122 protein-coding genes (2 of these 122 cut by a window edge) are annotated in these 106,652 nt (G+C 65.2%); 72 read left to right on the top strand and 50 right to left on the bottom strand.

What is annotated here, in order from left to right:
• Together fabB and fabA are read right to left on the bottom strand one after the other, a co-directional pair.
• A protein-coding gene (fabB, locus tag AC58NV_RS11175; protein WP_497227190.1) for a beta-ketoacyl-ACP synthase I crosses the window boundary here: on the bottom strand, positions 1-169 show its 5' portion. Its footprint begins 1,061 nt before the window's first position; 169 of the gene's 1,230 nt are visible here — the first part of the coding sequence; its start codon is at positions 167-169; its stop codon lies beyond the left edge, outside the window.
• Between the two features lie 45 nt (positions 170-214).
• Positions 215-724 (bottom strand): bifunctional 3-hydroxydecanoyl-ACP dehydratase/trans-2-decenoyl-ACP isomerase, encoded by a 510-nt coding sequence (gene fabA, locus AC58NV_RS11170; protein ID WP_039158860.1) that lies wholly within the window; start codon positions 722-724, stop codon positions 215-217.
• Positions 725-941: 217 nt separating this feature from the next.
• Between fabA and irrA the strand changes: the two genes are divergently transcribed.
• Positions 942-1,358: an iron response transcriptional regulator IrrA gene (irrA, locus tag AC58NV_RS11165; RefSeq protein WP_497227189.1), complete on the top strand. Its 417-nt coding sequence runs from the start codon at positions 942-944 to the stop codon at positions 1,356-1,358.
• Here the strand turns inward: irrA and AC58NV_RS11160 are convergent.
• Complete coding sequence (locus tag AC58NV_RS11160; RefSeq protein ID WP_497227188.1) at positions 1,323-2,255, bottom strand: LysR family transcriptional regulator; 933 nt, start codon at positions 2,253-2,255, stop codon at positions 1,323-1,325. The genes irrA and AC58NV_RS11160 overlap by 36 nt on opposite strands.
• Positions 2,256-2,354: 99 nt before the next feature.
• Here AC58NV_RS11160 and AC58NV_RS11155 point away from each other — a divergent pair, with 99 nt between their 5' ends.
• Entirely contained in the window at positions 2,355-3,152 is a 798-nt protein-coding gene (locus AC58NV_RS11155) for a phytanoyl-CoA dioxygenase family protein (protein WP_497227187.1), read from the top strand.
• 75 nt (positions 3,153-3,227) lie between these two features.
• On the opposite strand, the gene AC58NV_RS11150 is transcribed toward AC58NV_RS11155, so the two are convergent.
• From AC58NV_RS11150 to AC58NV_RS11140, 3 genes are all read right to left on the bottom strand, one after another.
• Entirely contained in the window at positions 3,228-4,268 is a 1,041-nt protein-coding gene (locus tag AC58NV_RS11150) for a radical SAM/SPASM domain-containing protein (RefSeq protein WP_497227186.1), read from the bottom strand.
• A 260-nt stretch (positions 4,269-4,528) separates the two neighbouring features.
• Positions 4,529-4,702, bottom strand: a complete 174-nt coding sequence (locus tag AC58NV_RS11145) for a DUF1328 domain-containing protein (RefSeq protein ID WP_260017514.1) — start codon at positions 4,700-4,702, stop codon at positions 4,529-4,531.
• Between the two features lie 38 nt (positions 4,703-4,740).
• A complete protein-coding gene (locus AC58NV_RS11140; RefSeq protein WP_497227185.1) occupies positions 4,741-5,160 on the bottom strand; it encodes a hypothetical protein in 420 nt (139 codons plus the stop codon).
• An 87-nt stretch (positions 5,161-5,247) separates the two neighbouring features.
• On the opposite strand from AC58NV_RS11140, the gene AC58NV_RS11135 reads away from it, so the two are divergent.
• The 3 genes from AC58NV_RS11135 (at position 5,248) to AC58NV_RS11125 (ending at position 6,906) form a co-directional block, all read left to right on the top strand.
• Positions 5,248-5,979 (top strand): Crp/Fnr family transcriptional regulator, encoded by a 732-nt coding sequence (locus tag AC58NV_RS11135; protein WP_497227184.1) that lies wholly within the window; start codon positions 5,248-5,250, stop codon positions 5,977-5,979.
• A gap of 133 nt (positions 5,980-6,112) precedes the next feature.
• A complete protein-coding gene (locus AC58NV_RS11130) occupies positions 6,113-6,283 on the top strand; it encodes a DUF1328 domain-containing protein (RefSeq protein ID WP_366661279.1) in 171 nt (56 codons plus the stop codon).
• Positions 6,284-6,408: 125 nt separating this feature from the next.
• On the top strand, positions 6,409-6,906 hold the full coding sequence (locus AC58NV_RS11125; protein ID WP_497227183.1) for a Dps family protein: 498 nt from the start codon (positions 6,409-6,411) through the stop codon (positions 6,904-6,906).
• Positions 6,907-7,068: 162 nt separating this feature from the next.
• Here AC58NV_RS11125 and AC58NV_RS11120 read toward each other — a convergent pair whose 3' ends face one another.
• On the bottom strand, positions 7,069-7,884 hold the full coding sequence (locus tag AC58NV_RS11120) for a response regulator (protein WP_497227182.1): 816 nt from the start codon (positions 7,882-7,884) through the stop codon (positions 7,069-7,071).
• A gap of 30 nt (positions 7,885-7,914) precedes the next feature.
• On the opposite strand from AC58NV_RS11120, the gene AC58NV_RS11115 reads away from it, so the two are divergent.
• The 4 genes from AC58NV_RS11115 to AC58NV_RS11100 are packed head-to-tail and all read left to right on the top strand — an operon-like array spanning position 7,915 to position 11,953.
• Positions 7,915-8,172 carry a NepR family anti-sigma factor gene (locus AC58NV_RS11115; RefSeq protein WP_366661282.1) on the top strand — a complete coding sequence of 86 codons (258 nt, stop codon included), beginning with the start codon at positions 7,915-7,917 and terminating at the stop codon, positions 8,170-8,172.
• A complete protein-coding gene (locus AC58NV_RS11110) occupies positions 8,165-8,722 on the top strand; it encodes an RNA polymerase sigma factor (protein WP_497227181.1) in 558 nt (185 codons plus the stop codon). The genes AC58NV_RS11115 and AC58NV_RS11110 overlap by 8 nt, the downstream gene beginning before the upstream one ends.
• Complete coding sequence (locus AC58NV_RS11105) at positions 8,719-10,491, top strand: sensor histidine kinase (RefSeq protein ID WP_497227180.1); 1,773 nt, start codon at positions 8,719-8,721, stop codon at positions 10,489-10,491. The genes AC58NV_RS11110 and AC58NV_RS11105 overlap by 4 nt, the downstream gene beginning before the upstream one ends.
• A complete protein-coding gene (locus tag AC58NV_RS11100) occupies positions 10,466-11,953 on the top strand; it encodes a phospholipase D family protein (RefSeq protein WP_497227179.1) in 1,488 nt (495 codons plus the stop codon). The genes AC58NV_RS11105 and AC58NV_RS11100 overlap by 26 nt, the downstream gene beginning before the upstream one ends.
• 120 nt (positions 11,954-12,073) lie before the next feature.
• On the opposite strand, the gene AC58NV_RS11095 is transcribed toward AC58NV_RS11100, so the two are convergent.
• The 3 genes from AC58NV_RS11095 to AC58NV_RS11085 all read right to left on the bottom strand — a co-directional run bounded on the left by AC58NV_RS11095 (position 12,074) and on the right by AC58NV_RS11085 (position 13,853).
• Positions 12,074-12,199, bottom strand: a complete 126-nt coding sequence (locus AC58NV_RS11095) for an entericidin (RefSeq protein ID WP_366661286.1) — start codon at positions 12,197-12,199, stop codon at positions 12,074-12,076.
• Positions 12,200-12,209: 10 nt separating this feature from the next.
• Complete coding sequence (locus tag AC58NV_RS11090) at positions 12,210-12,698, bottom strand: hypothetical protein (RefSeq protein ID WP_497227178.1); 489 nt, start codon at positions 12,696-12,698, stop codon at positions 12,210-12,212.
• A 591-nt stretch (positions 12,699-13,289) separates the two neighbouring features.
• A complete protein-coding gene (locus AC58NV_RS11085; RefSeq protein ID WP_497227177.1) occupies positions 13,290-13,853 on the bottom strand; it encodes a PRC-barrel domain-containing protein in 564 nt (187 codons plus the stop codon).
• Between the two features lie 348 nt (positions 13,854-14,201).
• On the opposite strand from AC58NV_RS11085, the gene ccoG reads away from it, so the two are divergent.
• Genes ccoG through ccoS form a run of 4 tightly spaced genes read left to right on the top strand, consistent with a single transcriptional unit; the run spans position 14,202 to position 18,472 of the window.
• Positions 14,202-15,632 (top strand): cytochrome c oxidase accessory protein CcoG, encoded by a 1,431-nt coding sequence (gene ccoG / locus AC58NV_RS11080; RefSeq protein WP_497227176.1) that lies wholly within the window; start codon positions 14,202-14,204, stop codon positions 15,630-15,632.
• A 3-nt stretch (positions 15,633-15,635) separates the two neighbouring features.
• A complete protein-coding gene (locus AC58NV_RS11075; RefSeq protein WP_366661290.1) occupies positions 15,636-16,100 on the top strand; it encodes a FixH family protein in 465 nt (154 codons plus the stop codon).
• 5 nt (positions 16,101-16,105) lie between these two features.
• Positions 16,106-18,283 carry a heavy metal translocating P-type ATPase gene (locus AC58NV_RS11070; protein ID WP_497227175.1) on the top strand — a complete coding sequence of 726 codons (2,178 nt, stop codon included), beginning with the start codon at positions 16,106-16,108 and terminating at the stop codon, positions 18,281-18,283.
• A 30-nt stretch (positions 18,284-18,313) separates the two neighbouring features.
• Complete coding sequence (gene ccoS, locus AC58NV_RS11065) at positions 18,314-18,472, top strand: cbb3-type cytochrome oxidase assembly protein CcoS (protein ID WP_222479326.1); 159 nt, start codon at positions 18,314-18,316, stop codon at positions 18,470-18,472.
• A 223-nt stretch (positions 18,473-18,695) separates the two neighbouring features.
• Here the strand turns inward: ccoS and AC58NV_RS11060 are convergent, their stop codons facing one another.
• The 3 genes from AC58NV_RS11060 to AC58NV_RS11050 all read right to left on the bottom strand — a co-directional run bounded on the left by AC58NV_RS11060 (position 18,696) and on the right by AC58NV_RS11050 (position 21,689).
• Positions 18,696-20,345, bottom strand: coding sequence for a D-alanyl-D-alanine carboxypeptidase family protein (locus AC58NV_RS11060; protein ID WP_497227174.1), 1,650 nt, complete (start codon positions 20,343-20,345; stop codon positions 18,696-18,698).
• 260 nt (positions 20,346-20,605) lie between these two features.
• Complete coding sequence (locus AC58NV_RS11055) at positions 20,606-20,932, bottom strand: hypothetical protein (RefSeq protein ID WP_497227173.1); 327 nt, start codon at positions 20,930-20,932, stop codon at positions 20,606-20,608.
• Between the two features lie 43 nt (positions 20,933-20,975).
• Entirely contained in the window at positions 20,976-21,689 is a 714-nt protein-coding gene (locus AC58NV_RS11050) for an HAD family hydrolase (protein WP_497227172.1), read from the bottom strand.
• A 64-nt stretch (positions 21,690-21,753) separates the two neighbouring features.
• Here AC58NV_RS11050 and clpS point away from each other — a divergent pair, with 64 nt between their 5' ends.
• From clpS to AC58NV_RS11025, 5 genes are all read left to right on the top strand, one after another.
• Entirely contained in the window at positions 21,754-22,119 is a 366-nt protein-coding gene (gene clpS, locus AC58NV_RS11045) for an ATP-dependent Clp protease adapter ClpS (protein ID WP_497227171.1), read from the top strand.
• 12 nt (positions 22,120-22,131) lie between these two features.
• On the top strand, positions 22,132-23,121 hold the full coding sequence (locus AC58NV_RS11040) for a class I SAM-dependent methyltransferase (RefSeq protein WP_497227170.1): 990 nt from the start codon (positions 22,132-22,134) through the stop codon (positions 23,119-23,121).
• Between the two features lie 84 nt (positions 23,122-23,205).
• Positions 23,206-24,009, top strand: a complete 804-nt coding sequence (locus AC58NV_RS11035; protein WP_497227169.1) for an SDR family NAD(P)-dependent oxidoreductase — start codon at positions 23,206-23,208, stop codon at positions 24,007-24,009.
• 12 nt (positions 24,010-24,021) lie between these two features.
• Positions 24,022-24,915 carry an oxygen-dependent coproporphyrinogen oxidase gene (hemF, locus tag AC58NV_RS11030; protein WP_497227168.1) on the top strand — a complete coding sequence of 298 codons (894 nt, stop codon included), beginning with the start codon at positions 24,022-24,024 and terminating at the stop codon, positions 24,913-24,915.
• 178 nt (positions 24,916-25,093) lie between these two features.
• Positions 25,094-25,909, top strand: coding sequence for a glycoside hydrolase family 25 protein (locus AC58NV_RS11025; RefSeq protein ID WP_497227167.1), 816 nt, complete (start codon positions 25,094-25,096; stop codon positions 25,907-25,909).
• 126 nt (positions 25,910-26,035) lie between these two features.
• On the opposite strand, the gene hemC is transcribed toward AC58NV_RS11025, so the two are convergent.
• Positions 26,036-26,995, bottom strand: coding sequence for a hydroxymethylbilane synthase (hemC, locus tag AC58NV_RS11020; RefSeq protein WP_497227166.1), 960 nt, complete (start codon positions 26,993-26,995; stop codon positions 26,036-26,038).
• Positions 26,996-27,179: 184 nt separating this feature from the next.
• Between hemC and hemE the strand changes: the two genes are divergently transcribed.
• Both hemE and AC58NV_RS11010 read left to right on the top strand, forming a co-directional pair.
• Complete coding sequence (gene hemE, locus AC58NV_RS11015) at positions 27,180-28,214, top strand: uroporphyrinogen decarboxylase (protein WP_497227650.1); 1,035 nt, start codon at positions 27,180-27,182, stop codon at positions 28,212-28,214.
• A gap of 63 nt (positions 28,215-28,277) precedes the next feature.
• Positions 28,278-28,445 carry a hypothetical protein gene (locus tag AC58NV_RS11010; RefSeq protein WP_019297169.1) on the top strand — a complete coding sequence of 56 codons (168 nt, stop codon included), beginning with the start codon at positions 28,278-28,280 and terminating at the stop codon, positions 28,443-28,445.
• Between the two features lie 2 nt (positions 28,446-28,447).
• Here the strand turns inward: AC58NV_RS11010 and AC58NV_RS11005 are convergent, their stop codons facing one another.
• Both AC58NV_RS11005 and AC58NV_RS11000 read right to left on the bottom strand, forming a co-directional pair.
• A complete protein-coding gene (locus tag AC58NV_RS11005) occupies positions 28,448-29,533 on the bottom strand; it encodes a CaiB/BaiF CoA transferase family protein (RefSeq protein WP_497227165.1) in 1,086 nt (361 codons plus the stop codon).
• 46 nt (positions 29,534-29,579) lie between these two features.
• Positions 29,580-30,440 (bottom strand): helix-turn-helix domain-containing protein, encoded by an 861-nt coding sequence (locus AC58NV_RS11000; RefSeq protein WP_497227164.1) that lies wholly within the window; start codon positions 30,438-30,440, stop codon positions 29,580-29,582.
• Positions 30,441-30,545: 105 nt separating this feature from the next.
• Between AC58NV_RS11000 and pobA the strand changes: the two genes are divergently transcribed.
• Positions 30,546-31,727 (top strand): 4-hydroxybenzoate 3-monooxygenase, encoded by a 1,182-nt coding sequence (gene pobA / locus AC58NV_RS10995; RefSeq protein WP_497227163.1) that lies wholly within the window; start codon positions 30,546-30,548, stop codon positions 31,725-31,727.
• Between the two features lie 75 nt (positions 31,728-31,802).
• Here the strand turns inward: pobA and AC58NV_RS10990 are convergent, their stop codons facing one another.
• Complete coding sequence (locus tag AC58NV_RS10990; RefSeq protein ID WP_497227162.1) at positions 31,803-32,477, bottom strand: NAD(P)-dependent oxidoreductase; 675 nt, start codon at positions 32,475-32,477, stop codon at positions 31,803-31,805.
• 208 nt (positions 32,478-32,685) lie between these two features.
• On the opposite strand from AC58NV_RS10990, the gene AC58NV_RS10985 reads away from it, so the two are divergent.
• From AC58NV_RS10985 to AC58NV_RS10930, 12 genes are all read left to right on the top strand, one after another.
• Positions 32,686-33,207: an SRPBCC family protein gene (locus AC58NV_RS10985; protein ID WP_497227161.1), complete on the top strand. Its 522-nt coding sequence runs from the start codon at positions 32,686-32,688 to the stop codon at positions 33,205-33,207.
• Between the two features lie 111 nt (positions 33,208-33,318).
• Entirely contained in the window at positions 33,319-34,278 is a 960-nt protein-coding gene (locus AC58NV_RS10980; RefSeq protein ID WP_497227160.1) for an ABC transporter ATP-binding protein, read from the top strand.
• Positions 34,275-35,036, top strand: coding sequence for an ABC transporter permease (locus AC58NV_RS10975; RefSeq protein WP_174146204.1), 762 nt, complete (start codon positions 34,275-34,277; stop codon positions 35,034-35,036). The genes AC58NV_RS10980 and AC58NV_RS10975 overlap by 4 nt, the downstream gene beginning before the upstream one ends.
• A gap of 301 nt (positions 35,037-35,337) precedes the next feature.
• Positions 35,338-36,135 carry a S49 family peptidase gene (locus AC58NV_RS10970; RefSeq protein WP_497227159.1) on the top strand — a complete coding sequence of 266 codons (798 nt, stop codon included), beginning with the start codon at positions 35,338-35,340 and terminating at the stop codon, positions 36,133-36,135.
• A 1-nt stretch (position 36,136) separates the two neighbouring features.
• The gene (locus AC58NV_RS10965) at positions 36,137-36,310 is read left to right on the top strand and encodes a hypothetical protein (RefSeq protein WP_174146202.1); all 174 of its coding nucleotides are present in this window, start codon (positions 36,137-36,139) and stop codon (positions 36,308-36,310) included.
• Positions 36,307-37,263: a calcium/sodium antiporter gene (locus tag AC58NV_RS10960; RefSeq protein ID WP_366661308.1), complete on the top strand. Its 957-nt coding sequence runs from the start codon at positions 36,307-36,309 to the stop codon at positions 37,261-37,263. Before AC58NV_RS10965 ends, AC58NV_RS10960 begins: the two co-directional genes overlap by 4 nt.
• A gap of 34 nt (positions 37,264-37,297) precedes the next feature.
• Positions 37,298-38,074 carry an SDR family oxidoreductase gene (locus AC58NV_RS10955; protein WP_497227158.1) on the top strand — a complete coding sequence of 259 codons (777 nt, stop codon included), beginning with the start codon at positions 37,298-37,300 and terminating at the stop codon, positions 38,072-38,074.
• A 311-nt stretch (positions 38,075-38,385) separates the two neighbouring features.
• The gene (uvrC, locus tag AC58NV_RS10950) at positions 38,386-40,266 is read left to right on the top strand and encodes an excinuclease ABC subunit UvrC (RefSeq protein WP_497227157.1); all 1,881 of its coding nucleotides are present in this window, start codon (positions 38,386-38,388) and stop codon (positions 40,264-40,266) included.
• A 204-nt stretch (positions 40,267-40,470) separates the two neighbouring features.
• Complete coding sequence (locus AC58NV_RS10945) at positions 40,471-40,947, top strand: DUF922 domain-containing protein (RefSeq protein ID WP_497227156.1); 477 nt, start codon at positions 40,471-40,473, stop codon at positions 40,945-40,947.
• Between the two features lie 130 nt (positions 40,948-41,077).
• Positions 41,078-41,749 (top strand): CDP-diacylglycerol--glycerol-3-phosphate 3-phosphatidyltransferase, encoded by a 672-nt coding sequence (gene pgsA / locus AC58NV_RS10940; RefSeq protein ID WP_497227155.1) that lies wholly within the window; start codon positions 41,078-41,080, stop codon positions 41,747-41,749.
• Positions 41,749-41,994 carry a molybdopterin converting factor subunit 1 gene (gene moaD / locus AC58NV_RS10935; protein WP_174146196.1) on the top strand — a complete coding sequence of 82 codons (246 nt, stop codon included), beginning with the start codon at positions 41,749-41,751 and terminating at the stop codon, positions 41,992-41,994. The genes pgsA and moaD overlap by 1 nt, the downstream gene beginning before the upstream one ends.
• A gap of 4 nt (positions 41,995-41,998) precedes the next feature.
• Positions 41,999-42,445, top strand: coding sequence for a molybdenum cofactor biosynthesis protein MoaE (locus AC58NV_RS10930; protein WP_497227154.1), 447 nt, complete (start codon positions 41,999-42,001; stop codon positions 42,443-42,445).
• A 250-nt stretch (positions 42,446-42,695) separates the two neighbouring features.
• On the opposite strand, the gene AC58NV_RS10925 is transcribed toward AC58NV_RS10930, so the two are convergent.
• Genes AC58NV_RS10925 through ubiA form a run of 3 tightly spaced genes read right to left on the bottom strand, consistent with a single transcriptional unit; the run spans position 42,696 to position 45,919 of the window.
• Positions 42,696-43,010, bottom strand: a complete 315-nt coding sequence (locus AC58NV_RS10925; protein ID WP_039131391.1) for a hypothetical protein — start codon at positions 43,008-43,010, stop codon at positions 42,696-42,698.
• Entirely contained in the window at positions 43,007-44,896 is a 1,890-nt protein-coding gene (locus tag AC58NV_RS10920; RefSeq protein WP_497227153.1) for an OmpA family protein, read from the bottom strand. Before AC58NV_RS10920 ends, AC58NV_RS10925 begins: the two co-directional genes overlap by 4 nt.
• 60 nt (positions 44,897-44,956) lie before the next feature.
• Entirely contained in the window at positions 44,957-45,919 is a 963-nt protein-coding gene (ubiA, locus tag AC58NV_RS10915) for a 4-hydroxybenzoate octaprenyltransferase (protein WP_497227152.1), read from the bottom strand.
• A 12-nt stretch (positions 45,920-45,931) separates the two neighbouring features.
• Here ubiA and AC58NV_RS10910 point away from each other — a divergent pair, with 12 nt between their 5' ends.
• From AC58NV_RS10910 to AC58NV_RS10895, 4 genes are all read left to right on the top strand, one after another.
• Positions 45,932-46,657 (top strand): 16S rRNA (uracil(1498)-N(3))-methyltransferase, encoded by a 726-nt coding sequence (locus AC58NV_RS10910; protein ID WP_497227151.1) that lies wholly within the window; start codon positions 45,932-45,934, stop codon positions 46,655-46,657.
• Entirely contained in the window at positions 46,657-47,334 is a 678-nt protein-coding gene (locus AC58NV_RS10905; RefSeq protein ID WP_497227150.1) for a hypothetical protein, read from the top strand. Before AC58NV_RS10910 ends, AC58NV_RS10905 begins: the two co-directional genes overlap by 1 nt.
• Before the next feature lie 233 nt (positions 47,335-47,567).
• Positions 47,568-48,095: a hypothetical protein gene (locus AC58NV_RS10900; protein ID WP_497227149.1), complete on the top strand. Its 528-nt coding sequence runs from the start codon at positions 47,568-47,570 to the stop codon at positions 48,093-48,095.
• A 65-nt stretch (positions 48,096-48,160) separates the two neighbouring features.
• Positions 48,161-49,531 (top strand): glutamate--cysteine ligase, encoded by a 1,371-nt coding sequence (locus tag AC58NV_RS10895; RefSeq protein WP_497227148.1) that lies wholly within the window; start codon positions 48,161-48,163, stop codon positions 49,529-49,531.
• Positions 49,532-49,638: 107 nt separating this feature from the next.
• On the opposite strand, the gene AC58NV_RS10890 is transcribed toward AC58NV_RS10895, so the two are convergent.
• Complete coding sequence (locus tag AC58NV_RS10890; RefSeq protein ID WP_497227147.1) at positions 49,639-50,115, bottom strand: YHS domain-containing (seleno)protein; 477 nt, start codon at positions 50,113-50,115, stop codon at positions 49,639-49,641.
• A 240-nt stretch (positions 50,116-50,355) separates the two neighbouring features.
• On the opposite strand from AC58NV_RS10890, the gene lfb1 reads away from it, so the two are divergent.
• Positions 50,356-50,706, top strand: coding sequence for an LIC10280 family protein (gene lfb1, locus AC58NV_RS10885; protein WP_174146187.1), 351 nt, complete (start codon positions 50,356-50,358; stop codon positions 50,704-50,706).
• Here the strand turns inward: lfb1 and AC58NV_RS10880 are convergent.
• The 6 genes from AC58NV_RS10880 to AC58NV_RS10855 are packed head-to-tail and all read right to left on the bottom strand — an operon-like array spanning position 50,696 to position 54,749.
• Positions 50,696-50,968, bottom strand: a complete 273-nt coding sequence (locus AC58NV_RS10880; protein WP_497227146.1) for a hypothetical protein — start codon at positions 50,966-50,968, stop codon at positions 50,696-50,698. The genes lfb1 and AC58NV_RS10880 overlap by 11 nt on opposite strands.
• The gene (gene plsY, locus AC58NV_RS10875) at positions 50,965-51,570 is read right to left on the bottom strand and encodes a glycerol-3-phosphate 1-O-acyltransferase PlsY (protein WP_497227145.1); all 606 of its coding nucleotides are present in this window, start codon (positions 51,568-51,570) and stop codon (positions 50,965-50,967) included. The genes AC58NV_RS10880 and plsY overlap by 4 nt, the downstream gene beginning before the upstream one ends.
• Positions 51,570-52,880 (bottom strand): dihydroorotase, encoded by a 1,311-nt coding sequence (gene pyrC, locus AC58NV_RS10870; RefSeq protein WP_497227144.1) that lies wholly within the window; start codon positions 52,878-52,880, stop codon positions 51,570-51,572. The genes plsY and pyrC overlap by 1 nt, the downstream gene beginning before the upstream one ends.
• Positions 52,877-53,260, bottom strand: a complete 384-nt coding sequence (locus tag AC58NV_RS10865) for a hypothetical protein (protein WP_174146183.1) — start codon at positions 53,258-53,260, stop codon at positions 52,877-52,879. The genes pyrC and AC58NV_RS10865 overlap by 4 nt, the downstream gene beginning before the upstream one ends.
• Complete coding sequence (locus AC58NV_RS10860; RefSeq protein WP_497227143.1) at positions 53,260-53,793, bottom strand: hypothetical protein; 534 nt, start codon at positions 53,791-53,793, stop codon at positions 53,260-53,262. The genes AC58NV_RS10865 and AC58NV_RS10860 overlap by 1 nt, the downstream gene beginning before the upstream one ends.
• Positions 53,794-53,798: 5 nt before the next feature.
• Entirely contained in the window at positions 53,799-54,749 is a 951-nt protein-coding gene (locus AC58NV_RS10855) for an aspartate carbamoyltransferase catalytic subunit (RefSeq protein ID WP_366661325.1), read from the bottom strand.
• Positions 54,750-54,903: 154 nt separating this feature from the next.
• Here AC58NV_RS10855 and AC58NV_RS10850 point away from each other — a divergent pair, with 154 nt between their 5' ends.
• From AC58NV_RS10850 to AC58NV_RS10825, 6 genes are all read left to right on the top strand, one after another.
• A complete protein-coding gene (locus AC58NV_RS10850; RefSeq protein ID WP_497227142.1) occupies positions 54,904-55,668 on the top strand; it encodes a uracil-DNA glycosylase in 765 nt (254 codons plus the stop codon).
• An 8-nt stretch (positions 55,669-55,676) separates the two neighbouring features.
• Complete coding sequence (locus tag AC58NV_RS10845; RefSeq protein ID WP_497227141.1) at positions 55,677-56,276, top strand: metallophosphoesterase family protein; 600 nt, start codon at positions 55,677-55,679, stop codon at positions 56,274-56,276.
• On the top strand, positions 56,273-56,893 hold the full coding sequence (locus tag AC58NV_RS10840; protein ID WP_497227140.1) for a LysE family translocator: 621 nt from the start codon (positions 56,273-56,275) through the stop codon (positions 56,891-56,893). Before AC58NV_RS10845 ends, AC58NV_RS10840 begins: the two co-directional genes overlap by 4 nt.
• The gene (moaB, locus tag AC58NV_RS10835; RefSeq protein ID WP_497227139.1) at positions 56,894-57,436 is read left to right on the top strand and encodes a molybdenum cofactor biosynthesis protein B; all 543 of its coding nucleotides are present in this window, start codon (positions 56,894-56,896) and stop codon (positions 57,434-57,436) included.
• Positions 57,437-57,562: 126 nt separating this feature from the next.
• Complete coding sequence (locus tag AC58NV_RS10830; protein ID WP_366661329.1) at positions 57,563-59,017, top strand: efflux RND transporter periplasmic adaptor subunit; 1,455 nt, start codon at positions 57,563-57,565, stop codon at positions 59,015-59,017.
• 5 nt (positions 59,018-59,022) lie between these two features.
• Positions 59,023-62,418 carry an efflux RND transporter permease subunit gene (locus tag AC58NV_RS10825; RefSeq protein WP_497227138.1) on the top strand — a complete coding sequence of 1,132 codons (3,396 nt, stop codon included), beginning with the start codon at positions 59,023-59,025 and terminating at the stop codon, positions 62,416-62,418.
• Here the strand turns inward: AC58NV_RS10825 and AC58NV_RS10820 are convergent.
• Both AC58NV_RS10820 and AC58NV_RS10815 read right to left on the bottom strand, forming a co-directional pair.
• Positions 62,388-62,849: an NUDIX hydrolase gene (locus AC58NV_RS10820; protein WP_497227137.1), complete on the bottom strand. Its 462-nt coding sequence runs from the start codon at positions 62,847-62,849 to the stop codon at positions 62,388-62,390. The genes AC58NV_RS10825 and AC58NV_RS10820 overlap by 31 nt on opposite strands.
• Positions 62,846-63,658, bottom strand: coding sequence for a protein-disulfide reductase DsbD domain-containing protein (locus tag AC58NV_RS10815; RefSeq protein WP_497227136.1), 813 nt, complete (start codon positions 63,656-63,658; stop codon positions 62,846-62,848). The genes AC58NV_RS10820 and AC58NV_RS10815 overlap by 4 nt, the downstream gene beginning before the upstream one ends.
• Before the next feature lie 188 nt (positions 63,659-63,846).
• Between AC58NV_RS10815 and AC58NV_RS10810 the strand changes: the two genes are divergently transcribed.
• A complete protein-coding gene (locus tag AC58NV_RS10810) occupies positions 63,847-64,404 on the top strand; it encodes a YqgE/AlgH family protein (RefSeq protein WP_497227135.1) in 558 nt (185 codons plus the stop codon).
• A gap of 104 nt (positions 64,405-64,508) precedes the next feature.
• On the opposite strand, the gene AC58NV_RS10805 is transcribed toward AC58NV_RS10810, so the two are convergent.
• On the bottom strand, positions 64,509-65,459 hold the full coding sequence (locus tag AC58NV_RS10805) for an L-threonylcarbamoyladenylate synthase (RefSeq protein WP_497227134.1): 951 nt from the start codon (positions 65,457-65,459) through the stop codon (positions 64,509-64,511).
• Between the two features lie 142 nt (positions 65,460-65,601).
• Here AC58NV_RS10805 and AC58NV_RS10800 point away from each other — a divergent pair, with 142 nt between their 5' ends.
• From AC58NV_RS10800 to AC58NV_RS10780, 5 genes are all read left to right on the top strand, one after another.
• A complete protein-coding gene (locus AC58NV_RS10800; protein WP_497227133.1) occupies positions 65,602-67,305 on the top strand; it encodes an acyl-CoA dehydrogenase in 1,704 nt (567 codons plus the stop codon).
• A 4-nt stretch (positions 67,306-67,309) separates the two neighbouring features.
• Positions 67,310-68,356, top strand: coding sequence for an MBL fold metallo-hydrolase (locus AC58NV_RS10795; protein WP_497227132.1), 1,047 nt, complete (start codon positions 67,310-67,312; stop codon positions 68,354-68,356).
• A gap of 25 nt (positions 68,357-68,381) precedes the next feature.
• Positions 68,382-68,834 carry a DUF6173 family protein gene (locus tag AC58NV_RS10790; RefSeq protein WP_366661336.1) on the top strand — a complete coding sequence of 151 codons (453 nt, stop codon included), beginning with the start codon at positions 68,382-68,384 and terminating at the stop codon, positions 68,832-68,834.
• 162 nt (positions 68,835-68,996) lie between these two features.
• Positions 68,997-69,131 carry an aa3-type cytochrome c oxidase subunit IV gene (locus tag AC58NV_RS10785; protein ID WP_366661337.1) on the top strand — a complete coding sequence of 45 codons (135 nt, stop codon included), beginning with the start codon at positions 68,997-68,999 and terminating at the stop codon, positions 69,129-69,131.
• Between the two features lie 16 nt (positions 69,132-69,147).
• The gene (locus tag AC58NV_RS10780; protein ID WP_497227131.1) at positions 69,148-69,765 is read left to right on the top strand and encodes a hypothetical protein; all 618 of its coding nucleotides are present in this window, start codon (positions 69,148-69,150) and stop codon (positions 69,763-69,765) included.
• A gap of 176 nt (positions 69,766-69,941) precedes the next feature.
• Here AC58NV_RS10780 and AC58NV_RS10775 read toward each other — a convergent pair whose 3' ends face one another.
• Together AC58NV_RS10775 and AC58NV_RS10770 are read right to left on the bottom strand one after the other, a co-directional pair.
• On the bottom strand, positions 69,942-70,271 hold the full coding sequence (locus AC58NV_RS10775; RefSeq protein WP_497227130.1) for an AzlD domain-containing protein: 330 nt from the start codon (positions 70,269-70,271) through the stop codon (positions 69,942-69,944).
• Positions 70,268-70,996, bottom strand: a complete 729-nt coding sequence (locus AC58NV_RS10770) for an AzlC family ABC transporter permease (RefSeq protein WP_497227129.1) — start codon at positions 70,994-70,996, stop codon at positions 70,268-70,270. Before AC58NV_RS10770 ends, AC58NV_RS10775 begins: the two co-directional genes overlap by 4 nt.
• 64 nt (positions 70,997-71,060) lie before the next feature.
• On the opposite strand from AC58NV_RS10770, the gene AC58NV_RS10765 reads away from it, so the two are divergent.
• From AC58NV_RS10765 to AC58NV_RS10740, 6 genes are read left to right on the top strand one after another with little or no spacing between them, the layout of a single operon-like run.
• Positions 71,061-71,933, top strand: a complete 873-nt coding sequence (locus tag AC58NV_RS10765) for a formate dehydrogenase accessory sulfurtransferase FdhD (protein ID WP_497227649.1) — start codon at positions 71,061-71,063, stop codon at positions 71,931-71,933.
• The gene (locus tag AC58NV_RS10760) at positions 71,930-72,286 is read left to right on the top strand and encodes a hypothetical protein (protein ID WP_497227128.1); all 357 of its coding nucleotides are present in this window, start codon (positions 71,930-71,932) and stop codon (positions 72,284-72,286) included. Before AC58NV_RS10765 ends, AC58NV_RS10760 begins: the two co-directional genes overlap by 4 nt.
• Positions 72,283-72,921 (top strand): molybdenum cofactor guanylyltransferase MobA, encoded by a 639-nt coding sequence (gene mobA / locus AC58NV_RS10755; protein WP_497227127.1) that lies wholly within the window; start codon positions 72,283-72,285, stop codon positions 72,919-72,921. Before AC58NV_RS10760 ends, mobA begins: the two co-directional genes overlap by 4 nt.
• The gene (gene mobB / locus AC58NV_RS10750) at positions 72,918-73,409 is read left to right on the top strand and encodes a molybdopterin-guanine dinucleotide biosynthesis protein B (RefSeq protein ID WP_497227126.1); all 492 of its coding nucleotides are present in this window, start codon (positions 72,918-72,920) and stop codon (positions 73,407-73,409) included. Before mobA ends, mobB begins: the two co-directional genes overlap by 4 nt.
• A complete protein-coding gene (locus AC58NV_RS10745) occupies positions 73,406-74,218 on the top strand; it encodes a molybdopterin guanine dinucleotide synthesis (RefSeq protein ID WP_497227125.1) in 813 nt (270 codons plus the stop codon). Before mobB ends, AC58NV_RS10745 begins: the two co-directional genes overlap by 4 nt.
• Complete coding sequence (locus AC58NV_RS10740) at positions 74,215-75,471, top strand: molybdenum cofactor synthesis domain-containing protein (RefSeq protein ID WP_497227124.1); 1,257 nt, start codon at positions 74,215-74,217, stop codon at positions 75,469-75,471. The genes AC58NV_RS10745 and AC58NV_RS10740 overlap by 4 nt, the downstream gene beginning before the upstream one ends.
• Before the next feature lie 151 nt (positions 75,472-75,622).
• Here the strand turns inward: AC58NV_RS10740 and AC58NV_RS10735 are convergent, their stop codons facing one another.
• From AC58NV_RS10735 to AC58NV_RS10725, 3 genes are all read right to left on the bottom strand, one after another.
• A complete protein-coding gene (locus AC58NV_RS10735) occupies positions 75,623-76,660 on the bottom strand; it encodes a hypothetical protein (RefSeq protein WP_497227123.1) in 1,038 nt (345 codons plus the stop codon).
• A 20-nt stretch (positions 76,661-76,680) separates the two neighbouring features.
• Positions 76,681-77,151: a transcription elongation factor GreA gene (greA, locus tag AC58NV_RS10730; RefSeq protein WP_497227122.1), complete on the bottom strand. Its 471-nt coding sequence runs from the start codon at positions 77,149-77,151 to the stop codon at positions 76,681-76,683.
• 242 nt (positions 77,152-77,393) lie between these two features.
• Entirely contained in the window at positions 77,394-77,774 is a 381-nt protein-coding gene (locus tag AC58NV_RS10725; protein ID WP_497227121.1) for a VOC family protein, read from the bottom strand.
• A gap of 98 nt (positions 77,775-77,872) precedes the next feature.
• Here AC58NV_RS10725 and soxR point away from each other — a divergent pair, with 98 nt between their 5' ends.
• The 4 genes from soxR (at position 77,873) to AC58NV_RS10705 (ending at position 82,813) form a co-directional block, all read left to right on the top strand.
• Positions 77,873-78,340 (top strand): redox-sensitive transcriptional activator SoxR, encoded by a 468-nt coding sequence (soxR, locus tag AC58NV_RS10720; RefSeq protein ID WP_497227120.1) that lies wholly within the window; start codon positions 77,873-77,875, stop codon positions 78,338-78,340.
• Between the two features lie 160 nt (positions 78,341-78,500).
• Positions 78,501-80,150 carry an electron transfer flavoprotein-ubiquinone oxidoreductase gene (locus AC58NV_RS10715; RefSeq protein ID WP_497227119.1) on the top strand — a complete coding sequence of 550 codons (1,650 nt, stop codon included), beginning with the start codon at positions 78,501-78,503 and terminating at the stop codon, positions 80,148-80,150.
• A gap of 136 nt (positions 80,151-80,286) precedes the next feature.
• Positions 80,287-82,002 carry a tetratricopeptide repeat protein gene (locus AC58NV_RS10710; protein WP_497227118.1) on the top strand — a complete coding sequence of 572 codons (1,716 nt, stop codon included), beginning with the start codon at positions 80,287-80,289 and terminating at the stop codon, positions 82,000-82,002.
• Positions 81,992-82,813: a 4-(cytidine 5'-diphospho)-2-C-methyl-D-erythritol kinase gene (locus AC58NV_RS10705; RefSeq protein ID WP_497227117.1), complete on the top strand. Its 822-nt coding sequence runs from the start codon at positions 81,992-81,994 to the stop codon at positions 82,811-82,813. The genes AC58NV_RS10710 and AC58NV_RS10705 overlap by 11 nt, the downstream gene beginning before the upstream one ends.
• Positions 82,814-82,979: 166 nt before the next feature.
• Here AC58NV_RS10705 and AC58NV_RS10700 read toward each other — a convergent pair whose 3' ends face one another.
• Complete coding sequence (locus AC58NV_RS10700; protein ID WP_497227116.1) at positions 82,980-83,978, bottom strand: polyprenyl synthetase family protein; 999 nt, start codon at positions 83,976-83,978, stop codon at positions 82,980-82,982.
• Between the two features lie 57 nt (positions 83,979-84,035).
• Between AC58NV_RS10700 and AC58NV_RS10695 the strand changes: the two genes are divergently transcribed.
• From AC58NV_RS10695 to AC58NV_RS10685, 3 genes are all read left to right on the top strand, one after another.
• Entirely contained in the window at positions 84,036-84,251 is a 216-nt protein-coding gene (locus tag AC58NV_RS10695) for a putative signal transducing protein (RefSeq protein WP_019297107.1), read from the top strand.
• Positions 84,248-85,015 carry a tRNA1(Val) (adenine(37)-N6)-methyltransferase gene (locus AC58NV_RS10690; protein WP_497227115.1) on the top strand — a complete coding sequence of 256 codons (768 nt, stop codon included), beginning with the start codon at positions 84,248-84,250 and terminating at the stop codon, positions 85,013-85,015. The genes AC58NV_RS10695 and AC58NV_RS10690 overlap by 4 nt, the downstream gene beginning before the upstream one ends.
• A gap of 234 nt (positions 85,016-85,249) precedes the next feature.
• Positions 85,250-85,423 (top strand): YdcH family protein, encoded by a 174-nt coding sequence (locus tag AC58NV_RS10685; protein ID WP_366661352.1) that lies wholly within the window; start codon positions 85,250-85,252, stop codon positions 85,421-85,423.
• A 92-nt stretch (positions 85,424-85,515) separates the two neighbouring features.
• Here the strand turns inward: AC58NV_RS10685 and yddG are convergent, their stop codons facing one another.
• Both yddG and AC58NV_RS10675 read right to left on the bottom strand, forming a co-directional pair.
• Positions 85,516-86,379 (bottom strand): aromatic amino acid exporter YddG, encoded by an 864-nt coding sequence (gene yddG, locus AC58NV_RS10680; protein WP_497227114.1) that lies wholly within the window; start codon positions 86,377-86,379, stop codon positions 85,516-85,518.
• Entirely contained in the window at positions 86,376-87,323 is a 948-nt protein-coding gene (locus tag AC58NV_RS10675; RefSeq protein ID WP_497227648.1) for a transcriptional regulator GcvA, read from the bottom strand. The genes yddG and AC58NV_RS10675 overlap by 4 nt, the downstream gene beginning before the upstream one ends.
• 112 nt (positions 87,324-87,435) lie before the next feature.
• On the opposite strand from AC58NV_RS10675, the gene AC58NV_RS10670 reads away from it, so the two are divergent.
• Positions 87,436-87,585 (top strand): hypothetical protein, encoded by a 150-nt coding sequence (locus AC58NV_RS10670; protein ID WP_497227113.1) that lies wholly within the window; start codon positions 87,436-87,438, stop codon positions 87,583-87,585.
• A gap of 93 nt (positions 87,586-87,678) precedes the next feature.
• On the opposite strand, the gene phbB is transcribed toward AC58NV_RS10670, so the two are convergent.
• The 8 genes from phbB to AC58NV_RS10630 all read right to left on the bottom strand — a co-directional run bounded on the left by phbB (position 87,679) and on the right by AC58NV_RS10630 (position 94,335).
• Positions 87,679-88,401, bottom strand: coding sequence for an acetoacetyl-CoA reductase (gene phbB, locus AC58NV_RS10665; protein WP_366661356.1), 723 nt, complete (start codon positions 88,399-88,401; stop codon positions 87,679-87,681).
• Positions 88,402-88,611: 210 nt separating this feature from the next.
• Positions 88,612-89,787, bottom strand: coding sequence for an acetyl-CoA C-acetyltransferase (locus AC58NV_RS10660; protein WP_497227112.1), 1,176 nt, complete (start codon positions 89,785-89,787; stop codon positions 88,612-88,614).
• Between the two features lie 479 nt (positions 89,788-90,266).
• Positions 90,267-91,103, bottom strand: coding sequence for an EAL domain-containing protein (locus AC58NV_RS10655; protein ID WP_497227111.1), 837 nt, complete (start codon positions 91,101-91,103; stop codon positions 90,267-90,269).
• A 126-nt stretch (positions 91,104-91,229) separates the two neighbouring features.
• Positions 91,230-92,162, bottom strand: coding sequence for a sterol desaturase family protein (locus AC58NV_RS10650; RefSeq protein WP_497227110.1), 933 nt, complete (start codon positions 92,160-92,162; stop codon positions 91,230-91,232).
• Positions 92,159-92,557: a hypothetical protein gene (locus tag AC58NV_RS10645; protein WP_497227109.1), complete on the bottom strand. Its 399-nt coding sequence runs from the start codon at positions 92,555-92,557 to the stop codon at positions 92,159-92,161. The genes AC58NV_RS10650 and AC58NV_RS10645 overlap by 4 nt, the downstream gene beginning before the upstream one ends.
• 88 nt (positions 92,558-92,645) lie before the next feature.
• Positions 92,646-92,990: a hypothetical protein gene (locus tag AC58NV_RS10640; protein WP_497227108.1), complete on the bottom strand. Its 345-nt coding sequence runs from the start codon at positions 92,988-92,990 to the stop codon at positions 92,646-92,648.
• 91 nt (positions 92,991-93,081) lie between these two features.
• A complete protein-coding gene (locus AC58NV_RS10635; protein ID WP_497227107.1) occupies positions 93,082-93,711 on the bottom strand; it encodes a hypothetical protein in 630 nt (209 codons plus the stop codon).
• A 60-nt stretch (positions 93,712-93,771) separates the two neighbouring features.
• On the bottom strand, positions 93,772-94,335 hold the full coding sequence (locus AC58NV_RS10630) for a TlpA disulfide reductase family protein (protein WP_497227106.1): 564 nt from the start codon (positions 94,333-94,335) through the stop codon (positions 93,772-93,774).
• Between the two features lie 20 nt (positions 94,336-94,355).
• On the opposite strand from AC58NV_RS10630, the gene argH reads away from it, so the two are divergent.
• From argH to AC58NV_RS10605, 5 genes are all read left to right on the top strand, one after another.
• Complete coding sequence (gene argH, locus AC58NV_RS10625) at positions 94,356-95,750, top strand: argininosuccinate lyase (protein WP_497227105.1); 1,395 nt, start codon at positions 94,356-94,358, stop codon at positions 95,748-95,750.
• 63 nt (positions 95,751-95,813) lie between these two features.
• Complete coding sequence (locus AC58NV_RS10620) at positions 95,814-95,990, top strand: hypothetical protein (RefSeq protein ID WP_366661365.1); 177 nt, start codon at positions 95,814-95,816, stop codon at positions 95,988-95,990.
• 93 nt (positions 95,991-96,083) lie between these two features.
• Positions 96,084-96,236, top strand: coding sequence for a hypothetical protein (locus AC58NV_RS10615; protein ID WP_497227104.1), 153 nt, complete (start codon positions 96,084-96,086; stop codon positions 96,234-96,236).
• A gap of 543 nt (positions 96,237-96,779) precedes the next feature.
• Entirely contained in the window at positions 96,780-98,045 is a 1,266-nt protein-coding gene (gene lysA, locus AC58NV_RS10610) for a diaminopimelate decarboxylase (RefSeq protein ID WP_497227103.1), read from the top strand.
• A gap of 48 nt (positions 98,046-98,093) precedes the next feature.
• Complete coding sequence (locus tag AC58NV_RS10605) at positions 98,094-100,721, top strand: TIGR02302 family protein (protein ID WP_497227102.1); 2,628 nt, start codon at positions 98,094-98,096, stop codon at positions 100,719-100,721.
• Between the two features lie 61 nt (positions 100,722-100,782).
• Here the strand turns inward: AC58NV_RS10605 and AC58NV_RS10600 are convergent, their stop codons facing one another.
• Complete coding sequence (locus tag AC58NV_RS10600; RefSeq protein WP_497227101.1) at positions 100,783-101,808, bottom strand: zinc-ribbon domain-containing protein; 1,026 nt, start codon at positions 101,806-101,808, stop codon at positions 100,783-100,785.
• 207 nt (positions 101,809-102,015) lie between these two features.
• On the opposite strand from AC58NV_RS10600, the gene AC58NV_RS10595 reads away from it, so the two are divergent.
• The 3 genes from AC58NV_RS10595 to AC58NV_RS10585 are packed head-to-tail and all read left to right on the top strand — an operon-like array spanning position 102,016 to position 104,335.
• Complete coding sequence (locus AC58NV_RS10595) at positions 102,016-102,693, top strand: cell division ATP-binding protein FtsE (RefSeq protein ID WP_497227100.1); 678 nt, start codon at positions 102,016-102,018, stop codon at positions 102,691-102,693.
• Positions 102,690-103,589 carry a cell division protein FtsX gene (locus AC58NV_RS10590; RefSeq protein WP_497227099.1) on the top strand — a complete coding sequence of 300 codons (900 nt, stop codon included), beginning with the start codon at positions 102,690-102,692 and terminating at the stop codon, positions 103,587-103,589. The genes AC58NV_RS10595 and AC58NV_RS10590 overlap by 4 nt, the downstream gene beginning before the upstream one ends.
• Entirely contained in the window at positions 103,586-104,335 is a 750-nt protein-coding gene (locus tag AC58NV_RS10585; RefSeq protein WP_366661371.1) for a lysophospholipid acyltransferase family protein, read from the top strand. The genes AC58NV_RS10590 and AC58NV_RS10585 overlap by 4 nt, the downstream gene beginning before the upstream one ends.
• Before the next feature lie 175 nt (positions 104,336-104,510).
• On the opposite strand, the gene AC58NV_RS10580 is transcribed toward AC58NV_RS10585, so the two are convergent.
• The 3 genes from AC58NV_RS10580 to lpdA all read right to left on the bottom strand — a co-directional run.
• Complete coding sequence (locus AC58NV_RS10580; protein ID WP_497227098.1) at positions 104,511-104,819, bottom strand: EthD family reductase; 309 nt, start codon at positions 104,817-104,819, stop codon at positions 104,511-104,513.
• Between the two features lie 331 nt (positions 104,820-105,150).
• Entirely contained in the window at positions 105,151-105,609 is a 459-nt protein-coding gene (locus AC58NV_RS10575; RefSeq protein ID WP_497227097.1) for a hypothetical protein, read from the bottom strand.
• A gap of 231 nt (positions 105,610-105,840) precedes the next feature.
• Positions 105,841-106,652 carry the 3' portion of a dihydrolipoyl dehydrogenase gene (gene lpdA, locus AC58NV_RS10570; protein ID WP_497227096.1) on the bottom strand. The gene runs 580 nt beyond the window's last position, so only the last 812 of its 1,392 coding nucleotides appear in the window; its start codon lies beyond the right edge, outside the window; the stop codon is at positions 105,841-105,843.

Here is a 106,652-nt window from a genome sequence, read left to right as displayed (position 1 = left end):
CGACGTCGATCTTCAGCGTGCCGGCCACCTGGCTGCGGAAGCCGTGCTCAGCCATTTCCGGGCTGGCAACGATGCCGGATTTCCCGGCCTTCAAAGAGGCGGCGACCTCTTCGGCATTGTTCCCGATGGAGGAGACAATCCCCAAACCGGTGACGACGACGCGGCGCATGTGCGTACTCCTGTTTCTGTGACTTTTGTCCTGCCGGGAAGCGTATCAGCTTTCGGACAGGGCCACTTTCATATCCTTGACCTGATAGATCACTTCACCGTCGGCCTCGACGATGCCGTCCGCGACACCCATGGTCAGGCGGCGTGTCTGCACGGCCTTGGTGAAGTTGACGCGGTAGGTCAGCATCTTGCGGTCCGGACGCACCATGCCGGTGAGCTTCACCTCACCCACACCCAGCGCGTAACCGCGCCCCTGCCAGCCGCGCCAGCCCAGGTTGAAGCCGGTCAGCTGCCACAGGCCGTCGAGGCCGAGGCAGCCGGGCATGATCGGGTTGCCGGGGAAATGGCAGTCGAAGAACCACAGGTCCGGGGTGATGTCGAACTCCGCAATCACATGGCCTTTGCCGTGCTCGCCGCCATCGCCGGAAATTTCGGTGATGCGGTCCATCATCAGCATCGGCGGGGCCGGCAGCTGGGCGTTGCCCGGACCGAACAGCTCGCCCCGAGCGCATTTCAGCAAATCGTCCTTGTCAAAGCTGCTGGGGTAATCGGCCATCCGGGCGCATCTCCTGCGTGAGGTTCGTGTATATATATATCTGGATCCCTGTAGCACCCGGCCAAAGGGTCCTGCAAGGGGACCCCGCGTCACTTCCTGCGCTGATTATGCCACAAGGGCTATGGAAAGCGCTTGCCAGCTGCGAATGAATTTCATTTGAAAAACCCCGGGTGTTGCTCCTATATATACGGTCAGCAACGCGACGCAGGACCTGCTCATGACGCCAAACAGCGAAGAAGTGGCCACACGCTGGCTGACAGATGCCGGGCTGAGACCCACCCGTCAGCGGGTTGCGCTTGCCGAATTGCTGGTGGGCGATGGCAAGCACCGTCACATCACCGCAGAAAGCCTGTTCGAGGCGGCCAAGAAAAACGGCGCCGCGGTGTCGCTAGCCACGGTCTACAACACGCTGCGCGCCTTCTGCGACGCTGGTGTGCTGCAGGAAATCCCGCTGGACGGCTCCAAGAGCTATTTCGACACCAACACCCACGACCATCCCCATTTCTTCTGGGAGGACGAGGGCCGTGTGAGCGATGCGCCGGCGCAGGAGCTGGTGATTCACAAGCTTCCGGAAGCGCCCGAAGGGATGGAGATCGCCTCAGTCGACGTGGTGATCCGCCTGCGCAAGCTCTGATCTTCCTTCGCTTAAAACGTTTCGCAGAATCTCGTGTGCCTGGAAAGCCAGGGAGGTCCCGGGCAAGTGTGCATGGGCGGCGAGAATCACAGGCTCTTCCGCTGCCGGATCGCTGACCCGCACCGCGCACAGTGGTTTGCCGTCATAGCTCATCCCGCCGGGGGGCAGGCTGTAGCTGATGCCAACGCCTTCGCCATTGGCTGCCAGGCTGCGCAGCAGCTCCAGCGAATCCGCCCGGTGCGCGATCCGCGGCACCAGCCCATGTGTTTTGAAAAGCCCCAGCATATGCTGCAGTGACATCCCCTCTTGCGACAGCACCAGCGGGAATTTTGTGAGTTCCTGAAGGGTAAGGCCGCTGCGCTCGGCCAGCGTATGTCCTGGGGGCACAAGCGCGTGCGGCACATAGCGGTCCAGCTCAATCCGGCTGAACGCGGCATCCAGTCCCAAATCATAAGTGATTGCCAGATCTGCTTCACCTTCGGTGAGGGCCGTGATCAAGGGTTCGAACCCGCAGGCGCGGTGGCTGATTTCGATCTCGGGCATAGCCTCGCGCAGGGCTTTAAGCGCCGGTGCCAGCAGGAAAGGCGCCAGGTCCGAAAAACACGCCAACACCAGCCGCTTTTGCCCGGCTCCAGCGCCCTTGGGGTCTTCCAACTGGGCGGCCTGATCCAGCAGCATTTGCGCCTTCTCTGCAAACAGCCGCCCTTGCGGGGTAAGGGACAAAGCGGCTCCGCGCCGGCGCAGGAACAGCGGGTGGCCCAAATGGTCTTCGATCCGGCTGAGGGCTGCGGACAGGGCAGGCTGACTCACATGCACGGCCTCGGCCGCGGCCGACAGGCTGCCGTGCCTGGAAACGGCGCAGATGTATTCGTAGTGGCGCAAGGTGAGGTATAACATGTGCTGAAGGGTATCTTAGAAAGATATGATTTGAAACTATGCCAGTGCCGCGGCAGGAAGGGCGCATCAGAAATGCATCATTCAGCAGCGGAGGCAGCAATGGTCCACCCCCTCATCACCCCGGAACATGTCGAGCAATACCAGCGCGACGGTGTGGTCCTGATCCGCGGGCTGTTCGCGGAGCAGGTCGAGTTGCTGCGTGCGGGCGTCGCCGCCAACATGGACAACCCGGGCCCCTATGCCTCGAATAACGAAAAGGCAGGCCAGACAGGGCGCTTCTTTGACGATTATTGCAACTGGACCCGGATCCCGGAGTTCCAGCAGGCCATTCAAGAGTCCCCTGTCGCAGAAATTGCCGCCGACCTGATGAAATCCACCTCGGTGCAGATGTTCCATGACCATGTGCTGGTCAAGGAGCCAGGCACCTCGATGCCGACCCCGTGGCATCAGGACGGTCCCTACTATTTTGTCGAAGGCGAACAGACCATCAGCTTCTGGTCGCCGCTGGATGAAGTGAAGGAGGCCACCCTGCGATGTGTGGCCGGTTCGCACAAATGGGAAAAGGAAGTGCTGCCGACCCGCTGGGTGTCGGAAGAGGACTTCTTCCCGGATGAGGGCCAGTACATGCCGGTCCCGGACCCGGATGCCGAAGGCATGACCGTGCTGGAATACCCGATGCAGCCGGGTGATGCGGTGGCCTTCAACTACAAGATCCTGCACGGTGCGCGCGGCAATACCTCCACGTCGCGCCGCCGCGCATTCTCGCTGCGGCTGGTGGGCGACGATGCCCGCTATGTGGAGCGCCCGGGCCGCACATCGCCGCCGTTCCCGGGCCACGATATGCAGCCTGGCCAGCGCCTGCGTGAAGACTGGTTCCCGATCTTGCTGCAGCGGTAAAGGGGAGGGGGCGTTGCCCCCTCGGCCTGGCGGCCTTCACCCCAGAGTATTCTTGCAAAGATGAAAGCCGGCGGCCTATTTCTTCAGGTCGCGGCGGATGCCCATGTTCTCAGCGTTGGAGAAGGAGCAGGTTTTGCAAATGCCGAACTGCTTGAGGAAGCCGCGCTTGCGGGCACGGGCGGCCTCGTCCGAGCGGTAGGCGGCGAGGAAGCCGTCCTTTTCCACATTAGGCAGCTGGATTACCTGGTCGTAGTCGATGCAGCACAGTCCCAGATCGCCGTTCCAGAACACCACCGACTGGAACAGCGGCACCGTGCACATGGCATGGCTGGTGTGGCGCGGGTGGCGGCGCAGTTCCTTCTGCCGCGGCAGGAAATGCGCGAATTCGCGTTTCTGATCGGCAGAGGTGTACGAGCCGATCGAGAAGGTCTTGAACCGGACCCGGTCAAAACCGGCATCCTTGGCCCAGGCCTCCATTTCGTCCATCTGCGGTTCGGAATAACTGGTCAGCAGCGTCTGCAGCACGGTGACAGGCGACTTGGAGCCGATCTGCTTCTTGATGGCCAGGAACTCCTCAATGCTGGCCTTGACGTCATCGAAGTCGGAATTGACCCTGTAGGCTTCCTGCGCCTCCTTTGAAAATCCGTCCATGCACAGGTTCACCCGGGCCAGCCCGGAGCGGATCAGCCGCTCGCTCATCTCCGGCGTCAGGCGGGTGGCGTTGGTCGACAGATAGGTGTCATGGCCGTTTTTATGGGCATAGTCGATGAAGTCCGGCAGGTCCTTGTGCAGCGTGGGTTCGCCCGAGAAGCTGAAATAGATTGCGGGCTTTTCGCGCTGGTCCTTGAAATCGTCGATGATCTTGCGGAACACATGCGGCTTCATCATGCCGCGCTTGCGCTTCATCGCAAACGTCACCGGGCAGACAGGGCAGCGCAGGTTGCAGCTGTTGGTGGCGTCGATGATGATGATCTTGGGTGGGCGGCGGAAGAAGGACAGCGGCAGCAAGCGGGCCAGAAGGTGCAGCGCCCGTTCGTGCAGACCCGGCGGGTTGTCGGGCAGGTCTGGCTGCGCGGAGCCCGGATTGAGGTCGGGGGCGGGGGCGAGATCTTGCATGGGGCTGTCTCCGATCTGTGCGTGCACAATCAACCTTAAAGACTGCGGGCCGACTGGCAAGCTTTTGGCCGGTCACAGACCGTGAGGTGTGCGTGAGAGGCCGCCGCTGGCTTGGAGCCTGGATTGGCGGCAACAGCGGGAAATACTTCGGCGGGGCCTCTGACCAAACAAGCCGGATGGCGGCTTCCCCCCGGAAAGCCGCCATCCGGTACTGCATGCCCGGGTGTCAGCCCCCCCGGAACGCAGTGTCCGATCCTGCGTTACACCGGGGGTTTGCCCTTCACTGCGCGTGCCACCATTGCGGCAACGAAAAGGATCAGGAAGATGACGAACAGGATCTTTGCAATGCCCGCGGAAGCGCCGGCGATGCCGCCAAACCCAAGCAGCGCTGCAACCAATGCGATAACCAGAAATGTAATTGCCCAACCAAGCATGTCGTTACTCCTTATTAAGGGGCTGCCAGATGCAGCAGTCAGGTTACCAACCCGGGAACGCCGGTTTTGTTCCCGGGCCTTTGGTTCCGCGGCAGCAGATGGGCCATGATCATCCGGGTTGAAACCGGTCTGGCGAGCACCGGCCACTGCAGCCGCGGCGATCGCCTGTCCAGTTCCGATTCAGCTGTGCTGCCCATCAGCACCAGCCTGCCGCCTCGGCTGCAAACGGCCTGGTCGATCCTGAACCTGACAACCGTTTCGGATCCGCACACCATGAAAGCCACTGCAATCCGCCGGTATCTTGACAGCACCGGGAGGGCGGTTTCCTGGCCCTTCTGCACGCTGATCTCTGCAGTAGGATCGAAATCCTGTATGGCATCGCAGATATCGCAGGTGACCAGATAGCTCTTGGACGCAATCAGGTAGACATGCGCGCAGCCGCGGTTGAGCGTTTCCATTGTTTTGCTCCCCCTTTGACCCGGCACTTTGGAACTTTCCGGCTCCGGGCGCATTAAACTGTGACATAAACAAAGTGGGGAAAGATGATGTCTGCGACCGCCTGCCAGAACTGCCCGCTGCGCAAACGGGCCATTTTCACGCCGATGTCGCGCGAGGAGGTCGTCTTTACCCAATCCTTCAAAACCGGTGAAATGGTGGTGGATGCAGGCACAACAATCCTGCTGGAAGGATCAAACAGCCCGCAGCTGTTCACTGTGCTCAAGGGGATGGGCACACGCTACAAGACATTGGAAAACGGCCGCCGGCAGGTGATTAATTTCTTGTTCCCGGGCGATTTCGCCGGGCTTCAGGCCGGGCTCATGGGCGAGATGAAGCATTCCGTTGAAGCAACCACCGGCATGACGCTGTGCGTGTTCCGGCGCTCCGCGCTGTATGAACTGTTCCAGCATCATCCCGAACGCGCCTACGACCTGACCTGGATTGCCGCGGTGGAGGAGCATTTCCTTGGCGAAACCATTGCCTCTCTGGGGCAGCGAGATGCCCGGCAGCGCATCGCTTGGGCGCTGGTGCGGATATACGAGCGGCTGAAGGCCGTCGGCATGGAGGTCAAGAATGCCGTGCCGCTGCCTTTCCGTCAGCAGGACCTGGCTGATGCGCTTGGGCTGTCCCTTGTGCATACCAACAAGATGCTGAAAACGCTGCGCGACACCAAGCTGGCAGAGTGGCAGAACGGAATGCTGAAGATCCGCAACATTGCCGCGCTCGCGGAATTGGCGCTGATCGAAACCTCATCCCCGGATGTCCGGCCGCTTATCTGACGGGGCAGGATGCCCCATTTCTGGCTGAGGGCGTGATCCAGCCTGCCCGGCGGGCTGGCCCCAATTCTCCACATGGAACATTTCCCTGGGCCGCGGGTTAGTACGGTGACACACGCAACCGAAAGGACACGGCATGCTTTACTGGGCACTCGTCTTCCTGGCCGTTGCAATCATCGCCGGTATCTTCGGATTTGGCGGCATTGCCACGGCCTCAGCAGGGATCGCGCAGATCCTGTTCTACATCTTCCTGCTTCTGTTCGCTGCGGCTGTGATTGTCCGGCTGCTGCGCGGCACCTTCCGCTGAACAGTGGGGCTGGCAGCGGCCTTTTGCCGCCGCTCCGGTTTCGTTCCGCAAGCCGGATGGAACAATCCGCAGCAGCCTGCGTTTCTTCCCAAGTGAGTAACTTTAGACAGCAAAAGGAGTTTCCCATGACTGGCGCACTTACCGCCGTTCCAAGCCCTGACAAAGTTGACACCGGCGTCAGAGACACCGGCGCAATCGCAGACGGCCTGGCGGATGTGCTTGCGGATACCTACCGCCTGGTTTTCAAGACACATGCTTGCCACTGGAATGTCGAAGGCCCGGCCTTCTATTCGATGCACAAGCTGACGGAAGAGCAATACGAAAACATGGTCACCGCCGCCGACGCCTTGGCAGAGCGCATCCGCGCCCTGGGGCATCTGGCGCCGTCGTGGATGGACGAGGTGCTGAACCGCTCGAAGATTGAAGATCCCAGCGGCAAGCTCAACGCCGGCGAAATGGCGCAGGACCTGGCTGCAAGCCACGAGCGTATCGCCCAGCGGATGCACGCGCTCGCCGAACTGGCGGGGCGCCGCCGCGATATCGTGACAGAGGATCTGGCAACCGCGCGCTCCGCTTTCCACGAGCAGGCCGCCTGGATGCTGCGCGCAATCGCCAAATCCTGACCTTATGAAAAATGCCCCGCCGCCCTGCTTCCGTCCCGTCTGGCAGGGTGGAGCGAGACCCCCGGCTGAGTTGTCGGCCGGGGGTTTTCAATGCTGAGATCAAAGAAAGACCCGGGCCGCAACGGCGGCCCGGGAAATGCAAGGGCAAGCGATTAACAGGCGTCAGGCTTTCAGGGTTTCTGTCGAAGAGAAAAACATTGCCTGGCTCACCGCTGAACGGACTTGTTCCTCGGTGTAGGGTTTGGAGATCAGAAAGGCCGGTTCCGGCCCTTCGCCGGTCAGCAGCCGTTCCGGGTAGGCGGTGATGAAGATAACCGGGCGGTCGCCATGCCTGCCGAGTATGCCGTTGACGGCGTCGATGCCGCTGGAGTTGTCGGCCAGCTGGATATCAGAAAGGATCAGATCGGCAGGCCTCTCGGCCGCCAGTTCCATGGCCCGGGCCTCGGTGCGGGCAATGCCCGTGACACTGTGGCCCATCCCCGTGACGATGGCTTCCAGATCCATGGCGATGACCGCCTCATCCTCGATGATCATGATCTGGCCCGCAGTGGCGCGCGACATTTCCTCGTAAGCGATCGAAATCAGCTCGGATGCCTCGTCTTCACCGACCCCCATGATGATGCCAACGCTGGCGGCACTGAACTCCTCGATGGTGTGCAGCAGCAGTGCTTCACGGGTGTTCGGGGTCAGCTGGCGCAAATGCCTTTGCGCCTTGGCCGCAAGCCCGGTATCACCCTCGTCTTCTCCTGCCGGTGCCCCCGAGGAGGACCAGATTGCATGGAAAACCCGGAACAGGGCCGCCTTGGGCGACAGGCCGCTGTCATAGTCGGCTTCCCCCGCCAGGATCGCCTCCAGCGCTGCCAGGGCATATTTGTCGCCGCTGCTCTGGCTGCCGGTCAGCGCCCGCGCATAGCGGCGCAGATAGGGCAGGTTGGCGCCGATCTGGCTGGCGATCAGTTCTCCCGATTGAGCGGTCATTGTGCGACGTTCCCTTTTTTTACAATATATATGGAACTATACGCACCGCCGCGCGTTTGGTTCCAGAAACAGCGCAAAAAATTGATGGATCGCATGACACAGCCACAACGTGCCCGGCCCCGCAATGAACAGGCCGACCGCGAAATCGATGAAAATCTCAAGCGCGCCTTCGATAAGGTCGCGAGCGAGCCTGTTCCGGACAGATTCACCGACCTGCTGAAGCAGCTGAAGGAAAAAGAGACCCAAGAAAAAGCGAAACAGTCAGAGGAGCACACCTCAAATGACTGATAATCTGGCCGATCCGAGAGACGACCTGGTCAATCACCTGGGCGCTTTGCGGGCCTTTGCAATAAGCCTGACCCGCAACAGCGCCACTGCCGATGATCTGGTACAGGACACGCTGGTCAAAGCTTGGACCAACATCGAGAAATTCGAAGCCGGCTCCAACATGCGCGCCTGGCTGTTCACGATCCTGCGTAACACCTTTTACTCGCTGCGCCGCAAGCGCAAGCGCGAGGTCGAAGATGCAGACGGTGCGCTGTCCGGCAGCCTGGCGCAGAAACCCGATCATGACGGGCGGCTGCACATGCGCGACTTCAATGCTGCCTTCGCCCAGCTGAACGATGAGCAGCGCGAGGCGCTGGTGCTGGTCGGCGCAAGCGGCTTTTCCTACGATGAGGCCGCAGAGATGTGCGGGGTTAAAACCGGCACCATCAAAAGCCGGGTGAACCGCGCCCGTGCCCGCCTGGCGGAGCTGATGGACCTGGACGAAGACGGCCAGATGGAGCTGACCGACACTGTCACAGCAGGGATTGTCGCTCAGCAGAGCGCCGCATGATTTCAATGCCGCGGCTGCAGGCAGGCGGGCTGCTGGCCCGCCTCGCAGCGCTGATGACATTTGCGCTGCTGCCGCTGGGCCTGATCGCTCTGTACCAGACCAATGCGGTGGTGGAGGAAGCCACCCGGCTGTCGCATGCCTCCCTGCTGGACCGCACCGAAAGGGCCGCGGCCAGGGAGCGCGAGCTGCTGCAGCGGGCAGGCGGGGCGACAGAAGGCGTCGCAGCGGCCATTTTGCCTGTTTTTGAAGACCGCCGCGCCTGCGGGAACCTGCTTCGGGCTTTTACCGAAGGCCAGAACCCGTTTACCTTTGCCGCCTTCATCACACCGGAAGGCCGGATGACATGCGCCTCAGACGGCAAGGTGCGGGACGTCTCCGAGCGGTGGATGTATCTGAAGGCCCGGCAAACGTCGCAACTGTCGTTTGCCCTGGGCCGGAACCTTTTAGGGGAAGGCGGTTCTTTCCTGCTGGCCACCAGCCCGGTGCAGCGCGATGGCATCCTGCTGGGCTATGTGTCGATTGCCATCCCGCACAGGGTGTCCGCGGTCCGGTCCGGCAAGAACTGGTCCGACAGGGGAATTCAGTTTGTCACCGTCGACGCCCAGGGGGAAATCCTGTCCTCCAGCGTGCCGGAGCAGCAGGCCGCTCAGGTGCTGCCGGTATCTGTGCCGCGGCGGGATTTGCTGGACCGCACCGGGGAGACCTTCTTTGAGGATGACCGTTCCGGCGACGAACGGTTTTTTGCAGTAACGGAGATTCTTCCCGGTCAGGTGTCGGTGGTCGGCAGCTGGCCGGTGGAAAATGCCATGACTGCAGCAAGAAACCCGGCCTCGCTGATGACCGTCGCTTTTCCCGTGCTCATGTGGCTGGCGGGGATGTCCGTGGCACTCCTCGGCCTGCAGCAAATGGTCATACGCCACCTCAGCGCGCTGCGCCGGGCTATGCGCCGCTATGCGCTGGGCGAGCGTGAAGATCCCAAGCTGGAACTCGCCAACCCGCCGCGCGAGTTCGAGGAGGCACAGCAGTCCTTCAACAGGATGGTTGTCATCCTCAGCGAGGCCGAGCGTCGGCGCGAACTGGACCTTGAGGAAAAGACAGTTCTGCTGCGCGAGGTGCACCACCGGGTCAAGAACAACCTGCAGCTGGTTGCCTCGATCATGAACATGCAGGGCCGCAGCGCACAGACGCCCGAGGCCCGCCGGATGCTGTCACAGCTGCAGCGCCGGGTGCGGGGGCTGGCCACCATTCACCGCAACCTGAACACCAACCCGGATATCACAACCGTGGACAGCCGCGACCTGATCCGGGAGCTGATCGCGGAAATCGGTTCGATGAACGCCGGAACGGGGCAGGAGATCGTGATCGAAACCGACCTGGCGCCCGTGCCGCTGAGCCAGGATCAGGGTGTCACGCTTTCGATGCTGGTGTCGGAGGCGATGACCAATGCGGTCAAATACCTGGGAGTGCCGGAAGGCGGGCGCCCGCGAATAGATGTCCGCCTGCATGAAACAGCGGAAAACTGGCTGGAGCTTGAAATCACCAACACCAAGGGGCAGCCGCTGGTCACGGAGGGTGACGGCATCCAGGGCACCGGCATCGGGGCAAGGCTGATGAGTGCATTCGCGGCACAGCTGGATGGCGCCGCCAGCACGCACGAGACCGAGGCGGGCTACACCTACCGGCTGGGATTTCCCGTTGTTGCCGGGGCGGTGCCGCCAGCCGCACATGACAAAGAACAGGATCATGACACAGCAGAACCCGCAGCCTGATGGCGTCAGCTGCCCGGAATTTTCAGTGCTGGTCACGGCGGAACAGGCTTGGCCCGCATTTGAGCGCGCTGTGCTGGAGGCCAGGCAGGAATTCACGGCGAGCTTCCGCCTGTTCGACTTCGCCACCCGGCTGCTCAGCCCGGAGGCCAGGGAAGCAGGAGAGACCTGGGCAGAGCTGATCGCCGCCGCCCTGCGGCGCGGCGTGCAGGTCCGTCTGATCGTAAGCGACTTTGACCCGGTGATGGCTGCCCCGCTGCACGCCGCCGCACAGAACACGCTCGCTCAGGCCAGAGAGATTGCCGCCGGGCTTTCGCGGGAAGAAGCCGTGCGGCTGTCGGTGACTGCGGCGCTGCATCCGGCCCGGGCAGGTATTCTGCCGCGGCTGGCGTTTTCGCCGTTCGTGCTGCGGAAACTGCGGAAACTGCCGCAGCGGCTGCGGCCCTCTGCCGCGGAAACCGGCCTGCCGCAACTGTATCCCGTCTCGCATCACCAGAAGGTTGCGGTGATCGACCGCCAGGTTCTGTACATCGGCGGGCTGGACCAGAACCGCCGCCGGTATGACACCGCCGCGCACGATCAGCCGGCGTTCAAAACATGGGCAGACGTGCAGCTGCTGCTGCGCGGCCCCGAAGCTGAAGAAGCCGCAGATCATCTCGACAGCTTTCTGGATGATATCGCCGGGCGCAGAACGCCGCCTGCCCGCAAGCACATCCGCCGCACCTTGTCGGTTCCGCGCCGCGCGGGCTTTTGGGCTCTGTCGCCGAAAACCGTTCTGCGCGAAATAGAGGAAGACCACTTGGCCGCCTTTGCCCGCGCCCGCCGCATGATCTATCTGGAAACCCAGTTTCTGCGCTCCAGCGTCATCGCCCGCGGACTGGCGGACGTCGCCCGCGGCAACCCTGATTTGTCGCTGATCCTGATCCTGCCGGGCTTGCCGGAAGATGTCGCGTTCGACGGAAATGAGGAGCTCGACGCCCGTTACGGCATGGCGCTGCAGGCCGAAGCGCTTGAGACGGTAAGCGCGGCCTTCGGCTCCCGCGCCTGTATCGCCAGCCCGGTGCAGCGCCGCATGGCCGCCCGGGACGCCCCCTCGACGCTGGCCGGCTCTCCGCTGATTTATTTGCACAGCAAGGCGCTCATCACCGACCAGGACTTTGCCATGGTCGGTTCAGCCAATCTGAACGGCCGGTCGATGCGCTGGGACACCGAGGCGGCTTTGCGGATCACCCGTCCGGACCGGGTCGCGCAGCTCTGGCAGGCGCTGGCCCGGCACTGGTGGCAGGAGGACCTGCCGCAACAGGCGCTGGACCCGGAACGCGCCGCCGATTGGTGGCAGCGTGAAATCCGCCGCAACCAGGTGCGCCGCCCGGAAGCCCGCCGCGGGCTGCTGGTGCCGCATGATCCGGACAGGATGGCAGAGCTGCAGCAGCCCTTGCCGGGCGCAACTGAAGACATCGTTTGACGCCGGCGGGGTCGCAGCCGGAAGGCAGAACGGTTCGAAATCCAACCCGGCCAGGGTTAAGAAAAGACCCGGCGCAGTGCTGCGCCGGGTCATTGAAGCTAAGGGAAACGCTCTAAACCTCTACTGCGCTTCCTGGGATTCCTCAGTGATTTCATCGCCAAGGTTCGACACATCCCTGCCGAAACCTTCAGCGGTTTCGCAGGCGGCCAATCCGGCCAGTGCCAGCAAGGCTGTCAGGATACGCATGCTGGCCTCCTTACTTGAGCTTCGAGGCCACATTGCCTGCAAAGGCATCGATGATGGCGTTGTAGAACAGATCGCTGTCGACGGTCACAATCGCTGGATCGGTACCCTCGGGGTAGTAGGCGTTCAGCTGATCCGCGGACACGGTCAAGTCATACCGCATGTCCTTGGATGCGTCGGCCATATCGATGTCGACATCGCCTTTCAGCACCCATTCGCCAACACCCAGTGCCTGCTCAAAGTTGCTGGCCAGCGCAACCGAGTCGATCTCGACATGGATTTCCGCGGCCTCTTCGGCATCAGGCTCGGCGATCTGGCCCGCCAGCTGTTCCGCCAGTGCGGTTTCCAGGTCGGTCTCAAGGCTGGTCCAGACTTTCGCCGCGGGGAGGTTCTCGATCGCGCTCAGGTCGGCAGTCACGTCAATGTCGGAAACCATGGACCCGGCCGAAACCGCAGTGGCCATGGCAGCAACGAGGGTGGTGGTGCGGATCAGATATTTCATTGTCGATGTTCCTTTCCAGTTAAGTCCCGCTCGGGGATGCACTGGCAGAACGCACGGGGCTGAGCAAAGGTTCCTGGTTCAGCCTGAAAAGCTGAGGTTGCACAGGCGCATAGGCGGATTTTTGCGGATTTCTGGCAGGTGGAACCGCAGTGCTGCCAAGGCGTTGGTTTTCAAGCCGGAGCAACCGCCAGAGGGGACATATGACACCGGAAAAACAGCCCGTTGAACATGTGCAGAAGGAAACCGGCAGCCCGGCCTGCAGAAACCGCGGCGGCATCACTGTCAGCCGGTTTGCGGAAGAACTGGGGCATTATTCGCTTCCGGCTGTGCGGGCGGTCCCGGGCCATGGCGGTGGTCACGCCGCTCCGCGGGGCGCGCTGCATTTCCTCTGTCCGCGGCGTGCCGGTCTTTTTGGCCTTCCGCGTGCCCCCGGCGCAAAAAGACCGGGCTCCGATCCGGAACCCGGTCCTGCAGGCCGCTTGGGTCTGATGCCCGCCTGGGATGCCGGTACGAGGCAGGAAACCGGAAGCCGGGCTGGCCATCAGGCGGCAGTCCTCATAAGGGCCGGAAGACCCTCATGAATCCGGTGGCTTAGCCAGGCCAGTAATCGGGCAGCGCTTCCAGCTGTTCGCGGGTCAGATGGGTGATGACGCGCACGTCGTTTTCGGCCTGCATGATCTCAATATCCCCCATGGACAGTTCGACCGGCTTCTCGCCGATGCCCAGGAAGCCGCCGACATCGATAATCACCGCTTCAACACCGCCGTTCGTGTTCACCACAACCTGCGACAGCTCGCCGATGTGCTCGTCCTTGGCGTCATAGGCAGGCGCGCCCGTCAGCGCTTGTGCCGTCACCTCATTCATGCCCAGGGGCTCCATCGCAGGCCCGTCCGCGTCAGGGATCAGGGCTGAAAACCCGCCCTCGGATGCGCTGCCGGCACTGAGCGGGCTGTCTGCGGCTTCAGAACCGGGCTGCAGCGGCGTGCTTTCTGCCTTGGCTTCGCCCATAACGCCAGCTTCGAAAGCGGCCCCGCCTGCAGGCGTTTCAAACTGGGCACCGGCCCCGGCACTGCCGGACGCGCTGCTCCCGGTTCCGGCAAAACCGGGAACCGCGGCAGCAACAATCAGCGAAGTCGAAAGCATAAGGTGTTTCATTGGTTGATCTCCTGTGTGTTCCGCACTTCAGCGCGCCTGAAATACAGCCACCCAACCCGCACCGTCCGGGAAAGTTCCGGCGCAATTGAGAAATTCTCAAAAACCTGCGCGCAGGCTTGCGGAAGGGGGCAGGTGGAAAAGGCGGCAACCGGGTGTGTTTTCCGCCTCTGCGGCAACTTGCCTCTGGCGGGGCCGCAAGCTCAGGCATAGGTGGCGGCTTGCCGTTCCCGGGTGCAAAAGCCGGCCGGAAAACATGATTGTGTGATGCGCTTTTTGATCCACGTCAAAGTTCTGGCACTTTGCTTCTGTGACAAGGACGGCAACACTGCCACAAGACGGAGAGAGTCCGTGAGCGATTCCAACCCGGCCCCCAGCCTCTACGCCGCCAGAGAGCCGATCTTCCCGCGGCGCGTGTCCGGCAAGTTCCGGAACCTGAAATGGTACATCATGGCGGTGACACTGGGGATCTACTACCTGACCCCCTGGATCCGCTGGGACCGCGGACCGTCGCTGCCGGATCAGGCGGTGCTGCTGGATCTGGCGAACCGCCGGTTCTACTTCTTCTGGATCGAAATCTGGCCGCACGAATTCTACTTTGTCGCGGGCCTCTTGATCATGGCGGGGCTGGGGCTGTTCCTGTTCACCTCTGCGCTGGGCCGGGTCTGGTGCGGCTATGCCTGCCCGCAGACTGTTTGGACCGACCTTTTCATTCTGGTGGAGCGCTGGATCGAGGGCGACCGCAACGCCCGCCTACGCCTGCACCGGCAGAAGAAGATGGATTTCCGCAAGGCTCGCCTGCGGGTTACCAAATGGACCGCCTGGTTCTTGATCGGCCTCGCCACTGGCGGCGCCTGGGTGTTCTATTTCGCCGATGCTCCAACGCTGGCCTATGACCTGGTGACACTGAACGCGCACCCGATCGCCTATTCCACCATGCTGATCCTGACCGCGACCACTTTCCTGTTCGGCGGTTTCGCACGCGAGCAGATCTGCATCTACGCCTGCCCCTGGCCGCGCATCCAGGCCGCAATGATGGACGAGGACACGCTGACCGTCGGCTACCGCGAATGGCGCGGGGAGCCGCGCGGCAAGCTGAAGAAGGGCCAGGTGGCCGAAGGGCAGGGCGACTGCATCGACTGCATGGCCTGCGTCAACGTCTGCCCGGTGGGGATCGACATCCGCGACGGTCAGCAGATGGAATGCATCACCTGCGCGCTGTGTATCGACGCCTGCGACGACGTGATGGCCAAGATCGGCAAGCCGCGCGGACTGATCGACTATATGGCGCTGTCGGACGAGACGCTGGAGCGGAGCGGTCAGCCGCCCAAGAATATCTGGAAGCACATCCTGCGCCCGCGCACCATCATGTATACCAGCCTGTGGTCGCTGGTCGGTGTGGGGCTGCTGTTTGCGCTGTTCATCCGTTCCGACATCGAACTGACCGTCGCGCCTGAACGCAACCCGACCTATGTGACGCTGTCCGATGGCTCGATCCGCAACACCTATGACGTGCGCCTGCGCAACAAGCACGGCGAGGACCGGGTGTTCAAACTGTCGATCAAGGGCGACCCGGCAATGCGCCTGCAATTGGAAGGCACGGTCTATCATTCGGTGAACGTGCCGGCTGATACGGCTCTCTTGCAGCGGGTCTATATCGTGTCCTCCAAGGGCTCGGCGCCGTCGCACACCGGCACCACCCCGGTTCGCATCTGGGCCGAGGATCTGATAAACGGGGAACGGGCCTACAAGGACACCAGCTTTAACGGCAAGGGAAATTGAACCATGGCCAAGCGCGAACGCGAATTTACCGGCAAGCACGCCATCCTTCTGTTCGGCGGCGCCTTTGCGGTGATCATCGGGGTCAACATCATCCTGGCGGTCAATGCGGTGAAAACCTTTCCTGGGCTGGAGGTGAAGAACTCCTATGTCGCCAGCCAGGAATTCGACCAGCGCCGCTCAGCGCAGGAGGCGCTGGGCTGGTCGGTCTATGCTTCTTCGGCAGGGGATCAGGTCAAGCTGGAGATCACCGACGCCGATGGAAATCCGGTGAAGGTCGCCAAGCTGAGCGCAACGCTCGGCCGGGCAACCCATGTTCAGGACGACCAGAAACCGGAATTCACCTTTGACGGCCAGGCCTATGTGGCGCCGGCCGATCTGGGGCCGGGCAACTGGAACATCCGCATGGTGGCCAGGGCCACGGACGGCACCGAGTTCACCCAGCGGGTGATCCTGCATGTGAAAGGCTGACCGCCATGACCGCCCAGCTCCGCCCCTCGCTTGCCGCCTGTCCCGCCTGCGTCGCCGCTCCGCATGAGGGTGCGGAGCAGGTGCCTACAGAGGCGCGGCTGGCGCTGTCCCTGCCGGGCATTCACTGCCAGGCCTGCATCTCTGCGGTGGAGCGGGAACTGAACGCCCATCCCGGCATCCATTCGGCGCGGGTGAACCTGACCCTGAAACGGGCGCTGATCGAGGCAGAGCCGGATTTGCGTGCTGCTGACCTGATCCCGGTGCTGGAGGGCATCGGCTATGAGGCGCATGAGCTGGATCTCGCGGCTCTGGCTGCCACCCAGAACGACAAGATGGGCCGCGACCTGCTGATGCGGCTGGCGGTGGCCTTCTTTGCGTCGATGAACGTGATGCTGTTGTCGATCTCGGTCTGGTCCGGGGCCTCGGACGCAACCCGCGACATGTTCCACTGGATCTCCGCCGCCATCACCTTCCCGGCGATCATCTTCTCGGCTCAGCCGTTCTTTGCCAACGCCTGGAGCGCCCTGCGCGTCAGGCGCCTCAACATGGATGTGCCGATTGTGCTGGCCCTGGTGCTGGCGCTGGCAACCTCGCTGTGGGAGACCTTGCTGTCGGGCGAGCACGCCTATTTCGATGCGGCACTGACTCTGACCTTCTTCCTGCTGGCCGGCCGCTACCTCGATTACCGCACCCGCGCCGTGGCGCGCTCGGCGGCTGAAGAACTGGCGGCGCTGGAGGTTCCCCGCGCTATCCGGCTGCTGGACGGGGATGAATACGAGGTGCCGGTGGCGGATCTGGCCATTGGCGATCTGATCCTGGTGCGCCCGGGCGGGCGGATGCCGGTGGACGGCGAGATCGTGGAAGGCCAGTCCGAACTCGACCGCTCGCTGCTGACCGGGGAAACCCTGCCGGTTTTTGCGGAACCGGGCCTGGCGGTCTCTGCCGGTGAAGTGAACCTCACCGGCCCGCTGACCATCCGGGCCACCGCGGTGGGCGAGGATACCTCGCTGCACCGCATGACCGACCTGGTCGCGATCGCAGAATCCGGCCGATCCCGCTACACGTCGCTGGCTGACAGTGCTGCGAAACTCTACGCGCCCGGCGTGCACATCCTTTCGGCGCTCGCCTTTACCGGCTGGTATCTCTACACCTTCGACATCCGCACCTCGCTCAACATTGCTGCTGCGGTGCTGATCATCACCTGCCCCTGCGCGCTGGGCCTCGCCGTGCCCGCGGTCACCACTGCCGCCTCGGGGCGGCTGTTCAAAAAGGGCATGCTGATCAAGCACGCCACCGCGCTGGAGCGGCTGGCAGAGGTGGATACCGTCGTCTTCGACAAGACCGGCACGCTGACCGCCGGCACGCCGGAAATCACCAATCTGGGCGACCATGCCCGCGCGGATCTGGAGATTGCCCTGGCGCTGGCCGAAGGCTCCTCGCACCCGCTGTCGGTGGCGCTGTCCCGCGCCGCGCGGAAGGCCGGGATCAAGCCCGCCAGCGTTCAGGACATCACCGAGGTGCCCGGCTACGGCGCCGAAGGCTTGTACCGCGGCAGCCGTGTCCGGCTCGGCAGGGCGGCCTGGGTCGGCGCAGAGCAGGGCAGCCAGACGGCGGCCTGGCTCGATACCGGAGCCGGGCGTGCAAAGGCTTTCCTGTACACCGATGCTCTGCGCCCCGGCGCGGCGGAGGCGGTGGCGGCGCTGAGAGCTGCAGACAAGGATGTGCTGCTGATCTCCGGCGACACCACCGGCGCGGTAGAGGGCCTGGCCCAGCGGCTCGGCATCGCCAAATGGGTGGCCGAGGCGCTGCCTGCGGACAAATCCGCCCGGGTCCGGATGCTCTCGGACCAGGGCAAGAAGGTGCTGATGGTGGGCGATGGCCTCAACGACACCGCGGCGCTGGCGGCGGCGCATGTCTCCATTTCTCCGGCTTCCGCTCTGGACGCGGCACGGGTGGCCTCCGACATCGTGCTTCTTGGCCAGGACCTTGAGCCCATAGCCGAGGCCTGCGGTGTGGCGCAGAAGGCCACCCGCCGCATCCGCGAAAACTTCCGCATTGCCACGCTCTACAACGTGATCGCTGTGCCGCTGGCCATCGCCGGGCTGGCGACGCCCTTGATTGCAGCGCTGGCGATGTCTACTTCCTCCATAACCGTTTCCCTCAACGCGCTGCGGCTGCGCTGAGCCCGCGCCTGCAACACTGGTACTGAACTCATGAGTGTCCTTGCCTACCTGATCCCGATTTCACTGATCCTCGGCACGGTTGGGCTTGCGGCCTTTTTCTACACGGTGCGCAGCAACCAGTATGACGATCCCGAAGGCGACTCGCGCCGGATTCTCAGCGATGAGTGGGACGACAAGCCAAAGCCCTGACCGGCTCCCGGCAGCAAAACACTCCCGCCCCCGCAGGTGCCCTGGCTGAGCCAGAGCCCCTTGTCGGCGTTGGGGGGGGGGGGGGGGGGGGAGGGGGGGGGGGGATGTTCGCCGGAAAATCCGTGACGACGGGCGCGAGAGCCTGCCGGGCAACGGATGGGATCAGACCATGAAAAAAGGCGCCTCCGCCGGCGCCTTTTCTGCATTTGGCTTGAGACACCGTTCAGGACGGGCCGATCGGCGCGCAGGTCACGTTGCGGGCGTTCAGGCGGCGGCAGGCCAGTTCCGCCTGCTCCTGGGTCATGCCCAGGAAGTTCGCCTCGAACCCGCGGCGGGTCTTGGCCACCTTGCGCAGGGTGCCGTCCAGCGTTTCCAGCTCAGCCAGAGCGGTGCGCAGCAGCACCTTTTCAGCCTGATAGCGGCTTGTGTAGAGCCCCACGTTGACCCCCCAGTAGCGCCCGCCGGACGTCGACAGACGGGTCACGACAACCGGTTCCGGCTCGGGCGAGGCCGCGGCCAGGCTGGCCGGGCGGGCCACCGGGCGCAGTCCGGTGAAGGGCACCTTCTGCACGGCAGCAATGACCGCGGGGGCGGCTTCCTCGGCCGCGGGCAGCGGTTCCGCCTCTGCTTCCGCCAAGGCTACGGCGATGCTTTCACGCAGCGCATCCCCCCGCACGGCGCCGTCTGCGCTGACGGTCTGAACGTTTTCGATCTGCTCCTCAGCAGTCTCTGCGTCTGCGGTTTCTGTGCCAACCGCATCAGCCGGTGCAGCTTTCTCCTCCGAAGCGGCTTCCTCCGCAGGCGGGGTTTGCAGCGCTTCCTCAAGCGCCGCCACCAGCACCGGCGATTCGCTGCTGCCCGGACGGGTTTTCGGACGCAGGCTGGTGTTGACCTGGCCGCTCACCCGGATGGTCTTGCCCGCAACCCCGTGCGAGGGCCCGTCATCGGCATCGGCAACCACCACATTGCCCGCCCCCTGATAAGCAGGCCGCTGCGGCTTGCGCAGGGCGGCGCGCGCCGGCGCCCGGCGGAAGCCGAGGTCCAGCAGTTCCGCCACTTTGGCATTGCGTGACACGGTGGATTTTCCGCCAAAGACGGTGGCAATGATCCGTTCGCTGCCGCGCTTGGCCGAGGCCACCAGGTTGAACCCGGCGGCCCGGGTGTAGCCGGTCTTGATCCCGTCGGCGCCGCGGTAGGCCGCCAGCAGGCGGCGGTTGGTATTGGGCACTTCGCGGATGCCGGCATGGGTCGAGCGGCGCGAGAACAGGTTGTAGTATTCCGGGTAATCATACAGCAGGTGCCGCCCCAGCGTGGTCATGTCGCTGGCGGTCGACAGATGCCCGCTGGCGGTCAGGCCATGGGCGTTCTTGAAGGTTGTGCGGCTCATCCCCAGCGCCTTGGCTGTGCGGTTCATCCGGCGGGCAAAGGCCGCCTCGGAGCCGGACAGGGTCTCGCCGATGGCAGTGGCGGCGTCATTGGCGGATTTCACCGCGGCAGCGCGGATCAGGTAGCGGAAGGCGATCTTCTGCCCGGATTTCAGACCCAGCTTCGACGGCGGCTCGGCGGCGGCGTTGCGGCTGATCCGGACCTTGGTGTCTAGGGTGATCTCGCCGTTCCGCACCGCCTCAAACGCAATGTAAAGCGTCATCATCTTGGTCAGCGAAGCGGGGTGCAGCCGGGTATCGGCATTGCGCGAATGCAGCACCTCGCCGGTGCGGGCGTCGATCACCATCGCCGCATAGGGGGCTGCGGCAGCCCGCTGCGGCTGCAGCGCCAGCGCAAAAACTGCCAAAAGAAAAACCGCGGCTGCCCATAGGAACCGGGTAAGGGGATTCCGGCCAGACGCCGGATTGACCTGCGTGATCACTGCCATGTTTGCCTCGTGCCGCCGGTTTTCCGGCTGACGTTTTTGCCTGTGAGCAAAATCGTAACACAGGGTTTATGAGGAATAAACAGGGGCGAAAGCGCGGCCTTGGGCGCTTCAGCCAAAGTGTGCCGGCATATTGTGTGCGGGCCGCGCCTGGCCGCTAAATACGGCAAGTCCTAATGAAAGGTTACCAAAAAAAGTTGCCGCTGCAGCGGGGCGCAGGCGGGCATGGCGCGCTTTGGAAAGCCTTCAGCCCGGAATTCCGGTCACCCAGCGTGAAAATTGGTGACGTAGAAAGGCGTGGAGTAGCTGAGGCCAAGGGAGAATTCGCAAGGCTGACGCAGATGCGCCTTGATGCGGGATTCGAGATCCGCCAGGAGCGCCCTGGAAAACGCCTCGTCCCGGTGCGGCTTGGTCAGCAGCGCGACGCTGACGTTGATATGGGTGTGGTGATACCGGTCCGTGGGGTAGGCGCGGCCTTTGCAGGCGCCCGCGCCGCTGTCGTGCTCCAGTATCACCGCCTCGATTTCGGCGAGTATGGCCTCTGCATCGACATCCAGATCGCTGGAGAATTTCAGTTCTGCGTGCGGCATGTTTCCGGGGCTCCCTTGGCGTTTGCCAAAGGGATAGCGCCGCTCAGCCCAGGCTGTCCACCAGATCCGCCAGCCCGCCGAGATCGGCGATTTCCGTGTAGCGCGGGCTGTGCTCCGGCGCTTCGGCGTGCTCGACCTCCCAGACCAGCCCGTGCGGCACATAGGTGCCCCAGCCGCCGGCCTCGATCACCGGCACCACATCGGACCGCATCGAGTTGCCGACCATCATCGCGCGCGCGGCGCCGTCGCCGTGGCGGTTGAAGATGTCCAGGTAGACCTCCGGCGTCTTTTCCGACACCACCTCGACCCCGTCGAACAGCTCGCCCAGGCCGGATTGCGCCAGCTTGCGCTCCTGGTCCAGCAGATCGCCCTTGGTGATCAGCACCACCTTGTAGCGCCCGGCCACCGCCTCCACCGCTTCGCGCGCATGCGGCAGCAGTTCGATCGGGTAGGACAGCATCATCTGGCCGGCGGAGATCAGCTCCTTGATAACCAGGGCGGGCACCCGCTCGCCGGTCACTTCGATCGCGGTTTCGATCATCGACAGGGTGAAGCCCTTCACCCCGTAGCCATAGCGCCCCAGGTTGCGCTTTTCAGCCTCCAGCAGCTGCCGTTCCAGCTGCTCCGGGCCGACGTCCGCGGGGGTGTGATCCTGCAGCAATTCGGCAAACCGTTCCTGCGTGACGCGGAAGAACCGTTCGTTGTGCCAGAGGGTATCGTCGGCATCAAAGCCGATTGTTGTCAAATTAGGTGTCAATCTGCGGGTCTCAGTCTCTTTTCCTGAACAGCTAAGAGGCTATATAAGCGTCACAGGAAATTCCATGCACCACTGGATCAAATTGCTTATGCCGCTGCAGCCCTTGATGATGACCGATCATTCTGACGACGACACGGAAGCCGGCGTCCTGACCAAGACGCGGCCCAAGACCAAGCGCCCGCCGCGCTACAAGGTGCTGCTGCTGAATGACGATTACACCCCGATGGAATTCGTGGTGATGGTGCTGGAGCGGTTCTTCGGCATGACCCACGCGCAGGCGTTTGAGATCATGCTGACGGTGCACAAGAAGGGCGTTGCCGTGGTCGGCGTGTTCAGCCATGAGGTTGCGGAAACCAAGGTGGGCCAGGTGATGGATTTCGCCCGCCGCCACCAGCACCCGCTGCAGTGCACCATGGAAAAAGAAGACTGAAGAGGCCCTTAGATGTCCGATCGCTTGTCCCTGGCCGCCCAATCGGGCGGCTTTGCTGTGCCTGCCGAGGGCCGCATCGCCGTGTTCCACCCGCGCGCTGAGCACGACCTGTCGGCGCTGCCCAAGGAGCAGCTGCTGATCATCCAGCCGTTCCGCCCGGATCACGACCATTTTGCAGGGCAGGGCTATGACTGCGTGCCATCGCCGGAGGCAGGGGCGGAGTATGCTGCCGCCGTGGTCTTCCTGCCGCGGGCCAAGGCGCTGGCCCGGATGCTGGTGGCGCAGGCCGCTGCCGCCACAGCGGGACAGGTGCTGATCGACGGCGCCAAGACCGAAGGCATTGATTCGGTGCTGAAGGACCTGCGCAAGCGCTGCGAGCCCTCGGCGCCGGTCTCCAAGGCGCATGGCAAGGTGTTCTGGATCCAGGGCGGCACCGACCTGTCCGGCTGGCTGCCCGAGGGCCCGCAGCAGGTCGAGGGCTTCATCACCGCCCCCGGCGTTTTCTCGGCAGATGGTATCGACCCCGCCTCCCGCATGCTGGCGGCGGTGTTGCCGCAGAAACTGGGCCGCTGCGTGGCTGACCTGGGGGCGGGCTGGGGCTATCTCTCGGCGCAGGTGCTGAAGCACGAGGGCGTTGAGGAGCTGCACCTGGCCGAGGCCGACCATGCGGCGCTGGCCTGTGCCCGCCTGAACGCTGCCGATCCGCGGTCGCATTTCCATTGGGCCGATGCCCGCAGCTGGAAGGCGCCGGGCCCGGTGAACACCGTGGTGATGAACCCGCCGTTCCACACCGGCCGCGCGGCGGAACCGTCGCTGGGGCAGGCCTTCATCGGCGCAGCGGCATCCATGCTGGCGGCCAACGGCAGCCTGTGGATGGTGGCCAACCGGCACCTGCCTTATGAGACCGCGCTGGCGGAACGGTTCGCCCAGGTGCGCGAAGAGGGCGGCGACAACCGCTTCAAGATCCTGCACGCCGCCAGGCCGAAACGCGGGCGCAAGTAACCGCAGACGCGGCGCAATGGCGGTTTCCAAACCGGCAGGCGCGGTCTAACGTGCGGACCAGATGCTTTAGGGGAGTACCCTTTCATGTCCTTTTCCATCTCCGGCAAGACGGCCATCGTGACCGGCGCCGCCAGCGGCATCGGCCTGGCGATCGGCAAGCAGTTTGCCGATGCCGGCGCCAATGTCATGTTTGCCGACCAGTCCGAGGCGCAGCTTGTTGACGAATTGGGCGAACAGGCCGACGAAAGCAACATCCGCTATTTTGCCGGCGACCTGCGCGAGCGGCTGACCATTGCCAACCTGCTGTCAGCCACCATCGACGCCTTTGACGACATCGATATTCTGGTCAACGGCGCCCGGCAGGTGGTGGCCACCAATGCGCTGGATCCGCAGGACGAGACTTTGGACCAGCTCTTGAACCAAAGCCTGCTGCCAACGGTGCGCCTGTCCCAGCAAGTGGCCAAGCGGATGATCAAGCAGGGTGAGGAGCGCGAGGACGACGGCCCCCTTGGCAGCATCATCAACCTCTCCTCGATTGCAGCCCGCCGCACCCACCCGGAACTGATGGCCTATTCAGTGGCTTCTGCCGCGCTGGATCAGGCGACCCGCTCGCTGGCTGTGGCGCTGGCTCCGCACCGGATCCGGGTGAACTCGATTGCCTTCGGCTCGGTGATGAGCGCCTCGATGCAGGTGACGCTGAAGGAAAACCGCAGCTTCCGCCATGACATAGAGGCACACACCCCGCTGGGCCGGGTGGCCTCTCCCACCGAGCTGACCGAGACCGCGCAGTACCTCGCCTCCGACGCCTCCGGGTTTATGACCGGGCAGGTGCTCACGCTGGACGGCGGCCGCACTCTGCTGGACCCGGTGTCCGCCCCGATGCACTGATTGGAAAGACCTGTGACTGCTGAAATGAAAGAGGAAAAGGCCCGGGCAGCTGCCTGGTTCCGGGAATTGCGCGACCAGATCGTTGCCGCGTTCGAAGGGCTGGAGGACAGCCACAGCGCGGGCCCGTTCTCGGAAATGGAACCGGGCCGGTTCGAGGTGACGGAAACCAAACGCACCTCGGACGACGGTTCCGACGCCGGCGGCGGGCTGATGAGCGTGATGCGCGGCGGCCGGGTGTTCGAGAAGGTCGGTGTCAATATCTCCGAAGTCTACGGCACCTTGGGCGAGCGCGCGCAGGCAGCGATGGCCGCGCGCAAGGGCATCCCGGGGATGAAGGACGATCCGCGCTTCTGGGCCTCGGGTATCTCGCTGGTTGCCCATATGCGCAACCCGCATGTGCCGGCTGTGCACATGAACACCCGCATGTTCTGGACCCCGCACGCCTGGTGGTTCGGCGGCGGCTCGGACCTCAACCCCTGTATCGAATACGACGCGGACACCGCGCATTTCCACGCCACGCAGAAACAGCATCTGGATCCGCATGGGGAAGACCAGTACCCGCGGCTCAAGGCATGGGCGGATGAGTATTTCTACATTCCCCACCGCAAGCGCGCCCGCGGCGTCGGCGGCATCTTCATGGATGACCAGAACTCCGGCAATTGGGCGGCGGATTTTGCCCTGACCCAGGACATCGGCCGCGCCTTCCTGCCGGCCTTTGTGCCGCTGGTCGAGAAGCGCCGGGTGCAGGGCTATTCCGAGGCCGACAAGGACGCCCAGCTGATCCACCGCGGCCTCTATGCGGAATACAATCTTGTCTATGACCGCGGCACCAAGTTCGGGCTGGAAACCGGCCATGACGCCAACGCGGTTCTGATGAGCCTGCCGCCCCTGGCCAAGTGGGTCTGAGCGGGACCGGGCCGGAACAGTAACCGCGCGCCGCTGATCAGCGGCGCGTTTTTTCTTGCGGCGGATTTACGCTGACCTGCGCTCTTGGGGGCGCGACATAGTGCTGACCTGCGCTAAGATGAAAATCAACAGGCAAAGAAAAGAGCGGTTTTCACGAAGCGGGCAGGGAGCACATCACATGCGCAGACTGGTTCTTGGGGCATTGGCACTGGCATTGGCAGCAGGATGCGGCAGACCGCCCGAAAGGGCCGTCAGCGCACCGGCGGTCACCCGCACCGAACCTGCCAACGCACGGCTTGCAGGGCTTTCCACCTATCCCCGTTTCGGCGACCGCGACCCGCATGACTGGGAAGGCCGCAAGCCCTGGTCCTACCCGGTCCACGGTATTGATGTCTCGCGCTACCAGGGCGACATCGACTGGCACAGGGTGCGCCGCTCCGGCGTCTCCTTTGCCTATATCAAGGCAACCGAAGGCGGCGACCACATTGATGCCAAGTTCCGCGGCAACTGGCGCGGCGCCCGCGCGGCGGGGGTCAAGCACGGCGCCTATCACTATTACTACTTCTGCCGCCCGGCAGCGGAGCAGGCGCGCTGGTTCATCCGCAATGTGCCGAAGGATGCAAACGCGCTGCCGCCGGTGCTGGACATGGAGTGGAACCACCGCTCCCGCACCTGCCGCACCCGGCCCGACGGCGCCACGGTGCGGGCCGAAGCGCGCAAGTTCCTGAACATCCTGGAGCGCCACTACGGCAAGCGCCCGGTGGTCTACACCACGGTGGATTTCTACCGCGACACCGGCATCGGGCGGCTCACCGGCACCGAATTCTGGCTGCGCTCCGTCGCGGGCCATCCGCAGAAAGTCTACCCGGGCAAGGCTTGGAGCTTCTGGCAGTATTCTGGCACCGGCGAGGTGCCCGGGATTGCGGGCGACGTCGACCTCAACACCTTCCGCGGCAGCCCGGAAAGCTGGCTCAGGTGGTCCGGGCAAATCTAGCGGAAAAAGGGGGGCTTGCCCCCTCTCGCCTCAGGCGCTTACCCTCAGGAATTTTTCAGCCAGATGAAGAGAGGATCCTTCCTTCATCTGACCCCAAATATCCCGGAGCGAGAGGCAGAGCCTCGCTCAGGCCTTCCAGTCAAAGAAGCCCTTGCCGGCCTTCTCCAGCAGTTTCGCTGCCATTTCCCGGCCCAGCTCCGCACCGTCTTCCACCGGGCAGGCCTGATCATCGCTGATCGCCTCCGACCCGTCCGGGCGCAGCACCTCGCCGCGCAGGCGCAGGGTGGCGCCGTCCAGTTCCGCAAGCCCCGCAATCGGCGTCTCGCAGGAGCCGTCGAGCGCGGCCAGGAAGGCACGTTCGGCGGCCAGGCGCTTGCCCGTCTCATGGTCATGGATCGCCGCCAGCATGTCGCCCGCGCGGCTGTCGTCCGCGCGCCGCTCGATGCCGATGGCGCCCTGCGCCACCGCGGGCAGCATGTCGCTGGTCTCGATCGGGTTGGCAGGCACATCGTCCATTGCCAGCCGGTTCAGGCCGGCCATCGCCAGGAAGGTGCACTCCGCCACGCCTTCGGACAGCTTGCGCAGCCGGGTCTGCACATTGCCGCGGAACTCCACCACATTCAGGTCCGGGCGGCGATTGAGCAGCTGCGCCCGGCGGCGCAGCGAGGAGGTGCCGACCACCGCGCCCTCGGCCAGATCGTGCAACGACTTCAGCGACGGCGAGATAAAGGCATCCCGCACATCCTCGCGCGGCAGATAGGTGCCCAGCAGCAGCCCCTCCGGCTGCGCAACCGGCATGTCCTTCATCGAATGCACCGCGATGTCGATGGCGCCCGACAGCAGGTCCTCTTCGATCTCCTTGGTGAACAGCCCCTTGCCGCCCAGCTCCTTCAGCGGCTTGTCCGCCGCAATCAGCGCCTGATTGTCGCCGGTGGTCTTGATCACCACGATCTCGAACGCCTCCTGCGGCAGATCGAATGCGGCGGCGAGGCGGCTGCGGGTCTCATACGCCTGGGCCAGCGCCAGCGGCGATCCGCGGGTGCCGATCTTCAGGGGCGAAGCGGGGGAGGGCAGGGTCAGTGTCATGCAGAAAGCCATAAATCAGTTTGCGTCCCGGAGGAAACCGGTTTTTGCGCATCTCACACGGGCGCCGCGCACGGGCTTTGACATAGGACAAGGCGCGTTTGCCCGGGGCGCGGCAGATCGCCCCTGCTCTTGACATTCGCCCTCGCAGGCGTGACCTCAGGGGCGAATGATAGCGAGGATGACCATGGCCGGACAAAAGAAGCTGCTGCGCGCATTGGCGGGTGAAAAACAGGATGTGCCGCCGATCTGGATGATGCGCCAGGCGGGCCGCTACCTGCCGGAATACCGCGCCACGCGGGCCGAGGCCGGGGATTTCCTGTCGCTCTGCTACAATTCCGATCTGGCCGCCGAGGTGACCCTGCAGCCGATCCGCCGCTACGGGTTCGATGCGGCGATCCTGTTTGCCGACATCCTGCTGGTGCCGCAGGCGCTCGGCGCCGATCTGTGGTTCGTGACCGGCGAAGGCCCGCGGCTCTCAACCATCACCACCGAGGCGGACTTCGCCAAGCTGGGCCCGGCGTCCGATATCCACGAGACGCTGAACCCGATTTATGAAACCGTCCGCATCCTGTCGCGCGAGCTGCCCGCGGAAACCACGCTGATCGGCTTCGCCGGCGCACCCTGGACCGTTGCCACCTATATGATCGCGGGCCGCGGCACCCCGGACCAGGGCCCTGCCCATGCCCTGCGCGAGGAAAACACCGCCCTGTTCGAGGCACTCTTGGCGCGCATCACCGAAGCGACCATCGACTACCTCTCCAAGCAGATCGAGGCCGGCGCCGAAGTCGTCAAGATCTTCGACAGCTGGGCCGGCTCGCTGAGGGGCGAAGCGTTCCGGAAATACGCGCTGGAGCCCTGCCGTCAGATCACCCAGGCGCTGAAGGAACGCCACCCGGGCATCCCCGTCATCGGCTTCCCGCGCGAGGCGGGCGAGAATTACGTGGGCTTTGCCAAGGCAACTGGCGTCGACTGCGTGGCGCTGGACAACTCCGTGGACCCGGTCTGGGCCGCCGCCAATGTGCAGGCGGACGGCTGTGTGCAGGGCAACCTGGCCTCACGCCACATGGTGACCGGCGGGCAGAATCTGGTCGATGAAACCCGCCGCATCGTCGAAGCGTTCAGGAATGGCCCGCACATCTTCAACTTGGGCCACGGCATCACCCCGGATGCAAACCCGGACAACGTGCAGCTGATGATCGACACGGTCCGCAACGGCTGATCTTGTGTTACCCAATAAGATGCGGCAATAGCCGCATCTTCGGATACATCCAGAGGTCTCACGATGGACTACAGCAGAATGGGCGGCGCCCGCATGGGCAGCAACAAGCCCCGCCACGCGGAACATAACGCCAAGGGCACCAAGAAGAACCCTTTTGGCAAGCAGGCGGACAAGACCGAACTGCTCAAGCGTATGAAAGCCGCGGCTGAAAAGGCCAAGAAAGAAGACTGACCCTACTTCTGGGCCAGTTCTGCCAGGATTTCCTCCGTGTGCTGGCCGCGCCGGGGGATCTCCGGCGGTGTCCATTCCGGCTGGTCTGAGAACCGCGGGGCAGGGGCGGCTTGCAGCACGTCGTCTGCCTCCACCCAGGCGCCGCGCGCATTCATCGGATGCGCCATTGCCTCCTCCGGGTTCAGCACCGGGGCCACACAGGCATCTGATCCCTCGAACAGCGACGCCCAATGATCGCGCGGCTGGCTGGCAAAGATCCCGGCCAGGCGGCCGGTGAGCGTGGGCCAAAGTGCCTTATTGAACTGCTGCTCGAATTCTCCGTCATCCGCCAGTCCCAGCTTCTCCAGAAACAGCGCATAGAACTTGGGTTCCAGGCACTGCACCGAGACATAGCCGCCACCGGCGCAGGCATAGGTGCGGCACCAGTGCGGCCCGTCGAGCAGGTTTGCTCCACGTGCAACGCCAAAGTTCCCGGCCTGGCGGATGCTCATCAGCAGGTTCATCATATGGGCCGACCCGTCATAGATCGCGGCATCCACCACGCAGCCCTCGCCGGTGGACCGGGCCTTCAGGATGCCCGCCAGCATCCCCGCCACCAGATACATCGCGCCGCCGCCGATATCGCCGACCAGCGTTGCGGGCGTCAGCGGCACGTCGCCGGGGGCAGAGGCATACCACAGCGCGCCTGACAGCGAGATGTAATTGAGGTCATGCCCCGCCGCATGGGCCAGCGGGCTGTCCTGCCCCCAGCCGGTCATCCGGCCATAGACCAGCGCCGGATTCACCGCGTGGCAGTCTTCGGGGCCGAGGCCCAGCCGCTCCATCACGCCGGGGCGGAAACCCTCGATCAGACCATGTGCGGTTTCGGAAAGTTTCAGAAAGGTTTCGGCGTCGCCTGCGTCCTTCAGGTCCAGCGTGATCGACCGCTTGCCGCGGTCCAGCAGCGAGTTTTCCGGCATCCCCGGTGTACGCCCGGTGTACGGCCGGTGCACGCAGATCACCTCCGCCCCGAGGTCGGCCAGTGTCATCGCGGCAAAGGGGCCGGGGCCCAGGCCCTCGACCTCCAGAATGCGGATTCCCTGCAGCATTTGACCTCCCCTTTTCCGGCACGCGGCAAGGGCAGTCTGCTCCGGCTCAGCTGCTTCCGGCAAGCTGCTGGCGGAATTTCCGTGGCGGCATTCCGGTGCCCTTGGCAAACATCCGGCTGAAATGCGCGGGATCGTTGAAGCCCAGCTCATAGGCGATCTGGGCGGCGGTCAGATTGGTGTAGATCAGCAGCCGCCGCGCCTCCCGCAGCACCCGGGCGCTGACCAGGGCGGAGGCAGGCTGGCCTGTGGCCTGATGGGAAATGCGATTGAGGTGAGTGGTGGAAACCGCCAGTTCGCTGGCGTATTCCGCAAGCGGGCGGCGCAGGCGGAAGTCGCGTTCCACCAGCGCCTCGAACCGGGCGAACAGCGTGCTGCGCTGCGCCTGCGCAGAGGCTTCCTGGCTGGCAGCAATGGCACGCGCGGCCGCTGCGGTGAGCGAAAGCGCCAGTCCGCGCAGCATCTGCGCCCGGCCGAAGTCGCGGCGGCCGTATTCTGCGAAAAGCTGCTCTGCCAGATCCTGAAACCCATCAGGCAGCGGCAGAACGGCGGGCAGGTCCAGAACAGCGCGGACCCCTTCGCCCGGCGTCAGATTCTGGTCCAGCAGGTCGGAGGTCAGGGTGATCACCCAGCCGCTGGTGCCGGTGCCGAACTGGAACCCATGCACCACGCCGCGCGGCACATTGATCAGGCAAGGTGGAGCCAGTCCATGTCTGATTCCGTCAAGATCAGCCTCTCCGTCCCCGCTGTTCAGCACCAGCAGCTGATGCAGCCTGGCGTGCCGGTGCGGCCGCAACTCCCAATCATGCAGCTCCGAACGCGCACGAATCGTCTCTATGTGCAGCACGTCAGCCAGTTCGGCGGTTTCTCCGAACAAGTTGTAGCTGTCGATGCGGGTTGGGGAACTCATGTGCGAAATGTACAAGAAATGGCGCGCTTGGTCCATTCGCAGATATAACCGCTTGGTGCATAATCCTTAACGCCCGAAAACAGTAAAACGATCAGGGGAACGTGCATGTCCACGCATCAGACGCAGGTTGTCATCATCGGCGGCGGGCCTTCGGGGCTGCTGCTGTCGCAGCTCCTGCACCGCAAGGGGATCAGTTCGATCGTGCTGGAGAAGCACACGCGGGAGCATGTGCTGGGCCGCATCCGGGCCGGCGTGCTGGAGCATGGTTTCGTCAACCTGATGCGCGAAGCGGGCTGCAGTGAACGCATGGACCGCGAGGGGGAAATCCACGAGGGATTCCATATCGCCCATCAGGGGCAGCTGGACCGGATTGATCTGGCAAAGCACACTGGCGGCGACACGGTGATGGTCTACGGCCAGACCGAGGTGACCCGTGATCTTTACGAGGCACGGGATGCGATGGGCGGCATGGTCATTCACGAGGCGCAGAATGTGCAGCCGCAGGCGCTGACCGAAGCGCGCCCCTATGTGACCTGGGAGCACGGCGGCGAGGCCCGGCGTGCCGAGTGCGACTTCATCGTCGGCGCTGACGGCTTTCATGGCGTCAGCCGCAAATCAATCCCGGCGGATGTGCTGAAGGAGTACGAGAAGGTCTACCCCTTCGGCTGGCTGGGGGTTTTGTCGGAAACACCGCCAGTGGCTGAGGAGCTGATCTATGCCCGGCACGAGCGCGGTTTCGCGCTGTGCTCACTGCGCAGCCGCGTGCTGAGCCGCTACTACATCCAGGTGCCGCTGACCGACCGCGTGGAGGATTGGAGCGATGCGGCGTTCTGGGAGGAGCTGAAACGGCGGCTGCCGCAGGACGTGGCGGCGGGCCTGCAGACCGGGTCTTCGATCGAGAAATCCATCGCCCCCCTGCGTAGCTTCGTTGCTGAGCCGATGCGGTACGGCAATCTGTTCCTGGCGGGTGACGCGGCCCATATCGTGCCGCCCACCGGCGCCAAGGGGCTGAACCTGGCGGCATCGGATATTCACTATCTCTACCATGGGTTCCTGGATCACTACCTGAACGGCGATAGCTCCGGGCTGGACGGCTATTCGGAAAAGGCGCTGGCCCGGGTCTGGAAGGCGGAGCGGTTCAGCTGGTGGATGACCAACCTGCTGCACCGGGCACCGGAAGGGTCGGAGGCAGATCTGCGGCTGCAGCGGGCCGAACTGGACTACCTGTTTTCCTCAGAGGCGGCACAGGTGTCGCTGGCGGAAAATTACGTCGGGCTGCCCTATTGAGGGCGCCGCGCTGGCGCGCGGCGCTGCAGCACGCGGCCGCGTGCTGCCCGGCCCAACGCTGCCCCAAGGGCGGCGTCAGCCGGCCGCCAGGGCGGGGGCGGGAGCGCCCCAGGCAACGGTCAGCTTCTGCCGGGAGCCGCGCGGGGTTTCGGCCAGATCCAGCAGCGCCGCACCGAAATCGGCAAAGGAAATCTGCGAGTTGCCCTCGGCATCGGTGACCAGCGTGTCGGTGCCGAAGCGGTAGCTGCCGGTCTGCGGCCCCTCCGTCAGCATCGCGGGCGGGCGCAGGCAGGTCCATTGCGCCTCTGTTTCCGCCTCCAGCAGCGCGTCCTGCGCGGCACAGGCCTCTGCAATCGGGCGGACGCTTTCGGGCAGGAAACCGGGAGCGCTCAGCACCGTGTGGCCGCTGCCGTCGGCCAGTTTCAGCGTTGCAGCGCCGCCGGTGACCAGAACCGGGATCCCGGCTTGCCGTGCCGCCGCCAGCGCAGCGCGGGTCAGCGGCACCAGGTCCGGCTCGCGCCCAGCGGGCGGGCGCAAGGTGCTGATGGCCAAATCGTGGCCCGCGGCGGCATCTGCTGCAGCTTGCGGTTCTGCCAGCAGATCCAGTGCCAGCGGTGTCACCAGCGGGCTGATCGCCGCCAGGGCCTGCGGGCGGCGTGCAACCGCGGTGACCTGGTGGCCGCGGGCAACGGCCGCCTGCAATGCTGCACCGCCGGCGTCTCCGGTGGCGCCAAAGAGAATGATCTTCATGGTGTGCTCCTGTGTTGGCTTTGCATTTATCTTGATGTCGAGATAGAGGCTCGAAATCTTGACGTCAAGATAAAATCGGCAAAACCGCCGCCGGCAAGACTGCCGGGAGCGGCCGCAAGATGCCTGAATGTCACTGCGGGCTTGGCAGGGGCGGAGCGGGGGGCTAGGTCTGGAACAGTCCGCAAGCAAGCGCCAGGGAGGCTCCACCATGCAGATGAGTGACCAGAAAGAGATCGCCGCTGACCCGGCAACCGTCTATGCGGCGCTGCTGAGCCCGGAGGTGCTGCAGGCCTGCGTGCCCGGCGCGCAGGAAGTGGCCGGCACGCCGGAGGACGGGTTCGAGGCCACGGTCACTCAGAAGGTCGGGCCGGTCAAAGCCACCTTCAAGGGGCAGGTTACACTGTCGGATCTGGTTGAAAACGAGAAGCTGACCATCTCCGGCGAGGGCAAGGGCGGGGCGGCGGGATTCGCCAAAGGCGGTGCGGTGGTGACGCTGGCGCCGTCGGAAACCGGCACATTGCTGTCCTATGACGTGGAGGCCAAGGTCGGCGGCAAGCTGGCACAGCTGGGCAGCCGGATCATCGACGGCTTTGCCAAGAAGATGGCGGATCAGTTCTTTGCCAACCTGCAGGCGCATCTGGCGCCGGAAGAGGAAAGCCAGGATGGCGATACACCGGAAGAGGGTGAAGAGAAGAAGGGCTGGTTCAGCAAGGTGACAGGGCGCGGCTGACCCCTGCACTGGCGCACAGGCCATTCTGCGGACCGATCCGCGGCGCAGGGCTGGCAGATGCGGCAAACCGCCGCTAGGGTGGCCGGGATTTGAGACCATCCCGGAGGCATCATGGCAGCGATCCTGTCCATCCGCGATCTGCGCAAAACCTACGATGGCGGCTTCCAGGCGCTGAAAGGCGTCTCGCTGGATATTGAAGAAGGTGAAATCCTGGCCCTGCTCGGCCCCAATGGCGCGGGCAAGACCACCCTGATTTCAACCATTTGCGGTATAACCACCGCGACCTCTGGCAGTGTCAGCGTTGGCGGGTTCGACAATGTCGGCCAGTTCCGGCAGGCGCGTGCCCTGATCGGGCTGGTGCCGCAGGAGATCACGCTGGAGCCCTTCACCAAGGTTCTGGATACGGTCACCTTCTCCCGCGGCCTGTTCGGCAAGCCTGCCAGCCCGGCGCTGGTGGAAGACGTCCTGCGCAAGCTGTCTCTGTGGGAAAAGCGGGACAGCCGGATCATGGATCTTTCGGGCGGCATGAAAAGGCGCGTGCTGATCGCCAAGGCGCTGGCGCATGAGCCGCGCATCCTGTTTCTGGATGAGCCGACCGCGGGTGTCGACGTCGAATTGCGCAAGGACATGTGGGAGATCGTCCGCGAGCTGAAGGCGGACGGGGTCACCATCATTCTGACAACGCATTACATCGAGGAAGCCGAAGCGATTGCCGACCGGGTCGGGGTCATCACCGGCGGTGAGCTTCTGCTGGTCGAGGAGAAGGAGCAGCTGATGGCCCGGATGGGGCAGAAGCAGCTGGAGGTGCAGCTGACCGCACCGGTCACCGCGATCCCTGCGGCGCTGGCGCAGCACAACCTGCAGATCGTCAACGGCGGCGATGCGCTGCTTTACACATATGACACCCGGGCGGAACGGACGGGCATCACCACGCTTCTGAACGATGTGGCGGAGGCCGGTCTGGTGCTGGCAGACGTGCAGACCCGCGAATCCAGCCTGGAGGACATCTTTGTCGGCCTGGTTTCAGGCGGGAAAGTCTCAGGCGGGGCTGTTTCGGGAGATGCAGCATGAACTGGACAGCAGTTGCCACCATCTACAGGGCGGAAATGGCGCGGTTCTGGCGCACCTTCCTGCAAAGCTTCATCTCGCCGGTTCTGTCCACGTCGCTGTACTTCGTGGTGTTCGGCAGCGCCATCGGCAGTCGCATCCAGGAGGTCGACGGGGTCGAATACGGCGCCTTCATCGTGCCGGGGCTGGTGATGCTGTCGGTGATCACCCAGAGCATCTCGAACGCCTCCTTCGGGATCTACTTCCCGAAATTCATAGGCAATATCTATGAGATCCTGTCGGCGCCGATCAATTTCCTGGAGGTGGTCGCGGGATTCGTCGGCGCGGCGGCAACCAAGTCGCTGTTCATCGGCACCGTGATCCTGTGCACGGCGTCGCTGTTTGTCGATCTGTCCATCCAGCACCCGCTGGCAATGGTGGCGTTCCTTGTGCTGACCTGTCTCAGCTTCTCGCTGATGGGCTTCATCATCGGCATCTGGGCGGGGAACTTCGAACAGCTGCAGCTGGTGCCGCTGCTGGTGGTGACGCCGCTGGTGTTCCTAGGCGGGTCTTTCTATTCGATCTCGATGCTGCCGCCGGTGTGGCAGACGATCACCCTGTTCAACCCGGTGGTTTATCTGGTGTCCGGCTTCCGCTGGGCCTTCTTCGGCCAGGCGGATGTGCCGGTGCTGCTGAGCCTCGGAGCAATCGGCGGCTTTACCCTGGCCTGCATGGCAGTGATCTGGTGGATCTTCAAAACCGGCTGGCGCATCCGGGCCTGATCCGGGCATTGCAGGCAAGGCAAAGCGCTCCCACCCCTCCCGGACGGGCCCGGCACGCGTGCCGCGTATTGCGCTTGCGGAGGGCGTCATGCGCCGCGCCGCGCGGCAGCGCGGCGCGTGGCCCAACGGGAAGACGGCGGCTGCAGGCTGCCGGCCTGACGGGCGGGAGAGCATCCGGGCTATTTGCCAGGCGCAGACCAGCGTTGCATTTATGCCCGCGGCGGGGCGGTTTTTTCATTTCACGCCTATTCCCAAGACCGCGCACCTTGTTTCACCCCGGGCGGCCCTCTACATCGGCGCCATGAGATTTCGCCTGCCTTTCCTGAAAAGACAGCCGCTGGTGGCAGTGGTGCGCCTCAATGGCGCCATCGGCATGCCAGGCCGCGGCTCCCTCAGCGATACCGCGCTGGCCCCGGTGCTGGAGCGTGCCTTCCGCAAGGGCAAGCCCGCCGCGGTGGCGCTGGAAATCAACTCTCCCGGCGGCTCGCCGGTGCAAAGCTCGCTGATCGGCGCCCGCATCCGCCGCCTGGCCGAGGAAATGGACATCCCGGTCTATGCCTTTGTCGAGGACGTGGCCGCTTCCGGCGGCTACTGGCTGGCCGCGGCTGCGGATGAGATCTGGGCCGACGCCAGCTCCGTGCTGGGTTCGGTTGGGGTCATCTCGGCAGGTTTCGGCGCCCATGTTCTGCTGGCCCGCCAGGGCGTGGAGCGGCGGGTATATACCGCGGGGCAGAGCAAATCCATGCTGGATCCGTTCCGCCCGGAGAACCCCGAGGATGTCAAACGCCTCAAGGTGATCCTGAACGACATCCACGCCAACTTCATCGACCATATCACTGAACGCCGCGGGTCCAAGCTGCACAGCGATGAAGATCTGTTCACCGGCGAGATCTGGCTGGCGCGCCGGGCCGAGGAGCTGGGGCTGATCGACGGCATCGGCCATCTGAAACCCAAAATGCAGGAACAGTTCGGCGAGAAGGTCCGCTTCCGCCGCTACGGCCTGAAAAAACCGTTCTGGAGCCGCTTCGGTATGCAGGTCGCGCAGGACGCGCTGGCCGGGATCGAGGAGCGCGCCGAATACGCGCGTTTCGGTCTCTGACGTGCTGTTCAAGATCGTTGCAATCTTTCTGGTGGTGATGGCTGTGCTTGCGATGTTCGGCAAGCTGCGGTTTCCCGGCCAGAAGCAAATCAATTCCAGGCGCTGCCCGTCATGCGGCCGGTTCAAGATCGGCAAGGGGCCGTGCGCCTGTAGAAAAGGAGATCGTGGCAAATGATGCCATGGCTGTACTCGGCGCTTGGTCTGGTGATCCTGCTGCTGGCGGGCGACGCGCTGGTGCGCGGCGCGGTGAACCTCAGCCTGCGGCTGGGTGTGCCTGCACTGATCGTCAGCCTGACCATCGTGGCCTTCGGCACCTCGGCGCCGGAGCTGCTCATTGCCATCAGTGCTGTGCACGAGGGGGCAGACGGTATCGCGCTGGGCAACGTGGTGGGGTCGAACACCGCAAATATCCTGCTGGTGCTGGGCATTCCCGCACTTATGCGCGCCCTGCACACCAGCGAATGCAGTACCCGCAAGAACTACATCTTCATGCTCGGGGCCTCCGTGCTGTTCATCGGCCTGGCCTTCTGCGGCACCTTCACCATCTGGTCCGGCCTTATCCTGCTGGCTGCGCTTGCCGGGGTGCTCGGCATAGCCTTCCACGAGGCGCGCAACCACCGGCGCAACGGCAAAGGCTGTGCCGCGGATACGGAGCTGGAAGAGATCGAGGAAGCCGATCCGGACATGCCATACTGGCGGGTCTGCATCTATCTGCTTCTGGGCCTGATCGGCCTGCCGCTGGGGGCTGACCTGCTGGTGGACAATGCCAGCATCATTGCGCGTACCTATGGCATCAGCGAAACGGTGATCGGCCTGACGCTGGTGGCGATCGGCACATCGCTGCCGGAGCTGGCCACCACCGTGATGGCGGCCCTGCGCCGCCAGGCTGATGTGGCGCTGGGCAATGTGATCGGCTCCAACATGTTCAACCTGCTGGCCATCATCGGCATAGCCACCTTTGTCGGCCCGATCAGCGTAGACCCGGAGTTCCTGCAGTTCGACCTGTGGGTCATGCTGACGGCCTCGCTCTTGCTGATCCCCTTTGTCTTCTTCAAACAGGATATCACCCGTATCTGGGGCGGCGTTCTGTCCGCGCTCTATCTGGCCTATATGTTCGTCCTGTTCTAACTCTGACAGTGCGGGCGGCAGCAGGGAGGCGCAGATGCGGGCATTGGTGACCGGAGCGGGCAGGCGGCTGGGCCGGGCCATGGCGCTGGAACTTGCAGCGCAAGGGTGCGACGTGGCGGTCCACTATGCGTCTTCGGCTGATGCGGCAGAGGAGACAGCCGCACAGATCCGCGCAGTGGGCCGTCAGGCTGTGCCGCTGGCGGCGGACCTGCTGGAAGAGGATCAGGCGCAGGCGCTGCTGCCGCGCGCGGCTGAGGCGCTGGGCGGTCCCGTCACCTGTCTGGTGAACAACGCGTCCGTGTTCGAACATGACACCCTGGCCACAGCCACCCGCAGCAGTTGGGACCGGCATATGGGCAGCAACCTCAGGGCTCCTTTTGTGCTGCTGCAGGCAATGGCGGCACAGGAGGTTGCTTTGGAAGCTGACGCGGCGGGCGAACCTCGCGCCTGGGGCCTGGCGGTCAACATGATCGACCAGAGGGTGCGCAAGCTGACGCCGGAGTTCATGAGCTACACCCTGGCCAAATCGGCGTTGTGGACGCTGACCCGAACCGCAGCCCAGGCGCTGGCGCCGCGGATTCGCGTCAACGCAATCGGCCCGGGCCCTACCTTGCAGGGGCCGCGGCAAAGCGAGGAACAGTTTGCCCGGCAGCGGAAGTCCACGATTTTGCAGCGCGGCGGGGACGCAGGGGACGTTACTGCGGCGCTCAGCTATCTGCTGCGGGCAAAAGCGGTTACCGGCCAGATGATCTGCGTGGACGGCGGCCAGCACCTGGGCTGGAGAACCCCGGACAACGACGGTCTTGAGTGACGCAAACAGGGACAAAACCGTCCCTTTTGCCGCAAGTTTTGCACCGGTTCACCTGCCGTCACGGAAGCGTTACAAAAGTGCCTTTCTTTTCAAAACCTTGACAGGTGGCAGGAAAAATTTTGCGTTAAATCAGCATCTTATTGAAGTGCCTAAAAATTGGGCATCCGTCCAAAACCGCTCTGATATAAGAGAAAAGCCGGGATAGCCCAAAGATATCTCCGCAGTTATCCACAGGTTCCGTGGATTTCCCCGCTCTTGATCCGGACAGGCAAACGTTGCAGCCAGGGGCAGGGAATCATATGTCTGGGCGCATGACTGACCAGCCTTCCGAGACAGCCCCGGATTCGCCCGCCCGCACCGGTTATGCGGTGATCCAGGATTATGTAAAAACGCTGGACGCATCGCCCGGCGTTTACCGGATGCTGGATGCGGACAGCCGGGTGCTCTACGTGGGCAAGGCACGCAATCTCAAGGCGCGGGTGTCGAATTATACCCGCCCCGGCAACAGCCCGCGGATCGAGCGGATGATCGCGCTCACCGCCTCGATGATGTTCCTGACCACCCGGACGGAAACCGAGGCGTTGCTGCTGGAACAGAACCTGATCAAGCAGCTGAAGCCCAAGTACAACGTGCTGCTGCGCGACGACAAAAGCTTCCCGAATATCCTGGTGGCCAAGGATCATGCCTTTCCGCAGATCAAGAAGCACCGCGGCGCCCGCAAGCAGAAGGGCAGCTATTTCGGCCCCTTCGCCAGCGCAGGCGCGGTGAACCGGACACTGAATCAGCTGCAAAAGGCGTTCCTGTTGCGCAACTGCTCGGATTCGATGTTCGAGACCCGCACGCGCCCCTGTCTGCAATACCAGATCAAGCGCTGCACCGCGCCCTGCACCGGGCTGATCAGCGAAGAGGATTACGCCGCCAGCGTTCGCGACGCCGAGCGTTTCCTGTCCGGCCGATCCACCAAGATCCAGGAGGAGCTGGCGGAGCAGATGATGGCCGCCTCCGAGGCGATGGAGTTCGAACGCGCCGCTGCCCTGCGCGACCGGATCAAGGCGCTGACCCAGGTGCAGACCAGTCAAGGCATCAACCCGCGCGGTGTGGCAGAGGCAGATGTGATCGGCCTGCACATGGATGGCGGCCAAGCCTGCGTGCAGGTCTTCTTCATCCGTGCCAACCAGAACTGGGGCAACCAGGACTTCTATCCGCGGGTGGATGCCGACATGAGCCCGGCAGAGGTCATGGAGGCCTTCCTCGGCCAGTTCTACAGCAACAAGGAGCCGCCGCGGCAGCTGATCCTGTCAGATGGTATCGAAAACGCCAACCTGATGGAGGCGGCGCTGAGCGAGAAAGCCGAGCGCAAGGTCGAGCTGCTGGTGCCCCAGTGCGGCGAAAAGACCGAGCTGGTGGCCTTTGCCGTGCGCAACGCCCGCGAAAGCCTGGCCCGCCGCTTGGCCGAAAGTGCGACCCAGGCGAAACTGCTGCGCGGGCTGGCCGAGGCCTTTGGACTGGAAGGCCCGCCGCAGCGGATCGAGGTCTATGACAACTCGCATATCCAGGGCACAAATGCGGTGGGCGGCATGATCGTGATGGGGCCGGAGGGCTTCCTGAAAAATGCTTACCGCAAGTTCAACATCAAAGGTGACGACCTGGTGCCCGGCGATGACTTCGGCATGATGAAGGAAGTGCTGAACCGCCGCTTCTCGCGCCTGCTGAAGGAAGACCCGGACCGCGGCAAGGGCCTGTGGCCGGACCTGCTGCTGATCGACGGCGGCGCCGGTCAGGTCTCGGCGGTGGCGGAGATCATGGAAGAACATGGCGTGCAGGACATTCCCATGGTCGGCGTCGCCAAGGGCGTGGACCGCGACCACGGCAAGGAAGAATTCTACCGTCCCGGCGAAAGCGCCTTTGCCCTGCAGCGCAACGATCCGGTGCTCTATTTCATCCAGCGCATGCGGGACGAGGCGCACAGGTTCGCCATCGGTACCCACCGCGCCAAGCGCGCCAAAGCGCTGAGCGCCACGCCGCTGGACGAGGTGCCGGGCGTCGGCGCTTCGCGCAAGCGGGCGCTGCTGGCGCATTTCGGCAGCGCCAAGGCGGTGAGCCGCGCCAATCTGGCTGACCTCAAGGCTGTGGATGGAATATCCGAGGCGCTGGCAGAACGGATCTACGACCACTTTCACGCGCGGGGCTAGGCTGCTGAATTTGGGCCATGGGAGTATCGTGCTATGTCTGAAGGGCAGCCGTTAACTGCCTGGAGGGATTATGTCCGTCTCCCTGACCGTGATTCCGTTGTCTATGACACCTACCCGGTGTCCGGAAAAACGCTGCCCGACATTGCCAAGAGCATCAAGTAGAGCGGGCCGAAGGATCCGAACGACAACAAGAAGGTGGCCTTTTTGACCACCACGGAATTGGAATGCCTGACCGCCAAGGGCAAATACGTGGCAGACGGCAAAGCCAAGATCGACAATAAAACCGGCTGGATCGAGGTGACGGCCAAGGTCTCAGCGCTGAAACTGATCTTGCATACGACGGTCAAGTGCCCGAAACGCTCTGTCAGCGGGCTGTCGCCGCGGGCGCTGATCGAATGGTACCGCTTCTATGCCTGCTGCCTGGCGCATGAGGCCCAGCACTTGGACAAGGCCAAGAAGGAATGCGGGAAGATCGCCAAGGAGCTGAACAAGCTTAAAGGCACCGGATTGGCGGATACCGAGGCGGATGCACTAAAGATGGCCAAGGAAGATCTGATGCGGGAGATCAAAAATCATATCTTTGTTGACCGCGACCGGTTGAACGAGGTGCACCGGAAGTTTGATCATTCCAGCCACCACGGCGAAAAGAAGGGCGCGCTGCTGGATACCTCCGTAGGGTGAGGGATGGGCCCGTTCCGCGTGCAACCTGCCCGGATTGCTGCAGGCTGGCGCGGTGCGCCAGCGCCAGCCATTGCCGAATTTTGGCTAACCCCGCTTTCCACTTGCGAAACAGCCGGATAATGTGCGCCGCATGAAGTGGACTTTGCCCAATATCCTCACCCTGCTGCGCCTGGTCGCGGCGCCCGGCCTGGCCGTGATGTTCCTGTATTTCCACCGGCCCTATGCGGACTGGTTTGCCTTGCTGCTGTTTGTGACGGCGGCGGTGACCGACTGGTTCGACGGCTACCTGGCGCGGGCCTGGAAGCAGGAAACCAAAATGGGCGCGATGATGGATCCGATTGCCGACAAGGCGATGGTGGTGATCGCGCTGATGATCCTGGTGGGATACTCCACCGAACACTGGACCCCATGGCTGGTGCTGCCCGCCACGGTGATCCTGTTCCGCGAAGTGTTTGTGTCCGGCCTGCGCGAGTATCTTGGCGCTGCGGCCGGCACGCTGAAGGTGACCAAGCTCGCCAAGTGGAAAACCACGGCCCAGATGATCGCGATTGCCACGCTGTTCTCGCAAGGAATCTTCGAGCACTATCTGGTGATGTCCTCCTTTGGCATGGATCAGGCGCTGATCGACCAGATCATGACGGGGCAGGTTTCTGATGAAACGGGCCTGCGCTGGAAATTCGACGGCATGGTCTGGACCGGCCGCATCGGGCTGTGGCTGCTGTGGATTGCTGCCGCCCTGACCGCGTTCACCGGGATCGACTACCTGCGCAAGGCGATGCCGCATTTGAAGGAGGCTCACTGATGGATGTCTTGTATTTCGCCTGGGTGCGCGAGCGCATCGGCCTGCCGCGCGAGCGGGTCGAAACCACCGCTGCCACGGTGGCGGATCTGGTCGAGGAGCTGCGCGGGCGTGAAGACCGCTATGCTGCCGCCTTTGCCGACCTGTCGGCCTTGCGGGTGGCGCTGGACCAGGAACTGTCGGAGTTCGACGCGCCGCTGGACGGCGTGCGCGAGGTGGCGTTCTTCCCGCCGATGACCGGAGGCTGACGCGATGCGGATCTCGGTTCAGGAGGCTCCGTTTGAATTGGGTGCCGAAAGCGATGCCTTTGCGGCGGGGGTTTCCAATGCAGGCGCCGTGGTGACCTTCACCGGCGTTGTGCGGGACGCCGATCAGGGCGGGCTTCGGGCGATGGAGATCGAGCACTATCCCGGCATGACCGAAAAGGCGCTGACCGCGATCGCGCAGGAGGCCATGACACGCTGGTCGCTGGCCGATGCCCTGGTGATCCACCGCCACGGCCGCCTGGCCCCGGGCGAGCGCATCATGATGGTCGCCACCGCGGCGCGCCACCGCAAGGATGCCTTTGAGGCGGCGGAGTACCTGATGGACTACCTGAAGTCCCGCGCGCCGTTCTGGAAGAAGGAGATTCTGGAAGGCGGCGGCACCGGTTGGGTCGAGGCCAAGGATGCCGACGAGGACGCCCTGAAGCGCTGGTGAGGCCGAGGCGGAGCCGGGGGCTCCCGCCAGCCATTCAATCATCAAGAGATGATTTCCGCCTGTTGGGCCGGGCGCCGCGCTCTGCGCGGCGTTTTCCTTTTGCTGAGAGGGCCTGACAGGGCCGATCAGCCGATCAGGCCCAATTCGAGTGTGTTTGAAGACTGGCGCGTCAAGGACATGCGCGCATCGCGGGGCCTGCGGCCTCCTTGGCCCGCCGGAGCCTGCAGGCGCGGCAGGACTCTTCCCAAGGTCAATGCGGAATTTGGGAGCGCAGCTCTTCAGCCTCGCGGCGGGCCTCGCGCAGGCCTTCCATTGCCGCCCGCAGCTCCGCTTCGGTCTGGGTCAGCTGGTTGGTCAGCTCCGCCTCGCGCTGCTGCAGATAGGTGATCGCTTGGTCGCGGGTTTCCTCCGCCTCGTGCAGCTCCTGGCTCATCCGGTCGAGGTCAGCCACATCGCTTTGCCGCACGCGGGTGAAACGATGCACCAGCCAATTGGCAAACCAGCCCATGGCAAAGGCCGCAAACAGGATGATCGCGGTGGTGATGATGAACTCTGTCCTGTTCATTCCTCTGTGGTCTCCTGTGCGTCATCTGCGCTTGCGGCAGCCTCGCCGCTGTTCTCGTTTTCCGCTTCCGCCTGCTCAGCCGGGCGGACCAGCTTGAACTCGATGCGGCGGTTAGCCTCGCGGCCTTCTTCGGTGCCGTTGTCGGCGATCGGCTCGCTCTCGCCATAGCCCTTGGCTGCAAAAGTCGAGGTCAACACCCGGCGCGCGCGCAGTTCGTTCAGCACCGATTGCGCCCGGGCCTGGCTGAGGTTCTGGTTCATCACTTCGCGGCCCTGGCTGTCGGTGTGGCCCTGGATCTCCAGCCGCACCGGGCCACAGTTGGCAAGCACTTCGGCGATCCGGTCCATGGTGCCGGCGCTTTCGGCGGCAATGGTGGCAGAGCCGGGTTCAAAGGCGATCTTCGACTCGGCTTGGGCGCCGGCCAGCTGCGCCTCGCAGAGTTCCGGCGGGATCGGCTGATCCTTGGGGGCGGGAGGCTCCTCATAGCTGATGTCGAGACCGTAGGTTTCTGCCTCGCCCAGTTTGGCGGACAGGAAGCGGGCGATCTCGGACGGGGCGTCCTTGCGGTAGCTCATGCCGCGCAGTTCCAGGTTTTCCGGTGTTACCGTCACCGAGCCGCGCTGCAGATAGGACAGCGCCTCCAGCCCGGCCAGCACCCGCACCGGCCAGTCGGCGGGCAGGTCGGCGACGACGCGGGTGGCGGTATGCACGTTGGCTGAGCCGAAGCGCGCCTTGGCATAGCTGTCCGCCACGGTGCGCAGCGCCGCATCGCTGAGCCGGCCGCGCAGCTGCACCTGGCCTTCGGGGCTGAGGGTGGCAGTGAATTCGGGCGGCCCGGCGGTGGCGCTGGCCTCGGGCACCGGCAGCACCGCGTGCAGGGCAAAGACCCGGGGCAGGGCGCTTTCCAGTTCGCCCACCACATGGTCGAAGGTGCCGCTGGCAGTGCCTTCTGCGGCCACCAGCGTGATATCGGCATTGGCGATGGTGACGGAGCCGCCGCCCAGCTCGTTCAGGCTGGCAATGCTGAGTTCCGCCGCGCGGGCCCAGTTCGGCGAAGGGACACCCATGCCGATCACGCAATCGGCCTCGCCTTCCAGCCCCGCTGTGCGGGCCGCGGCGAGGATTCGCTTGCGGCTTTCCTCGCTCTCGGCGGAGCAGGCGTCGAACTGGGCGCCGTCCTTGTCCAGCAGGAACCGCAGGGTAAAGGGAGTGATCACCGGGCGCGGCGCCGCAATGTCCATCGCGAGCCGCAGCCCCGGCGGCGCCAGCCGGCCAAGCTGCTCCTCCAGCTGGTGCTTGGCCTCCTCGCTGCCGGAAATTGCGGTGATGGACACCTCGCCGGCTTCAACCGAAATCTTGGCGCGCGGCAGCAGCTTCAGCGCCTCGACAGCGAAATCCAGGGCCTGCTGCCAGCCTTCGGGCTTGGTGTATTTGGCTGTTTCCAGGAGGTCCGCCACGCTGCCTTCACCGGCCAGCGCGTTCAGCTGTTTGACCATGGCCGCACGGCCGGAGCCTGCCGGGATCAGGCCGATGATGGAAATGCCGCTGTCGTTGCGCAGGATTTCCGCGGAAAACCGCGGCGGCGCCAGCCCCTTGGCCGGGGGAACCTCCATCCCGTCGATGATCCGGGCCGCATCCACCACACCGCCAACCAGCGAGATCACCGAAAACCGGGTTGCCTCGTCGGGAGCGGTGCCTTCGAGCAGCACCTGCAGCCCGTCCGCCGTGACCTCAGCCCAGGTATGCCCGGCGCTGTCCAGCGCCTGACGCACCCCGGTTTCAGTGCTGCGTTCCACCGCTGTGACGGCAAATCCGGCAGCAACAAGGCTCAGCCCTGCGGCGGCGGTGAAGGCCAGGCCTGGGATCAGCAGAGAGGACAAGCGCATATGGCGGCAGTTTCCCTTGGTCAGTTAGTGGCTCTTACCCTGCACGGGGCCGTGGTTCAATCACACGAACATGGCGAGGGCAAAGAAGATCAGCGGGATCAGGCCGGTATCGCGGTTGAGCCGGAACAGCTGCAGCAGCCGGGCATTGTTTTCCGCGTCAAAGGCGCGCAGCTGCCAGGTCATGTGCCAGCCCATCGCCCAGGGCCCAGCCAGCGCCAGCACCAGCGCCAGGACAGAGGCGCTCTCCAGCATCGCGCCGATCACTGCCATCGCCATCAGGCAGACAAAGGCAACGATGAACCGGCGCAGCCACATCGGTGTTTGGCTGCCGAACAGCCGGGCGGTGGACTTCACCCCGATCAGCGCGTCATCCTCAGTGTCCTGATGGGCATAGATGGTGTCATAGAACAGGGTCCAGGCGATGCCTGCCAGGTACAGCAGCACGGGCGGCCAGCCCATGGACCCGGTATGCGCCACCCAGGCCAGCATGGCGCCCCAGTTGAAGGCAAGGCCCAGAAACACCTGCGGCCACCAGGTGAACCGCTTGGCAAAGGGATAGACCGCCACCGGCAGCAGCGACAGGATGCCCATGGCAATGGCCGCCTGGTTGAAGGTCAGCAGGATTGCAAGGCCAGCCAGGCACTGCAGCCCCATCCAGGCCAGCGCGCCCTTGACCGTGACCTGGCCCGAGGGGATCGGGCGCGAGCGGGTGCGCTCCACCTGGCCGTCGAAGTTGCGGTCGGTGATGTCGTTCCAGGTGCAGCCCGCCCCGCGCATCAGCCAGGCGCCGGCAGCGCAGCCGATGGCAATCCACAGGTCGCTCCAGCGCGGGCTTTGATCCGCGAGGATCGCCAATGCCAGCCCCCACCAGCAAGGGATCAGCAAGAGCCAAGTGCCGATCGGCCGGTCAGCGCGGCTGAGGCGCAGGTAGGGCCGTGTCCACTCCGGGGCATATGTGTCGACCCAGTTTCCCTTGACCGCATCCGCGACCTGACCCTCTGGCGCTGGCTTCTGGCCTTGCATATGTAGGACCCCATGAGTGCGAAAATCAGACTGTATGTAGAGCACCCTTTGGGGGCAGGGCAATCACTTCCCTTGGATCGTGATCAAGCGCATTACCTGTTTGGAGTGATGCGTCTGACGGCGGGCGCCCATGTGGCGCTGTTTAACGGCAAGGACGGCGAGTGGCTTGCCGAGGTTGCGGAGGCAGGCAAGCGCGGCGGCACGTTGGTTTGCCAGGAGCAGACGAAGCCCCTGCAGCTGCCGCCGGACCTGTGGCTGATGTTTGCCCCGATCAAGAAGGCGCGCACCGATTTCATTGTCGAAAAGGCGGCGGAGATGGGCGCCGCCCGCATCCTGCCGGTGCAGACCGAGTTCACCAATTCCGAACGCATCCGCCAGGACCGGCTGCAGGCTCATGCGGTTGAGGCGGCAGAGCAATGCGGCGGCACCTATGTGCCGGAGGTGGCGGATTTGCAGAAACTCCCGCGCCTCTTGGACCAGTGGCCCGCCGAGCGGCAGCTGATGTTCTGCGATGAGGCTGAGGTGGGCAATGCGCTGCAACTGGCCGCGGAGACGCAGAAAGACGCCCCATGGGCCATTCTGATCGGCCCGGAAGGCGGCTTTTCCGAAGCGGAGCGCAAACGCCTTCACGCGCTGCCGCAATCCCATGTGGTCAGCCTCGGCCCCCGTATTTTGCGCGCGGACACCGCAGCCGTGGCCGCCATGACCCTATGGCAGCAGGCGCTGGGGGACTGGTAATGGAAGAGCCGCACCGTGAATTGCATCTGTTTTTTGCGGTGGAAAATTCGACGGCGGTTATCCTCTACCGGGCTAAAAGCAGCCTGTACCGGCTGATCTCTTGGGAGACAAAAGGCGATACTTTTTTTCTTGGCCAGTGGATCAAAACGAGGGTTTTTGAACCCGCGTGCGCAGTTTCCCCCGATGGAAAGTACTTTGTGTACAGTGCAATGCATCGCGGAACTCCGGATGTCTTCACGGCTCTTAGCATCGCACCCTATTTTACAGCGCTTGAGTTCAAGACGGGGCTAACCAGTTTTGACGCTGGGGGGTACTTCGTGGACAAGGATACTGTGACCTTTCACCACACAATGTCCAATGGTGGAACAATCCAATTGGACTGTGGCTTGCGGCAAGACACCGACTGGAAGAATTGGTCTCATTGCCGAAGCGCAAAAGATGCGGGCATTTCTTATCACGAGCAGATTGCATTGCGGGAATCAGTCCAATCCAAACGAGGGAAAATTACAAGTTTGCTAGATTGCTACGAATGCGTCGGCAGTAAGCTCTTTCGAAAGACTGCTGAAGGATTGGAGCTCTTGTTGGATTGTTCCTTTATGCAGTTTGAGGCAATCAAAGCTCCTTACGACGGCTGTTCCCCCGTGCGTCCCGAGCGTTGGCACAGTGGGTCGCCATGACACAACGGCAACAGGCGAGGCGCTGGTAAGAGTGGGGCAAAGCCTCTGGTCACGGTTTGGAAACAATTTTCGGTTAACCTTTGCATGTGCGTCAGGGGCAGCCGGCGGTGCAGAAACCGCCCATGCAGCCTGCAATCGGCCTGGCCGCCATTGCATCCGCCGCCCTGACCCCACAAGTAAGGAGGACAAGGCAGGCCGCTCCGTCTGCCGGACGTTTTTATGAGGCGAAACACATGAGTTTCATCCGCCCCGAAGCCCGCGAAGCGCTGTGGCAATGGCGCGAGGTCCTGGCCGCTGCCCTGTTGTTCCTGCTGGGGCTGAAATGGGCGTTTTCCTCGGCCGGCTTCACTGCGATCACCGGCTGGGCCTTGATTGCCACCGGGCTGGTGACCGCAGTGATCGGCGCCCAGCGGATGCGGTTCCGGCGCGGCACCGGCGGCCCTGGCGTGGTGCAGGTGGACGAGGGGCAGATTGCCTATTTCGGGCCGCTCACTGGCGGCGCCGTGGCAGCCTCAGAACTGGAGCGGCTGGCGCTGGACCACACTTCCAAACCGCCGCACTGGCTGCTGGAACAGCCCGGCCAGCCACCGCTGGCAATCCCGGTGAATGCGGAAGGCTACGAGGCGCTGTTTGATGTCTTTGCCGCCCTCCCGGGCCTCAAGACTGAGCGGATGCTGGCAGAACTGCGCCGCCGCGGCCCTCACCAGGTCGTGATCTGGGAGCGTGCCGCCAGCCGGCCGGAACATCAGCGCCTGCATTGACACCGGCGGCGATTCCGCCCACGACTGACCGTTCAAGACAGATCTAACAGGACGGAGTGCCAGGCATGTCCATTCCCCAGTCCGGCGGCGGGCCGATCGAACGCCACGAGCAGCTTGCCCAGTATCTTGCCGACGGTTGCAAGCCCAAGGAAGACTGGCGCATCGGCACCGAGCACGAGAAGTTCGGCTTCTGCAAGGACACGCTGAAGCCGCTGCCCTATGCCGGTGAGCGCTCCATTCAGGCGGTGCTTGAGGGCCTGCGCGACGGCCACGGCTGGGCGCCGCTGACTGAAGGCGGCAACCTGATCGGCCTGACCAAGGACGGCGCCAACATCAGCCTGGAGCCGGGCGGCCAGCTGGAACTGTCCGGCGCGCCGCTGGAGACCATCCACGAGACCTGCGACGAGGTGAACGCCCACCTGCGCGACGTCAAGGACATCGCCGACAAGATCGGCGTCGGCTTCATCGGCCTGGGCGCCGCCCCGGTGTGGCACCATGAAGACATGCCGCTGATGCCCAAGGGCCGCTACAAGCTGATGGACGGCTACATGCAGGAGGTCGGCACCATGGGCACCACCATGATGCGCCGCACCTGCACCGTGCAGGTGAACCTCGACTTCTCGTCCGAGGCCGACATGGTGCAGAAGCTGCGGGTGGCGCTGGCACTGCAGCCGGTCGCAACCGCGCTGTTCGCCAATTCTCCGTTCCTGGATGGCCAGCCTAACGGCCACAAGTCCTGGCGCGCCCGTGTCTGGCGCTCGCTGGACGCCGACCGCACCGGCATGCTGCCGTTTGTGTTCGAGGAAGGCTTCGGGTTCGAGGCCTGGGTGCAATATGCGCTCGATGTGCCGATGTATTTCGTCTACCGCAACGGCGAATACATCAACGCGCTCGGCATGTCCTTCCGCGACTTCCTGAAGGGCGAGTTGCCCGCGCTGCCAGGCGAAACCCCGACGCTCAGCGACTGGGCCGACCACCTGACCACCATCTTCCCCGAGGCCCGCATCAAGAAGTTCATTGAGATGCGCGGCGCCGACGGCGGCCCCTGGCGCCGCCTCTGCGCGTTGCCTGCCTTCTGGGTGGGGCTCACCTATGATCAAAGCGCGCTAGACGCGGCCTGGGATCTGGTCAAGGGCTGGGATGCAGAAACCCGCGACGCGTTGCGCGTCGCTGCCTCGGAACAGGGGCTGCAGGCCAAGGTGAACGGCATCAGCGTGCACGAGCTGGCGCGCGAGGCGGTGGCGATCTCCGAAAGCGGCCTCAAGGCGCGCGCGCGCCCCGGCGCTGGCGGGCTGGTGCCGGATGAAACCCACTTCCTGAACGCTCTGAAGGACAGCCTGGAGACCGGCAAGGTCCCCGCGGATGAGCTGATGGAGCGCTACAACGGCGCCTGGGACGGGGATCTCTCCCGCATCTACAGCGAATTCGCCTACTGACTACGGACGAAAGAGGCCGCGCTCCGGGCGCGGCCTTTTTGCATTGAGAAACCGGCGGCAGATTGCCCTGCCGCCGGTTGTTTGCACGTGAGTGGCGGCTTCAGGCCTTACTGCGTCTGCAGCTCCGCCGGGTCTTTGTCCGCAATATCGGTCCAGTTGGCGTTGGCATTCTGGATGAAGCCCGGAATGTCGCCTTCCCAGCGGTCCTGAATGTCCTGCGACAGGTTCAGGTACAGGGTGTTGTCGACGATCTTCCAGTGGTTCGGATCGCCGTCGAACTTGAAGCCCATCGCGGTGCCGAAGGCGCAGTAGCCGCCGTAGGCCGGCACATAGGCTTCGGGATTCTTCTCAAAGGCCGCTTTGTGCTCTTCCGAGGCAAAGCGGTAGGTTGCGTCATTGTAAATGGAAGTGATTTTGTAGCTGCCCTTGGTGGGGGCACCGTCCGTGAAATATGCGACCGGGTCATAGCCCTGCATGGCCAGGCCGGTGGAGGATGCGTTGATCTCAACGCCCGCCGCCAGTGCCGAGGTTGCCATCGCAACCGACAGAGCCACACCGCTGATCAGTGCTTTTACTTTGTTCATGGTCCCGTCCTTTCAATTCCCGGCCGCGGCGTTCCCAATTGCTTGCCTGGCCGGCGTTTCACCATGTGTGCCGCGGTATGCTGCGGGTCACGGCACCGATGTGGAGAGCCGGCCGATCACATTCAAAACAACTCAAATTGACTGTGCGCGGGGCGGCAGCTGGCTGTGCATCGCCGCGCAGAACGGGTGACAGGCTGCACAGATGCGGGCAGAGTGAGGGCAGGCCAATTGGAGACTTGTATGATACGCCCATTCCCCACCCGCCGCGCAATTCTGGGCGGCCTATTGGCGGCAGCAGCCTTTGCAGGGGCGGCCGCAGCCCAAAGCATCAGCGGCAGCTACCGCGCCGAGGGGCGCAACCCCGACGGCAGCACTTATGCCGGCACGGTGCAGATCCGCGACAACGGCGGCGCCATTGAGATGAACTGGCAGGTCGGCAGCCAGACTTATGCCGGGACCGGCACCCGCAACGGTGATGTGGTCTGGGTCAATTGGGGCGATACCTACCCGGTGGTCTACGTGCGGATGCCCAATGGCGAGCTGCACGGCACCTGGTCCAACGGCCGCGCGCTGGAGCGGCTCATTCCGTGACCTGCAGCGTCAGAACGAAGCGGACGACCTTTTCCGCAGGCATCTCGCAGGGCTTCAGCCGCGCGCCGGAGGCCAGCCGGTAGAGGTTGAGGCTGATGTAACCCGTGCCGCCCAGCTCCCGCGCCACGAGTTTCTGAGCCTTGCCGCCGGCCAGGTCCTGGCGGACCGCCGCATAGCGCCGCCCGTCAGCTTTCCCTGTGAAGGCGCCCAGCGGCAGGGCGTCAAAAGCTGCAAGAAAGGCCTGCAGCTTCTCCGGTGTCACTTCTGGCCGATCCGCGGCTCGGTGCCTGCCCGCAGCCGGGCGATATTGGCCGAATGACGGACAAAAACCACCGCCGCCAGCAGCACCGCCAGAACCGCAACCGACTGATATCCCAGCAGCAATGCCCAGACCGCACCGGAGGCGGCCGAAACCAGCGCCCCCATGGAGGAGATCCGGCTGACCGCCGCCGCCGCAAGCCAGGTCAGGCAGCAGGCAATACCCACCGGCCAGGCCAGCGCCAGCATCAGGCCCAGGAAGGTTGCAACCCCCTTGCCGCCCTTGAAGCCCAGCCAGACCGGAAAGCAATGGCCGAAGAAGGCCAACAGACCTGCCGTTTGCGCCGCATCCTCGCCGGCCAGAAAGCGGGCCAGCAGCACCGCCGCCGCGCCCTTGCCGCCATCCAGAAGCAGTGTCAGCGCCGCGGCGGCCTTGCTGCCGGTGCGAAGCACGTTGGTGGTGCCGATATTGCCGGAACCGATTTCCCGCAGGTTGCCGAGCCCGAAGGCCTTGGTGACCACCATGCCAAACGGCACCGAGCCCAGGCCGTAGCCGATCACCGCCCACAGGAGCAGAGCGGCAGCAGAGCTTTCGAGTACTGGCATCAATCCCTCCGGTAGACGGCCTCGCCGGCCACATAGGTTGCTTCAACCCGGCCTTGCATCCGCTGGCCGTCATAAGGCGTGTTCTGCGATTTCGAGCGCAGCTTGAAGCGGTCCAGCACAAACGGCACATCCGCATCGAACAGAACCAGATCGGCGGGCGCGCCTGCCGCCAGGCGGCCGCTCTCCAGTCCCAGCCGTTTGGCCGGGTTCAGCGCCATGGCGCGGAACAGGGCGGGCAGGTCCAGGAGTTCCGCATGGTACAGCCGCAGTGCCGCAGGCAGCAGCGTCTCCAGCGCCACCGCACCGGCTGCGGCTTCCTCGAACGGCAGCCGCTTGCTTTCCTCATCCTGCGGCGTGTGCATCGAGGAGATGATGTCGATCAGCCCTGTGCGCACCGCCTCAACCACCGCCAGCCGGTCGTCTTCCGAGCGCAGCGGCGGCTTCACCTTGAAGAAGCTGCGGTAGCCCGCCACGTCCAGTTCATTGAGCGTCAGGTGGTGGACCGAGGTGCCTGCAGTGATGTCGAGCCCGTTCCTCTTGGCGCGCTCCAGCGCGGGCAGCGCGCGCGCGGTGGTGATCTGGTCGGCATGGTATTTGGCGCCGGTCATCTCCAGCAGCGCAATGTCACGGTCCAGCCCCATCCGCTCCGCCATCGGCGACACCGCGGGCAGGCCGTACAGGGCTGCGAACTTGCCGCTGGTGGCGGCCGCGCCCTTACTCAGAACCGGTTCCTGCGGGTGGGCAATGACCAGCGCGCCGCAGGAGCGGGCATAGGTCAGCGCCCGCTGGAACACCTTGGTGTTGCTGACCACGTGGTCGCAGTCGGAAAACGCCACCGCGCCGGCATCCATCAGGAAGCCGATCTCGGTCATCTCGCGGCCTTCCCGCCCCTTGGTCAGCGCGGCCATCGGCAGCACGTTGACCGGCGCGTCGGCCTGGGCGCGGCGGGTGACAAATTCCAGCGTCTCCGGGCTGTCGATTGCCGGGGTGGTATCGGGGCGGGTGACGATGGTGGTGACACCGCCCGCCGCTGCTGCAAGCCCGGCGGTTTTATAGCTTTCCTTGTGCCGCTCGCCGGGCTCGCAGACCTTGACGCCGATATCCACGATCCCCGGCGCCAGGCATTTGCCGCCGCAGTCCACCTCGGTCACATCATCCGGCGCGAGGCCCTGCGCGCGCAGCATCCGGGCAGGATCGGCGGCATCCTTTTCAACCGCTGCGATCCGCCCGTCCCGCACGAGAACCGCGCCCGGCGTGTCGGTGCCTGCCTCAGGGTCGATCAGGCGGGCGTTGATGAAGAGAGTGGTCATGCCTTGGCTCTTTCAATTGCGTTGAGGGTCGCGGCCGGGTCGGCCTGGTATTTGATCAGATGCTTGTCGCCGGTCTTTGTGACCACCTGCACATAGCTGCCCATGGTTTTGACAGCTTCGATTTGGGAAACCGGCACCGAACGCCCGGCGGGGCCTGAGAGGTTTTCACGGGTCAGGGTCCAGACCACCGCCAGCTCCTCGCTGGCCATATACCAGCCGCGCAAGGCGATGGCGGCCAGCCCGCCCACGGCGCCGGTCCAGATGTGCGGACTGTCCATGAACCACAGCACGGCCATTGCGCCGCCCATGCCGGCCGCCGCCATCCAGGCATGCGCGCGGACATAGGCGCTGCGGTCGGGCTTGAACTCGGTCACAACCATCAGAACACCAGGGCCCATACAGCCAAGGCAATCAGGGTCATGACAATGGTAAACAGCGTGGCGCCGATGCGGCGGGCCTGGCTGCGGGCCTCGCGCGGGGACAGCTTGGGGGCGGAGAAAGGCTTGGCGCTCTCGGCGGTGGCAGGGGCGGCGCTCCAATTGGTCCGCCGCTCGCCATAGGTGCCCTTGAGCACGATCTGATCCGCGGGGGTGAGCCGGGCCTCCTCTCCGCCGAAGGCGCGGGAGCGGATCAGCAGCACATGGCCTTCCAGTGCCCGCAGCATCTCGCGGTCCTCCTCGACCTGTGCCCGCGGCACCCCGCAGCCTTCGGTGAGATAGCCGGTCAGGCCGATGTCTTCCAGGTCGGAGACCGGGAAGATTTCCACCTGGTCCATGTCCAGGGCTTCGATGCCCAGAACCTGCACTAGCGCACCGGGCTCCTTCAGGAACGCCGCCTGCTCGGGCCGCATGTCGAGCGCAAAAAGCCGGATCACGCCGCGCTCGCCCGCCGGGATATGAATGACACCCTCCAAGCGGCTCAGCCTGCCTTGCCCTGGCGTTCGGCGCGCAGGTTGCGGGCCAGGAGGTCCATCGCCGCCATCCGCACCGCGACGCCCATCTCGACCTGCTCCTGAATGACCGAGCGGTTGATGTCGTCGGCAAGCGTCCCGTCGATCTCCACCCCGCGGTTCATCGGGCCGGGGTGCATGACGATGGCGTCGGGCTTGGCCAGCGCCAGCTTCTCGGCGTCGAGGCCATAGCGGTGGTAATACTCGCGCTCCGACGGGATGAAGCCGCCGTCCATGCGTTCCTTCTGCAGCCGCAGCATCATCACCACGTCGACGTCCTTCAGGCCTTCGCGCATGTCGTCATAGATCTCGGCGCCGAATTCAGCGAACTGGCCGGGCACCAGCGTCGGCGGGCCGATCAAGCGGATGCGGTTTTCCATCTTGCCCAGCAGGATCAGGTTGGAGCGCGCCACACGGGAGTGCGCGATGTCGCCGCAGATCGCGATGTTCAGCCGGTGCAGCCGGCCCTTGGAGCGGCGGATGGTCAGCGCATCCAGCAGCGCCTGGGTCGGGTGCTCATGCTTGCCGTCGCCCGCGTTCAGCACGGCGCAGTTCACCTTCTGCGCCAAGAGGTCCACCGCGCCGGAATGCGGGTGGCGCACCACCAGCAGGTCCGGGTGCATCGCATTCAGCGTCATCGCGGTGTCGATCAGGGTCTCGCCCTTTTTGATCGAGGACGCCTGCATCGCCATGTTCATCACATCGGCGCCCAGCCGTTTGCCTGCCAGCTCGAACGAGGCCTGGGTGCGGGTGGAGTTCTCAAAGAACATGTTGATCTGGGTGAGCCCCGCCAGCACGTCGGAATGCTTTTCCGGGCGCCGGTTCAGCGCCACATAGTCGTCGGCCAGGTCAAGGATCGCGGTGATCTCATGCGGCTTCAGCGGTTCGATGCCAAGCAAATGGCGGTGTTCGAAGGACATATGGGGCAGCTCCGCTTGATTTGCCGGTTCTTATAGGCGGGGGGGACAGTACGGGCAACGGCTGCGTGCCGGAAGCGGTCAGAGAATTTGAGTATTTGCAGCAAGATGACAGGGAGGTGTTCCGCTTGTCCGGCGGGCGGAGTAGCTTGGGCGCATGGAATCGGCATTGGATTACTGGAGCGCGCGGGCGCTGTTGGAGTGGCAGGCAGAGCTTGGCGCCACCGAGGCACTGTGCGACGAACCGGTCGACCGCTATGCGCTGGAGCAGGCCGCGCCCAAACCGAAACCGGGCGCTGCCCCCGCGCCGCCGCCCAAGCCCAAGGACGTGAACCCGGTCGAGGTGGCCCAGAAGGCCGCCAGGGGCGCAGCCTCCCTGCCTGCCCTGCGCGATGCGATGGACGGTTTCAGCCACTGCGACCTGAAGCGCGGCGCCCGCAATCTCGTGTTCTCCGACGGCCAGGCGGGTGCCCGGGTGATGATCATCGGCGAGGCGCCGGGCCGCGACGAGGACCTGCAGGGCAAACCCTTTGTGGGCCGCGCCGGGCAGCTTCTGGACAAGATGCTGGAAGCGATCGGCCTCAGCCGCACAGAAAACGTCTATATCACCAACGTGCTGCCCTGGCGGCCGCCGCAGAACCGCGACCCGCTGCCCGCTGAGATTGCAATGCTGACGCCTTTCCTGGAGCGGCATGTGGCGCTGGCGGAGCCGGATATTCTGGTGCTGATGGGCAATATCAGCTGCCAGGCGGTGCTGGGCAAACGCGGCATCACCCGGCTGCGCGGGCAATGGGATCAGGCCTGGAAGAAGCCGGTCATCCCGATGTTCCACCCGGCTTATCTTCTGCGCCAGCCGCAGCAGAAGCGGCTGGCCTGGGCCGACCTGCTGGAACTGAAATCGCGTCTGGGGAGCTTGTCCTGAGGTAACCCATGAAAATTCTGGCGTTCTCCGATCTGCATCTCTCGGCCTCCCACGCCGCGGATATTGTCGCTGCCAGTGCGGGCGCGGATCTGGTGATCGGCGCCGGCGATTTCTGCAACATGCGGATGGGGATGGACAGGGCCGTCGCCATGCTGGCAGGGCTGAAGGCGCCGATGGTGGCGGTGCCGGGCAACGGCGAAAGCGCTGAAGAACTGCGCGCGGCAGGGTTTGCCAACACCACAGTGCTGCATGGCGACGGCACGGACTTCGAAGGCTTGCGCCTGTTCGGATTGGGCTGCGGTGTGCCGGAAACACCGTTTGGCGGCTGGTCCTGCGACCTGAGCGAGGTGCAGGCGGGGACGATTCTGGCGGCCTGCGATCATGCGGATATCCTGATCTCCCATTCGCCGCCCAAGGGGCTGGGGGATGTGACCTCAAGCGGGCTTTCCGTCGGCTCCACCGCGGTCAGGGCCGCGGCGGAACGGGTGCAGCCGCAGCTGCTGCTCTGCGGCCATGTGCATGACTGCTGGGGCTTCCGGGGCAACCTGGGCAAGACGCAGGTGGCCAATCTCGGCCCCGGAGTCAGCTGGTTCGAGGTGGAGCCGTGATCGATCCCGTAACCCTGCTGGCCTTCATCCCGGCGGCTCTGGCCCTGAACCTGACACCGGGCGCGGACATGATGTTCTGTCTCGGCCAGGGGCTGCGATCGGGGCGCGCCGCAGCAGTGGCGGCCAGCGCGGGGATCTCAGCGGGCAGCATGGTGCATGTGACACTGGCGGGCCTGGGGCTCGGCGCCGTGATCGCTGCCATGCCGGGGCTGTTTGACGTGATCCGCTGGATCGGCGTGGGATATCTTCTGTACCTTGCTTGGGGCGCCCTGCACAGCGGCCCGGTCCGGGCGGATGCGCCCTCCGTGCCGGCCCGGCGGGCGTTCCGCTCCGGTTTCCTCGTCAACCTGGCCAATCCCAAGGTGATCCTTTTCGTGCTCGCCTTCGTGCCGCAATTCGTAAGGCCCGAGGCCGGGCCGGTGCTGGGTCAATTCCTGATCTTCGGACTGATCCTGGCCGCGGGCGGGTTTGTCATCAACGGGCTGGTGGGCATCTTCGCAGGCCAGGCCGGGCGGCGGCTGACGGGTTCGCCGGTATTTGCGCGCTGGCTGGGCCGCGTCTCCGCCGGAATTTTTGCAGGGCTGGCCGTGCGGCTGGCGATTATGGAGAAGGCTTAGATGTCCCGTATTGACGAAAGCATGGAATTCATCCCGGTCCGTATTGCGGTGCTGACGGTCTCGGACAGCCGCAAGATGGAGGACGACCGCTCCGGCCAGGTGCTGGTCGACCGGCTGCGCGATGCGGGCCATACCCTGGCCGACCGCAAGATCATCCCGGATGAGCGGGCGGATATCGCCGCGCAGCTGCGCGTCTGGATCGCCGACCCCAAGGTGGATGTGGTGATTTCCACCGGCGGCACCGGGCTGACGGGCCGCGACGTGACGGTGGAGGCGCACCGTGACGTCTATGAGAAGGAGATCGAGGCTTTCGGCACTGTCTTCACCTGGGTGTCGATGCAGAAGATCGGCACCAGCGCGGTGCAGTCCCGGGCCACCGGCGGCGTTGCGGGCGGCACCTACCTGTTTGCGCTGCCCGGCAGCCCCGGCGCTTGCAAGGACGGCTGGGATGAAATCCTGTCAAAACAGCTCGATTACCGTCACCGCCCCTGCAATTTCGTGGAAATCATGCCCAGATTGGAGGAGCATCTGCGGCGGAAATAGCGCCGGCCAGCGTGTAACCTCGCAAACCTGTGCGGAAAATCATATATTTCCAAGCGGGCACAAGGCATTTGCGCTTTGGCCGGCCGTTCGCGGCCCCGGCAGCAGCCGCCACCGGAAGGGAGAGACATGCGCTTTTTGCGTCAGAGTTTGATGGGGCTTTTCCTGGCGTCGCTGACGGCGGCCCTGCTGCTTTATGCCGGCCAACTTATTTTCGGCGCCATCGAGGCGCAGCTCAACGCCGAACGCAAGCCGCCGCCGGTGCGCGAGCGGGTGTTTGCGGTCAATGTTGTGACCGCGGACCTGCAGACGGTGGCACCGGAGCTGACCGCCTTTGGCCGGATCGAAAGCCGCCGCACCCTGGAATTGCGCACCGCCGCCGGCGGCCGGGTGGTGCAGCTCTCTGAGGATTTCGAGGAAGGCGGAGCGGTGCGGGCGGGCGAGGTGCTGGTGCAGATCGACCCGGCGGATGCCCAGGCGGCGCTAGACCGGGCTGAGGCCGACATGATGGACGCCCGTGCCGAGGAACGCGATGCGGGCCGGGCGCTGATCCTGGCGCAGGACGAACTGCAGGCAACCCAGGACCAGGCCCAGCTGCGCGAGCGCGCCTTCCAGCGGCAGGTGGATTTGGAGGAGCGCGGCGTCGGCACCGCAGCCACGGTGGAAACCGCGGAACTGGCCGCGGTGCAGGCGCGCCAGACGGTGATCTCGCGCCGCCAGGCGGTCAGCCAGGCAGAGGCGCGCGCCGATCAGGCTGCCACCCGCGTGGCCCGGGCGCAGATCGCGCTGGACGAGGCCCGCCGGGATCTGGAGGACACCACCATCAAGGCAGGCTTTGACGGCACCCTGCAATCGGTGAGCCTGGTGCAGGGCCGGCTGGTGTCCGCCAACGAGAAACTCGCGGATCTGGTCGACCCGGACCTGCTGGAGGTTGCGTTCCGGGTCTCCACCGCGCAATACGCCCGGCTTCTGGACGGCGACGGCCATCTGCTGAAGGCCCCGGTGCGGGTGACGCTGGACGCTGCCGGCGCCGGTCTCAGCGCGGCAGGGAGGATTTCGCGTGCCAGCGGCGCCGCGGGCGACGGGCAGACCGGGCGGCTGGTCTACGCCAGCCTCGACGCGGCCCCCGGGTTCAAGCCGGAGGATTTTGTGACCGTCCATGTGACAGAGCCGGAGGTCCGCGCGGTCGCGCGGGTGCCCGCCTCCGCGTTGGGGGCAGATGGCTCTGTGCTGCTGCTGGGGCCGGAGGACCGGCTGGAGGCGCTGCCGGTGGAACTGGTGCGCCGCCAGGGCGATGATGTGCTGATCCGCGGCTCGGGGCTGGAAGGCCGTGAAGTTGTCACCGGCCGCACGCCTTTGCTGGGCGCCGGCATCAAGGTGCGCCCGCTGCGCCGGGGCGCAGAGGCGCAGGCGCTGCCGGAGCTGATCGAACTGACGGACGAGCGCCGCGCCCGGCTGGTGGCGCTGGTTGAGGGCAACAGCCGGATGCCTTCGGAGATGAAGGCGAAAATGCTGCAGCAGCTGGCGGAGGCCAAAGTGCCGGCACAGCTGGTCAGCCGGATCGAATCCCGGATGGGAGGCTGAGCCCGATGGCGCGCAGGCTCCCCCGGCCGGCCCGCGGGCTGTTCAGCTACTTCACCCGCCACCGCACGGCGGCCAACCTCCTGCTGGTTATCATGCTGGTGCTGGGCGCGGCAGCGATGCCCAACATGCGGACACAGTTTTTTCCAGATGTGATCGTTGAGCGCGTCACCGTCTCCGTCGAATGGGAGGGTGCAGGCCCGGAGGACGTGGACAGCGCCATCGTTCAGGTGCTGGAGCCTGCGCTGCTGGCCGTTGACGGCGTGGAGGAGACATCCTCCATCTCCCGCGAGGGGCTGGCCTCGCTGACCTTGGAGTTTGAGCCTGGTTCCGACATGGGGCAGGCCACCGACGATGTGCAGACCGCGGTCGACGGCATCACTACGCTGCCGGAAGAGGCGGAGGAACCGGACGTGCGCCGCGGCGCCTGGCGCGACCGGGTGACAGACGTGGTGATCTCCGGGCCGGTCGGGGCAGGGCAGCTGGGCCTCTTTGCCGATGAACTGGTGGTGCGCCTCTTTGAGGCCGGCGTCACCCGCACCACCATCCGCGGCGTGGCGGCGCCGGAAACCATTGTCGAGGTTCCGACCGCCAAGCTGATCACCCACGATATCACCATGCGCGAGATCGCCGAGGCGATCGCGGCAGAGGTCGATGCCGACCCCGCAGGCGATGTGACCGGCGCCAATGCCCGCGTGCGCACCGGCAGCGAGAAACGCACACCGGATGAACTCGCTGCCATTGTGCTGCGCACCAATGCCGACGGCTCTGTGCTGACCATTGCCGATGTGGCGCAAATCAGGGTCGAAGGGGTGGACCGCAACCGCTCCTATTTCGTGGATGACAACCCGGCGATGTCGGTGCGGGTGGACCGCTCCGACCAGGGCAACGCGATCCGCCTGCAGGCTCAGGTGCAGGAGGTCGTGGATGAGATGCAGGCCAGCCTGCCGCAGGGGGTGACGGCTGAGCTGATCCGCACCCGGGCCCAGTCCATCACCGACCGCCTGGACATCCTGGTCGACAATGGCCTGATGGGGCTTGGCCTGGTGCTGTGCCTGCTGTTCCTGTTCCTCAACACCCGCATTGCCTTCTGGGTGGCGATGGGCATCCCGGCCTCGATGTTTGCTGCCGTGGCGCTGATGTATGCCGCCGGGATCACCATCAACATGGTCAGCCTGTTTGGCCTGATCATCACCCTGGGCATTGTGGTGGATGACGCCATCGTGGTGGGCGAACACGCAGATTTCCGGGTCCGGCGGCTGGGCGAAAGCCCGATACAGGCGGCCGAAAACGCCGCCCGGCGCATGGCGATGCCGGTCTTCGCCGCAACCCTCACCACCATCATCGCCTTCTTTGCCCTGGTGCTGGTGGGCGGGCGGTTCGGCGAGCTGATCCGCGATATTCCTTTCACCGTGATTGCGGTGCTGGCGGCCTCGCTGGTGGAATGCTTCCTGATCCTGCCCAACCACATGGCCCACGCGCTGACCCACGCCCAGGCGCGCCATTGGTACGACTGGCCGAACCGGATGGTGAACCGCGGCTTCCGCTGGCTGCGCGACCATGCTTTCCGGCCGCTGATGGGTTTCATCGTCACCGCGCGCTACGCGGTGCTGGCAGGCGCGCTGGCAATCCTGGCCAGCCAGGTGGCGCTGTTCATCAACGGCGATGTGCAGTGGCGCTTCTTCAACGCGCCGGAGCGGGGCTCGGTCACCGGCAATTTCGCCATGGCAGAGGGCGCCAGCCGCGCCGATACCCTGGAAATGATGCAGGAAATGCAGCGCGCGACAGAGGTGCTGGGCGCCGAATACGCCCAACGGTATGGCCGCAATCCGCTGGACTTTGTGATGGCAGAGGTCGGCGGCAACGCCGGCCGCGGCCTCAGCGGGGTGGAGGCGAAGGACACCGACCTGCTGGGCGGCATTTCGATCGAGCTGATCGACGCCGACCTGCGCCCCTATTCCAGCTTTGCCTTCGTGGCGGAACTGCAGGAGCGGGTGGTGCGCCACCCGATGGTCGAGACGATCTCCTTCCGCAGCTGGCGGTCGGGGCCGGGCGGCGACGCACTGGACGTGCAATTCTCAGGCCCCAGCGTGCAGGTGCTGAAAGATGCGTCCGAGGATCTGAAGACCGCACTTCTGCGGTTCCCGGAAGTCTCGGCGGTCGAGGATAATCTGGCCTATGACAAGGAGGAGGTGGTCCTCGATCTCACTCCGCAGGGCCAGGCGCTGAACTTCACCATCGGCAGCCTGGGCCAGGCGCTCCGGGCGCGGCTCAACGGCATCGAGGCCGCAACCTACCCGGATGGCCCGCGCAGCGCCACGATCCGGGTGGAGCTGCCGGAAAACGAACTGACCGCCGACTTCCTGGAACGCACCCTGATGCGGGCGCCCAGCGGTATCTACGTGCCGCTCGCCGATATCGTCTCGGTCACCCAGCGCACCGGTTTCTCCACCGTCCGCCGCGAGAACGGCATCCGGGTGATCAGCGTGACCGGCGACATCTCCGAGGACGACCCCGCTCGCGCAGAGGCGGTCACCCAGGCGCTTCGGAACGAGATCCTGCCGAAGATCGCCAGCGAACGGCAGGTGGAATGGCGCCTGTCAGGATTGGCGGAGCAGGAGCAGACCTTCCTGCAGGAGGCCGGCACCGGGCTGATCCTCTGCCTCACCGGCATCTATCTGGTGCTGGCCTGGATCTTTGCCAGCTGGACCCGGCCGCTGGTGGTGATGGCGATCATTCCCTTCGGCCTGGTCGGCACCATCTGGGGGCATTACGTTTGGGAAGTGCCGCTTTCCATGTTCACTGTGGTGGGCCTCTTGGGGATGACCGGGATCATCATCAACGATTCCATCGTGCTGGTGACCACCATCGACCAGTATGCGCAGGACCGCGGGCTGATCCCCTCGATTATCGACGCGGCGGCAGACCGTCTGCGCCCGGTGATGCTGACCACCATGACCACGGTGCTTGGGCTTGCTCCGCTCCTGTTTGAACGCTCTCAGCAGGCGCAGTTCCTGAAACCCACGGTGATCACGCTGGTCTACGGCCTGGGTTTCGGCATGTTCCTGGTGCTGCTGGTGGTCCCGGCGCTGGTTGCGATGCAGCGCGACCTGTCGCGGCCGCTCACCTCCCTGCGCCGCGCGCTGCGGCAAGGGGCGGGGCGCCTGCGCTGGCTGGTGCTGGGCACGGCTCTGGCGCAGCTCGGCTGGCTGGTGCTGACGCTGGGCTGGGCGATGGCCACCGGTGCCTTGCACCCGGCCTTGCGGATGCTTCCGGCTCTCGCAGCGATGGAGCCGGTGCGCGCCGGGCTGCTGGCTTTCCTCGCAGGTGCCTTGGTTCTGGCGCTGTTGGCCTATGCGGCGGGCGGGATCGCCTACCGGCTCAACACCCGCCAGCGGGCCTGAGCCAGCCGCGCCACGTCACCGACCTGGTCCAGCAGCTGCAGCCCGCGGGCTTCGATCTCTGCGATGGGTATCCACTCGGCCTGTTCAGCGTCGTCATCGGGCACAGGCTCCCCGTTGAGATGCTCACACAGCACCACAGTCAGCAGATACTGGCGCTGCGCCGAACCTGCGGCATCACGGGAGATCACATCCACATTGGTGAGATACTCCAATGGCCGGGCGGTCACGCCGGTCTCTTCCATCAGTTCGCGCGCAGCGGCCTGCAACGCGGTCTCGCCCAGCTCCACATGCCCGCCGGGAAAGCCCCACCAGCCCGCATTCGGCTCTTTGCCGCGCTGCACCAGGATCACATGATCCTGCCCGCCGAAATGGCTGCAGACCACGGCAATGGTGCCCAGAACGGGGCGGGCTGGGCTGTCCGCAGAACTCATCCGGCGCTGCAGCCTTGAATATCAACCGCGTGATTTTTCCCCAGCACCGTGATCCGCAGCTGCGAGCGGTCGATGGCATAGGCGTTGCCGTCGGCCGGCAGGAATTCGGTCTCTGCCACCAGTTGCCCGCCCTCGCGCCGGGTGGTGGTTTCACCGGCGTGGAGCTTGGGGTTGCCCGGCTCGATCACCGCAACTTCCTCGCCGCCGGCAGAGGGCATCGAGATCCGCGCGGTGACCGTCATGCCGTACTGCGACGGGCGCAGGCTGCAGGAGGCCTTGCGCACGCCGGCCTCCTTGGCCGACCACGGACGGCTGGCCATCGCGGCGGCAATCGCCGGGTTGCGGCCCGCGCTGCTGTCCAGCTGGTGGTCGAACTTCAGCTCGGCCGGCACGCAGACATCCTTGCACACCCCCAGCTGCATCCGCCCCTTCAGGCGCACCGGCTGGCCCGGGCTTTCAGGCGTGATCTCCAGCGGCAGCACCAGCTGGTTGTGATAGCCGATGGTGCGGTAGCCGGAGGTCAGGAACACCTCGGGCGAGGGCCAGGTGATCGACAGACCGCCGACATTGCGGGCGCCGCGCCAGGAAAAGCTGGGCGGAATGCCGGCATCGCCGGGCGCGCGCCAATAGGTCTTCCACCCGGGCTGCAGGGTGATCCGCAGCGCGCCCAGATGGGTGCCGCGCGGCGTCATGCCGCCATCCAGCACTTCGATCTGCACGATATCGCCCTCCGCGGCACCGGAAAGGGCCGGAGTTCCGGTTGCAGCGGCCAGCAGGGCCGCCGCGGCAGCAGCGGATTTGGTCAGCATTTGTCTCATAAGTGAATAGATGCGCCTGCCAGCCCGGTTTGCCAAGTCACGATCCGGTCATGGCGCCTACATCCGCCTGTGTTTGCGGCAAATTTACCGGAGCCTGCGCGGGGTTGCGCCGATGCGCCCCTTGCGCGGCAAGCGGGCGCGCGTCATGGTGGGGGGAGGCAGCGGAAAGACGGAAATACATGGATCTGACTGGCAAGCTCTTGATTGCAATGCCTGGTATCGGCGACCCGAGGTTCGAGCATTCGGTGATCTTCCTATGCTCGCACGGCGAGGAGGGCGCGATGGGCCTGATCGTCAACAAGCCTGCGGACGGGGTGGCGCTGGGGGATTTGCTGGAGCAGCTGGACATGGGCGGCGAGAACAGCGCCGCAGCCGCGCTGCCGGTGCGGTTCGGCGGCCCGGTGGAGACCCAGCGCGGCTTTGTGCTGCACACGCCGGACTACGAATCGGATGTGAGTTCGCTGAAGGTGCCGGGCGGCTTCTCGATGACCGCGACGCTGGATATTCTGGAGGATATCGCCCAGGGGCAGGGGCCGCAGGACCTGCTGGTCCTGCTGGGCTATGCCGGCTGGGGGCCGGGGCAGCTGGAGTCGGAAATCACCATGAATGGCTGGCTGACCGCCGAGGCCAGTCCGGAACTCGTATTCGGCCTCGCGGATGACAGCAAATGGGGCGCGGCGCTGAAGACCCTCGGGGTTGATCCGCTGACGCTCTCGGCCAGCGCCGGCCACGCCTGAGAGCTCAAACCCAGGCTGCACAGCGTAAAGGCTCCCGCGCGTTTTCTGATTATCAGAGATAATCCCAAAACCCTTGGGCGCGGGTGTTTTGCGATTTGCGGCGCTCAGTCCCGCGGCGCGGCGGCGCGGCGCAGACGGTCGTTTATGGCTTCGCCCAGCCCGTGTTCCGGCACCGGGGCAACGGCAATCGGATTGCCCAGGGCATCCAGCCGGTGGAGATGCCCAAACAGGTTCGCGGCGGCTTCTGCCAGGTCGCCGCTTTCGGACAGGTTCAGATCGCAGGGCCCGGGACCGAAGCCAAGAAACAGCTCGCCCTCGCCGGGCGCGCCGGCATTCAGCCGCACCGGCGCGCCGGGGGCATAATGCGACAGCAGCTGGCCGGGGGCGGTCAGCGGATCATGCACATCCCGCACCGCCAGCTCGCAGCCCAGCACTGCCTCGATCTCTTCCGCCGCCAGCCCGCCGGGGCGCAGCAGCATGGGCTCCGGCCCGGCCAGCCCGAGGATGGTCGACTCGAGGCCAACGCCGCAGGCGCCGTCATCCAGGATCGCGGCAATCCGGCCGCCCAGCCCGGCCTTCACATGTGCAGCCGTGGTCGGGCTGATCCTGCCGGAAGGGTTCGCCGAGGGTGCCGCCACCGGCCCGTCCAATTCCTGCAGCAGTGCCTGCGCTGCGGGATGCGCAGGCACCCGCACGCCCAGGGTGTTCAGCCCGGCAGTGACCAGCGGCGAAATCCCGTGCCCCTCCCGCAGCGGCAGCACCAGCGTCAGCGGGCCGGGCCAGAACGCTGCTGCCAGCTGTTCCGCAACGTCATTCCATTCCACATAGCGCCGTGCCGCCTCTGCCGAATGCACATGCGCGATCAGCGGATTGAACGACGGCCGCCCCTTGGCCTCGTAGATCGCCGCCACCGCTTCGCCCTGCCTGGCATCGGCGCCCAGGCCATAAACCGTCTCAGTCGGGAAGGAGACCAGCCGCCCTTCCTGCAGAAGCTGGGCGGCGCGGGCAATGCCGCCTGCCGTTGCGGCAAGGATTTCAGTGCTCTGCTGGGGCATTTGGGGTGACGCGGCGTTTTGGTTGATTGAAATAAGTGCCCGGTTAGGTAATCGGACAAGCCACAGACCATAATGGGCCAGCGCCGGGAAGCCAAGACTGCCCGCGCCCGCACGCCCCAGAAACCCCCGCCAGAGGACGCCCATGACCTTCCGCGCCCCCGTTTCCGAGTATGAATTTCTGCTGAACCACGTCGTCGGATATGACAGCATCCCGGCCACAGACCGCTTTGCCGAGGCAACCCCCGACATGGTGAGCGCGATCCTGACTGAGGCGGGCAAGCTGTGCGACGAGGTGATGGCCCCGCTGCAGCGCAGCGGCGACCTGCATCCCGCGCATCTGGAAAACGGCGTGCTGCGGACCTCGCCCGGATTCGCTGAAGGGTATCAGGCCATCATGGACGGCGGCTGGGTCGGAATCAGCGCCGCAGAGGAATTCGGCGGCATGGGGCTGCCGCAGACGGTTGCCGTCGCGGTATACGAAATGATGGCCGGCGCCTGCCTGTCGCTGCAGCTGGCACCGCTGCTGAGCCAGGGCCAGATCGAGGCGCTGGAGCACCATGCCTCCGACGCGATCAAGGAGATCTATCTGCCCAAGCTGGTCTCCGGCGAATGGTCCGGCACCATGAACCTGACAGAACCGCAGGCCGGTTCCGATGTCGGCGCACTCAGCTCCAAGGCAGAGCCCAACGGCGATGGCACCTATGCCATCTCGGGCCAGAAGATCTTCATCTCCTGGGGCGACAACGACTTCTGCGGCAACGTCTGCCACCTGGTGCTGGCGCGGCTGCCGGACGGGGTGCCGGGGACCAAGGGGATCTCGCTGTTCCTGGTGCCGAAATACCTGCCCGACGCCGACGGCAACCCGGGCAAAGCAAACGACCTGAAGGTCGTCAGCCTTGAACATAAGATGGGCCTGCACGGCTCACCCACCTGCGTGATGCAGTTCGACGGCGCCACCGGTTGGCTGGTCGGGCCGGAGCATGGCGGCATGGCGGCGATGTTCACCATGATGAACAACGCGCGCCTTGGTGTCGGCGGCCAGGGCGTCGGCGCGGGCGAGGGCGCCTATCAGCATGCGCTGGCCTATGCACTGGAGCGCAAGCAGGGCAAGACCGCCAGCGGCTTCATCGCCGACCATGCCGACGTGCGCCGGATGCTGATGGAGATGAAGGCGGATCTCTTTGCCTCCCGCGCCATCCTGATGGCCTGCGCCCGCTCCATCGACATGCACACCGCCACCGGCGGCAGTGACTGGTCGGCCCGCGCGGCCTTCCTGACGCCGATCGCCAAGGCATTCGGCACCGACACCGGCATGCGGGTGGCCGAAACCGGGGTGCAGGTCTACGGCGGCATGGGCTTCATAGAGGAGAGCGGCGCCGCGCAGTTTTACCGCGACGTGCGGGTCACCGCGATCTACGAGGGCACCAACGGGATCCAGTCGATGGACCTGGTGGCGCGCAAGATGATGGACGGCGGCGACATGGCCTTTGCCCTGATCGACGAGATCGAGGAGCAGGCCGAACGCGCCCGCGCCAGCCATCCGAACATGGCCGAAGCCGTCTGGCAGGCCTGCGAGTCCCTGCGTGAAGCAACCGAATGGCTGGTGTCGCAGCAGGACATGCAGGACCGCTTCGCAGGCTCGGTTCCCTACCTGCGCGCCTTCGCCCGGGTGCTGGGCGGCCATTACCACCTGGCCGCCGCGATGGCGGATCAGGGCGGTGCGCGCGAGAAGCTGGCACGGTTTTACATCACCCGGATGCTGCCCGAGCATGCGGCTCTGCTGGCGCACGCCCAGGCCGGCGCGGCCGGCACCTTTGCGCTCAGCCTTGATGAACTGGCAGGCTGACACCGTGACCGATCTCCCCGACGTCTCCCCCCGCACCCCCTGGGAAGAACCGCCCGCGCATGGCGAAGCCATCGAGGTGGCGGAGGGCGTCCTGTGGATGCGCCAGCCGCTGCCGATGAAGCTGGATCACGTCAACATCTACGCGCTGGACGAAGGCGACGGCTGGACGGTGATCGACACCGGCTTCAATACCCGCAAGAGCCGCGGGATCTGGGAGAGCCTTATGGCCGGCCCTCTGAAGGGCAAGCCGGTGACACGCGTTGTTGCCACCCACCACCACCCCGACCACATCGGCCTGGCGGGGTGGTTTCAGAGCGTCCACGGCGCCGAACTGGTCACCACCCGCACCGCCTGGCTGTTTGCCCGCATGCTGACGCTGGACGTGCAGGAGGTCTGGCCGGAGGAAATCCTGGCCTATTACCGCAGCGCAGGCATGGCGCCGGAGATTTATGAGAAGCGTGTCAGCGACCGGCCCTTCAACTTTGCCGACACCGTGCATCCGATGCCGCTGGGCTTCACCCGCATCAAGCAGGGCGGTGTGATCCGCATGGGCGGCCGGGACTGGGATGTGCACACCGGCAACGGCCACGCGCCTGAGCACGCGACCTTCTGGAGCTGCGACGACAATCTGGTGATCACCGGCGATCAGATCCTCTCGACCATCAGCCCCAACATCGGCGTCTACGCGACCGAACCGATGGCGGATCCTTTGGGCGAGTGGCTGGAGGCTTGCGAACGGCTGGCGCAACTGGCCCGCCCCGATCACCTGGCCCTGGGCGGCCACAAGCTGCCGTTCTCGCGCCTGCCGCTCAGGATGCAGCAGCTGATCGGCAACCACCACGGCGCGCTGGAGCGGCTGATGGATCACCTTTCCGTGCCCCGCACCGCCGCCGATTGCTTTGCCCCCCTGTTCAAGCGCACAATTGGCGAGGGCGAGTACGGGCTTGCACTGGTCGAGGCGGTGGCCCATGTAAATCATCTGTACCACACCGGCCAGGTGAACCGCTGGAAACGCGAGGACGGCACCTGGCTTTATCAAGGCAAGGGGTGACGCGCCCCGCAGGAGGGGAGGCACCATGAGCGACGAGATTTCAACCAGCGCCGAGGCAGCAGAGGCGGCGGTGCTGCCCTGCGTGCATGAAGTCCACGCCGACCCCGAGGCTTGCGCCGGCCTGACCAAGGTGCCGGAGAAGCTGCAGAAGCCCGACGCCGCCAAAAGCCCGGCCCGCTGGGCCTATGAGCGGCTGATCCTCTACATCCAGAACTTCGAGCAGCAGCTGGATTCCGAGCACGAGGTGGCGATGGGCTTCACCGGCGGCAACACCGGCGTGCTCAGGATCGAGGGCATGGGCTATTTCGATCCCGACATCATCACTTTCTACGGCAGCGAGCCGGACGGCTCCCGGACCCAGCTGGTGCAGCATGTCAGCCAGCTGAACGTGATGCTGCGCACGGTGCCCAAGGCGCGCGAAGAAGCGCCAGCCAACCGCATCGGCTTCCGCCTCGCGTCGGACCTCGAGCAGGAGTGAGCCACGCGATTCGGCGCGTGTTCCGCAGGGCCGGGACCCCCGGCGGAATTCTGTGGTTTTCGGGCGGCATTTGCGCCGGATGCGCCCGAATGACGTGGTGACAGGGCGCGGCAAATCCGCTAATCACCGGGAAAATGCACGTGAATTTGAGGGAATACTCACATGGCTGAACATCAGCACGGCACCATGGACACAACCGTTCAGGAAAAGACTTACTCCAGCTTCCTGACCTTCGTGACCCGTTTCTGCATTGCGATGGTCTTCTTCGCGCTGTTCCTGGCTGTCTTCGCTTCCTGATTTCCGGACCGAAACGATGCGCAATCTGCTCTGCCTCGGCGCGGTGATGCTGGCGCTTGCGGGTTGCGCGGCACCGCAGCAGCCGAACGCGGATGCCGGGACGCTGGCCAAGGTGGCCTACCGCCACCCAGGTCCCGCCACGCTCACCCTTTACACGATGATCAACAACCGCACCGGGCGGGGCGGCCACGCGTCGCTGATGATCAACGCCTCCGAACGGGTGATTTTCGATCCGGCAGGCTCGTTCTACGCCTCGGTGGTGCCGGAGCGGAACGACGTCCTTTACGGCATAACCCCCGCAGTCGAGAAAGCCTACCGCGGCGCTCATGCGCGCAGCACCTTCCATGTGGTGGTGCAGCGGGTTGAGGTGACGCCGGAGCAGGCCCAGAAAGCCTATCAGCTGGCGGTAACCAACGGCCGGGTGCCCGGCGCCTACTGCGCCCAGGCCACCATCGGCATCCTGCAGCAGGTGCCGGGTTTCGAGAGCCTCGACCGGACTTTCTACCCCGAGAAGCTGTCCGCCCAGTTCGGCCAGCTGCCCGGTGTGGTGACAGAGCGCTACTACGAAAACGACAGCGCCGACCTGCAGGCGGGCCTCGCCAAGAGCGACGCCGCGCTGAGCGCGGCGGAGTAAAAGACGCCCGCCCGGCGCGGGCCATGCTGCGCATGGCAGAGGTTTGCTGAGAACGCCTCGAGGGGCAGGTCCGCCCTCAAGGCCCTAGCCGATTCTACCGTACTTCCCGCCGCCTGAAGGGCAAGCAGCGCCTTGGGGCGCGGACGCTGCGCGTCCCCTGAACCGGCAGGCAGTGCTCAGGCGGCGAGATACAGCAGCAGCAGGCACAGCCCGCCGGTGCCGAGGCCGATCAGCACGTTGCGGGACAGATAGCCCGCGGCAAACGTCGCGGCCGCGGCGGCAAAATGCATCAGGCTGGGGTCGCCGCCGGTCGGGGCGGGCCAGACCACCAGCGGCGCCACCAGCGCCGGGATGATCGCAACGGCGGTATAGCGCAGATGCCGCATCAGCCAGGGCGCAATCGGCTTGCCGCCCATGAAGCCGATGAAGGCAAAGCGCAGGCCGTAGCTGCCAAGCGCCAGCCCGATGATCACGGTCCACAGGACCGGTTCCGGAATGCTGCTCATTTCGTGCCCTCCGCCTTGGCCTTCTGCCGTTCCAGCCACAGTTCTGCCTGCGCGCCGGCCATCATGCCGGCAATCCCCGCCACGATCAGCCCCAGGTTATAGGGCAGCGCCGCGGCCGGCAGCGAGGTGGCCACCGCCACGAAACAGGCCGCCACATGCGCAGGCGTGCGCAGCATCGGCCCGATCATCGCCAGAAACGCCAGCGGCAGCACGAAATCCACACCCCAGCTTTCCGGGATCCGGGTGCCCACCAGCGCCCCCAGCGCGGTGGCAATCACCCAGGCGGGCGCCACGATGCCATTGGTGCCAAAGAAATAGGCCACCCGCTGCGGCAGCGGCATCTCCGGCTCGGTTTCGAATTTGACGATCGACAGCGCATAGGACTGGTCCACCACGAAATAGGCGGCCAGCGCCCGCTGCCACATCGGCGCATCGCCCAGGTAGGGTGTGAGCGACGCCGAATACATCGCCATCCGAAGGTTCACCGCCAGGGCCGAGATCAGGATGATGATCAGCGGCGCGTTTTCCTGCATCAGCTGCAGCGCGGTGAACTGGGCCGCTCCGGCAAAGACCGCCAGTGAGAAGGCAAAGGCCTCCGGCACGATCAGCCCGGCCTCGGCCGCCAGCACTCCGAACAGGAAGCCGAAGGGTGAGGCCATGAAGATGAAGGGCGCGCTGTCGCGAAACCCTTTCCAGAAGGCCGATTTGGTGGTGGTGATTGCCATCTGCGCGTCCTAGATTGCGTTGAACCGCACTACGGCGGACGCAGAAGGAATGCAATTGGTGAGTATGGATATCACGTCAGAATATCTGATCGCCCCCGGCGTTGCCGACCCGCGGCTGACCCGCGCCGTCACCGGCGTCGATCAGAACGGCGAAGCCAGCGAGATCGCCGTGGTGGAGGAACGCCCGCTGACCATCTTCCTGAATTCCCAGGAAATTGTCACCGCGATGACCATCGGCGACTACCCGGAATACCTGGCGCTCGGCTTCCTGCGCAATCAGCGGATGCTGCGCGACGAGGATGAGGTGACCCGTGTCGATTATGACGAGGATCTGGAAACCGTGGTGGTGCGCACCGCGGTGGAAACCAGCCACGAGGAGAAGCTGAAGAAGAAGACCCGCACCTCCGGCTGCGCGGTCGGCACCGTCTTCGGCGACATGATGGAGGGGCTGGAGGACGTGCGCCTGCCCGAGGCGGAGATCCGCACCTCCTGGCTCTACGCGCTGGCGCACAAGATCAACCGCACGCCGTCCCTGTACCTTGAGGCCGGCGCCATCCACGGCACGGTGCTCTGCCGGCAGGACCGCCCGCTGGTCTATATGGAGGACGTCGGCCGCCATAACGCGGTGGACAAGATTGCAGGCTGGATGCTGTCCGAACAGGCAGAGGCTGCCGACAAGATCCTCTACACCACCGGGCGGCTGACCTCGGAGATGGTGATCAAGACCGCGATGATGGGCATCCCGGTGCTGGCGTCGCGCTCCGGCTTCACTGCTTGGGGCGTGGAGATCGCGCGCGAGGTCGGCCTCACGCTGATCGGCCGGATGCGCGGCCAGCGGTTCATCTGCCTCTCGGGCGAGGAGCGTCTAGTGCGCGACATGGACCCCAAGGACGCGCCGGTGGAAGAGAAGAAACACAGGCGGAAAAGTGCGGGATGAAGGTTGAGGTCCTATATGTGCTGCTTGTGATATTTTCACCTTTGGTGATCTTCGGCGCTCTCGGTTTCTGGGTCGCATACCGGTTCTGGTGGCCCCTTGCGAAGCGGCTTGGCGTGACGCCGGTAAATCGCACTGTTTCACGGCAAGTGATTTTCGCGGGGATCGAGGGTGGATCAGCAGAAATTCAGGCTCAGGTAAAGAAATGCCGGCTTGCCTTTGGGGCTGTTTATTTTGGCATGCTGATCTGTGTTTTCCCTTTGTTGGGGCTAGAGGGTGTTCTGTTCCTGTCCGCATGTTTTCTCGTGACGTTTCTTGTTTCCAGACCTTTTAGGCTGACGGAGGGCACCCCATGACCCAACCCCTCGGAGTAATTCTCGCAGGCGGCCTCGCCACCCGGATGGGCGGCGGCGACAAGGGGCGGCTGCAGGTCGGCGGCCAGAGTCTGCTGTCCCGTGTCGTGGACCGGTTGGCACCGCAGGTTGCCGGCCTCGCGCTCAACGCCAATGGCGACCCGGAGCGCTTCGCCGATCTGGGCCTGCCGGTGATTGCCGACTCGATCGAAGGCTTCGCCGGACCTCTGGCAGGCGTGCTTGCGGGTCTAGATTGGGCGGCAGAGCAGGGCGCGGACACCATCGTCACCGCCGCCGCCGACACGCCGTTCTTCCCGCAGGATCTGGTCGCCCGGCTGACCGCAGCGGCAAAAGGCATGGACAAGCCGCTGGTGCTCGCGACCACCCCGCGCACCGGCGACGAGGCGCTGAAATCCGGCGGTGGCAAACGTATCAACCGGCACCCGGCTTTCGGCCTCTGGCCCGTTGCCCTGCGCGATGACCTGCGGGCAGCATTGAATGACGGTCTGCGCAAAGTCGTCCTCTGGACCGACCAGCACGGCGGCCGCGAGGCGCTGTTCGAGGCCGACCCTTTCGACCCGTTCTTCAACATCAACACGCCGGATGATCTGGCCAAGGCAGAGGCGCTCTTGAAATGAAGATCTACGGCGTCACCGGCTGGAAGAACAACGGCAAGACCGGGCTGATGGAACGGCTGGTGGCGGAGTTTTGCGCCCGCGGCTTCTCCGTTTCCACCATCAAGCACGCTCACCACGCCACCGATGTGGACCAGCCCGGAACCGACAGCTACCGCCACCGTCAGGCCGGCGCGTCCGAGGTGGTGCTGGCCTCAGCCGGCCGCGTGGCAATCATGCAAGAGCTGCGCGGCGCGGCAGAGCCGCCGCTGGCAGAGCTGCTGGCCCGCCTGAACCCCGTCGACCTGGTGCTGGTCGAGGGCTATAAGCGCGAACCGCATCCCAAAATCGAGGCCTACCGGCAGGAGGCGGGCACCGAACTGATCGCCCCGCGGGATGTGAATATCCGGGCCATCGCCAGCGACACTGCGCTGGATCTGGACCGCCCCGTGTTCGATCTGAACGACACGGCGGCGATAGCGGATTTCATCCGGGCTGAGCTGGACCTTTGAACCGCTGGCAGACCTTCGCCATGGTCGACTGGTCCGGCGGCAACGACCGCGGGCCGAAGCCCTGCAAGGATGCTATCTGGGCCTGCGTGGTGCGCGGGGGTGCTGCCGAAGAACTGGTCTACCTGCGCAACCGGCAACTGGCCGAAGACTGGCTGGTGAGCCTCGTGGACGCAGAGCAGACCGCCGGCCGCCGTTTGTTTCTGGGGTTCGATTTCCCGTTCGGTTACCCCGCCGGTTTCGCGCAGGCGCTCACCGGTTCAGAGGACCCGCTGAACCTTTGGGACTGGTTCGAAGACCGGATCGGCGACAGCCCCAAATCCAACAACCGCTTTGACCTTGCGGGCAAGATCAACCGCAGGTTCGGCGGGCACGGGCCGTTCTGGGCCAACGGCTTGAAACGGGACATTGACGGTCTGCCCCGCAACAAGGCCGCCTACAGCAACCCTTTCCCCGACCGCCGCGCGGTGGAGCATCTGGCCAAGGGCAGCTTCACCTGCTGGCAGATGGCCGGTGCCGGGGCGGTGGGAAGCCAGGTGATGATGGGGCTGCCGGTGCTCGCCCGCCTGCGCCGCCGCTTTGCCGGGCAAGTGGCAGCCTGGCCGTTTGAGCCCTTGGACAAGCCGGTCGCGCTCATCGAGATCTGGCCCTCGCTGACCCTCGGTCATCCGCCTGCAGGCATCATCAAGGATACCTGGCAGGTACAACAGGTCGCACTGGAACTTTGCCGCCGCCCCGTGGCAGAACTGGAGCGGCTTTTGAACGTCCATGCGCCCGAAGAGGGCTGGATTCTGGGAGTGGAACCGCAATGACCCTGACACCGCCGCCGCTCAGCAACGACTGCTTTGCCCTGCCTGCGGGCGTGGACTGGACCCCGGTGGATGACGCGCTGGCGCTGCTCAGGGACAGGCTGGGGCCGGTCACCGGTGCGGAAACCGTGCCGCTGGCTGATGCGCTGGGCCGGGTGCTGGCAGAGGAGGCGGCGGCCAAACGCTCCAACCCGCCGCTGCCCAATACGGCGGTGGACGGCTATGGTTTTGCGGGCGGCAGGGCAAAGGGGCCGCATGTGCTGCCGCTGGTGCAGGGGAGGGCCGCAGCCGGGGTGCCCTTTGACGGAACCGTGCCTGCAGGCAGCGCCATCCGGGTGCTGACCGGCGCCGCGCTGCCCGAAGGCGTCGACACGGTGATTCTGGAGGAAGACGTCAACACCGACGGCAACCGGATCGCCTTCAACGGCCCGCTGAAACAGGGGGCGAACACCCGCAAGGCGGGCGAAGATGTCTGCGCAGATGAGGTCATCCTGCCCGCGGGCCGGGTCATCACGCCTGCCGACCTCGCCCTTGCCTCCGCCACCGGGCTGGCGGAACTCACGGTGCGGCTGCCGTTGCGGGTCGGGGTGCTTTCCACCGGCGACGAACTGGTCGAGGCCGGGGAACCCGCCGGTAAAGGGCAGATTTTCGATGCCAACCGCCCGATGCTGCTGGCGCTGATCCGCCAGCTGGGCTTTGTGCCGGTGGACCTGGGCAAGGCGGCGGATGACCGCGAGGCGCTGCGCGCGCACCTGGATGGCGCCGCGGCGCAGACCGATGTGATCCTGACCTCCGGCGGCGCCTCTGCCGGGGATGAGGATCACATGTCGGCGCTCCTGCGTGAGGCGGGGGCGATGCAGGAATGGCGCATCGCGCTGAAACCGGGCCGCCCGCTGGCGCTGGGCATGTGGCAGGGCACGCCGGTTTTCGGGCTTCCGGGCAACCCGGTGGCCGCCCTCGTGTGCACGCTGATCTTTGCCCGCCCTGCAATGGGGCTGATGGCGGGGGCAGGCTGGCAGGAACCGCAGGCGTTTGATGTCCCGGCAGGTTTTGAAAAGCGCAAGAAACCGGGCCGCCGCGAGTACTTGCGGGCGCGGGTGCGGGACGGCCGCGCGGAGGTGTTCAAATCCGAAGGCTCCGGCCGCATCAGTGGCCTCAGCTGGGCCGAGGGCCTGGTGGAACTCGGCGACGGCGCCGCGGAGATCAAGCCCGGCGACCCGGTCCGCTTCATTCCCTACGGCAGTTTCGCCATGTAGGAGGGGCGCTCCCGCCGGCGATCCGGCGCATCACAGATGCTTGCCCGCCGTTGGGCCCGGCGCCGCGCTCACGCGCGGCGCGAACGCCCTGCAGCTTCACCTTTGCATAAATACTCCCGCCGGAGGCAGCGGCCCGTCAGGGCCTCCCTGATCAGTCGAAGGTCCCGGCCACCCGGCCCAGCAGCATGAAGGCGCGGGCGGTGCGGGTGTTGCCGAGCGCGGAGATCTCCCCGTCGGTGGCCTCGGCCTCGAAGTCCGCAAACATCTGGTCGAAGCGGCGCAGGAAGTGATGCGCGGCATCGCGGAAGATCGGATCCTGCTTCATCCGCGCCGCGGTCAGCGCCAATGAGGTGCGGTCGCGCACGCCGCCAAGCGCCGCCACCGCGCGGCCGCGCGCGCCCTGGCCGAACTGGCGCCAGATCTCCGGCCGGGCCATGTCGGGGCGCAGGTCGTCCATGTAGATGCCGTCCTGGCTGAGCAGCGTCAGCACGTCCTGCGCCGCCTGGATCACCTGCGCCGCCTTGCGGTCGCGCAGTGCCGCGCGCAGGGCGGCAAATCCTTCCTCGTCCTCGGCGGTTTCCGGGAAGTTCAGCGCCCGGATGAACTGCTCGGCGGGCAGCGGCGGCGCGGTGTCCGCCGCCTGGGTTCCAAGCGCCAGCGAGCCCTGTTCAGCCGCGGTCATCTCTGCCGCCGCTGCCGGGATCGCCGGGCGCAGCGGGTTGGCGCGGCGGCTGGTGTGGAAGGTGGCCAGTGCGGTCTCGGTCTTGCGGGTGGCCTCGGCGATTTCCTCCAGCCGCTTGGCGACCGAGGTCTCCGCCACCGCTGCATGCTGCTGGGACTGGGCCAGGTAGCTCTGCCGCAAACCGTCGATGGCGGCCTGCAGCTGCTCGCTCTCCTCGCGCATCACCCGGGCCGAACGCGCGGCAGAGGCCGCAACCCACAGCATCGCCAGCGGCAGCACCAGCGCCAGCACGCCTGTGATCAGATCCGCCCACTGCGACAGGCCCGCATCTTCCGGCGCAAACAGATAGAACCCGGCCGCCGCCAGCAGCCACAGCGCCCCCAGCCCGATGGCCACCAGCTCCGCACCGCCCAGGCCATTGGCGGCCGCGGGGCCGTCAAGGCGCCGCAGCGGCTGGCTGCCGCCTGGCTTCGGGCTGGAACCCGGACTGCTGCTGGAGCCTGTCATGACCACTCTGCCCTTGCGGATCAGGAATAGACGATTTTGAGAATCTCATAGGCGCGCTCGCCGCCGGGCGTGCGCACTTCCACACTGTCGCCTTCGTCCTTGCCGATCAAGGCGCGGGCGATCGGGGACTTGATGTTCAGCAGGCCCGCTTCGATGTTGGCCTCATGCTCGCCGACGATCTGCCAGGTCTTCTCCTCGTCGGTGTCCTCGTCCACCACCGTCACCTTGGCGCCGAACTTGATGGCGCCGGACAGTTTGGCCGGGTTGATCACATCAGCCAGCGACAGGATGCCTTCCAGCTCCTTGATGCGGCCCTCGATGAAGGACTGCTTTTCGCGGGCCGAGTGGTACTCGGCGTTTTCCGACAGGTCGCCCAGCTCGCGCGCTTCGGCAATCGCCTGGATGATGGCCGGGCGCTCGACGGATTTCAGGTTCTTCAGTTCGCTTTCCAGGGCGGTGAAACCCGCCGGGGTCATCGGGATCTTTTCCATGTGATTGGTCCAGGTCGCTCTTTTGTTCTTGTCTCTATGAAAACCGCAGCCCCGCAGCATGTGCCGCGGGGCCTCCGGTCCGGTTGACAAATACCTGACCCAATCCCGCGCCCGATTTCAAGTGGCCGCAGGGGTCGACCACCTGCAATTCCGCCTAACCGGGCAGATTATGCGGGTTTTCCACAGGTTTGCGCGGAAAAATGCCGTGAAAGGCGGCGGCCATCGGCGCCGTCTCGGGCAGATCAGTCATATTGCACCGCCTCGTATTCGATGCCGTTTTCGTCGTGGAAGTAGAACCGGCGGCCCGGCTCGTAATCGCCGTGGTTCATCGGTGTGAAACCGGCGGCCTTCACCGCCGCCTCGGTCGCGTCCAGATCCTCGACGATGACCGCGACGTGATTCAGCCCGCCGATAATGCCATAGCTTTCCGGCGCTTTTTCAGCCGCGGTGCGCGGGGTGTAGAGCGCCAGATAGCTGTTCTCCTCGCCCACATGCACGGTGTAGCCGCCGTTCTTTGCCTCGCCCTCCCAGCGCACATGCCAGCCGAATACTTTCTCCATCCAGGCGGCGGTGCCGTTGGGGTCGGCGACGGTGATGTTTGCGTGCTCCAAAACTGCGCTCATCGGAAATCTCCTTTTCGGGTTGAGCAAACCTGTTGATGCGACTCACCGTAATTCCTAAACCTAACTTTAGCTCAAGAGATTTTTTCAGGGAGTATGCCATGCCCCAGTCCGCCGGGATTTCCATCGGCTATCTGGCCGACCGCACCGGCCTCGCCGTGTCCGCCATCCGCTATTACGAGGCGCAAGGTCTGGTGGAGCCCTGGCGCAACGCAGGCGGCCAGCGCCGCTTCCACCGGGCCGACATCCGGCGGCTCAGCTTCATCATGATTGCCCAGCAGTTCGGCTTCTCGCTGCCGGAAATCCGCGGCTTCCTCAAAAGCCTGCCGGGCGGCCGCACCCCGACCAAGGAGGACTGGGCCTGCATCTCTGCAAACTTCCGCAGCCACCTGGACCAGCGAATCGAAACCCTGGTCAGACTGCGCGACAATCTGGACGGCTGCATAGGCTGCGGCTGTCTTTCGCTTCCGAATTGCAAACTTTACAACCCCGAGGACCGGGCGGCACAGAAGGGGCAGGGACCCCGATACCTGATGGGAGACCGGCCTGAGGCGGAAAATGATCCTTGAGTGACGAAAATGGACGCACTTTTTGTCTCAGTTGCCTGTTTTACAGGTGTTTGACGCGGAGTTTGGATTGACCGCACGGCCTGCCAAACGCTAAGCAGCCGCGACAGAAAATTGCGCCCGGTGGGGCCGGTAGCGAACAGAAAGCCAAGGAGCGCCGCAAATGGCCGAGATTGAACGCGAAGCGATGGAATACGACGTGGTGATCGTCGGGGCCGGCCCTGCCGGTCTGTCTGCGGCCATCCGCCTGAAACAGCTGGACGCCGACCTGCAGGTCGTGGTCCTGGAAAAAGGCTCCGAGGTGGGCGCGCACATCCTGTCCGGCGCAGTGCTGGACCCCTGCGGCCTGAACGCGCTGATCCCCGACTGGAAGGAAAAGGGCGCGCCGCTGAACGTGGAAGTCAAGGAAGACAATTTCCTGATGCTGGGCGAGGCCGGCAAGGTCCGCATCCCCAACTTCCCGATGCCGCCGCTGATGAACAACCACGGCAACTACATCGTCTCCATGGGCAACGTCTGCCGCTGGATGGCAGAGCAGGCCGAGGAAATGGGCGTCGAGATCTTCCCGGGCATGGCCTGCTCGGAACTGGTCTATGGCGACAACGGCGAAGTGAAGGGCGTGGTTGCCGGCGAATTCGGCAAGAACCCCGACGGCACCCCCGGCCCGGCCTATGAGCCCGGCATGGAGCTGCACGGCAAATATGTCTTCCTGGGCGAAGGCGTGCGCGGCTCGCTGTCCAAGGAAGTGATTGCCAAATTCGGCCTCTCCGACGGTAAGGAACCGCAGAAATACGGCGTCGGCATGAAAGAGATCTGGGAGATCGACCCGGCCAAGCACAAGGAAGGCACCGTCACCCACACCATGGGCTGGCCGCTGGGCTCCAACGCGGGCGGTGGCTCGTTCATCTACCACCTGGACAACAACCAGGTTTACGTGGGCTTCGTGGTGCACCTGAACTACAAGAACCCGCACCTGTTCCCCTACATGGAATTCCAGCGCTTCAAGCACCACCCGGTGGTCGCCGACCTGCTGAAGGGCGGCAAGCGCGTGGCCTATGGCGCCCGTGCCATCACCGAGGGCGGCTGGCAGTCGATGCCGAAACTGGTGGCGCCGGGCGTGGCCCTGCTGGGCTGCTCCGCGGGCATGGTCAACGTGCCGCGCATCAAGGGCAACCACAACGCGATGCTGTCGGGCAAAGCCGCGGCTGAAGCCGCCTTTGACGCGATCAAAGCCGAGCGTTCGGGCGACGAGCTGACGGCTTACGAAACCGACGTGCGCGAAGGCGCCATCGGCAAGGACCTGAAGATGGTCCGCAACGTCAAGCCGATGTGGTCCAAGTGGGGCCTCACCGCCTCGCTGGCGCTGGGCGGCCTGGACATGTGGACCAACAACCTGTTCGGCTTCTCCTTCTTCGGCACCCTGGGCCACGGCAAGAATGACGCCCAGTCGACCGAGGAAGCCTCCAAGCACAAGCCGATCGACTATCCCAAACCCGATGGCGTGCTGTCCTTCGACCGTCTGACCAACGTCAGCTTCTCGATGACCAACCACGAGGAAAGCCAGCCCTGCCACCTGCGCCTGGGCAATGAGGACACTCCGATCTCGGTCAACCTGCCGAAGTTTGCGGAACCGGCGCAGCGCTACTGCCCGGCCGGCGTCTACGAGGTGGTGGAAAAAGACGGCAAGCCGGAGTTCGTGGTGAACTTCCAGAACTGCGTCCACTGCAAGACCTGCGACATCAAGGACCCGTCCCAGAACATCACCTGGACCACGCCGCAGGGCGGCGACGGTCCGAACTACCCCAACATGTAACGGGAACGTTAGGTTTCCGGCGGGCTTTTGCCGGAATTTATGGGGCGGTCCTTGGACCGCCCCATTGCGTGTTGACGGGCGCCGCACTACGCTTTCTTACAAGAGCAAAGAGCAGTAAACCGTAAGGGGGTCCCCAGTGCCCGTATCCATTCTTCGCACCCTGTCCTGTGCGGCCCTGATGGCCGCCGCCGCCGCACCTGCCGTGCAGGCCGAAGGACTGGCGGGATCCTACCTGGCCGGACGGGCCGCGACCTATGACAGCGACTTCGCCGCCGCTGCGATCTATTACACCCAGGCGCTGGCGCGCGACCCGCAGAACCCGCTGCTGATGGAAAACGTGGTGTTCGCCCAGCTCGCCATGGGCAAGGCCGATCTGGCCGTGCCGGTGGCGGAACGGCTGCGCCAGGCCGGCGCCCGCAGCCAGGTGGCCAATATCGTTCTGGCCGGCGGTCTTGCCTCTGACGGCGACTTCCAGGCAATTCTGGACCGGGATCTGGAGCGGGACGCGATCCACCCGCTGGTGGACGGCCTGCTGGAGGGCTGGGCGCATGTCGGCGCGGGGTCCGTTTCCAGCGCGCTGACGGCGTTTGACCGGCTTGCCAAGGATGGCAGCCTGAAACCCTTCGTGCTCTATCACCGCGCCCTGGCGCTGGCCTCTGCCGGGGATTACGGCGGGGCAGAGGACCTGTTTGCCGCCGAGGACGGGCGCCTTGCCACCCTCAGCCGCCGCGCCGCGGTGGCGCGGGTGCAGATCCTGTCGCAGCTGGGCCGCAACGATGATGCCCGCGAGGCTCTGGCCGATGCCTTCGGCAGCAGCCTCGACCCGGGGCTTGAGGCGCTGGACGCGCAGCTCGCCGCCGGTGAAACCCTGGCCTACACCATCGCCCCCAGCCCGCGGGACGGCATCGCCGAGGTGTTCTTCACCCTCGGTGCGGCGCTGAACGGCGATACCGCCAATGATTACGTGCTGATGTATGCCCGCATGGCGGCCTCGCTGCGCGCGGACCATGTGGACGCCATCCTGCTCAGCGCGGGGCTGCTGGACCAGCTAGGCCGCTATGAGCTGTCGGTTGCCACTTACAAGCAGGTGCCTGCCGGTCACCCGGATTACCACGCCGCCGAAATGGGCCGGGCCGAAGCGCTGCGCCGCGCCGCCAAACCGGACGCCGCAATCGAGGTGCTGGAGAAACTGGCCCGCGATTACCCCGATCAGCCGAGCGTCTACATCAGCCTCGGCGACCTGCTGCGCCAGCAGGAGGACTACGCCGCCGCCGCCCGCGCCTATGACAAGGCTCTGGACAAGACGCCCGCGGATTCCGGCAGCCGCTGGTTCCTGTATTACGCCCGCGGCATCTGCCACGAGCGGCTGGACCAGTGGCCGCAGGCCGAGGCCGACTTCCGCGCCTCGCTGGAGCTGGATCCGAACCGGCCGCAGGTGCTGAACTACCTCGGCTATTCTCTGGTCGAGAAAAGCAGCAAGCTGGACGAGGCGCTGGACATGATCGAACGCGCCGTCGCTGCGCGTCCCGACTCCGGCTTCATCGTCGACAGCCTGGGCTGGGTGCTCTACCGCATGGGCCGCTTCGACGAGGCCGTCGACCATATGGAGCGCGCGGTGGAGCTGATGCCGGTGGACCCGGTGGTCAATGATCACCTGGGTGACGTCTACTGGGCCGTGGGCCGCGAGCGCGAGGCGGAATTCCAGTGGAAGCGCGCGCTCTCCTTCATCGACCCGGAAGATACCGACGGCGAAGCCGACCCCGAGCGCATCCGCCGCAAGCTGGAAATCGGCCTTGACGCGGTTCTGGCCGAAGAGGGCGCCCAGCCCCTGAAGGTCGCCAATGGCGGCTGAGGTCTTTGCACCCGCCAAGATCAACCTGACCCTGCATGTGACCGGCCGCCGCGAGGACGGCTATCACCTGCTGGATTCGCTGGTGGCCTTTGCAGATGCCGGCGACCGGCTGGCGCTCGAACCGGGGGCGGGGCTGTCGCTGGAGGTCTCCGGCCTGTTCGCGGAGGGGGTGCCCGCGGACGCGCGCAACCTGGTGTGGCAGGCCGCCGAAGGCGCGGGCTGGACCGGGCGCATCAGCCTGAACAAACAGCTGCCCCATGGCGCGGGCATCGGCGGCGGGTCATCGGATGCCGCCGCGGTTCTGCGCGCGCTGGCCGGGCAGGGCGCCGATATCCCCGAAGGCCTGCCCTTGTCGCTGGGCGCCGATGTGCCGGTCTGCATGGCCGCCCGCGCCGCCCGGATGCGGGGAATCGGTGAGCGGGTCACTCCGGTCGAGCTGCCGGACCTGCATGCGCTGCTGGTCAATCCGGGCGAGCATGTGCCCACTGGCCCGGTGTTTTCCGCGCTGGCCTCCCGCGACAACCCGCCGATGCCGCAGGACATCCCGTCCTTCACGTCCGGTGAAGACTGCGCCGCCTGGCTGGCAGAGCAGCGCAACGACCTGGAGGCCCCGGCCATCACCGTTGCACCTGGAATCGCGCGGGTGCTTTCCGACCTGCGCAGCTCCCGCCAGGCGCTGCTGGCCCGCATGTCCGGCTCCGGTGCCACCTGCTATGCGCTATATCCCACAAAAAAAGCCGCCCATATGGCAGCCTATGAGATCGGGGCAGAGCACCCTGAGTGGTGGTGCAGCGCGGTCACCCTGACCTGACGCGCGGCGCTGCGCGGAGCACAGGGATCTCCCGCTTGCGGGACTTCGCATCAACGATGCTTACCCGCCGCTGGGCCAGGCGCCACACCGCCCGGCCGCTTCTTCTTTGCAAAAATACTCTGGGGTGAGCGCCGCAGGCGCGAGGGGCAAAGCCCCTTGCCGGGTATCAGTTCAGCCGCGACACCACGTAGTCCGCCAGGTCATTCAGCATGGTGCGGATCTCGTGATCGGGCAGCACCTCCAGCGCCGCCCGCGCCTTGGCCGCCCAGCCATGGGCATCCTCGCGGGTGGCTTCCAGCGTCTTGTATTTCGCCATCAGCGCCAGCGCCTGCTCCAGGTCGCCGTTTTCCTGCTTGCCCTTCTCGATGGTGCGGGTCCAGAAGGCGCGCTCCTCGTCCGTCGCCTGCGCCACCGCCTTGATCACCGGCAGGGTCAGCTTGCGCTCGCGGAAATCGTCGCCGACGTTCTTGCCGGTTGCCTTGCTGTCGCCCTGGTAGTCCAGCAGGTCATCGGCAATCTGGAAGGCAATCCCCAGCGCATCGCCGTACTCGAACAGCGCCTTCACCTGTTCCTCCGGCGCCCCGGCAATCACACCGCCCACCTCGGTCGCGGCCGAGAACAGCGCTGCGGTCTTACCGCGCACCACCTGCAGATAGACGTCCTCATCCGTCTTCAGGTTCGAGGCCGCGGTCATCTGCAGCACCTCGCCCTCGGCAATGGTGGCGGAGGCATTGGCCAGGATGTCCAGCACCCGCAGGCTCCCGGTCTCCACCATCAGCTGGAAGCTGCGGGCAAACAGGTAGTCGCCCACCAGCACCGAGCTCTTGTTGTCCCACAGCAGGTTTGCGGTCGGGCGGCCGCGCCGCTGGGCGCTTTCGTCCACGACATCGTCATGCAGCAGGGTGGCGGTATGGATGAACTCCACTGTCGCCGCCAGTTTCAGGTGATGGTCGCCCTCGTAGCCGCACAGCCGCGCCGCCGCCAGCGTCAGCATCGGCCGCAGCCGCTTGCCGCCCGCCTCGACCAGATGCGCGGTCACCTCGGGGATGCGCGGCGCATGCTTGGAGGCCATCCGGGTCCGGATCAGCGCATTCACCGCATCCAGTTCCTGGCTCAGCGTGGCGGCCAGCATTTCGTGCGGCTTCTTGGTCATCACTTGGTCCATCACTTTCCCGCTCGCAAGTCTCGACAAGGGGGACGGCTTGCCCTTAGATCCATCCCCATGAAAGAGCTTCTGCGCAGCACCGATCCGACGATCATGGCCTTTGCCTCCGCCCTCCTTGAGGGAGAGGATATAGACTGCTTTCAAATGGACGTAAATATGAGCATCCTGGAAGGCGGGATCGGAATTTTTCCGCGCCGTCTGATGGTTCACGAGGATGACTACGACGACGCCCTGGTGGTGATGCGCGACAACGAAATTCCGCTGGGACGATGAGCGGGTTCCCCGAAGACCAGCTGAGCTGCAACGGTTTCCTTGGCGGCAGGGTGCAGCTGTGGCAGCCCGCGCGCGGCTACCGCGCCGGCGTCGACCCGGTGCTGCTGGCGGCCGCTGTTCCCGCGCGGGCAGGGGAGGCCGTGCTGGAGCTCGGCTGCGGCGCGGGGCAGGCGCTTCTGTGCCTGGGCGCGCGGGTGCCGGGGCTGGCGCTGGCCGGGGTGGAGCTGCAGGCGCCCTATGCCGATCTGGCCCGCCGCAACGCTGCGGCCAACAGTCAGGATGCGGAGGTTTTCGAGGCCGACCTTGCGGCCCTGCCGGAGGCCTTGAAGCAGCGCCAGTTCCACCACGTCATCGCCAATCCGCCCTATTACAAGGCCGGCGCCCACAGCCCGGCCCGCGACGACGGCCGTAAGGTGGCCCTGGGGGAGGGCACGCCGCTGGCGGACTGGATCGCCGCCGCCGCCCGCCGCCTTGGGCCCAAAGGATACCTGCACATGATCCAGCGCGCCGACCGGCTGCCGGACATGCTGGCGGGCTGCAGCGGCGTCCTGGGATCCGTGGAGGTGCTGCCGCTGGCGCCGCGCGAGGCCCGCGCGGCTGAGCTGCTGATCCTGCGCGCGCGCAAGGGCGGGCGGGCGGATTTCCGGCTGCACGCGCCGCTGATTCTGCATGAAGGCGCCCGGCATGAGCGTGACGGAGAGAGCTACCGCCCCGAAATCCGCGCGGTTCTGCGCGACGGCGCCGCCTTGCCCTGGCCGGGTTAGGGCGGGTTTCCCGGCGGCGCAAATTTAGGGGCGGCGCGCGCCGGATTCAACCTTTGGAGAATCCAAATGTGCAGGTTTCTGCATAAACGCGCTCTGCCCTGCGGCAAAATGCGCGGCGCATAGCCGATATGAAAATTTCATGACAAAAATTGTGCGGCTGCAGCGTGACAGATGCGTGAACATGTGCTCCACTCTTTAAGTCAAACACATCTAGCTCAAAAAAGGAGGGTTGCCATGAGCCTCAGCTCGCATCTGACCGAACTTAAGAAGAAGCACGAGCATCTGAGCATGGAAGTGGAACAGGCCCAACGACACCCCAGTAGCGACGATCTGGAAATCGCAGCAATGAAAAAGCAAAAGCTCAAGCTTAAGGAAGAGATTGAGCGCCTGACTGCTGAAGCAGTTTGAAGAGTTCCCGCCGGGACGGATAACCCGGCACAGTAGTACGGAGGGCCTGCCGGCGCGGCGGCCCTCCTTTCATTTCAGGGGGCATTCCGTGGCTACTTGCCGGCGCTGGCCCGCGCCGCAATCAGCGCCCCGCCGGTGATCAGCGCCGCCGCCAGCGCCAGCCCCCAGGAGGCCGCGGCAATCCCTGCCAGCACCAGGATCAGCGTCGACAGCAAGGGCGCGGCGTAGGAGCTGGTTCCCAGCATCTGGATGTCGCCCTGCTTGACGCCGATGTCCCAGACGTAGAACGCCAGCCCGACAGGCCCGAGGCCCAGCAGCAGGGTCGAGACCCAGCCCAGCGTGCCCGCGGGCCAGACCGTTTCCTCCAGCGCGAAATGCAGCCTCCAGGAGGCCGCCGCAGTGGCCAGGCAGAACACCGCAACCGAACTGGTCGGCGCCCCGCCCACCAGCCGCGACAGCACCGAATAGCCGGACCACGTGAGCGCGCACAGCAGCGCCAGCCCGTAGCCCGGCAGATACTGCGCCTGAAACCCCTCGCCGCCGCCGGAAATGATGGTGGCCGCCCCGGCAAAGCCCAGGCCGGCCCCGATCAGATGCCCCGCTTTCAGCCGCTCGCCGGGCAGCAGGCCGGAAAACAGCACGATCAGCAGCGGCCACAGATAGGCGATCAGCCCGGCCTCCGCCGCCGGTGCCAGCCGCAGCGCCGAGAAATAGAGCGCGTGATAGCCGAACAGCCCCAGCGTGCCGAAGATGTAGACCCTGATGGGCACATGGCGCAGCTGCTTCAGCTTGCCCGCTGCCGCGGTCCAGATCATCCCCAGGGTGCCGCCGACGGTGAAACACAGCGCATTCAGCAACAGCGGCGGGGCAGGCTCCGACCCCACCGTCAGCAGCGCCAGCAGCGACCACAACAGAACAGCGATAAAGCCGATGGCGGTCGCGCGGGTCTTGGTCATGGCGGCGGGATGTCCTCAACTGGAATGATCTCGAAAGCCTCCGAGACGTAGGCTGTTTTTTCGATCTCGGCAACAAACCAGTCGCGGAACGCTGCGATCTGCGGCCGGTTTTCGGTGCCCGGCGCGCAGAGGAACCGGAAATGCGCCTTGGTCTCGATCGCGGTCTTGAACGGCGCCACCAGGCGGCCCGCGTGCAGATCGGTGATTGCCATGCCGCGCCGCCCCAGCGCCACGCCGGCGCCCGCAACCGCGGCATCAATCGCGTGGTCGGCTTGCGAAAAATGCGAGCCGTGGGTGGGGGTGAAATTGATGCCCTGGGTGCGGAACCAGGCCGGCCAGTCGCAGGGCGGGTCGAGAAAGTCGATGGATTCGTCAAAGATCAGCGGCGCCTGCATCAGGCTTTCCGGCGTGGTGTAGCGCTCGGCCAGCTCCGGCGACATCACCGGCGTCACCCATTCCGGCGGCACCGGCAGCACATACAGCCCCTCATCCGGGCCATAGCCGAACCGGATCGCCACATCGACGTCATCGCGGACAAAATCCAGCATCCGCAGGGTGGCGGAGAACCGCAGGTCGATCTCCGGATGGGCGCGGGCAAATTCATACAGCCGCGGCGCCAGCCATTTCGCCGTCAGCCCCGGCCCGGCCGTCACCGTCAGCGTGGTGTTGTCCTGCAGCCGCCGCACAGAGCGCCAGGCAGCGGTCAGCGCCTCGAACCCTTCGGCGGCGCCGGGCGCCAGCGTCTTGCCCGCCTCGGTCAGCTCCACCGCCCGGTTCAGGCGGCGGAACAGCGGCTGGCCCAGATGCTCCTCCAGCGACTTGATCTGAAAGGACAGCGCCGCAGGGGTCACGTTCAGCTCCTCCGCCGCCTTGGCAAAGGACATGTGGCGGGCAGCAGCATCAAAGGCGCGCAGAGCGGTGAGGGGCGGCAGGCGATCAGTCATAGTCACATAAGTATACCTTAACTGAAGCTCTGCAAAGTCTCGTTTGTGCGATTGACGGAACGTCCTCATATTGGGTGCAGGTAAAGGATACTGATCCGAAAGGAGGCCTGAAATGCTGGAATATTCTGCTGATGCCGCGGTGAAGTCCGCCATGGCCCGCGCCCACGCCGAACGCGGCCAGGTGCTGAAACGGGCCTGGACCTGGCTGTTCGGCAAGAAGCCGGTGCCAGCCCTCCGCCCCAAGGTTTCCCGCTGGACCTGAGCGCGCTCTGATTTCGAGAAAGAGGCACTTACGGGATGGGAAAAGGGCCGGTCCAGATGGACCGGCCCTTGCCGTTTCCGCTGATGTAAAGGATCAGACGAAGAACTGCGCGCCGTTGGCGGAGATGGTCGAGCCGTTGATGAAGCCCGAGTCGTCGGAAGCCAGGAAGGCCACGCAGCGGGCGATCTCTTCCGGCTCGCCCAGACGGCCGGCCGGGATCTGGCCGATGATCGATTCACGCACCTTCTCCGGCACCGCCATCACCATTTCGGTGGCGATATAGCCGGGGCAGACCGCGTTGGCGGTGATGCCGGCGCGGGCGCCTTCCTGGGCCAGCGACTTCACGATGCCCAGATCGCCGGCCTTGGTGGCGGCATAGTTCACCTGCGCGAACTGGCCCTTCTGGCCGTTGATCGAGGAGATCACGATGACGCGGCCGAACTTGCGCTCGCGCATGCCGGGCCAGATCGGGTGCACGGTGTTGAACACGCCGGTCAGGTTGGTGTCGATCACTTCCTGCCACTGCTGCGGCGTCATCTTGTGGAACGGCGCGTCGCGGGTGATGCCGGCGTTGGCCACCACGATGTCGATCGGGCCCATTTCCTCTTCGACCTTGGCGATGCCTGCAGCGCTGTCCTCATAGCTGCCGACGTTCCACTTGTAGGTCTTGATGCCGGTTTCCTCGGTGAATTTTGCCGCGGCTTCGTCATTGCCGGCATAGGTCGCAGCCACATTGCAGCCCTGCGCCTTCAGCGCCTGGGAAATTGCTGCGCCGATGCCGCGGGAACCGCCGGTGACGAGTGCAGTACGTGCCATTCGAGAATCCTCCAGTATTGGTCACTTGGTAATCTTGCTACAGTTTTCACTGCGGGGGAGCAACAATATTGCGCAGGGAATTTCTGCGGTGCCGCGTGAAAATTGTCGCACCCGCCGCGCAGGTCTTGCTGCAGTTGCAGTATAGCCTTTGATTGTAAAAGAAAAAGGACGCCGCGAGGGCGTCCTTCACTTTTTGCGGTTTTGCGCCGGTTACGGGCGCTCAACGCACATCGCAACGCCCATGCCGCCGCCGATGCAAAGGGTGGCGAGGCCCTTTTTGGCGCCGCGGCGTTTCATTTCGAACAAGAGGGTATTCAGCACCCGGCAGCCGGAGGCGCCGATCGGGTGGCCGATGGCAATCGCGCCGCCGTTCACGTTCACGATCGACGGATCCCAGCCCATGTCCTTGTTGACCGCGCAGGCCTGGGCGGCAAAGGCTTCGTTGGCTTCGACCAGGTCCAGGTCATTGACCGACCAGCCGGCCTTCTCCAGCGCCTTGCGCGAGGCATAGACCGGGCCGACGCCCATGATCGACGGGTCCAAACCTGCAGTGGCGTAGGAGGCGATGCGGGCCAGCGGCTCGATGCCGCGGCGCTCGGCTTCGTCAGCGCTCATCAGCAGGGTGGCGGCGGCGCCGTCATTGAGGCCGGAGGCGTTGGCCGCGGTGACCGAGCCGTCCTTGGCGAAGGCCGGGCGCAGCTTCTGCATCGCCTCGATGGTGGCGCCGTGACGGATGTATTCGTCCTGGTCCACCACGGTCTCACCCTTGCGGTGCTTGACGGTGAAGGCCGCGATCTCATCGGCGAACTTGCCCGCCTTCTGCGCCGCTTCCGCCTTGTTCTGCGAGGCAACGGCGAATTCGTCCTGCATATCGCGGGAGATCTGCCACTGCTCGGCCACGTTCTCGGCGGTCTGGCCCATGTGGTAGCCGTTGAAGGCATCCCACAGGCCGTCGCGGATCATGGTGTCGATGTACTTCATGTCGCCCATCTTCTGGCCGGCACGCAGATGCGCAGCATGGGGGCTCAGGGTCATGTTCTCCTGGCCGCCGGCCGCCACGATGGAGGCATCGCCCAGCTGGATGTGCTGCGCACCCAGCGCAACGGCGCGCAGGCCAGAACCGCAGACCTGGTTGATGCCCCAGGCAGCGCTTTCCTTGGGCAGGCCCGCGTTGATGTGGGCCTGGCGGGCCGGGTTCTGGCCCTGCGCCGCGGTCAGCACCTGGCCCAGGATGGTTTCGGACACTTCGGATTTGTCCACGCCGGCGCGTTCCACCACGGCTTCCAGCACCGCGGCGCCCAGGTCATGGGCAGGGGTGTTGGCGAACGAGCCGCCAAAGGAGCCGACGGCGGTGCGCGCGGCGGATGCGATTACAACATTGGTCATTGATTTCTGGTCCTCTGCCATCAATTCAGGTCTTCCGGGAAAGCCTGGGCACACGCCTGGACAGGCGTCCGCGCAAGAATCTTTCCCGGTCACTCCGGGTCCCGACATAATCTATTGCTGCACGTGCAGCAATTGACAGCGTGTCTCAGGGGGTGCGGCAGAGTCAACCGCGAGATACGTCCAGAACGGCAGGATTTCCGTCAGCCGGGGGCGGTGATGCTGCAAGGCAGCAATGCTGCCCGCTGCGGGGCAGCCCCGGCGGCGCCGGCAAAGCCGTTGAAAAGACTGGGGCAAATGCGGGCAGGCAGGCCGGATGCTGAGGCTTTTGCTGTGCGGGCGCCAATTGCAGCCGCCTTGCTGCCAGGGTCTGGAACCGGCAGGCGGAAGGCCGCCGCAACACCGGATACCCCAGGCGGCCCCCTCCGCACAGGGGCGGCGGCGGCGCTGCCGCGCCTTGCAGGCGGCAGTACGCTTGGGGGTCAGCCGGCTTCCTGCCGCTTCATCTCTTCGATCCAGGGCGGGGTGACAGAGGGGGCGCCGAACAGGTAGCCCTGCAGGCAGTCGACGCCGTTTTCCACCAGGAACTCCGCGTCCGCCTGGCTTTCGACCGATTCTGCCACGACGAACATGTCGAACTGTTTGGCAATGCCGATCAGCGCGCGGACCACCGCCTGGTTGTCGTGGCTAGCGTGAATGCCGCGCACGAACTGGCCGTCGATCTTGACCGCGTCAAAGAAGAACTGGCGGAAATGGCCGATCGCGGTGGTGCTGGCGCCGAAATTGTCGAGCGCAAAAGCAATCCCGTGCTTCTGCATCCGGTCCATGAAGTCGATCACCAGTTCCGGCGCCGCCATGGCGGAGGCTTCGGTGATTTCCAGCACCAGCCGTTCGGCCAGGCTGGCATCACGGTTCAGGAAGCGGTCCAGCACCTTTTGCCAGCGCCGGTAGCCGATGGAGCGGGCCGACATGTTCACCGACAGGCGCACCTGCGGGTATTTTTCCAGCGCCTTCAGCCCGTGCTGCAGCGCCAGGCAGTCCAACTCGCGGCCGATTTCCTTGTCCTCGACCACATGCATGAATTCACGGGCGGGGATCACCCGGCCGGTGGGGTCCAGCACCCGGATGTAGCCCTCGTAAAAGGCGACACCATGCGGCGCCATTGCCTGCATGACGGGCTGGTAGGCCAGCACAGTCTGATTGTGCCGCACGGCGTCTTCCACCATGTCCAGCGTCGAGCGGTCGCGTCCGGCCACCGCCGCATTCAGCGGGCTATCGGCCCCTTCGGGAATATCTGCCTTGGCGTTTCGTTTGTTCATGTGCTGCTGGAGCCCTGTTTGCCGCAAAGTTGGGGACAGTATGATGCTCCCCGCAGGTTGCCGCAAAAGGGTTGAGACGGGATTAAAGATCAAATTTGAACGATCCGGCTGCCGCAGGGCCGCTGGTCAGCCGCCGAAGCCAGGGGTGCCCGCGTCCTCCGGGTGGCGGGCCAGATGCGCGGCCTTGATCCCGGCAGAGGTGTCGCGGCTGCCGTCATGGCTGTAGCCGGGCGGCGCAAAGGCATAGAGCAGCCGCTGCTTCAGGGTCAGGCCGGGCTGGGCCATGTCCCTGAAAATTCCGGCCCATTCATGGAAGGCGACCCGCAGCGGGTTGAAGGTGGCGATGTTGTGGACCAGCCCGTAGTCGGGGCGGTCGTGGTCCTGTTCCGGCACGAAGGTGCCGAAGATCCTGTCCCAGATGATGAACACGCCGGCATAGTTGCAGTCCAGATAACGCGCGTTTCGGCCGTGGTGGGCGCGGTGGTGGCTGGGGGTGTTCATCACCGCCTCGAACCAGCGGGGCAGGCGGCGGACCGCCTCAGTGTGGATCCAGAACTGGTAGATCAGGTTGAGCCCGCCGCAGAACAGCACCAGCGCGGGATGGAACCCCAAGAGAACCATCGGTGCCTTCACCACCATCATGAAGGTGAAGGTGCCGGTCCAGGTCTGCCGCAGCGCGGTGGTCAGATTGTAGTGCTGGCTGGAGTGATGATTCACGTGCGACGCCCAGACCCAGCGCACCCGGTGGCCCAAGCGGTGCACCCAGTAATAGCGCAGGTCGTCCAGTACAAAACACGCCAGCACCACCCAGACAGAGGTGCCCATGTCCAGCGGTGTCAGCTGCCACAGGGTCATCAGGAAGCCCCAGGCGATGAAGCCCAGCAGCAGCCCCTCGGCGACGCTGCCCGCACCCATGATGAGGGAGGTGACCGCATCGCGGGTCTCATACCGGCCGCCGCGTTTCTTCAGGGCGATCCACAGGAATTCGGCCAGGATCGCGGCGATGAAGAACGGCACCGCCAGCTGGGTCGCGTCAGGGTAGGAAACCTGTCCGGTCATGGGGCCTCTGCTTGGGGTTTGATCAGCGCCATCCACTGCTGCCGCTCGCTTTCCGGCAAGGCGAGGGAGAGGCCGGGGGCGGCGAAGTCATTGAACTCAAAGCGCAGCCCGGTGCCGGTCTCGCGAACCTGGCCGGCGGCCAGTTGGCGGCCAACGGTGTCGGCGCCAAAGGCCCAGAGCAATCCGGGGCCGCCCTCGGCCAGCACCAGCGCCGCCTGGCCGCTGGCGGCGGGCAGCACGTTGACAACGCTGTCATCGGGAAAGTGGCGCTGCCAGGCGGAGCGGGCGCCGGCGGCGGTCAGAACGGCCGGACGGGAGCGCCCGGTCAGGTGCAGTAGTATGGCAATTCCGGATATCCCGCCCGCGACCAGGGCCAGCAGCAGTTCCAGCGGCATCATGTCCTCCTGCGGGCAGACTGGCGGCCCGCCGGAAAGCTGTCAAAGGTGGCGTGGGGTCAAGCGGATGGGTGAAGGAGACCGCCGCCTAGTCCGGCGCCATGACCGTGCGGTGGTATTGCGGCAGCACTTCCATCTGCACCACCCGTTCGACGAAGGGCACCAGCCCTTCCGGCCCCGAGGCGCGGTCCTTGAGGTGGATGCAGACGTCCGGACGCAGCGACGCGATGATGCCGATCAGGTCGCCCCGGATCTGGTCGTCCAGCCCGGCCCCCATGATCACGCAGGTGATGCGCGGTTCGGTCTCCAGCTGGCGCACGACCTCGGAATGGTCGTGCGCGCCAAGCCATTGGATCGGCAGATGATCCAGCTGCTCGGCCACATTGCCGATCACATGCGGCAGCTTTCCGATCAGTAACACAACAGGTTTCATTGCTCTCTCCACCTTACAGCCGGGCACCCTGTGCGGGCGCCCCTCGGTTTAAGGGTAGTGCGAATGTCTGCCGGGTCAGTCCCTGCTGCTGTTATGACTTGGTCACATGTATTATTCGACAAGTGAGGTCTTTTGCTTCAATGACATTCCGAACGATATGCGCAGAAGTATCACTGTTCATCTGTTCGACTTTTGATTCGCAGGCCCGTATAGCTGACGTTTTCGCTTCGATTTCAGAAGCATATCCCCAGCTATACCCAGGCGCTCCGTAACCGGACGTTGCGAAGGCACCATATTTGCCGGCTTTTTGTCTCTGCTGGTACTTTTTGAAGTAGCGGTTCCCGGTTTGGCTCAGAGTGATACCCTCTCCGGTTGCCGGGTGCTTGGGGGCAACGGTTGCGTAAAGTTTGCAAAGAGAGGGATCTTGGGATTTCAGGACACAAGATTTCTTGGCGCTTTGCTTGGCCATCGCCATGTTTGGGGCGTTCCAAAACTCGGCGGCTATGTCTTCTTGCAAGTTGACATACAGGGCACCATAGAAGTCAGCATTTTTTTTGAAGTAGCCGAACTCTCTTTTAACGCCGCCCTTTAAACGTTCATCGGAATGAATGGTGAGTTTGGGTCGAAAGCCTTCAAGCAAAATCTCTTCTGCCCAAGCGCCGACGGAAATTGAAAGAAATGCAGCTGTGGTCAATGCAGTCTTTAGAAAGTGCTTTTTCAAAATAGTCTCCTGGGGCCAGTATTCCGGCCCCAAGCTACTCATTCGATTTTCAAGCGCAAGCTACTTTGAGGCGATCATAGCCTGCACAATCTCCTTGGCGCTGTCCGAGTTCCACTCGGCATCGCCCAGCAGCCGCGCCACCTCGTTGCCGTCGCGGTCCAAGAGCACCGTGATCGGCAGGCCGATCACCGCCATCTCCCGCGCCAGCGCCTGTTTCGGGTCCTGGTGGCGGGGCAGGCTGTTGATGCCATTCTCGTCAAAGAATTTCTGGATGCCCGCCGGAGAATTGCGCCCGGTGGCGATGGTCAGCACCTGGAAATCCTCGCCGCCGAACTCCTGCTGCAGCTCTTCCAGCTGCGGCATTTCCTTGCGGCAGGGGGCGCACCAGGTGGCCCAGAAGTTCAGCAGAACAATCTTGCCCTGGTAATCCGCCAGGGTCGCGGTGCCCTCGCCGTCGGCGAGATCAAACGCGGCAGCGGACACCGGTTTCGGCTCGGCATGCACCACCAGCTTCTTCATCGAGCCGTCGCGCAGCGCTTCCAGCTGCGCCTGATCCGCCGCTGCCGCGGCATTTGCACCCAAGGTCAGGGCCATATAAAGGGAAAGCTGACGAAACAGACGCATATTATCTCCGGGATTCCACCATGACAGATCAATCCTCGAACCAGATGTGGGGCGGCCGCTTTGCCGCTGGCCCGGACGCGATCATGGAGGCGATCAATGCCTCGATCGGGTTCGACAAGCGGATGGCGGCGCAAGACATTGCCGGCTCCAGGGCCCATGCGGCGATGCTCGCCGCCACAGGCGTCATTACGGATAATGATGCCGCGGCCATTCGGGAAGGGCTGCTCACCGTTTTGTCAGAGATCGAGGGAGGAACCTTCCAGTTTTCCACCGCGCTGGAAGACATCCACATGAATGTGGAGGCCCGCCTGAAAGAGATCATCGGCGAGCCCGCAGGCCGCCTGCACACGGGCCGCAGCCGCAATGACCAGGTAGCGACCGATTTCAAACTTTGGGTGCGCGACCAGCTGGACGCGGCGGAATCGGGCCTGCTGGCGCTGATCCGCGCGCTTCTGTCGCAGGCCGAGGCCGGCGCCGACTGGGTGATGCCGGGCTTCACCCATCTGCAGACCGCGCAGCCGGTCACCTGGGGCCACCACATGATGGCCTATGTCGAGATGTTCGGCCGCGATTTGTCTCGCGTGCGCGACGCCCGCGCGCGGATGAACGAATCGCCGCTGGGCGCCGCAGCACTGGCCGGCACCTCCTTCCCGATCGACCGGGAGATGACGGCATCGGCGCTGGGCTTCGACCGCCCGGCGGCCAACTCGCTGGATGCGGTCTCCGACCGCGACTTCGCGCTGGAGTTCCTGAGCACCGCCTCGATCAGCGCCGTGCATCTTTCCCGCTTTGCCGAGGAACTGGTGATCTGGTCCTCGGCCCAGTTCCGCTTCGTGACGCTCAGCGACCGCTTCTCCACCGGCTCGTCGATCATGCCGCAGAAGAAGAACCCGGACGCGGCGGAACTGATCCGCGCCAAGGTGGGCCGGATCTTCGGCGCCAACACCGCGCTGATGATGGTGATGAAGGGGCTGCCGCTGGCCTATTCCAAGGACATGCAGGAAGACAAGGAACAGGTGTTTGACGCCGCCGACAACTGGATGCTGGCGCTGGCGGCGATGGAGGGCATGGTCAAGGACATGACCGGCAACCGCGAGAGCCTGGCCGCCGCGGCGGGCTCCGGCTTCTCCACGGCCACCGACCTGGCTGACTGGCTGGTGCGGGTGCTGAAGGTGCCGTTCCGCGACGCCCACCACGTCACCGGCACCCTGGTGGCCATGGCCGAAAGCCGCGGCTGCGACCTGCCGGACCTGTCGCTGGCGGACATGCAGGGCGTTCACGAAGGCATCACAGAGGACATCTTCTCTGTGCTCGGCGTCGAAAACTCGGTAAACTCGCGCATGTCCTACGGCGGCACCGCGCCCGCCCAGGTGCGCGCGCAGATCGCCCGCTGGCAGGACATCCTGGCGGGCTGATCCCGCCAGGGCGACCGGCGGGAGCCGCCCGTTGAAGGCCGCTGTGCGGCAAGGAGGCAGACAATGCGCAACATGATCTTTGCTTTGCTGGGGCTGGCGGTTCTGGCGGCCTGCGGCGCTGATGGCGAGCCGGTGCAGCCGACCCTGAACGCCGGTGTCAGTGCCGGCGGCGGCGGTGTCCATGTCGGCGGTGCCGTGGGCCTGCACAAGGGGCCGGTCAGCGTCTTTCTGGGCTTCTAGCAGCCCCGCGCCCTTGATGCGGCGCTGCCGAACCACCACTTCCAAGCCGTCCCGCGGCAACGCCGGGACGGTTTTGATTTCAAGGATATTGCGATGAAAGCAGCTCTTGTTGTTCTGGCGGTTTTGGGCCTCGCGGCCTGCGATACCGGCGCCCCGGCGGCCAACCCGCCGCAAAAGCACGAACCCGCTGCAACCGGGGTGAAGATCTCCGGCCATGGCCGGGTTGGGGTGTCCACCACGTTCTAGCAGACACGGGCATTGGCCGGCCCGGGCTTGTGTCCCGTCCGGTTGCTGCCTGCTTCGGTGCGTTCCGTATCTGACATGCTGTCCATCAGCAGTTAGGAGTGGCGGCGCCGCCAAGGGGCGGAGGCGGGACGGGAGGTTCCTCCCGCACGCTGAACGTTGTCTCTGCGCGCCCTTGCCAAAGGGCCCTGTTCCTGGGTGCCGGGGGTGTCAGGCCCGGCGGGTGACCGCGATCAGGGCTTACTATGCCAGTCCGGGCTTAAGATGCGGTGACAGGGGCGTACGCCGGTTGCGCAACACCATGTGCGCCGCGTTTGCCGCGGCCGCCGCGCAGTGAGTATTTTTGCAAAGAAGAAGAGACATGTTGCGCTTCTTCTGTGCCCGAATACCCGAACCCCGCCGCGCGGCAGCGCGGCGCTTGGCCCAACGGGCGCGGGCGCATCTTTGATGCGTCTGCGGCGGGCGGGAGCGCTGCTTTGTTGCAGCTGCGCGGCCTAAGCCGGAATCATTTGATCCATCTGCCCCTTTTGCCCTAAACGCGGGGGCATGGACCATTTTCTCTACCGTGACGGCGCGCTCTGCGCCGAAGACGTTCCCATCTCCGAGATCGCCGCGGCGGTGGGCACCCCGTTCTATGTCTATTCCACCGCCACCCTGCTGCGCCATTTCCGCCTGTTCGACGAGGCGCTGGAGGGCACCGACCACCTGGTCTGCTTTGCGATGAAGGCGGCCTCCAACCAGGCGATCCTGAAGACCCTGGCGCAGGCCGGCGCGGGCATGGATGTGGTCAGCCAGGGCGAATACCTGCGCGCCAAGGCGGCGGGCGTGCCGGGCGACAGGATCGTGTTTTCCGGCGTCGGCAAGACGGCAGAGGAAATCCGCGTGGCCCTGACCGGCAGCATCCGCCAGTTCAACGTGGAATCCGAGCCGGAGATGGAAGTGATCAGCGCCGTGGCGCAGGAGCTTGGCACCAAGGCCCCCATCACCATCCGGGTCAATCCGGATGTGGACGCCAAGACCCACGCCAAGATCGCCACCGGCAAATCCGAGAACAAGTTCGGCATCCCGATTGCCCGCGCCCGCGAGGTCTATGCCCGCGCCGCTGCGCTGCCGGGGCTGGAAGTGGTGGGGATCGACGTCCATATCGGTTCGCAGCTGACCGATCTGGAGCCCTTCCGGCTGGCCTACCAGAAGGTGGCGGAGCTGACCGGAACCCTGCGCGCCGACGGCCACGATATCCGCCGCCTGGACCTCGGCGGCGGTCTGGGCATTCCCTATGAGCGCTCCAACACCGCGCCGCCGCTGCCGGTGGAATACGGTCAGATGGTCAAGGAGACCCTCGGCCACCTCGGCTGCGAGATCGAGATTGAACCCGGCCGCCTGATCGCGGGAAATGCGGGTCAGCTGGTCAGCAAGGTGATCTATGTGAAGTCGGGCGAGGGGCGTGATTTCCTGATCCTGGATGCGGCGATGAACGACCTGATCCGCCCGGCAATGTATGAGGCGCATCACGACATCATCCCCGTGCAGGAACCCGAGGCAGGCGTGGAAAGCCAGCCCTATGACATTGTCGGCCCGGTCTGCGAGACCGGCGATACCTTCGCCAAGCAGCGCGACCTGCCGCCGCTGGCTGCGGGTGATCTGGTCTCCTTCCGCAGTGCGGGCGCCTATGGCGCGGTGATGGCCAGCGAATACAATTCCCGCCCGCTGATCCCCGAAGTGCTTGTGCACGGGGATCAATTCGCGGTTATTCGCCGGCGGCCGGACTATGAAGAGATGATAAACCGCGATACCATCCCGGAGTGGCTCTGAAGCGATCCGGGCGCGATCCGGCGCGGGCCACCAGAGGATGAGGCCCGTATGCCCTTTGACCGCCGTACTGACCGGCAGGCCGATCCGGTCCTGAAACATCTGCGCTGGCCGCTGGGCCTGACGCAGGCCGGGATGGTGGCGGAGCGGGCCCTGCGCAGCTTCTGGCCGCTGGCCTCGGTGCTGATGGCGGCGCTGGCGGCGCTGATGCTGGGGCTGCACCAGATGCTGCCGGAGCGGCTGGTCTGGACCGGCGCGATGGCGGTGCTGATTGCCGCCACAGCGGCGCTGGGCTGGGGCGCATGGCGGTTCCGCTGGCCCAGCAAGGCCGCGGCGCTGGAGCGCCTGGATCAGACCCTGCCGGGCCGGCCGGTCGCCGCGCTCCTGGATACCCAGGCCATAGGCGCGGAAGATGCCGCCTCTGCCGCGCTGTGGCAGGCGCACCAGCGCCGGATGGCGGCGGCCGCCGCCAAGGCCAAGGCGCCGCCCCCCGATCTGAACATTGCCTCCTATGACCCCTACGCTTTGCGCTACATGGCGGGGCTGCTGCTGGCGGTGGCGGTGCTGTTCGGCTCGGTCTGGCATGTGGCCTCCGTCAGGGATCTGGGCTCGGGCGGCAGGACCGCGCTCAACGGACCCGCGTGGGAGGGCTGGGCGGAGCCGCCCGCCTATACCCGGCTGCCGGTGCTGTATCTGAACGACCAGGACGCAGATGTTCTGAAGCTGCCCGAAGGCAGCCGCGTGACCCTGCGGTTCTACGGCGAGGTGGGCGCGCTGGAGCTGAGCGAAACGGTTTCGGGCCAGCGCCGCGGCGGCGCTGCGGCGGCGGAAGACGCCCCGCAGACCGCCATGGAATTCGACGTCGCCCGCAGCGGCACCTTTGCCATCGAGGGCAGCGGCGGGCGCAGCTGGCAGGTGGAGGTGATCCCGGACAACCCGCCCAAGGTGGCGGTATCGGGCCAGCCGGCGCTGGAGAACGACGGCTTCACCAGCCTGGGGTTTGCGGCGCGCGATGACTACGGCGTGGCGGCAGGCCAGGTTCGGATCACGCTGGACCTGGCGGCGGTGGATCGCGACCACGGGCTGGCTGCGGATCCTGACCCGCGCGAGGCGCTGGTGCTGGACCTGCCGCTGCCCTTGTCCGGCTCGCGCAAGGAGTTCACCGAAAAGCTGATCGAGGATTTTGCCCAGCATCCCTGGGCCAACCTGCCGGTGGTTTTCACCTTCTCGGCCATTGATGAGGCGGGCCAGTCTTCGGCCGCTGCAAGCTTTGGCAGTGAACTGCTGACCCGCCGCTTCTTTGACCCGCTGGCGGCAGCGGTGATCGAACAGCGCCGCGACCTGTTGTGGGCGCGCGCCAATGCGCCGCGGGTGGCGCAGGTGATCCGGGCGCTGTCGCACCGGCCGGTGGGGGTGTTCCGCGACTACGGCGACTATCTGCGGCTGCGCACCATCCTGCGGCGGCTGGAAAGCTATACCGTGCAGGGCTCGGTCGCGGAGCCGCAGCAGGAGGAGATCGCCGCCGCGCTGTGGGATCTGGCGATGCAGCTGGAAGAGGGCGATGTCGGCGACGCGCTGGAGCGGATGCAGCGGGCGCAGGAGCGGCTGAGTCAGGCGATGCGCGACGGCGCCAGCGATCAGGAAATCGCCCGGCTGATGCAGGAGCTGCGCGAGGCGACCCAGGACTATCTGCGCCAGCTGAGCCGCCAGGCGGAGGCCAATGGCGAGATGATGGAGCCGGGCGACATGCCCGAGGACATGATGACCCTGAGCCAGGACGATCTGCAGGCGATGATGGACCGCATCCAGGAATTGATGGAGCAGGGCCGCATGGCCGAGGCCGAGCAGGCGCTGCGCGAATTCCAGCAGATGATGGAAAACATGCGGATGACCCGCTCGCAGCAGGGGCAGGGCCAGGGCAATGAGGGCCGCGAGGCGATGGAGGGGCTGGCAGAGACCCTGCGCGAGCAGCAGGGGCTGTCGGATCAGGCCTTCCGCGATTTGCAGGAGCAGTTCAACCCCGGCGCCCGCAGCGGCGAGAGCCAGGGCAACGAGGGCCGTGACGGCGGGCTGGGCCGCGGCCAGAGCCATCAGGGCGGCCAGGGCGGCGACCGCGGCGACGGCCAGGGCGGCGAGGGTGCGGAAAGCCGCAACCCCGATGGCCAGGGCGGCAACGGGCGCGAGCAGCCGGGGCAGGGCGGATCGCTGGCGGACCGTCAGCAGGCGCTGCGCCAGCAGTTGCAGCAGCAGCGCGACGGGCTGCCCTATCTGGGCGGTGAGGCCGGCGAGGCAGCGCGCGAGGCGCTGGACCGGGCGGGCCGCGCCATGGAAGGCGCCGAGGACGCGCTGCGCGGCGGCGACAATGCCGAAGCCATCGACCGCCAGTCGGATGCCATGGAAGCGCTGCGCGAAGGCATGCGTAGCCTGGGCGAGGCGCTGGCGCAGCAGCAGCAGCCGGGGCAGCAGAGCGGGCAGCAGCCCTCTGCCACCGCGCAGGGCGACCGGCTCGACCCGCTGGGCCGCAGCAACGGCAATGTGGACGGCGGCGGCAAGGTGGGCGAGGGCAATGCCTACCGCCGTGCCTGGGACCTGCTGGAGGACATCCGCCGCCGGGCCGGCGAGCGGGAGCGCAGCGAGCGGGAGCGCAGCTACCTGCAGCGGCTGCTGGACCGGTTCTGACACCGGCAGCACCGGGCGATGCCGGCGGGGCTGCCGTGCAGCAGTTTCTGAAAAGAGATAGTTACTGGGTGGCGGTCACGGATTTGACCTGGCCATCAAGCCACAGCCGCGCCTGATCGACCCATTCCACATAGCTGCTGAGCGCCGGATCCGCCTGCGGCAGCTTCTCGGCGATCAGGGGCGCATTGTCATAGACCATCAGCAGGATCAGCGCCGCAATCACCGACAGCGAAAAGCCGCGGGCAAAGCCGCTCTTGCGCCGCACCGGCAGTGCCTCCGGGTCAGACTGCGGCGCGGGCGCCGCGCTGCCGGAAGAGCGCAGGGTGGAATTGATTTCCTCGATGTCCGGCAGCAGCTCCTTGCGCGAGCCGCTCTCGGCGGCGGCCAGCTGGCGCGGGTCCTCGCCGCGCATGCGGGCCATGCGGTCGCGGGCCTGGCGGCTGCGCCGGGCGGCCTCGTCCTCGGCCGCTGCGGCCTCATCCAGCCCCAGCTCTGGCTGGGTTTCCAGGCTCTGGCTTTCCGCCGCCCGCAGTTCCGACTCCCGCGCGGCTTCCTCGCGAAGAATGTCGGACATTGCCGCGTCCAGCGAACGCCCGCGCTGCGGCTGCGGGGCTTGTTCAGGCGCCTCCTCCGCAAGTTCCCCGTCCGCAGTCTCTTCATCAGCGGCGGGTTGCGCGTCCGCATCCTCTGCGGCGCTCTCCTGCGGCGCGGCTGCGGGGGCGTCAGGCGCCTCCTGGGGGGCGGAATCGGCGTCTTGCCGGGGGGGCGGTGCTGCGCTGTCTTCAGGCTCAGGCTCAGGCTCAGGCTCAGGCTCAGGCTCAGGCTCAGGCTCAGGTTCCTGTTCCGGCTCAGCCTTGGCCTTTTCTTCTGCTTCGGCAGCCGCCGCCCGGGCGAAGGCTTCCTCGATGCCGATGTTTTCCAGTGCAGGGTCCGCCGCCGCATCCGCGGCATCCGCAGCCTCCGCGCCTGCTGCCGCCTGGAACCAGGTCTGGCCGCAGTTGGAGCACTGCACATCGCGCCCCTCCGGCGGGATCACATCTTCCGGCACTTCGTACTGGGCTGCGCAATTCGGGCAGGTCAGGCGCATCATGCTCTCCTCGGCACCATCCCGCCGCCCTGGCTGGCGGCAGGTTGTTTTTCAAGAGATTATAGGCATCCGCTGCAAATGGCGAAAGTGGCAAATGCGGCAACGGTAAAGGCCCGTGTTTCCCTGCAACAGAGCCCCCATTGAAACTGCCGGCCCCTTGGGGCAAAACAGCCGGGCGCAATTAACAGGCGCGTTCAGGGGGCAGCAGTGATCGAGCTGGAAAATGTGGGCTACAACTACGGCGGCGGCGAGCTGCTGAATGCGGTGTCGGTGCAGCTGGCGCCGGGCTCGTTCCATTTTCTGACCGGCCCGTCGGGGGCGGGCAAAACTACGCTGCTGAAGCTCTGCTACGGCGCATTGAACCCGACCGCGGGCCGGGTGCGCGCCTTCAACATGGATGTGCACGGGCTGGACCGCGACCAGATGGCCTATCTGCGCCGCCGGGTCGGCGTGGTGCATCAGGACTGCCGGTTCCTGGACCACCTGCCGGTGATCGAGAACATCGCGCTGCCGCTGCTGGTCGCTGGGCGCGAGCTGAGCCACGAGGAAGCCAACCTGAAGGAGCTGCTGAACTGGGTCGGCCTCAGCGAGCGCGCCCTTGCGCTGCCGCCGGAGCTGTCGGGCGGCGAGCGCCAGCGGGCGGCGCTGGCGCGTTCGGTGATCCTGTCGCCGGATGTGATCATCGCCGATGAGCCGACCGGCAACGTCGACTGGGAGATGTCGCAGCGGCTGCTGCAGCTCCTGGTGGAGCTGAACCGGATGGGCAAGACCATCCTGGTCGCCACCCATGACCTGTCGCTGATCCGCGCCGCCAAGAACCAGGTGCAGGCGCGGGTGCTGCGGATTTCCAACCGGCAATTGCAGCTGGCGGGGGCGGACCTATGAGCGAGGGCAGGCTGCGCAAGCTGATCCTGGGCGATGCCCAGGCCGACCGGGTGGTGCCGCCGAGCGGCTTCACCGCCCAGCTGACCCTGTTTGTGTCCGGCGCGATGGCGTTCCTGACGGTCTTTGCGCTGGCGCTGTCGATGGCGTCGGGGCGGCTGGCGGACCAGTGGGCCTCGGAGCTGGCGCGGGCGGCCACCCTGCGCATCAACGCCCCGGAAGCGCAGCGCGCCGCCCAGACCGAGGCGGCGCTGGAGGTCCTGCGCCAGACCCCTGGCGTCGCCACCGCCCGCGCCCTGACCGGCGAGGAGCAGGCGGCGCTGCTGGCGCCCTGGTTCGGCGCCAGCGTGCCGGTGGGCGATCTGCCGCTGCCGCAGCTCATCGAGGTAACGGGCGATGATGCGGGCTATGACGCCCAGGGGCTGCGGCTGCGGCTGCAGGCCGAGGTGCCGGGCGCGGTGCTGGACGACCACACCCGCTGGCGGGCGCCGCTGGTGGATGCGGCCCGCGCGCTGCGCCGCCTGGCCTGGGTGTCGATCCTGCTGATCGGCGGCGCCACCGCCGCGATGATCACCCTGGCCGCCAATGCGGCGCTGGCCGCCAACGCCCAGGTGATCGAGGTGCTGCGGCTGGTCGGCGCGCTGGACAGCTATATCGCCCAGGCCTTCATCCGCCGCTTCACCCTGCGGGCGCTGACCGGCGCTGCGGCGGGTGTGGTGCTGGGCATGATCGGGGTCTGGCTGATGCCCGAGGCCTCCGATGAGGGCGGCTTCCTCACCGGCCTCGGCTTCCAGGGGTTCGGCTGGCTGGTGCCGCTCCTGATCCCGCCGCTGGGGGCGCTGGTGGCCTTTGCCGCCACCACCCGTGCGGCCACCAAACGTCTGGGGGAACTGTCGTGAAAAATCCCATCCAATGGCTGCGCTCGCTGGTGTTCATCACGCAGATGTATCTGGCAATGCTGGTGCTGGGCATCGTGTTTGCGCCCTGGGCGCTGGCATCCCCCAAGGGTGCGCGCATTGCCTGCAAGAGCTTTGCCCGCTGGGCGCTGTGGACCGCGCGCTGGATGGTCGGCATCCGCACCGAAGTGCGCGGCCAGGTGCCCACGGGCGAGGTGATCATCGCCGCCAAGCATCAGAGCTTTCTGGACATCATGATCATTTTCAACGCGGTGCCCTCGGCCCGGTTCATCATGAAGCGCGAGCTGATGTGGACGCCCGTCATCGGCGTCTATGCCAAACGGCTGGGCTGCGTGCCGGTGAACCGCGGCAAGCGCGGCGCGGCGATTGCCAAGATGGTCAAGGACGTCGCCAAGGAGACCAAGGAGCCGGGCCAGCTGATCATCTATTCGCAGGGCACCCGCGTCGCCCCCGGCGCCAGGAAGCCCTACAAGATCGGCACCGCGGTGCTGTACGAGGGGCTGAAGCAGCCCTGCGTGCCTGCCGCCACCAATGTGGGCGTGTTCTGGCCCCGCACCGGCATCTACCGCAAGCCCGGCCTGGCGGTCGTTGAATTCCTGGAGGCGATGGAGCCGGGGATCGGCCGCAATGACTTCATGGAGCAGCTGGAGCGGCGGGTCGAGGACCGCTCCGACGCGCTGATGCGCGAAGCCGGGTTCGATCCCGGGCAGGCGGCCGTCCAAGCCTGATCCGGCCGGGCGGATCAGAAGACAAAAAAGTGAAATGCGGCGACGGATAGTGCTTCCGCAGGCGTTTATGCAGTCAGCAAACGCGTCCGTCCTGCGTTTGTTACACCACTCACAGTGGCCGGCCGTTTTGGCCGGGCCGGGCTGGCGGCGCATTGCGCTGTCAGCCCGGAACTGTTCACTTGATCACCTCGCCGATCAGGATCTGCGGCTGCACATCGGTGAAATTCGGGATGTCTTCCAGCGCAGGCCCCGCCGCCTGCATCGCCGCGTCCAGCGCGGACTGATCGGCAAAGACCATCGTGGCAATGGCAAAGAACGGCGCGGGCACGTGCGGCCCGCCCGCCAGCCCCTTGGTCACCACGATCGACTGCAGATGCGGCCCCATGTGCTGGTCCACGATCTGCATATGTGCATCTGCGTAATAGGCGTGGTCGAAGGTCTTGTCCTCACCGGCGGGGTAGATGACTTGCAATGAAACGGCCATGGTGTGTCTCCTGCGGGTTGAAATGCTGCCCCAGTAATAGGCCGGTTTGCTGCCGTGCCAAACGGAAAAGGCAGCCGCGGGGGCTGCCGGCGGTCGGCCGCGATACCTTTTCGGAGGGAAACAGGAAAGCACCGTGCGGCCCGGGAGAGCCGCCCGGGCCACCGTTGCCGTTGCACCCGGGCGGAAAATATCCGCAGGCCCGGGAGGCCCGGACAGGGGCGCCCGTTCCACATGCGGCAAACGTGGAGGATGCGTTTGCTGTCATGCTCGAGAGAGAGCCGCCCTATTGGCCGGCGTCCCGCCGGCCTTTACCAGCCTCCCCGGGCTGGGCTCAGTTCGGCGTCATGTTGGAAATCACGCAGTTGTATTCGCCGCCCGGCGTGAACATCACGTCGCCCTCGGGATGGCTGAAATCCTCATCCAGCTTGAAAATGATCCTGTCGACATGCTTGTCTTTCAAGCTTTGCGGCACCCCGTCGGACATGAAGGAATAGGTCCCGGAGATGCCGAGCGGGTAGAGCGGCACGCTTTCCCCCATGAAATCAGCAGTGGCGGATTCGATCATGGTGCTGGGGTCGATCGAGTAGCTGACCTTCAGCGGCGACCCGGCGACGCCGCCCATGCTTTCCTGGCACATCTTGGTGCCTGCAGCGGAATAGGAGCCGTTCTGCTCGACCCCGAATTCCTGGGTCAGCTCCAGTTTGACGGTGCCGGATTGTGCGGCGGCAAAGGCGGCAGTGGCGGCGGCGGCCAGTGCCAGGGCGGTCAGGGAATGCGTCAGATTGTTCATGGGATACCTACTCAACCAAAAGATGAAACATGTTTTATGCCAGACGGTTACTGGCGTCGTTCGACGCTAGGGGCGGCAGTTCTAACATCTGGTAAATCTTTGCCTCGGCTGTTTAACAAAGTTGTCTAAACCTTAGGGGAAAGGTGTTTAAAGTCAGGCGCTTACGAAAGTGAAGAGGCGCCGCTTGCGGAAGCGGCGCCTCTTTTTACGGTGGTTTGCCTCAGTGGCTGCTCAGCTGTGGATCGGCCCGTCGCCGCAGGCCAGCGCCGCTTCGCGCACGGCTTCGGAGTAGGTCGGGTGGGCGTGGCAGGTCAGTGCAACGTCCTCGGCTGAGGCGCCGAATTCCATCGCCACGCACAGCTCGTGGATCATGTCGCCCGCCGCCGGGCCGATGATCGCGGCGCCGAGGATGCGGTCGGTTTCTGCGTCGGTGATGATCTTGACGAAGCCGCCCTCGGCCTGGTGCACCGCCTTGGCGCGCGCATTGCCCATGAACATGAACTTGCCGACCTTGACCTTCTTGCCTTCGGCCTTCAGTGCGTCTTCGGTCTGACCAACGGTGGCAACTTCGGGCGTGGTGTAGACGACGCCCGGGATCACGCCATAGTTCACATGGCCGTGCTTGCCCGCGATCACCTCGGCCACTGCCATGCCCTCGTCCTCGGCCTTGTGCGCCAGCATCGGGCCTTCGATCACGTCGCCGATGGCATAGATGCCGGGCAGATTGGTGCGCCAGTGGTTGTCGGTGGCGATCTGGCCGCGCTCGGTCATCTTGATGCCAAGCGCATCCAGTCCCAGCCCCTCGGAATAAGGCTTACGGCCGGTGGCGACCAGCACCACATCGGCGTCCAGCGTGACCTCGTCTCCGCCCTTCTTGGGCTGGTACTTGACCTTGGCCTTGGTCTTGGAGGTCTCCACCCCCTGCACCGCGGCGCCCAGGATGATGTTGAGGCCCTGTTTTTCCAAGATCCGCTTGAAGCTGCGCTGCACGTCCTTGTCCATGCCGGGGCAGACCGCGTCCATGTATTCGACCACGGTCACCT

Source organism: Leisingera sp. ANG49 (assembly GCF_059694505.1).
The sequence above is the reverse complement of the archived record's forward strand: the minus strand, read 5'-3'. Positions and strand labels throughout refer to the sequence as shown.

Excerpts from the sequence above, each read along its gene's own strand:
- AC58NV_RS10910 (WP_497227151.1), top strand. The coding sequence starts at position 45,932 with ATGAGTGCGAAAATCAGACTGTATGTAGAGCACCCTTTGGGGGCAGGG.
- ccoS (WP_222479326.1), top strand. The coding sequence starts at position 18,314 with ATGAGTGTCCTTGCCTACCTGATCCCGATTTCACTGATCCTCGGCACG.
- AC58NV_RS11025 (WP_497227167.1), top strand. The coding sequence starts at position 25,094 with ATGCGCAGACTGGTTCTTGGGGCATTGGCACTGGCATTGGCAGCAGGA.
- soxR (WP_497227120.1), top strand. The coding sequence starts at position 77,873 with ATGCCCCAGTCCGCCGGGATTTCCATCGGCTATCTGGCCGACCGCACC.
- AC58NV_RS11000 (WP_497227164.1), bottom strand. The coding sequence starts at position 30,440 with ATGAGTTCCCCAACCCGCATCGACAGCTACAACTTGTTCGGAGAAACC.
- AC58NV_RS10735 (WP_497227123.1), bottom strand. The coding sequence starts at position 76,660 with ATGACAGGCTCCAGCAGCAGTCCGGGTTCCAGCCCGAAGCCAGGCGGC.
- uvrC (WP_497227157.1), top strand. The coding sequence starts at position 38,386 with ATGACTGACCAGCCTTCCGAGACAGCCCCGGATTCGCCCGCCCGCACC.
- AC58NV_RS10760 (WP_497227128.1), top strand. The coding sequence starts at position 71,930 with ATGAAGGTTGAGGTCCTATATGTGCTGCTTGTGATATTTTCACCTTTG.
- phbB (WP_366661356.1), bottom strand. The coding sequence starts at position 88,401 with ATGGCACGTACTGCACTCGTCACCGGCGGTTCCCGCGGCATCGGCGCA.
- AC58NV_RS11055 (WP_497227173.1), bottom strand. The coding sequence starts at position 20,932 with ATGCCGCACGCAGAACTGAAATTCTCCAGCGATCTGGATGTCGATGCA.
- AC58NV_RS11160 (WP_497227188.1), bottom strand. The coding sequence starts at position 2,255 with ATGTTATACCTCACCTTGCGCCACTACGAATACATCTGCGCCGTTTCC.
- AC58NV_RS10790 (WP_366661336.1), top strand. The coding sequence starts at position 68,382 with ATGAGCGACGAGATTTCAACCAGCGCCGAGGCAGCAGAGGCGGCGGTG.
- AC58NV_RS10845 (WP_497227141.1), top strand. The coding sequence starts at position 55,677 with ATGAAAATTCTGGCGTTCTCCGATCTGCATCTCTCGGCCTCCCACGCC.
- AC58NV_RS11100 (WP_497227179.1), top strand. The coding sequence starts at position 10,466 with ATGACACAGCAGAACCCGCAGCCTGATGGCGTCAGCTGCCCGGAATTT.
- yddG (WP_497227114.1), bottom strand. The coding sequence starts at position 86,379 with ATGACCAAGACCCGCGCGACCGCCATCGGCTTTATCGCTGTTCTGTTG.
- lfb1 (WP_174146187.1), top strand. The coding sequence starts at position 50,356 with ATGATACGCCCATTCCCCACCCGCCGCGCAATTCTGGGCGGCCTATTG.
- AC58NV_RS10855 (WP_366661325.1), bottom strand. The coding sequence starts at position 54,749 with ATGTCCTTCGAACACCGCCATTTGCTTGGCATCGAACCGCTGAAGCCG.
- AC58NV_RS11140 (WP_497227185.1), bottom strand. The coding sequence starts at position 5,160 with ATGGAAACGCTCAACCGCGGCTGCGCGCATGTCTACCTGATTGCGTCC.
- AC58NV_RS10780 (WP_497227131.1), top strand. The coding sequence starts at position 69,148 with ATGCGCAATCTGCTCTGCCTCGGCGCGGTGATGCTGGCGCTTGCGGGT.
- AC58NV_RS10770 (WP_497227129.1), bottom strand. The coding sequence starts at position 70,996 with ATGGCAATCACCACCACCAAATCGGCCTTCTGGAAAGGGTTTCGCGAC.
- AC58NV_RS10970 (WP_497227159.1), top strand. The coding sequence starts at position 35,338 with ATGAGATTTCGCCTGCCTTTCCTGAAAAGACAGCCGCTGGTGGCAGTG.
- mobB (WP_497227126.1), top strand. The coding sequence starts at position 72,918 with ATGAAGATCTACGGCGTCACCGGCTGGAAGAACAACGGCAAGACCGGG.
- pyrC (WP_497227144.1), bottom strand. The coding sequence starts at position 52,880 with ATGACCACTCTCTTCATCAACGCCCGCCTGATCGACCCTGAGGCAGGC.
- AC58NV_RS11040 (WP_497227170.1), top strand. The coding sequence starts at position 22,132 with ATGTCCGATCGCTTGTCCCTGGCCGCCCAATCGGGCGGCTTTGCTGTG.
- AC58NV_RS10660 (WP_497227112.1), bottom strand. The coding sequence starts at position 89,787 with ATGACCAATGTTGTAATCGCATCCGCCGCGCGCACCGCCGTCGGCTCC.
- AC58NV_RS11010 (WP_019297169.1), top strand. The coding sequence starts at position 28,278 with ATGGACTACAGCAGAATGGGCGGCGCCCGCATGGGCAGCAACAAGCCC.
- pgsA (WP_497227155.1), top strand. The coding sequence starts at position 41,078 with ATGAAGTGGACTTTGCCCAATATCCTCACCCTGCTGCGCCTGGTCGCG.
- AC58NV_RS10725 (WP_497227121.1), bottom strand. The coding sequence starts at position 77,774 with ATGAGCGCAGTTTTGGAGCACGCAAACATCACCGTCGCCGACCCCAAC.
- AC58NV_RS10645 (WP_497227109.1), bottom strand. The coding sequence starts at position 92,557 with ATGCCGCTGGAACTGCTGCTGGCCCTGGTCGCGGGCGGGATATCCGGA.
- AC58NV_RS10620 (WP_366661365.1), top strand. The coding sequence starts at position 95,814 with ATGCGCAACATGATCTTTGCTTTGCTGGGGCTGGCGGTTCTGGCGGCC.
- AC58NV_RS10640 (WP_497227108.1), bottom strand. The coding sequence starts at position 92,990 with ATGAAACCTGTTGTGTTACTGATCGGAAAGCTGCCGCATGTGATCGGC.
- AC58NV_RS10955 (WP_497227158.1), top strand. The coding sequence starts at position 37,298 with ATGCGGGCATTGGTGACCGGAGCGGGCAGGCGGCTGGGCCGGGCCATG.
- AC58NV_RS10850 (WP_497227142.1), top strand. The coding sequence starts at position 54,904 with ATGGAATCGGCATTGGATTACTGGAGCGCGCGGGCGCTGTTGGAGTGG.
- AC58NV_RS10775 (WP_497227130.1), bottom strand. The coding sequence starts at position 70,271 with ATGAGCAGCATTCCGGAACCGGTCCTGTGGACCGTGATCATCGGGCTG.
- AC58NV_RS10920 (WP_497227153.1), bottom strand. The coding sequence starts at position 44,896 with ATGCGCTTGTCCTCTCTGCTGATCCCAGGCCTGGCCTTCACCGCCGCC.
- AC58NV_RS10655 (WP_497227111.1), bottom strand. The coding sequence starts at position 91,103 with ATGAACAAACGAAACGCCAAGGCAGATATTCCCGAAGGGGCCGATAGC.
- AC58NV_RS10575 (WP_497227097.1), bottom strand. The coding sequence starts at position 105,609 with ATGAACAATCTGACGCATTCCCTGACCGCCCTGGCACTGGCCGCCGCC.
- AC58NV_RS10615 (WP_497227104.1), top strand. The coding sequence starts at position 96,084 with ATGAAAGCAGCTCTTGTTGTTCTGGCGGTTTTGGGCCTCGCGGCCTGC.
- AC58NV_RS10695 (WP_019297107.1), top strand. The coding sequence starts at position 84,036 with ATGAAAGAGCTTCTGCGCAGCACCGATCCGACGATCATGGCCTTTGCC.
- AC58NV_RS10820 (WP_497227137.1), bottom strand. The coding sequence starts at position 62,849 with ATGAGTTCTGCGGACAGCCCAGCCCGCCCCGTTCTGGGCACCATTGCC.
- AC58NV_RS10905 (WP_497227150.1), top strand. The coding sequence starts at position 46,657 with ATGGAAGAGCCGCACCGTGAATTGCATCTGTTTTTTGCGGTGGAAAAT.
- AC58NV_RS10810 (WP_497227135.1), top strand. The coding sequence starts at position 63,847 with ATGGATCTGACTGGCAAGCTCTTGATTGCAATGCCTGGTATCGGCGAC.
- pobA (WP_497227163.1), top strand. The coding sequence starts at position 30,546 with ATGTCCACGCATCAGACGCAGGTTGTCATCATCGGCGGCGGGCCTTCG.
- AC58NV_RS11155 (WP_497227187.1), top strand. The coding sequence starts at position 2,355 with ATGGTCCACCCCCTCATCACCCCGGAACATGTCGAGCAATACCAGCGC.
- AC58NV_RS11115 (WP_366661282.1), top strand. The coding sequence starts at position 7,915 with ATGGAACTATACGCACCGCCGCGCGTTTGGTTCCAGAAACAGCGCAAA.
- AC58NV_RS10980 (WP_497227160.1), top strand. The coding sequence starts at position 33,319 with ATGGCAGCGATCCTGTCCATCCGCGATCTGCGCAAAACCTACGATGGC.
- greA (WP_497227122.1), bottom strand. The coding sequence starts at position 77,151 with ATGGAAAAGATCCCGATGACCCCGGCGGGTTTCACCGCCCTGGAAAGC.
- irrA (WP_497227189.1), top strand. The coding sequence starts at position 942 with ATGACGCCAAACAGCGAAGAAGTGGCCACACGCTGGCTGACAGATGCC.
- AC58NV_RS10890 (WP_497227147.1), bottom strand. The coding sequence starts at position 50,115 with ATGAACAAAGTAAAAGCACTGATCAGCGGTGTGGCTCTGTCGGTTGCG.
- AC58NV_RS10830 (WP_366661329.1), top strand. The coding sequence starts at position 57,563 with ATGCGCTTTTTGCGTCAGAGTTTGATGGGGCTTTTCCTGGCGTCGCTG.
- argH (WP_497227105.1), top strand. The coding sequence starts at position 94,356 with ATGACAGATCAATCCTCGAACCAGATGTGGGGCGGCCGCTTTGCCGCT.
- AC58NV_RS11130 (WP_366661279.1), top strand. The coding sequence starts at position 6,113 with ATGCTTTACTGGGCACTCGTCTTCCTGGCCGTTGCAATCATCGCCGGT.
- AC58NV_RS10895 (WP_497227148.1), top strand. The coding sequence starts at position 48,161 with ATGTCCATTCCCCAGTCCGGCGGCGGGCCGATCGAACGCCACGAGCAG.
- AC58NV_RS11150 (WP_497227186.1), bottom strand. The coding sequence starts at position 4,268 with ATGCAAGATCTCGCCCCCGCCCCCGACCTCAATCCGGGCTCCGCGCAG.
- fabA (WP_039158860.1), bottom strand. The coding sequence starts at position 724 with ATGGCCGATTACCCCAGCAGCTTTGACAAGGACGATTTGCTGAAATGC.
- AC58NV_RS10930 (WP_497227154.1), top strand. The coding sequence starts at position 41,999 with ATGCGGATCTCGGTTCAGGAGGCTCCGTTTGAATTGGGTGCCGAAAGC.
- AC58NV_RS10675 (WP_497227648.1), bottom strand. The coding sequence starts at position 87,323 with ATGACTGATCGCCTGCCGCCCCTCACCGCTCTGCGCGCCTTTGATGCT.
- AC58NV_RS10825 (WP_497227138.1), top strand. The coding sequence starts at position 59,023 with ATGGCGCGCAGGCTCCCCCGGCCGGCCCGCGGGCTGTTCAGCTACTTC.
- mobA (WP_497227127.1), top strand. The coding sequence starts at position 72,283 with ATGACCCAACCCCTCGGAGTAATTCTCGCAGGCGGCCTCGCCACCCGG.
- AC58NV_RS10985 (WP_497227161.1), top strand. The coding sequence starts at position 32,686 with ATGCAGATGAGTGACCAGAAAGAGATCGCCGCTGACCCGGCAACCGTC.
- plsY (WP_497227145.1), bottom strand. The coding sequence starts at position 51,570 with ATGCCAGTACTCGAAAGCTCTGCTGCCGCTCTGCTCCTGTGGGCGGTG.
- AC58NV_RS10925 (WP_039131391.1), bottom strand. The coding sequence starts at position 43,010 with ATGAACAGGACAGAGTTCATCATCACCACCGCGATCATCCTGTTTGCG.
- AC58NV_RS10765 (WP_497227649.1), top strand. The coding sequence starts at position 71,061 with ATGGATATCACGTCAGAATATCTGATCGCCCCCGGCGTTGCCGACCCG.
- AC58NV_RS10800 (WP_497227133.1), top strand. The coding sequence starts at position 65,602 with ATGACCTTCCGCGCCCCCGTTTCCGAGTATGAATTTCTGCTGAACCAC.
- AC58NV_RS10990 (WP_497227162.1), bottom strand. The coding sequence starts at position 32,477 with ATGAAGATCATTCTCTTTGGCGCCACCGGAGACGCCGGCGGTGCAGCA.
- AC58NV_RS10900 (WP_497227149.1), top strand. The coding sequence starts at position 47,568 with ATGAGTTTCATCCGCCCCGAAGCCCGCGAAGCGCTGTGGCAATGGCGC.
- AC58NV_RS11135 (WP_497227184.1), top strand. The coding sequence starts at position 5,248 with ATGTCTGCGACCGCCTGCCAGAACTGCCCGCTGCGCAAACGGGCCATT.
- AC58NV_RS11035 (WP_497227169.1), top strand. The coding sequence starts at position 23,206 with ATGTCCTTTTCCATCTCCGGCAAGACGGCCATCGTGACCGGCGCCGCC.
- AC58NV_RS10975 (WP_174146204.1), top strand. The coding sequence starts at position 34,275 with ATGAACTGGACAGCAGTTGCCACCATCTACAGGGCGGAAATGGCGCGG.
- AC58NV_RS10600 (WP_497227101.1), bottom strand. The coding sequence starts at position 101,808 with ATGCGCCTGACCTGCCCGAATTGCGCAGCCCAGTACGAAGTGCCGGAA.
- moaD (WP_174146196.1), top strand. The coding sequence starts at position 41,749 with ATGGATGTCTTGTATTTCGCCTGGGTGCGCGAGCGCATCGGCCTGCCG.
- AC58NV_RS10805 (WP_497227134.1), bottom strand. The coding sequence starts at position 65,459 with ATGCCCCAGCAGAGCACTGAAATCCTTGCCGCAACGGCAGGCGGCATT.
- moaB (WP_497227139.1), top strand. The coding sequence starts at position 56,894 with ATGTCCCGTATTGACGAAAGCATGGAATTCATCCCGGTCCGTATTGCG.
- hemC (WP_497227166.1), bottom strand. The coding sequence starts at position 26,995 with ATGACACTGACCCTGCCCTCCCCCGCTTCGCCCCTGAAGATCGGCACC.
- AC58NV_RS11075 (WP_366661290.1), top strand. The coding sequence starts at position 15,636 with ATGGCCAAGCGCGAACGCGAATTTACCGGCAAGCACGCCATCCTTCTG.
- AC58NV_RS11095 (WP_366661286.1), bottom strand. The coding sequence starts at position 12,199 with ATGCGTATCCTGACAGCCTTGCTGGCACTGGCCGGATTGGCCGCCTGC.
- AC58NV_RS10630 (WP_497227106.1), bottom strand. The coding sequence starts at position 94,335 with ATGCGTCTGTTTCGTCAGCTTTCCCTTTATATGGCCCTGACCTTGGGT.
- AC58NV_RS11005 (WP_497227165.1), bottom strand. The coding sequence starts at position 29,533 with ATGCTGCAGGGAATCCGCATTCTGGAGGTCGAGGGCCTGGGCCCCGGC.
- AC58NV_RS11125 (WP_497227183.1), top strand. The coding sequence starts at position 6,409 with ATGACTGGCGCACTTACCGCCGTTCCAAGCCCTGACAAAGTTGACACC.
- AC58NV_RS10715 (WP_497227119.1), top strand. The coding sequence starts at position 78,501 with ATGGCCGAGATTGAACGCGAAGCGATGGAATACGACGTGGTGATCGTC.
- lysA (WP_497227103.1), top strand. The coding sequence starts at position 96,780 with ATGGACCATTTTCTCTACCGTGACGGCGCGCTCTGCGCCGAAGACGTT.
- AC58NV_RS10605 (WP_497227102.1), top strand. The coding sequence starts at position 98,094 with ATGCCCTTTGACCGCCGTACTGACCGGCAGGCCGATCCGGTCCTGAAA.
- AC58NV_RS11070 (WP_497227175.1), top strand. The coding sequence starts at position 16,106 with ATGACCGCCCAGCTCCGCCCCTCGCTTGCCGCCTGTCCCGCCTGCGTC.
- AC58NV_RS10785 (WP_366661337.1), top strand. The coding sequence starts at position 68,997 with ATGGCTGAACATCAGCACGGCACCATGGACACAACCGTTCAGGAAAAG.
- ubiA (WP_497227152.1), bottom strand. The coding sequence starts at position 45,919 with ATGCAAGGCCAGAAGCCAGCGCCAGAGGGTCAGGTCGCGGATGCGGTC.
- clpS (WP_497227171.1), top strand. The coding sequence starts at position 21,754 with ATGCACCACTGGATCAAATTGCTTATGCCGCTGCAGCCCTTGATGATG.
- AC58NV_RS11060 (WP_497227174.1), bottom strand. The coding sequence starts at position 20,345 with ATGGCAGTGATCACGCAGGTCAATCCGGCGTCTGGCCGGAATCCCCTT.
- AC58NV_RS10705 (WP_497227117.1), top strand. The coding sequence starts at position 81,992 with ATGGCGGCTGAGGTCTTTGCACCCGCCAAGATCAACCTGACCCTGCAT.
- AC58NV_RS11085 (WP_497227177.1), bottom strand. The coding sequence starts at position 13,853 with ATGAAACACCTTATGCTTTCGACTTCGCTGATTGTTGCTGCCGCGGTT.
- AC58NV_RS10815 (WP_497227136.1), bottom strand. The coding sequence starts at position 63,658 with ATGCTGACCAAATCCGCTGCTGCCGCGGCGGCCCTGCTGGCCGCTGCA.
- AC58NV_RS10740 (WP_497227124.1), top strand. The coding sequence starts at position 74,215 with ATGACCCTGACACCGCCGCCGCTCAGCAACGACTGCTTTGCCCTGCCT.
- AC58NV_RS10580 (WP_497227098.1), bottom strand. The coding sequence starts at position 104,819 with ATGGCCGTTTCATTGCAAGTCATCTACCCCGCCGGTGAGGACAAGACC.
- AC58NV_RS10700 (WP_497227116.1), bottom strand. The coding sequence starts at position 83,978 with ATGGACCAAGTGATGACCAAGAAGCCGCACGAAATGCTGGCCGCCACG.
- hemE (WP_497227650.1), top strand. The coding sequence starts at position 27,180 with ATGGCCGGACAAAAGAAGCTGCTGCGCGCATTGGCGGGTGAAAAACAG.
- AC58NV_RS10865 (WP_174146183.1), bottom strand. The coding sequence starts at position 53,260 with ATGGTTGTGACCGAGTTCAAGCCCGACCGCAGCGCCTATGTCCGCGCG.
- AC58NV_RS11110 (WP_497227181.1), top strand. The coding sequence starts at position 8,165 with ATGACTGATAATCTGGCCGATCCGAGAGACGACCTGGTCAATCACCTG.
- AC58NV_RS10960 (WP_366661308.1), top strand. The coding sequence starts at position 36,307 with ATGATGCCATGGCTGTACTCGGCGCTTGGTCTGGTGATCCTGCTGCTG.
- AC58NV_RS11145 (WP_260017514.1), bottom strand. The coding sequence starts at position 4,702 with ATGCTTGGTTGGGCAATTACATTTCTGGTTATCGCATTGGTTGCAGCG.
- AC58NV_RS10685 (WP_366661352.1), top strand. The coding sequence starts at position 85,250 with ATGAGCCTCAGCTCGCATCTGACCGAACTTAAGAAGAAGCACGAGCAT.
- AC58NV_RS10590 (WP_497227099.1), top strand. The coding sequence starts at position 102,690 with ATGAGCGAGGGCAGGCTGCGCAAGCTGATCCTGGGCGATGCCCAGGCC.
- AC58NV_RS10650 (WP_497227110.1), bottom strand. The coding sequence starts at position 92,162 with ATGACCGGACAGGTTTCCTACCCTGACGCGACCCAGCTGGCGGTGCCG.
- AC58NV_RS10690 (WP_497227115.1), top strand. The coding sequence starts at position 84,248 with ATGAGCGGGTTCCCCGAAGACCAGCTGAGCTGCAACGGTTTCCTTGGC.
- AC58NV_RS11105 (WP_497227180.1), top strand. The coding sequence starts at position 8,719 with ATGATTTCAATGCCGCGGCTGCAGGCAGGCGGGCTGCTGGCCCGCCTC.
- AC58NV_RS10670 (WP_497227113.1), top strand. The coding sequence starts at position 87,436 with ATGCTGGAATATTCTGCTGATGCCGCGGTGAAGTCCGCCATGGCCCGC.
- AC58NV_RS11120 (WP_497227182.1), bottom strand. The coding sequence starts at position 7,884 with ATGACCGCTCAATCGGGAGAACTGATCGCCAGCCAGATCGGCGCCAAC.
- AC58NV_RS11090 (WP_497227178.1), bottom strand. The coding sequence starts at position 12,698 with ATGAAATATCTGATCCGCACCACCACCCTCGTTGCTGCCATGGCCACT.